The sequence below is a fragment of the Pseudomonas sp. VA159-2 genome, from assembly GCF_024126635.1.
In the GTDB taxonomy this organism is placed as follows: domain Bacteria; phylum Pseudomonadota; class Gammaproteobacteria; order Pseudomonadales; family Pseudomonadaceae; genus Aquipseudomonas; species Aquipseudomonas muyukensis.
In genome coordinates, this window is sequence record NZ_JAMYBV010000006.1 from 1 (window position 1) to 115343 (window position 115343).

The window sequence follows — 115343 nt, forward strand, 5'->3', positions numbered from 1 at the left end:
CAAGAGCAAGAGCAAGAGCAAGAGCAAGAGCAAGAGCAAGAGCAAGAGCAAGAGCAAGAGCAAGAGCAAGAGCAAGAGCAAGAGCAAGAGCAAGAGCAAGAGCAAGAGCAAGAGCAAGAGCAAGAGCAAGAGCAAGAGCAAGAGCAAGAGCAAGAGCAAGAGCAAGAGCAAGAGCAAGAGCAAGAGCAAGAGCAAGAGCAAGAGCAAGAGCAAGAGCAAGAGCAAGAGCAAGAGCAAGAGCAAGAGCAAGAGCAAGAGCAAGAGCAAGAGCAAGAGCAAGAGCATTCTGTCGCCGTCAAAACGGCTGGGCGTCGACATCGCCAATGAATGCGCCTACAACGCTTAAAAGCCCCCCCAACCCCAAGAACCCAGCCCCATCGCCCACAACAAGGCCACAACACCATGCTCTATCGCCTGGCCGCCGACGCCCTGGCCTGACCCACAGATCCAACTCTGGCTCGGCGCCGCGCTGCTGGCCATCAACCTCGGCATCTACGCCTACGTATTGCGGCGCCTAGCGCGTCGCCACCACGAATAACCGCGGGAACGGCAACAGCACCTTGCCATCGCTGGCCGGCGGATAATCGCGCTGCATCGCCTGCAGATACAGTTGCAGGAAATCCCCCTGCTCCTGCTCATCCAGCCGCGCCAGGTACGGCCGCAACGCCGAACCCTTGAACCACTCCACCACCGCCTCGGCGCCGCCGGCCAACGGGTGGTGATAGGTCGTGCGCCACACATCCACCCGCGCGCACAGCGGGCTCAGCAAGTCGTAGTAAAACGCCGCGTTATGCCGCGCTGGCAAGCTGAAGTCGGCGAACTTGGCGGCCCAGGGCCCACGGCTGGCGATCTCGCGCAGTTGCCGGTGGGCCGGCTCGTCGAGGTTGTCCGGCGTCTGTACCGCCAGGCTGCCACCCTCGCTCAGTTGCCGCACCAGGTGCGGGTACAGGCTGCCGTGCTCCGCCAGCCATTGCAGCGAGGCATTGGCGAGGATCAAGTCCTGCGGCTCCTGGGCCGTCCAACTGGCAATATCGGCGATTTCGCAGCGCACCCGGGGAATGCTCAGGCGCGGGCGTTGCCGGGCCTTGTCGATCATGTCGGCATCGCTGTCCAGCGCCGTGACCTGGGCATCGGCATGGCGCTGCAACAGCACTTCGGTGGAGTTGCCCGGGCCGCAGCCCAAGTCGGTGGCATGGCGTACCGGGCGCGGCGGCACGGCGGCAAGCAGGTCGCGAACGGCGCGGGTACGTTCGTCTTCGAACAGCGAATACTGGGTGGCGGACCAAGCCATGGACAACGCTCCTTCAGTGGCGGTGCGCCTAGCATACGCCATCGCCAGGCATCACTGCGCGACAGAGCGGCAACCGACCCCGTATGCTCAGGCTCCATACCGCACGCCGAGCGCCCCGATGAAAACCACCCTGGCCGTCATCCTCCTCGCCCTGGTCGCCGCCTCCGCCCTGCTCGGTTCGCCCTGGATGAGCCAGCGCTTCGACCTGGCCGACCTGCGCACCACGGCCAGCCAGCAGCTGTCGCGCCACCTGGACGATGGCACGCTGCTGGTGCTGCAGGCCAACAGCGCCGTCGACGTGGAGTACGACGGGCAACAACGGCGCGTCACGCTGCTCGAAGGCCGGCTCGCGGTGGACGTCGCCGATGACGACCCACGGCCGTTCCTGCTGGTTACCGAGCACGGCACCCTGGCCACCCACGACGCCCAGCTGTCGATGGCCCGCCAGGGCGGCGCGATCACTGCCTACCTGCAAGCCGGCAGCGCCGAACTCGACAGCGCCGGCCAACGCCTGCCGCTGCAAGCCGGCCATTCGGTGCGGTTCGACCGCAGCGGGCCGCGCACGCCATGAACGCAAACGGCCGGGCCCCCTGCAGGACCCGGCCGCGCGCTACCTCAAGGGTGCTCAATGCGTCTTGGCGCCACGCATCTGGTGCACCACGCCCATGGCTACCACGATCGCCGCGGCGATACCGGTGGAGATCACCAGGATCTGGTAGTCCGGCATGAACGCCATGGTCACCAGCGCGGCGATGATGAAGGCGATCACCAGGTAGGTCAGCCATGGGAACAACCACATCTTCAGGCGCACTTCCTTGCCCTCGGCAATCAGCTTGCGGCGCATGCGCAGCTGCGAGAAGGCGATCACCAGGTACACCAGCAAGGCAATCATGCCGGTGGTGTTCATCAGCGTTTCCAGCACGTCCTTCGGCCGCAGGGTCTCGCTGAAGTTGATCAGCGCACAGAACACCGCCACCAGGCACGAGCCGATGATCGCGTTCACCGGCACCCCGGTACCGGTGCGGGTGAACTTGAACAGGCGCGGCGCATCGCCACGCTGGGCCAGCGAGAACAGCATGCGCGAAGCGGTGTAGTGGCCGGAAATCAGGCAACTGCTCACCGAGGTCAGCACCACGAAGTTCATCAGCAGCTCGGCATAGGGCACGCCCAGCAGCTCGAGGGTCCGCCGGTAGGCGCCATAGCCGGAAACACCCAGTTGCGGGTCGTTCCACGGCACCAGGCAGACGATCAGGAAGATCGAGCCGACGTAGAACAGGCACACCCGCCAGACCACCGAGTTGGTCGCCTTGACGATCTGCGTGGCCGGGTCCTTGGCTTCGGAGGCGGCGATGGTGACGATCTCGGCGCCGAGGAAGGCGAACATCACCCCCAGTAACGCGCCAATCACCGTGGTGATGCCGTTGGGCATGAAGCCTTCGGCGGTCAGGTGGCTGATGCCGCGCACTTCACCGAACTGCCAGACATTCATCACCGCCGCGGTGCACACCACCAGGAAACAGACGATCGCCACCACCTTGATCAGCGCGAACCAGAACTCGAACTCGCCGTAGTGCTTGACGTTGAAGAAGTTGACGGTGATCAGCAGCAAGGTCGTGGCCAGCACGAACACGTTGACGCTGACATCGGGGAAGAAGCCGTGCAGGATCTTGCCCGCCACATAGGCTTCCCAGGCCATCAGGATCACCCAGTACCACCAGTACAGCCAGCCGATGGTGAAGCCGGCCCAGCGGCCGATGGCGCGGTCGGCGTAGGTGGAGAACGAGCCCGTGTCGGGCGATGAGGTGGCCATCTCGCCGAGCATGCGCATGATCAGCACCACCAGGATGCCACCGGCCAGGTAGGCCAGCACGGCCGCCGGGCCGGCGCTGTGGATCACGCTGCCGGAACCGACGAACAAGGCGCCGCCGATCACCCCGGCGATGGACATCATCGTCAGGTGGCGCGACTTCAACGAGGCGCTGAGCTTGCTCTCGTGCCCGTCCTTCGCGGTGGTGGATGTGGATGTAGCTTCCATCAGTCAATTACCCCGTGCTTCTTTTTATCCAAGGAAAAACTGTGAAACCCCGATGGTTATCGGACTCACCTGTACATCAGTGCGGGCAGGGAGGTGTGCGGTGCACACGCAGGCCATCCGTGGCGGCCTGCTTACGCGGCCAGGGCGCGGGCCCTGGTCGAACTGAACCATGCTGGGGACGGGCGCTGGGCGCCCGGCCTCGGGAAAAGAGGGTGCGAGACGCGGCTCGACTGAGGTGCAGCGATATTGTGATTATTCATGGCGCTGTCGCGTGCTGTGTTGGCGATATCTGACACGTAATGTAAAAATGTCGAACACTTTGAGCCATGCACAGCGGCATGATTTACGCACTGCACTGTACAGGTCGCCCATGCAATACACCTGCGATGCCCAGCAGACGCCTGCCGTCTGGCACACCTGAAGGCCCCTGAATGCTCCAGCTACATCCGGACTCCGCCACCCCGCTGGTCAACCAGATCATCGATGGGCTGCGCGCCCTGATCGACGACCAGACCCTCAAACCCGGGACCAAGGTGCCGTCGATCCGCGCTTTCGCCGCCACCTATTCGGTGAGTACCTTCACCGTGGTCGAGGCCTACGACCGCCTGGTGGCCCAGGGCCTGCTGGTGAGCAAGGGCAATGCTGGCTTCTTCGTCAATCGTGCGGCGAACGAGCTGTTGGACGCGCAGCAGCTCGAGGCCGATACCGCCCGCCCGACCTTCAACTCCGAGTGGTACCTGCAGCAGATCTTCGAAATCCGCCAGCTGCCCTACAAGCCCGGTTGCGGCTGGTTGCCCAACGAGTGGATGTACGAGGAAGGCCTGCGCCGCGGCTTGCGCCAGGTGGCCGGCAGCCCGCTGGAGCTGTCGGGCTACGGCGACCCCATGGGCCTGCCCGAATTACGTGCCTTGACCGCGCAGAACCTGCAACAGGAGCTGTCGATCGTCGCCAACCCGGCCCAGCTGATGCTCACCCACGGCGCCAGCCAGGCCCTGGACCTGGCGGTGCGCACCCTGGTGCGCCCTGGCGACGTGGTGCTGGTCGATGACCCCGGCTACCCCAACCTGATGAGCATCCTGCGTACCCAGGGCGCCACCCTGGTGGGCGTGCCGCGCACCCCTGCCGGCTACGATCTCGACCAGCTCGAGCGCCTGCTGGCGCACCATCGCCCTACCGCGTTCTTCACCCAGCCGCACCTGCACAGCCCGACCTGCTCGCGCACCCCGCTGGCGCAGTTGCACCGCCTGCTGCAACTGGCCAGCCAGCACGGTTTGCGCCTGGTGGAGAACAACCTGTACGCCGACATGATCGCCGAGCCCCAGCCCTGCCTGGCCAGCCTCGATCACCTGCAGCAGGTGGTGTACGTCGGCAGTTACTCCAAGAGCATCTCGCCGAATGTGCGAGTCGGCTACCTGCTGGCCAACCCCGAGCTGATGCAGCAGTTGCTGCACCTGAAGATGCGCTCGGGGCTGACCACCTCGCAGGTGATGGAACGGGTGGTGTACGCGGCGATCATCGATGGTCGCTGGCGCAAGCACCTCAAGCGCCTGCGCCAGCGCCTGGCCGAGGCGCACCAGGAGGTGGGCCGGCACCTGCATCGGCTGGGCTTCGAGCTGTTCATCGAGTCGGACGAGGGCATGTACATCTGGACCCGCCACCCGGCGATTCCGGACAGCGCGGCGTTGCTCGACGATGCCCTGGAGCAAGGCATCATGCTCGGGCCCGGGCAGTTGTTCATGGTCGATGCCCAGGCCACCGGGTGGATGCGCTTTAACGTGGCGTTCAGTACCGATGCCTCGATGTGGGAGTTGCTGGAGAAGGTGCTGGTCAAGCATGTGCGGCGGGGGTGATTCGAATTATCCGGAAGCGGCGCTGTGCTGATGGCTCGAGGCGAGCTAGCGCCCATGCTATCAGTCCCACGCATGCAACTAGCGACAGCTGCATCAATGCCTGCCAGGCGCTGCAGGGCTTACGGCAGGCACTTGGTGGCCCTGAGGCGATCAACAATCCTCGTCCCGTGGTGATGCGGTGCTGCAGGCAGACACCCGCCCGTAGGAGCCGGCCTTGCCGGCGAACCAGGCGCTGCGGTGGTTGGAACATGACGGCCTCGATTCAAAAGTGCCGGGGCGAGCCCCTGCCCCGAATGCCAACCCCACCGCCTCAGCCCCTGCCGCGCAACAGCTGCGCCAGGCTCTGCGCCAGCTCATCCTGGCGGAACGGCTTGCGCAGCACCTCGAAACCATGCAGTTCGCGCGGCGTCAGGTTGGCATAGCCGGTGATGATCAGCACCGGCAGGTCCGCCAGGCGCTCGCGCACCTGTTGGGCAAAACGCACGCCGGTCATCTCGGCCATGACATGGTCGGTCAGCAACAGGTCCGGGCACCAACCCTTGTCCAGCAAGGCCAAACCTTCGGCGGCACCTGAAGCCTCGACCACTTCATAACCCAACTCGCGCAGCTGCAGCAGCGTCGCCTGGCGGACCAATACCTCGTCGTCCACCAGCAAGACACGTACGGGGCGACTGCCGACTTGCACGTGCTTGAAATCCGACGCGGCCTGGACCACCTGCTGATCGCTCACCGGTAACCACAACGTAGCTTCGGTCCCTCCCCCAACCCGCGATCGAATACCGAAGCCGCCACCGGACTGCAACGCCAAGCCCTGCACCATGGGCAACCCCAAGCCAGTACCGCGCCCCACGCCTTTGGTGGAGTAAAAGGGCTCGATGCAATGCCCCAGTACCTCTTCGCTCATGCCGATGCCCGTATCACCCACCTGCAACCAGACCTGCACCTCTTCGCCCACCCCGTCTGGCCTGGCCGGACCATCGGGTTCGAGGCCTGCGGTGACCGTCAGTTGTCCCCCGTCGGGCATGGCATCGCGAGCGTTGACCACCAAGTTGAGCAACGCCAGCTCCAGTTGGTGCGGATCGACCAACACGGTGGGCAACCCAGCGTCGATCCGCACTTGCACGCCGATGGTCGGCCCGAGCGAACGCGCCATCAGCTCATGCATGTCTTGCACCAGCTCAGCCAGCGACACCGGCTGCGGTTTGAGCGTCTGGCGTCGGGCAAAGCTGAGCAGCCGCCCGACCAGGTTGCGCGCCCGGTCCGTCGCCTGCAGGCCGCCGTCGATCAAACGCTCGGCCCGCGCCGGCTCAGGATGCCGGCGCAGCAATTCCAACGAGGCCACGATCGGGGTAAGCATGTTGTTGAGATCGTGAGCGATACCGCCAGTGAGCTGGCCAACCAGCTCCATCTTGCGCGCTTCATGCAACTGCAGCAGTGCGGCTTCACGCTGGGCCAGCATACTGGCGACACGCTCCTCGAGACTTTCGTTGAGCCTATGCAGCGCCCGCTCGGCACGCGCATGGGTGATGGCCGACCAAGCCTGCTCGGCGGCTTCCTCCGCCAGGCTGAGGGCATCCTGGGAAAAGCGATGGGGGTGATGAATGTGAACGGCGAGCATGGCTTCGAGGCGTCCGGCGCGCAGTATCGGCACATGCAGCGACACCCGTAGCCCTGCACACGTGGCACTGGCGCCGTGTTCACGGAGGATCACCTGGCCCTGGGCCAGGGACTGGCGTAGCGACGGCCCGAAATCGGCATAGGCTTGCTGGCCCGCCAGCGATGGCAGGCCCTCGCTCCAGTCGCATCCAACCCGAAAATGCGCACCGTCCCCCATGTCTTCGCCCAGGTACACCTGGGCTGCGCCAAGCTCCCTGGCCACGTGCTCGACCACGTGAGCCTCGATGCGCGCCGCATCCCCCAACCCCGGCAAGGCCTGCCCAAGCTCCAGTAGAAACGCCTGGCGCCGCTGGAAACGTACCCGGTCGGTGGTATCGTTGACGATGCACAGTATTCCACCCACGCTGCCGTCGCTCTCGCGCACGGCCGAATAGGACACGTCGAAATAGACTGTCTCGCCAATGCCCTGTCGCTCGATATAGAACGGGCGATCCTTGGCGCTGAAGGTCTGCCCGGTTTCGCGCACCCCACGCAACAGCGGCTCGAGATCGTCCCACAGTTCTCGCCAGTTTTCCCGCGCCGGTCGGCCCAGCGCCCGTGGGTGCTTCAAGCCGATGGTGGGCGAATAGGCATCGTTGTACAGCGCGACGTATTCCGCGCCCCAGAACAGCACGATCTGGGCCTGCGCCGGCAGCAGCGTGGACATGGTCGCCTTGAGGCTGGCCGACCAGCGCTGCGGCGCCCCCAGCGGGGAATCGGTCCAGTCCATCGCCTGCAACAAGGCGCTGACCGCACCGCCATTGAGCAGGCAGGCGGGTATGTCGTGGTGATGCTTACCAGTGTCCTGGACTGATTTCATGTCATGCAGACCATTGCTTGCCCCGGGGCAGATTGCCATCTATCTGATGATATGAAATCAGTTCGCGGCAGACGTTCCCCCGGCGATGCAAGTTCCTCAACGAACTGCCGTAACCTGCTTCAATGCCGCCCTTCGGCCAGCATGCGCAGGGCCAGCCCGGCCAGCACGGTGCCCATCAACCAGCGCTGCAATTGCTGCCACAAGGGACGTCCGGCGAGAAACACGGCAATCGAGCCGGCCATCAAGGCGATCAGCGCGTTGACCGTGACGCTGATAGCGATCTGGGTAGTACCCAGCACCAGCGACTGCGCCAGTACGCTGCCGTGGCCCGGCTCGATGAATTGTGGCATCAGCGACAGGTACATGACGGCGATCTTGGGGTTGAGCAGGTTGGTCAGAAACCCCATGGCGAACAACCGGCGCGGGCTGTCGGCCGGCAGGTCGCGCACCTGGAACGGCGAGCGGCCGCCGGGGCGCAACGCCTGCCAGGCCAGGTACAGCAGGTACAAGGCACCGCCGATGCGCAAGGCGTCATAGGCAAACGGCACCGCCATCACCAGGGCGGTGATGCCCAGCGCGGCGCAGAGCATGTAGAAGATGAAGCCCAGGGCCACCCCGCCCAATGAAATCAGCCCTGCCACGCGGCCCTGACAGATGGAACGGGAAATCAGGTAGATCATGTTCGGCCCGGGGGTCAGGACCATGCCCAGGCTGATCAGGGCGAACGCTAACAGGTTGCTGGTTTCGGGCATCATGCACATCCTTGTTGTTGTGAGTGGGCAAGTGTATCCGCAGATGAACCTGCCTTGAAACGCTTCGCTGAGCCCGGTAACCTTGCGCCGCTGCTGTAAGTCCAGCAGCCGGGTTTGGTAGCCCGCGATCAATCAAGGCGCACTAGCGCCGCTTAGCGATTCGGTTGGCACTTTTTTTGTGCCCGCTGTTTCGATTTATGGCGGCTGTGCGTGGGGCGCCTTCGTGCGCGCCGGTTTCCTTGATTCCCGGTCTACCAACCTGCGTACAGCCGTCACCATTCGTTTGGTAGCGATTTGTGGCGGCTCCATTGAATCAAGGAGCGACACAATGACGAAAGGTCTACCCGATCCCCCTTCCCGCGCCACCACGGCCCCTTGCAGTTTCGGCAATTGCGAGTGCAGCCACCCGTCGCTGTTCGCCGTGCGCGAGGGCGTCGATCTCGAAGATGCGCTGGTGCACCTGTCCACCCTGCTCAAGGGCGCCTTCGCCACCAACCTCAAGGCCATGGAACTGGCAAGCGGCACCTGCCAGGACTTGCTGATGGCCAACGACCACGGGCTGGATGCCGCCAAGGCGGTGGTCGAGGCGTTGCTCGATGGGGTGGAGATGCAACAGGTGGCGCCGGTTCTGTAACGCGGTGGCGGGCACCGGCTACGCCGGCGCCTGCAACGATCGCCCTTGCCCTGACGCTGCGGATCGCGCCTACGCCATCTGCCCCACCACCAACCCCAGGGCAATGGCGATCATCACCCCCCCAGACACCCGCCCGACCAGCCGCGCCGCCGCCGGGCGGGTACGCAGCACCGCCTTGGCGCCGTACCCCACCAACAGGTAGATCACCAGCGAACTGCACAGGTGCACCAGCCCCAGCAGCAGGATCTGCAACGGCAGTGGCCAGCTCGATTGCGGGTCGGTGAACTGCGGCAGCAATGCCAGGAACAACAGGAACACCTTGGGGTTGAGCCCACTGACACAGAACCCCTTGAGCGCCCAGCGCGAGCCGCTGTCGCCCTCGCCGCTCGCACCCGCCTCGGGCACCGCCGGGTTGAGCAGCAGGTTGCCGCCCAGCCACAACAGGTACAGGCAGCCGGCCAGGGTCAGCAGGGTCAGTGCCAGCGGGTGCCCGGCGATCAGGCTGCCGACCCCGGCAGCGACGATCAAGGTGGCGAGAAAATGCCCGGACAGCATGCCCGCCACCGCCGACACCACCCAACGGCCACGCATGCCGGCGGAGATGGCATAGGCCCAGTCGGCGCCCGGGGTGATCACGAACAGGAACGAGACGGCCCAGAACGCCGCCAATACACTCATGGCCACTTCGATGGTTTCCTTTCACAACGGTTTCAGTGAAAGCAAGATTACGGATATCGTTGGAGGACTTTCTTTCGTATATTTCCCAGTTAGGCCACCAAACTGGAAGATTCCCCCCCATGGACCGCACCGATCGAAAAATCCTTGCCGAGCTGCAAAAAGACGGACGCCTGTCGGTGACCGAACTGGCCGATCGCGTGGGCTTGAGCCTGTCGCCCTGCCACCGCCGGCTCAAGGCGCTGGAAGAGTCCGGCGCCATCCTCGGTTACCACGCGCGCCTGGCCCCAGCCGCGCTGGGCCTGAACTTCGCCGCGCTGGTGTTCGTGACCTTGCGCGAGGTCACCCGCCAACCGGTCGCCGACTTCGAGGCGGCACTGGGCGAGATCGCGCAGATCGTCGAGGCGCAGCGGCTGTTCGGCGACCCGGACTACCTGCTGCACGTGGTGGCCAAGGACCTGCCGGCGTTCCAGAAGCTGTACGACGAACAGTTGACCAGCATCCCCAACGTCAGGCGGCTCAGTTCGACGCTGGTGATGAAGGAGGTGATCCGGGACCGGGTGTTGCCGATGTAGGCGCGGCCGTGCCGAGGCGTCGGACCGGTCGGAAAGGGCCGCATAGCGGCCCCGGCCCTCTTGAATTCAAACCGTCAGATTCCAACCACCGCAGCGCCTGGTTCGCCGGCAAGCCGGCTCCCGCAGTCCCCTGTAGGAGCGGCCTTGTGTCGCGAAGGGCCGCATAGCGGCCCCGGCAATATCAGCTTGATACGCAGAACTGGGGGCGCTGCGCACCCCTATCGCGACACAAGGCCGCTCCTACAGGGGTCACGCTAAATCAATGAGGTGCGGTTTGTTCCATGAGCGCAGCCAATGTGGGTGATCCGTGCATGTGCACGCCCAGCCTTAGGTTTTTTAACGTCCATAAGCACAAATTTACTAATTTCCCCCGCCCCACCCGCCCCGCATCATCGCTCCAACAAGAACGCGTCGCCCGTTGCCGGCACGCACCTGGGCAGCCTCGCTTGCCCCACCTTGCCTTGGAGTCCGTCATGACCCGTGCAGCCAATTCGGCACCCCTCATCGAGAAACACACGATCGGCTACGTGCCGCCGCAAGACCGCCATGGAAAGGTAAGGGACCTGTTCACCCTCTGGTTCGGCGGCAACATCGCCCCGCTGCCCATCGTCACCGGCGCCCTGGGCGTGCAGTTGTTCCACCTCAACCTGCTGTGGGGCATCGTCGCCATCCTGGTCGGCCATCTGCTCGGCGGCGTGCTCATGGCCCTGCACTCGGCCCAGGGCCCGCAGATGGGCATCCCGCAGATGATCCAGAGCCGCGCCCAGTTCGGCTCGCTCGGCGCCCTGCTGGTGGTGGTGATCGCCGGGGTGATGTACATCGGCTTCTTCGCCTCCAACATCGTGCTCGCCGACAAATCGCTGCACGGCGTGGTCGACGCCGTGCCGGTACCGGCGGGCATCGTCGTCGGCGCATTGGGCTCGGGCATCATCGGCATCATCGGCTACCGCTTCATCCACGTGCTCAACCGTATCGGCACCTGGGTGCTGGGCATCGGCATCGTGGTCGGCTTTGGCTATATCTTCAGCCATGTGCAAAGCGACGACTTCCTCAGCCGCGGCAGCTTCAACCTGGCCGGCTGGCTGGCCACAGTGTCGCTGGCGGCACTATGGCAAATCGCCTTCGCCCCCTATGTGTCGGACTACTCGCGCTACCTGCCGGCAGACGTGAAGGTTTCATCGACTTTCTGGACCACCTACCTCGGCTCGGCCCTGGGCTCGAGCCTGTCGTTCATCTTCGGCGCCGTGGCCGTGCTGGCGATCCCGGCAGGCATGGACACCATGGACGCGGTCTAGCTCGCCACCGGCAGCCTCGGCCCGCTGATGCTGGTGCTGTTCTTGCTCAGCGTGATCAGCCACAACGCTCTCAACCTGTACGGCGCGGTGCTGTCGATCATTACCCTGGTGCAGACCTTCGCCTACCGCTGGATCCCCACCGCCAAGAGCCGCGCCGTGCTGTCGCTGATCGTCCTCGCCGCCTGCTGCGTGGTGGCGGTGTTCGCCTCGGCGGACTTCATCAGCCACTTCGTCGACATGGTACTGGTGCTGCTGGTGGTGCTGGTGCCATGGACCGCGATCAACCTGATCGACTTCTATGTGATCCACAAGGGCGACTACGACATCCAGTCGATCTTCAAGGTCGATGGCGGTATCTACGGCCGCTACAACCCCCAGGCGCTGATCGCCTATGCGGTGGGTATCGCGGTGCAGATCCCGTTCATGAACACGCCGCTGTATGTCGGGCCGGTGTCCGCGCACATCAATGGCGCCGACCTGTCGTGGCTGGTGGGGCTGGCAATCACCTCGCCGCTGTATTGGTGGCTGGCCAGCCGGGACAGTGCCTATCGTCGTCGGCAGGTGGGTGCAAAGCTGGCGGCGGGGGTTTGAATCCGCTGGGCTGATATCTGCTGCTGGACCTCAAGACGCCTTGAGTAAGCGCCTGACCACCGGGCCCTGCATTGGTACCTGAAACTCTACTAATGCGGGGCTGGCTTGTTGGACCAACATGAGCATCTACGATGGGCAACGTTCACTCGACCCGGCCATGCAGATGGAAACGCGCTTGAACTGCACCAGAAGAGCAACGAAAGCCATCCAGCCAACAGCGATCAGAATGCAGTACATACCTAGCTTCATGCGCCTTTTCAGGTAGATCGGGTTTCCAGCCCCTTGAGTGTATCTCCCTCCTGCCCCAGCCCACGCGACAGCATGTCCTTGTCAATGCCCATGGATTGACTCGCACCATTGAGCACCCCGGCGATCTCGCCAATGTGCTGCATCATGAAGTTGGCTTCCTGCTCGTCGAGCACAGCCAGTGCCTCCCGCGCCTGCTGCGCCGCAGCCATCAGAGGAACCAGACGCACTTGAACCGCACTAGTGTAGCGTTTTGCAAACAGCACCTAAACACTCATTACTCTATGACCTTCACAAATGTCGTTAGGAAAAACAGCCCCCCTAAGCCAGCCAGCAAACAATAGCTGCTCAACTTCATCCTCCACTTCAGGTAACTGGGAAATTCATCGCTATCTTTAATGCTCAACCACCCGCAACGATGCCCAAAGGATGGCCATATCACACCTAGGCTCATGCTGCTAACGATCAACATCCGTGACTTCAAATTCCTCGTACCCCATACAGCGATCTCGTCGTCAAGACCACTACTGCGTCCAAAGGCATGACACATAACATTGAAGTGACGCGACCCTGCAATATAGGCATTGATAGCGACCCCGATAATCAACAATACAAACGGAACAATCAGCAGTACTATCCGCAAACCGACAGGCAATCCACTGAGGTCAATCATAATTAACCTTGTAGATCAGCTCACCCAACCACTCCCCTGCATCCGCGCCACCCTCGGCCCCTGCAAATGAACCAGCACCAACGACCGCGATACCGCATAGAGCTTTACCCCAGACACCAAAGTTACACACTACTTTTATCGCCAAGCCACTGGCGCCACCACCTGCAACTCCTCCTGCCAAACCGCCTGAGAAGCTGCCTGTTTCGGTAAAGCGGATTTTCTTACACGCCTCAGTCTCACCAGCTCTGCACACATCTTGGACTTTCAGGTAGGACGAGGTAGCTCCAAGCCCCACCGCCAGATGCCCGCCGTACTTTAAATACTTCGACATCTTCGCCACTTCATCCAAATGCGTCGCATACCCCGGCACCGCCCCCGGCGCACCAGCCTTGGACCAGTGATGCACGAGGCTTTTGGTGGAGATATTCAAGCTCTTACGCAGGCTTTCATGCCCACCGAGGTTCAAGTATTTGCCTAGAAATGCACTACGCAGCTGTGCATTTAGTTGCTGATAGAGCGCTCGACGTGATTCGAAGAATTGCGGGCTATTGAGATGCCCGTGCAAGGTGAACTCGCGCTGATGCAGGCTTTCCAGCCCCTTGAGTGTGTCTCCCACCTGCCCCAGCCCACGCGACAGCATGTCCTTGCCAATGCCCATGGATTGACTCGCGCCGTTGAGCACCCCGGCGATCTCGCCAATGTGCTGCATCATGAAGTTGGCTTCCTGCTCGGCGAGCACAGCCAGTGCCTCCCGCGCCCGCTGCGCCGCAGCCATCAGGTCGGCCTCCTCGCGGGTGCAGGCGTGGTGGTTGTCGGGGTCACCGAGGACAAAGATTTCACCGGCCTTGAAACCTTGGTCGAAGGTAGGGTTCAGGCGCTGGATGCGTGCAATAGGCAGTGTGCTGTCCTGCGCCAACAACTGCGCCAGTACCTGGGGGCCGGACATGCTGCGGGGAACGATATGAAAACCGGGTTCCAACCCGACTTGCACAGAGGCGATGGCGCCAGGCATCTGTGCGCTGGCTGGCGCATGGAGAGTGCGGGCGCTGGGGGCCGTCGCCGCGGTTGTCTGCCTGCCATGCATGGAATGACTGGACGGCGCCATTCCACCCAAAGGAGCAACCACCCTGTTACTGCCGTTCGGGCAGCCACAGGCAACCAGGGAACCATCCATCGCCAGTGGCTGACCGTCGGAAATCCACCCGAGGTAGCCCTCTACAACGACGCCAGGTTGGCAGCAGAGCGGACATTCGGTAGTCGAGTCCCCGACCCGCAGGACCTTTCGCCCATCACAGATGTAACTCTCACCGCTGGCAATGCAAATTGCACCCGTGGTGGTGACATCACCATCTACTGCCTGGCCTTTCCCATCAAGACTGACGCGATACATGTGCAGGTTCCTTTTGCGCTGAAAGCTCAAGAACCTAACAAATGAAGTTCGCCCTGTTACCCGAGAAAAAGCGAAAGAGACCTTTCCTACTCCGCCTAGAGAAAAGTCTTAAAACCAACCCTGTAACCAGCCTGCTCAGGCGTGCAGCCGAACCTGAGCGGGCTGGTCACGATGCTCGTCAGTGCCCGCTACGCAACATTTCCTTCGGCACGTACTTGCCGATCTCGTACTTGCCGATCGCCGCCCGATGCACTTCATCCGGCCCGTCGGCCAGGCGCAGGGTGCGCTGCATCGCATACATGTAGGCCAGCGGGAAATCACCGCTCACCCCTGCCCCGCCATGGATCTGGATGGCCCGGTCGATCACCTTCAGCGCGACATTGGGCGCCACCACCTTGATCTGCGCAATCTCGCTACGCGCCACCTTGTTGCCGACGGTATCCATCATGTAGGCGGCCTTCAGGGTCAGCAGGCGGGCCATGTCGATTTCCATGCGCGAGTCGGCGATCTTGTCGACGTTGCCGCCCAACCGCGCCAGCGGCCGGCCGAAGGCGGTGCGCTCGACCGAGCGCTTGCACATCAGCTCAAGGGCGCGTTCGGCCATGCCGATAGAACGCATGCAATGATGGATGCGGCCTGGGCCGAGGCGGCCCTGGGCGATTTCGAAACCACGGCCCTCGCCGAGCAGCACGTTCTCGTAAGGCACCCGCACGTTCTCGAACACCACTTCAGCGTGGCCGTGAGGCGCGTCGTCGTAGCCGAACACCGGCAACGGGCGAACGATCTTCACGCCGGGCGCGTCGGTGGGCACCAGGATCATCGAATGTTGCTGGTGGCGCGGGCCTTCGGGGTTGGACAGGCCCATGAAGATCATCACCTTGCAACGCGGGTCGCAGGCACCGGAGGTCCACCACTTGCGACCGTTGATCACCCACTCATCACCGTCGCGCACGGCGCTGGCAGCCATGTTGGTGGCGTCCGAGGAGGCCACGTCCGGCTCGGTCATGGCGAACGCCGAGCGGATCTCGCCGCGCAGCAGTGGCTCGAGCCACTGGCGCTTCTGCGCCTCGCTGGCGTAGCGCACCAGCACTTCCATGTTGCCGGTGTCCGGCGCCGAGCAGTTGAACGGCTCCGGCCCCAGCAGCGAACGGCCCATGATCTCGGCCAGCGGCGCGTACTCCAGGTTGCTAAGCCCGGCGCCATACTCGGACTCGGGCAGGAACAGGTTCCACAGGCCCTCGGCCTGGGCCTTGGCCTTGAGCTCTTCCATTATCGCGGTGGGCTGCCAGCGGTCACCCTCGGCGACCTGGCGTTCGAACACCGGCTCGGCCGGGTACACGTATGCATCCATGAACGCGCTGACACGCTCGCGCAGCGCCTGGACCTTGGGCGAATAGGCGAAATCCATCGGGGCTACCTTCAGTCAATGAAGAACATGGGCTGAGCCTAGAACAGCCACCCTTCATCCACCTAGCCTATTTTCTTCGTGTATAAACATTCATAACCAATATATGATCGGCCGATAACTCCAACAAGAGCGGCGCCCATGAACCTCAGCAAGGTCGACCTCAACCTGTTCATCGTCTTCGACGCGATCTACACCGAAGCCAACCTGACCCGCGCCGGGCAGATCGTCGGCATCACCCAGCCAGCCGTGTCCAACGCCCTGTCGCGGCTGCGCGAAACCTTCAACGACCCGCTGTTCGTGCGCACCGCCCAGGGCATGGTGCCCACGCCCATGGCGCAGAACATCATCGGCCCGGTGCGCAACGCCCTGTCGCTGCTGCGCACGTCGGTGCAGGAGAGCCGCATCTTCAACCCGCTGCAGGCCAGCAAGACCTTCCGCATCAGCATGACCGACCTCACCGAGGCGGTGATCCTGCCGCCGCTGTTCCAGCGCCTGCGGCGCCTGGCCCCGGCGCTGGTGATCGAGAGTTTCCTGTGCAAGCGCCGCGAAACCACCAAGGAACTGGCCGCCGGGCGCCTGGACTTCGCCGTCGACGCGCCGCTGAACACCGACCCGCAGGTGCGCCACGTCAAGCTGATGCAGGACCACTACGTGTGCGCCATGCGCCCTGGCCATCCGCTGGCCGAGAGCAAGCTGACCCTGGACAGCTACCTGGGCATGACCCACATCCATATTTCCAGCCGCCGCAACGGCCTGGGCTACGTCGACCTGGCCCTGGGCAAGATGGGCGTGCAGCGCCGCGTGGCGCTGCGCTCGCAGCACTACCTGATGGCCTCGCAGGTGCTGCAGCAGACCGACATGGTGATGACCGTGCCCGAGCGCTTCGCCCGTCGCCACCAGTTGCGCCACCAGCCGTTGCCGGTGGAGATCCCGGCCCTGGAGACCCACCTGTACTGGCACGAAAGCACCGACCAGGACCCCGCCAACCGCTGGATGCGCGAGCAGATCATCGAGTTGTGCGAGCGGGTGGTGGCCCAGGACCAGCAGGCGCTGGAAAGCGCCTGAGCGCTGTAATGGTGCAGATGCCCGCGAGGCGCCAGGAGAAAAATTTTCTTCCTTGCGTTAAAACACGGTTTTTTTATTTCACAAAGACCGCGAACCACTGGCACATAGGAAAAACATTCACCTACAGCCCCCGGTAGGATGCAGTACATGGACGCCGACAGGCGGCGTCCCTGCACGGACTCGCCGCAATCATGCCCAGCACCCCGCTCTACTTCGACTATGCCGCCACTACCCCGGCCGATGACCGCGTCATCGCCGCCATGCTCAGTTGCCTGGGCCGCGACGCCACCTTCGGCAACCCGGCCTCCAGCGGCCATGCCCATGGCCAGGCCGCCCGCGAAGCGGTCGAGCAGGCCCGGGCCCAGGTTGCCGCGCGGGTTGGCGCCCAGGCCGATGAGCTGGTGTGGACCTCCGGCGCCACCGAATCCAACAACCTGGCGCTCAAAGGCATCGCCCAAGGCTGCGGGCAACCTGGGCACCTGATCACCAGCCAGCTCGAACACAAGGCCGTGCTCGACACCGCTGCCGAACTGGAGCGCCTGGGCTGGGCGGTGACCCGCCTGGCGCCGGACGACCAGGGCCTGATCCAGCCCGACGCCGTGCGCGCGGCGCTGCGCCCGGACACCCGGCTGGTGTCGCTGATGGCGGTGAACAACGAACTGGGCACGGTCACCGACTTCGCCCAGCTCGGCGCCCTGGTACGCGCGCATGGCGCGCTGCTGCATGTGGACGCCGCCCAGGCGGTGGGCAAGGTGCTGATCGACCTGGGCCGGCAGGCGGTCGACCTGATGTCGTTCTCGGCGCACAAGGTCTATGGCCCCAAGGGCATCGGCGCCTTGTATGTCGGCCCCCGCGCCCGCCCGCTGATGCGCGCGCAGATGCATGGCGGCGGCCATGAACGCGGTCTGCGCTCCGGCACCCTGGCCACCCACCAGATCGTCGGCATGGGCAGCGCCTTCGCCCTTGCCGGCCAGCCGGACGAACCGGAGTACCAACACATCGCGCACCTGGCCCAGCGGTTGCGCGACGGGCTGCTGGCCCTGCCCGGGGTGAGCCTCAATGGCTGCCTGTTGCAGCGAGTTCCGCATACCTTGAACCTGTGCATCGACGCCAAGGGTTTCAACAGCCTGGCCCTGGCGGGCGAGCTGGCGCTGTCCAGCACCTCGGCGTGCAACTCGGCGAGCAACGCGGCCTCGCATGTACTGCTGGCGCTGGGCCTGGACGAGCGCCAGGCGCGCAACAGCGTGCGCCTGAGCCTGGGGCGTTATACCCAGGAGGCCGATATCGACGTCGCGCTGGCGGTGTTCGGGCGGGTGGTGAATGGGGCGGCGGTAGCGCGCTGGTAAGCAGAACCAGGCAGTAGCTTGAACGGCGCCGTGGCCATGGGCGTGGGCGCCCTGCTGATGTCGCTGCCCACGGCGTTCCCGCTGTTGAAGCTGGCCGGCGCGGCCTAGCTGATCTACCTCGGCCTGCGCCAACTGCAGGCCCGGGCGGTGTAAGCCCGGCACACCTGTGTCGCCTGTTTCGCCAGCAAGGCTGGCTCCTACAGCGCATGGGGCATCGTCGTGTAGGAGCGAACACCGCCAACGCCGGTGCCAACCTGCGCCATCAGAGGAAGGTGAACACCTCGGCAGCCGGCAGGCGCGACTTGCTCAGCCCGGCGTTGAAGTCTTCCTCGCTGCGATAGCCCAGGCTCAACAGCACCACGCTGGTGAAGCCACGCTCACGCAGGCCCAGCTCGGCATCCAGGGCCTTGGCATCGAAACCTTCGATCGGCGTGGCGTCCAGCCCATGGGCGGCGGCGCCCAGCAACGCGGTACCCAGGGCCAGGTAGACCTGCTTCTCCATCCAGTGCTGCACGTCCTTGAAATCATGGCGATGCAGGTTCACATAACCGCGGCGCGTCTGGTCCTGGGTATCGCGCGACTGCTCCGTGCGAAAACGGCCGTCGTCGGCTTCCTGCTGCAACACCGCCTGCAGGTGGGCTTCGGTCATCTCGGTACGGGCGGCGAACACCAGCACATGGGAGGCATCGCGAATTTTCGGGCTGTTGTAGGCAAAGCGTTCATCGGTGGCCTTGGCCAGGCGCGCCTTGCCTTCGGCGCTGTCGGCGACGATGAAGTGCCAGGGCTGCGAGTTGACCGACGAGGGGCTGTGACGCAGTTGCTCGAGCAAGGCATCGAGGGTGGCCTGGGGGATCTTGCGGCTGGCATCGTAGGCTTTGGTGGTGTAACGGCGCTTGGCGAGAGTAACGGTGTCCATCTACGGCAATTCCTCAAGGGATCGTGAATGAGGCAAATCTTATCTTCCCGCCACGAAAGAAAAACCAGCACAATGCAGCAACACTTTCATCCCTGGAGTGAAAATGCTGCGTATCACCGACCTGGAACTGTTCACCCGGGCCAGCGCCCTGGGCAGTTTCACCGCGGCCGCCCACGAGGCCGACCTGCTGCCGGGCCAGGTGGCGGCGGCGGTCAAGCGCCTGGAGCGCGAGCTCGATGTGCGGCTGTTCGCCCGCACTACCCGCAGCCTGCGCCTGACCGCCGAGGGCGAGCTGTACCTGCCCACCGCTCAGCGGGTGCTCGAAACCCTGCGCCAGGGCCGCGAAGACCTGCATGGCAGCCACAGTTGCCTGCGCGGCGTGCTGCAGGTGGCGGCGCCTTCGGACATGGGCCGCAACCTGCTGCGGCCATGGCTCAGCGCGTTTCGCCGCGAGCATCCGGGGCTGGGCCTGCGGTTCTTTCTCTCCGATCAGTTGGCCGACCTGTACCGCGACCCGGTGGATGTCGCCATCCGCTACGGCCTGAACGAAGACGCCAACTACATCGCCCTGCCCCTGGCGCCGTGGAATCGCCGGGTGCTGGTGGCCTCGCCCGACTACCTGGCCCGCCATGGCCGCCCGCGCAGCCCCGACGACCTGCTGCAGCACGACTGCCTGCTGTACCTGCAACAGAGCCGGGTGTACGACAAGTGGCGCCTGGGCAACCGCACCGTGCAGGTGCGCGGGCCGCTGTTCAGCGACGACGCCGATGTGGTGCGGCGCTGGGCCCTGGAGGGCGAAGGGATCGTCTACAAGTCGTGGCTGGATGTCAGCCGCAACGTCGCCGCCGGCGAACTGGAGGTGCTATTGCCCGAGCACCCGGGCGAGCTGACCCCGGTGACCCTGGTGTGCCCGCACCGCAAGCAGCTCACGCCCGCCGTGGCGCAGTTGCACCAGTGGCTGGGCGAACGCTTCGCCACCCTGCGCCCGGAGCAGATGTTGCAGCGCCTGGCACCGGGCGTATAGTGCGTCCACCGCCGACTGCAAGGAGCTGCCTGCGATGCCGAGCCTGGAATTTTTGCTTACCGCCCTGATCATCGTGCTGATCCCCGGCAGCGGGGTCATTCTCACCGTCTCCAGTGCCCTGGTGGCGGGGCGCCGCGCCTGCCTGTGGACCGCCTCGGGCTGTACCCTGGGCATCGTCCCGCACCTGCTGGCCTCGGTGCTGGGCCTGTCGGCGCTGCTGCACACCAGCGCCCTGGCGTTCCAGGGGCTGAAGTTCGCCGGCGTCGCCTACCTGCTGTACCTGGCCTACGCCACCTGGCGCGATCGCGCGGCCTTCGTCGTGGACACCAAGGCCGCCCCCGCCAGTGCCGGGCAGCGGGTGCTCAAGGCCTGCCTGCTGAACATACTCAACCCCAAGCTGACGCTGTTCTTCCTGGCTTTCCTGCCGCAGTTCATCGACCCGCACGCGGGCTCCGCGAGCGTGCAGATGCTCGGCCTGAGCGCCGTGTTCATGGCCATGACCTTCGTCGTGTTCGTGCTCTATGGCCTACTCGCCCACCTGTTCCGCCGTGCGGTGATCGACTCGCCCAAGGTCCAGGCCTGGCTGCGCCGCGGCTTTGCCGCCTCGTTCGCCGGGCTGGGCATCAACCTGGCGTTCGCCCAGCGTTGATGGCTGCACAATCGTTCTAAACCGCCGGCAGGTTCTGCGCTAAGGTAGGCGCCTCGACGCAGCACGGCCATCGCCATGAGCAACTGGATCGACCTCAGGCAAGACGCCGACACCGGCATCGAGTCGGTGCGCGCGCACTTCGTCGGCCATGCCTACGACCCGCACTGGCACGACAGCTTCCTGGTGGGCTTCACCGAGCAAGGCGTGCAGCAGTTCAACTGCCGCCGCCAGCGCCATCAGAGCACGCCTGGGCACGTGTTCCTGCTGGAGCCCGCCGACCTGCACGACGGCCACGCGCCGACCGCGGACGGCTTCACCTACTCCACGCTGTACCTGGACCCCAACTGGCTCGATACCGAGTTGCGCGCGCTGTTCGAGCAGGCCCCGCGGGACGCCCTGCCCGGCTTCAGCGCCCTGCTGCACCATGACACGCGGTTGGCCGGGGCCACCGCCCGGGCGTTCACGACGCTCCATCAGCAGGAGCTGCGCATCGTCCGCCAGACTGCCCTGGACGACCTGCTGGCCTGCCTCACCGGCCACCTGCACTGGCGCAAGCGCCTGGACCCCGACCCACGCCTGCCGCTGACCGCGCAGCTTGCCCGCGACTACCTGCATGCCCACCTGGACCAGGACATCGGCCTGGCCGAGCTGGCCCAGGTGTGCGGCGTCGACCGCTTCCGCCTGACCCGCGCCTTCAAGGCCGCCTTCGGCCTGGCCCCGCACGCCTACCTGATCCAACTGCGCCTGGCCCGGGCGCGACGCCTGCTGGCCCGTGGCCAGACGCCCGCCACCGTGGCCTCGGCCCTGGGCTTCGCCGACCAGAGCCACCTGGGTCGCTGGTTCCGCCGCGCCTATCGACTGACCCCGGCGGACTACCGCAAGCGCTGCTCAAACCTTCCAGACTGAACACCCCGCCCAAGGCGAGCATGGGGCTTCGAACAACCGGAGCTTTCGCCATGTCGCATACGCTGTTGCCCTTCATCCTCTTCGCCGTCGCCGCCAGCATCAGCCCGGGGCCGACCAACCTGCTGATCCTCGCCCATGGCGCCCGTCACGGCCTGCGCGCCAGCGCAGCGCCAATCATCGCCGCCTGTCTTGCGGCGGCCTTGGTGGTGCTGATGGTCGGGCTTGGCTTGGGGCAAGTACTGCTGCGCTATCCGCTGGCACAGCAGGCGATGAGCTGGGCCGGGGCGCTGTGGCTGAGCTGGCTGGCGTGGAAGATGCTGCGCAGCGCCAGTGCGCCGTTGGTGCAAGGCACCCGCGCTGGGCTGGCGCCACTGAGCGCGGCGACCTTGCAGGTGGTCAACCCCAAGGTCTGGGTGACGGCGGTGGCCATGGTTGGCCTGTTCGCCAGCCCGGCGCTGCCGATGTGGTGGCTGACCCTGGTGTTTTTGCTGGTGGCCTTGCCGAGCATGACCGCCTGGGCGCTGATGGGGGTGGGCAGCGCCCGCTGGTTACGCTCGCCACGGCGGTTGCGCGGGTTCAACCAGGGGTTGGCGGGGTTGTTGCTGGTATCGGCGTGGTCGGCCTTGCTGATCTGAAGGGTGGCAGCGGGCATGCCGCTACTCGCCGAGCAAGCCCGCCCCCCTGTGCCCCGCCGCCGCCCAGTCAGGCCGGCGGATGCCCCTGCGCCTCGCGAAAGCGCCGGGTACTGGCCAGCGCCAGCAGCAACCCGGCCAGGGCCACGCTGCCGCCCACCAGGCCAGTGTGAGCGACGCCCGTCTGGCTGCTGACGATGCTGCCGAGCAAGGCGCCGCCGCCGATGCCGATGTTGTAGATCCCCGAGAACAGCGCCATGGCCACGTCGGTGGCATCCGAAGCCAGCTTGAGGGTCTTGGATTGCAACGCCAGGCTGAAGCTGAGGATCGCCACGCCCCAGACCATGCTCAGCCCGGCGAACACATAGAAGTTGCCCGACAGCGGCAGCAGCAGCAACAGGCAGGCCGCCAGCGCGCCGATGGCCCCGACCAGGAAGCCATGGGGGTAGCGGTCGCTGTAGCGGCTGAACAGCAACGAGCCGAACACCCCGGCGCCGCCGAACAGCAACAGCAGTAGCGTGGTGCGCTCGCCGCCGATCTGCGCCACATGCAGGGCGAACGGCTCGATGTAGCTGTAGGCAGTGAACTGCGCGGTGATCACCAGGGTCACCAGCGCATAGGTGATCACCAATGCCGGACGCTTGAACAGGATCGGCAGGCTGCGTAGCGAACCGGAGTTCTGGCTCGGCAGCAGTGGCAGCGACTTGATCAGGCAGAGCATGGTCGCCAGGGCCACGCCAGCGATGCACAGGAAGGTGATGCGCCAACCCAGGGCCTCGCCCACCACCCGCCCCAGCGGGATACCCATGACCATCGCCAGGGTGGTGCCGGTGGCCAGCAGGCCCAGCGCCTTGGCCTGTTGCCCGGGCGGTGCCACGCGCACCGCCAGCGAAGCGGTGATGGCCCAGAACACGGCATGGGCCAGGGCGATGCCGATGCGGCTGAGCAACAGCATGGCGAAGCTCTGCGACAGCCACGACAGCAGGTGGCTGACGATGAACACCAGGAACACCAGCAGCAACAGGCGCCGCCGCTCGATGTTGCGGGTCATCAGCATCATCGGCAGCGAGGCCAGCGCCACCACCCAGGCGTAGATGGTCAACATCAGGCCGACCTGCGCGGTGCTCATGTCGAAGCTGCGGCCGATATCGCTGAGCAGCGCCACCGGGACGAACTCGGTGGTGTTGAAGATGAACGCCGCCAGCGCCAGGGCGATGACGCTCAGCCAGCTGCCGTTGCCGCTGGTGGGGGGCAACGAGGTGGGTACGGGACCATTCATGGGGGAAAACTGTTCTCCGCGGACAAGGCGATATGACGCGCCCCACCTGCCTGCTCCAGGCCCGGTGGCGCACGTTTTTTATTGAAAGGATGCCCGGCATGGTACGCATCAAGCCCGGGCCTCACAACCACAGGCGCGGACGGAGTACCATGCACCGTTTTGATGCACCCTTCCTGACAACATTGCGGAACAAGGAGTTCGATCCGCCATGAACAAGCAGCACCCCCAGCAGCAGTGGCGCGAGGCGGTGATCGCCTATGCCGAGGCCGTCAACCAGTACGTCGCGCAGGGCCGCGCGCACGGGTGGGACGACCTCGCGCAGCCGCCGGCGCCAGCCACCGGGCACCTGCTCGAGGCCTGGCAGGCCGCCCTGCTGGCGATCAACCGGCCGGGGGTCGACGAGCCGCAACGCCAACTGTTCCGCGAAGCCTGGCCGCCTGCGCACCTGCCGTTGCTACCGTTGCTCGACGAACAGGCCCAGGGAGTCGGCCCCCTGTTGCTGCTGGATGACGGCAGCCTGCTGGCGCGGGTCGGCCTGCCCCAGGACAAGGGCCAGGTGCTGCGCATCGACGCCCACAGCGTCACCCCGGTGATCGGCATCAGCCATTTCGGCCGCTGCCCGCAGCGGCGCTACTATGCCCTGGCCAACGCCGAAGGGGTACGCGTCACCGATGGCTGGGGCGGCCCGCTGGCGGCCCGGCTGGCCTGGCCCCACGGCCTGGAAGGCCTGCCCCCGGGCTATCCGTTCGAACCGCTGGACCTGCCGCCGGCGCCCATCGCACTCACACCCTTCCCTTGCGGCCAGCGGGTGCTGCTGGTGAGCGACGACGGAATCTTCGTGCTCGCCGCCGGCGGCGCCACCCGCCTGCTGCCGCGCCAAGAGGCCATCCTCGAGGAGCTGCAGCGAGGCGTCGACCCGGACGACATCGCCCTGGGCCTGGCCATGGCACACGCGGCCCTGGCCCCGGATGGCCGGCTGATCGCCCTGGGCGAGCAAGGTGGACGCCACCTGGTGCTGGACGACCAGTTGCAGCCGGTGGCAACCATCGGCCCGGCCAGCGAGCACCCGCATTTCGCCCTGTTCAACCGCCGTGGCGACCAGCTGCTGCTCAATGCCTGCCACCGCTGCCAAGGCGCCAGCCTCGGCGTGCGGGTCGCCGACCTGCCTGGCCTTGACACCGAACCCGGCAGCGACCATCCGCGCACGCCGCTGTTGCAGCAGGGGGCGCGCATCCATGCCGGGGTCGCCCGCCACGGCGAATACATCGTCGGCGATGCCCATGGCTACCTGCGCGCCTTTGGCGAGGACGGTGGCGAACACTGGCAGCATTACCTCGGCTCGACCATCAGCGCCCTGGACATCAGCGCCGACGGCCGCACCCTGGTGGCGGCCAGCCACGCCGGGTTCATCTCGTTGATCGCCCTGGACAGCGGCCGGCCGCAATGGCAGATCGGCACCGGCGCCCACGCCGAGGTGCGGCGCTGGGTATGCTGGAAAGGCTTCGACGCGCCCCTGGCCTGGTAATACCCGCGCTCTTTGCCTGGCAGGCAAAAGTCATTGTCCCGGCGCCGGCTTTTTCCCGGGCGCCGGGCTGCCCAGAATCCACTCCTGACAACGCCTTCCCCCCTTCAGGAGATGCCCCATGAAAGCCTTCAAGCCCCTGCTGCTCGCCGCCGCCCTGGCCGCCACCGCCCACTCGGCGATCGCCGCCGACTGGCAGCAGTCCCCTTATGGCGCCAATGATGAAATCGGCGCCGCCAACCTGCTCACCCCCGAGGTGGTCAAGCAAGCCGTCGGCCTGGTCAAGACCGGCAAGACCTACCCACTGGCCGTGCCGGTGAGCAAGGACCTGCCCGCCTTCCGCCACCGCAGCTTCCACCTGTACAACATCCAGCCGGGCGAACAGGCCGGGCAAAGCCTGGGCCGCAACAAGTTCACCTTCAACGATGAACTGGTCAACGGCTGGACCGGCGTCGGCACCCAGCTCAACGGCATCGGCCACATCGGTATCGACAACGTCTACTACAACGGCAACAAGGCCGCCGACTTCGTCACCGTCGAAGGCGTGAAGAAGCTGGGCGTCGAGAAGGTACCACCGATGGTGACCCGCGGCGTGGTGCTGGACATGACCGCCCACTACGGCAAGGCCATCGTGCCCGGCGGCACCGCCTTCACCGTCGCCGACATCAAGGCGGTGCTGAAGAAACAGAACATCACCCTGCGCAAAGGCGACGTGGTGCTGTTCAACACCGGCTGGCTGGAGCTGATCGGCAAGGACAACCAGCAGTTCCTGGCCACCGAGCCGGGTATCGACCTGGCCGCCGCCCAGTGGCTGGCCGACCAGGGCATCGTCGCCTTCGGCGGCGACACCTGGGCCTCCGAGGTGTACCCGAACCCGACCGGCGAAGAGTTCCCGGTCAACCAGTTCATGCTGGCCAAGCGCGGGATCTACAACCTCGAACTGATCGACAGCCGTGAACTGGTCAAGGACAAGGCGTTCGAATTCCTGTTCGTGCTGGGCCAGCCGTTGTACAAAGGCTCGACCCAGGTGAACATCAACCCTGTGGCCATTTACTGAGCACGCTTGCTCCCCTCAGCGACTGCCCTGCAGGGGCGCTTCAGATTACGGTAACCGAGCACCAGCACCGCCCCCGACAGCGCCGCCAGCAGCAGCACCAGCTCGCGGCTGTAGCGCGCCACCCAGGCGGGGAAGCCGACGAACTCGCGCACCACGTGGATCTGCGCGCTGGCGCCGCCCTGGCGGATGCCGATGCCGCCCTGGCGGATCTGCGAATAGTCGGCATCGAAATACACCCAGACCTTGGCCTCGCCCTGGGCGTCGATGACCGGGATGTCGATGAGGTTGGTCGGCGCCGGGATCAAGGTGTCGTTGCCGGCCGCATCGCGCACCTGTACCAGGCCTTTGCCCGGCAAGCGGATCTGCACGTCCTGCAGCGCCTGTTGGCGCGGGTTGTGCAACTCGATGAGCAGGCCGGTGCGGTGATCCACCAGGCCGGCCTCGAAGGGCCGGGCGAACAGTTGCAAATACGGCGCCTGGGCCAGCTCGACCAGCTTGTCGACCTGCTGGTGGTCGAGGTTGCCGGCGGCGATGGCGCCGACGCGCGCGTGCAGGCGTTCGTACTTGAGCAGGTCGTTGGCCTGGGTGACGCGCTCGTTGAACTGCCCCGGGTAGGTCAGGTGGGCGTAGGTCAGGCGCGCCTGCAGCCGGTCGTCGTCACGCAGCACCGTGTAGAAGGCCGCGACGCAGACTGCCACGACCAGCGACGCGGCCAGTGTTTTACCGACTTTTTCCCAGCTCACCTTGAGGGTTCCTTGTGTTGACGAGACGCAATGGCTGGCAAAGGGTGCCAAGAAGCCGAGGCTGGGGCAAGGGTTGGTGAGCTTTGACGCCCATGATGAGCAACGCCTCAAGGCGGCGCCGCGGCTCGCCGCTCAGGTTCCGAGCCGCAGGCGGCGCCCCAGGGCTGGCGCTGAAGACACACTAGGTAACGCCTGAACGGTGCCGCCCTAGCATTTGGTCTTCAACTCGATGGCCCCCCTCTGCGCCAGGCAGCCTACAGCCGCCAGTCCAGGCTGACCAGCAGCGTGCGCGGCTCCCCCATGTAGACCCCGTTGTAGAAGCCGACGTTGTTGAAGTAGTGCTGGTCGAACAGGTTCTTGACGTTGACCGACGCCGACAGGTGCTCGTCGAAGTGGTAGCGCCCCATCAACCCGACCACGGCGAACGCCTGCTGGGTGATGCGATCTGGGGTGGTGACGATATTGCCCTTGGCATCGCGGCCAATCGGACGCCGCCCCATGCCGAAGGTATCGCTTTGCCAGTCGAGGCTACCGCCCAGGGTCAGTTGCGGTGACAGCTTGTAGGTGCTGGAGAAACGCACCAGGTTCAGTGGCTGCTCGGTGTTCTTGCGGCTCTTGTCGCCACTGGCGGCATGGGTGTAGCTATAGCCCAGGCTCATTTGCCAGTCAGGCAGCACCTCGCCGGCCAGTTCGGCCTCGAAGCCCTCCACCACCACGCCCTTGCCACCGGATTTGTAATATTGCTGGCCGTTTGGCCCAAGCGGCACCGAATCGTCGAGTTCGGGGACGTTGTCCTGCTTGCTGCGGTACAGCGCCGTGCTCAGGTGCGCGCGGTCGTCGAACAGGCTGCCCTTCAGGCCCACCTCGTAGACCTTGCCGACAATCGGCTCGAGGAACTTGTCGCTGACATCCTTGCGCGTCTGCGGGTTGAAGATATCGGTGTAGCTGGCATACACCGTGTACTGCTCGGTCAGGTCATAGAGCACCCCGGCATAGGGCGTCCACTGGTCGTTCTGGGTCTGCTGGCTGCGGCTGGCGCGGGTCAGGTCGAGGTTGGCGTCGTAGTTCCAGCTGCGGCTTTCGCTCTGCCAGCTGCCGTAGCGGCTGCCGAGCACGAAGTGCAGGCGGTCGGTGGGGTTGAGCCGGGTGGCCAGGTACCCGGCCTTCTGCCGGGTGAACGAGCGCGAGGCATCCAGCCCGCTGTCGTGGTCGACGAACTTGGGGATCGCCCCCATGTACTTCCAGTCGTCGATCTTCGAGTAGCCGGGCGGGTCGCTGCGCCCGGTATAGAACGGTGAGCTGCTGCTGAGCTTGGAAACCCCATAACCGACCATGAAGTCGTGACTGCGGCCGAATAACCCATAGGGTCCAGCCAGGTTGAAATCCACCGCGCGCATGCGCTCGACCCCAGAGAAGTGCGAGGTCCAGGCATTCATGCCGCTGCGGTCGGCGGCGGGAAAGCCGTTGCCGCCGTAATACACCTTGCCGTCGCTGTCGCTGCGCCGCTGGGTATAGGCGGCCTTGAGCAGCCAGTCGTCGCCCAGGCGCTGGTCCAGGGTGGCGAACAGGGTCTGGTCCTTCAACGGCCAGGACGACCAGGGTGTCGCCAGGTTGGTCGAGCGCGCCATGTGCGCCTTGGCGCCTTCGGCGTTCCAGTACGGCACGGTGCCCCAGGAGGCGCCTTGCACATGCTTGTTCTGGTAGTCGTAGCCGACCGCCAGCACGGTGCTGTCGGTCAGGTCGGCCTCGAGGATGCCGTAGGCCACTTCACGCTGGCTGGCGTACTTGTCCATGAACGATTGGCTGTCGCGGTAGGCCAGTACCGTGCGCCCGCGCAGGCGCCCTTGCCACCCCAGCGGCCCGCCGACATCGAGGTAGCCGCGGTAGTTGTCGTAGCTGCCGGCGCTCAGCCCGGTCTGCACCGCCAGTTGCCCGGTCGGGCGCTTGCGCACCATGGCGATGGTCCCGGACGGATCGCCGGCGCCGGTGGTCAAGCCGGTGGCGCCCCGCACCACCTCGATACGGTCGTAGATGATGGTGTCCGAGTCGGACTTGAGCCCCGAGAAGGTGTTGAGCATCCCGTCGATCTGGAAGTTGTTGATCGCGTAGCCGCGGGCGTAATAGGCCGGCCGCTCCGAGTCGCTGCGCTGTACCGTGACACCGGTGACATGGGCCATGGCTTCGGACAGTGAGTCGAGCCGGAAGTCGTCGAGTTGCTGGCGAGTCAGTACCGAGACGGACTGCGGCGTATCCTTGATCGACAGGTTAAGGCGCGTGGCCGCGCTCATGCTGCCGGTGGTGTAGGAGCCGGTGTGCTCCGTGGTACTGCCCAGGCCCTGGGCGAGAACCTCGGTGGCACCGAGCTCCAGCACACCGTCCTCGGCCTTCGGCTCGGCCTCTTCAGCCAGGGCTAGCGGGCTGATCACGGTGGCACACAGACCCAGGGCCAGGGTCATGGAACGGCTGATGGGCGCGAACATCGCTGCCTTTCTCCTTGTTCGATTCGAGGGGTGTCCTTGGCTGCCGTGAGAGGCAGCCATAGGAGAACGATTCTCGGATGCGAATCGTTATCGAATCTTGTAGAGTCCAGCCGTTTCCGGTTTGTGGATTGTCTTGAAGACCTTGGGGCTGCTGCGCAGCCCTTTCGCGACACAAGGCCGCTCCCACAGGGAATTGCAATCTCCTGTGGGAGCGGCCTTGTGTCGCGAAAGGACCGCAAAGCGGTCCCAGGTTCTCGAACTAAACCAACGCACTTCGGAAGAATTACGGCATCACAGGCGGCACGTACTGCAAGGTGGTACCCAACGCCCACAGCAACACCAGCACCAGCGGGATATGCACCAGCAACTGCACGAACGAGAAACCGATCAGGTCACGCGCCTTGAGCCCCAGCACGCCCAGCAGCGGCAGCATGTAGAACGGGTTGATCAGGTTCGGCAACGCCTCGGCGGCGTTGTAGATCTGCACGGCCCAGCCCAGGTGGTACTGCAGGTCGTTGGCCACCAGCATCACGTACGGTGCCTCGATGATCCACTTGCCGCCCCCGGACGGGATGAAGAAGCCGAGCACCGCCGAGTACACGCCCATCAGCAGCGCATAGGTGTCGTGGGTGGCGATCTGGGTGAAGAACAGCGAGATGTGGTGGGCCAGGGTCTGGGCATCGGCGCCCTTGACCTGGGTGAGGATGGCGGCGATCGAGCCGTACAACGGGAACTGGATCAACACCCCGGTGGTGGTCGGCACGGCGCGCGCCACGGCATCGAGGAAGCTGCGCGGACGCCAGTGCAGCAAGGCGCCGAGCATGATGAACAGCAGGTTGTAGGTATTCAGCCCGGAGATCGCGGTGATCGCGGGCTTGGTGGCGAACTCCTGGTACAGCCAGCCGCCGGCCAGGGCCACCAGCAGCAGGATCAGGATCGGGCTGTACTCCAGCCATTCGCCCGGGCGGCTGCGCTGTGGCGACGGCGGTGCGCTGAAGCTTGGATCGACCCCGCAGTCCTCGGCGCTGCGCGCGCTGTTCGGGCCAGGGGCGGTGGCGTAGGCGATCACCAGCGAGACGATCACCAGCGCCGCCAGCATCACCCCAGACTGCCAGAGGAAGATGGTCTCGGTGAACGGAATCACCCCGGTGATCGACAGGATCGAGGGTGGCAAGCTGGCCGGGTTGGCCTGCAGCTGCGCGGCCGACGACGACAAGCCCAACGCCCATACGGCGCCCAGGCCCAGGTAGGCGGCGGCGCCGGCGGCGCGGTAGTCCATCTTCAAGTCCTTGCGCCGGGCCAGGGCCCGGACCAGCAGGCCGCCGAACACCAGCGACAGGCCCCAGTTGAGCAGGGACGCGAGCATCGAGATCAGCGCCACCCAGCACACCGCCGAGCGCCCGTTGTTCGGCAGGCGCGCCAGGCGGTCGATCAGCCGCGCGGCGGGTGGCGAGCTGGCCACCACATAGCCGCCGATGACCACGAAGGCCATTTGCATGGTGAACGGGATCAGGCTCCAGAAGCCATCGCCAAAGGCCTTGGCGGTGTCGGTGGGCTTAGCGCCCATGGCCAGGGCGCCCAGGGACACCAGCATCACGGCCAAAGCGGCGAACACCCAGGAGTCGGGGAACCAGCGTTCGGCCCAGTTGGAGCAGCGCAGGGCAAAGCGGGCGGAGCGGCTGTCTTGGATTTCAGCGGCCACGGTAATGTCCTTTTCTTGTTGGATTGTCGGATTACCGGGCGAGTCTATAAGGGGTGCGTGGTCGGGGCCTCCATGAACTGAAGGGCTACGACTAAAGTATTAGCCTGGGTGAGAGATGTGTTGCGGCCAAGATCGAGCGCCGCGCGGGCGGCGCTCGATCCATGGACGCTACACGCTGCAAGGGCCGCTATTTAGGCCCGATGTCGGTGTAAAGCGTGGTGACACTGCCCGCCACGATCAGCTTCACCGGCCCCCCCGTCGCATCCAGGCGCACCGCGCGCGTGTGCGGATGCGGGTCGGCAAAGTACGCCGCCGGGTTGTGATACAGCCGGTCTGCGGAGCCTTGCACCAGCTCGCCGCGGATGGTCACCTTGGGCTTCTTGCCCGGCTCGATCCCCGACCAGTCGCTGCCGAACGACAGGGTGAAGGTGAACAGTGTCTGCCAGTTGGCGGGGATGTCCTGGCCGACCCAGGCGTACTTGAAGTCGTTGTCCAGGGTGTTGTTGTCGGAATGGCTGAGGGTCTTGCCATTGAGCGGCGTACCCGAGGAAATGGTGTACTTGGTGCCTTTGGGGATGTTCTCGAACACCACCGCCAGGTCCACCAGCGCGCCTTCGTCGCCCTGGTTGTAGCCGGCTGTGCTGACCACCTGCGGCAGGTCGCCGCGGACCATCTGCACGTTGCGCTGGGCAATGTTGGCGTTCTTCGACAGCACGTCCGCCAGGTCGGTGATGTTGGTCACGCCCTTCAGCGGGTTGGGGTGGTCCGGGGTGCTGGCCACGGCGATCATGCAGTAGTGGTCGGAGGTGTCTGGCGGCACCCAGGTGAAGCAGTCGAGGGACGCGCCGATGGCCCCGGCCTTGATGGCGAACGGCGGGTTCTTGTCGCCTCCCGAGGTCTTCAGCTGGTTGCCTTCCCACAGGTACGGGTACAGCAGGATGTTGGGGGTGGCCCAGAACAGGTTCCAGAACCCCGCCAGCTCACCCGCGGTGTAGTTCTTGCCACGCACGTAGAGGTAGTTGGGCAAGCCGATGTACAGCTTGTTGTCGTAGCCGTTGTTGTAGTTGGCCGGGTCGGTGAGTACCGAGGGGACGGCCAGCGGCTCCTTGCCGGCGAGGATGATGTCGGGCGAGGACGACGAGGCGCTGCGCGGAACCGTGCCATTCTCCGCCAGGGTCGCGCGTACGACGATGCCGCTCCAGGTTTCAGTAGCCATGTTGCGTGCTCCTTGCAGGGGTTATTTCGACAGGTTGATCTGCACCTTCTGCAGCAGGGTCTTCTTCACCGGCCCACCCGAGCTGCCATCGATGCTCGACAGGCTCAGGGTGATCGACGAGGTGGCCTTGAGCTGCTCGGGCTTGGCCACCCACAGGTTGAGGCTCAGGTCCATCTCGAAGGCTTCCTGCTGCTTGCTCTGCTTGCCCAGCAGGCTGGTGCCGGCGATGTCCTGGCGCGAGAGCGCAAGCTTGGGGTTGCTGGCATCCACCGACACCTGGGTATCGGCCGGGATGTCGGTGTAGCGCACCTCCAGGTCCAGTTCGGCGAAGGTGACGATTTGCGCGTACTGGGCACTGACCACCAGGCTGGCCGGGTCGTTCACCGCCTGGGTGTTCGCGGCGGTGAGCAAGGTGTACGGCGTGCCGTCGGAGGTCTGCTGGCGGGCGATGGCGTAGCCGGTCTGCGCCGAGACGCTCGAGGCGACGTTGACCAGGCCGCCGATGCCAGTCGAGACGATCTGCAGGCCGGAGAAGATTCCGGTCACTGCAAAGCTTGTATCTGCCATGTTCGTAGCTCCTTTACGTGGGTTGTGGGTCAGCGGGTGCGGTAGTGCTCTGCTTCGTACTTGCTGGCCATGTAGTTCAGCAAGTCGACCCGCAGATCGGCCAGTTCGAGGAATTCGTCACTCCCGTACACCTTGGCCGCCGTGTAGAAGGCGGCCCACCAGGGGATCAGGTCCTTGAGCAGGCCTGGGCCGGCGCTGGGGCTGCCCAGCACCGTGTCGATCGCCGTCCCGATCTCCAGGCGAGTCGGGTCGGTCTTGTCCAGTTGCTTGTCGATCACGCTCACCAGCCAGTGGTTGGACGCCAAGTTGGCCGGGGGCGTGATGTTGGGTGCGTTGGTGTCGGCCTTGACCGGCTGGAACGCCGCCGGCACGCGGCTGACATAGGTGGTGCGGTACATCACCCGCCACGGCTCGCTGGGGTTGTTCATGGCCTCGCGCATAGCGGCGGCCGAGGCGCTGGTGGAATTGTTCAGCCAGTTCTGGTCCACCACCTGGGCCAATGCGCTGAAGTTGTCGGCGGCCGGTGCCAGCAGGAACGACATGTAGCGGTAGGCATCGACCTTGCCCGGTGCGGCGTTGGGCCCATAGCCGCTGAACTTCAGGTTGCCGCCCTCCTGGGTGAGGATCGGCGCGGGCAGAAAGTTGGTCGGACTGACGCTGCAGCTCAGGGCAAAGCCGTTGGACAGTGCCTCGACCTTGGTCGCGGTCATGGTCCAGGTGTTGCCCAGCAGGGTGTCGGCCTCGATGTAGTAGCCGCCGAACGGCGTGCCGATATCGGCCTTGAACTCCAGCCCCGCGGCGAAGGTCAGGCTGCTGGTGCCGGTGTAAGTCTCGCTATAGCTGTTGGCGAAGCTGTGCTCTTCCTTGTGCAGCCCCCCCGCCGCCGTCCACACGTAGTTGTTGTAGAGGCTGCGCAGGTTGCGCTGGTTGGCGAAGTCGTAGAACTGGTTGGACTTGAGCTTGTCGCGCAGGTTGTCCATGGCCGCCACCGTGCGGTACTTCTTGACATCGAACTGGTCGTAGTAGGCCTTGAGCTGCTGCTCCTGCTTCTCGATCCTGCGCTTGGTGTCGTAGGCTTCGAGCGGCTTGAAGTAGCTGCCGCGCTCATCGTTGGCTTCGGGGTAGTCCGGGTCGTTGACCAGGCCGACCTTGCCGTCCAGGGTGCCGTTCTTCACATAGCGCGGGTTGATCGGGAAATCGATGATGTTGGTGTCCACCGGGATCGTGGTGTTCGGCGCCAGCACATAGCCGACGGGGGTTTGCGTGCCCTTGAGCGCCTGCATGTAGAGGTCGGCGGTGGACGACTTGACCAGGGCAATGCCCACGTTGTTCTGGATGTAGCGCCGCCCCACCGTCAGGTTGAGCACCGCGTTGGCCGCCTCCCAGTTGCCGGTGGGGGTCATCGAAGTGGCCAGGCTCACGCTGCTGGAATGGTTCTGCGACACCTCCAGGCCGTCGCCCAGGTTGCCCGACAGCACCATCTTCGCGCCGCCGGTGATGGTGGTTTCCAGCACCATGGTCTCGGCCTCGGCGCCCAGGCCCACCGACACATCGCTCTTGCTCTTCTGGTACAGGCCGCCCTTGAGGTTGAATTCGCCGTTGAAGGTCGAGGTCTTGTTGCCGGTGAAGGTCCAGCTCTTGCTTTCGCTCTCCTGGTAGGTGACCGAGCAGGCCGAGGCGTAGTCCGACGCCGGGCCACCCATATCGCCGACCCAGTAGGCCAGGGTCTGGTTCTCGCTGGGCAGCGGTGGGCCGCCTTCGATGAAGCCGATGATGGTTGGCTTGCTCTGCACCTGGCCGACGAACAGAGTGTCCAGGTCACCCACCTTGTAGCCTACCTCCAGCGCCGTCACGCCATCGCTGCTCTGGTAGAAATAGCCGCGCTTCATCACGCTGAAGATCTTGCCGTAGGCGTCCTTCTCGGCGCTGGCGTACTCGATCACCGAAGGCTGGCCCTGGATCCGCGCGACGTAGTAGTCCGGCGTGCCGCCGAGGGTGTTGACCACGTACTGCGCCTCGTTCTGGATCGGCGCCGCGGCGCTGCTCCACTGCGGTGGGCTACCCGCCGGGGTCAGCGTGCCGTTGTTGCCAAGGCCTGTGAAGTCGAACAGCGTCGGGCCGGAGCCGGCCTCGATGCGCCAGTAGCCGGCCAGGTGCTCCTCGCCACCGACCAGCGCCTTGTTCATGCTCTCGCGGATCTGCTGCTCGGTCAGGCGCGTGGAGAACAGCCGCACATCGTCGATGCGGCCGCTGTAGGGCAGCGTCAGCGTCGTGCCCTGGCGGGCGCCGCCGAAGGTGAACTGGTTGTCCTGGTAGCCGCCGACATCGGCCACCTTCAGGCGCAGCGGCAGGCTGCCGCGGCCGTTGACCACCAGGCTGGCCTGGGCCACGTCCTGCCAGAGCGTCCACAACTGGTTGCTGCTCAGTACCAGGGTGTTGTTGCCGGTCAGGTCCTTGGCGTTGGTGCCGGCCATCTCGTCGAAGTCCCAGGCAGCCACCAGGCCATCGGTGGAGGCTGGCGTGAGGCGCAAGTCGTAGGTCTGGGCGATCTGGTCGGTGGCCAGGGTGCGGTTCCACACCCGCACGTGGGAGATCAGGCCCTCGTAGTTGAAGGTCAGGTCGTCGTTGACCCCCAGGTAGAAGGACGAGGTCTGCGTGCGCACCGTGGCCGGGCGCGCCAGGTCGTTGCGCATCTGCTCGGCCACCAGGGCGCCGTTGAGGTACAACCCGGCCCGCACGTAGTACTTCTGCGCCACGTACTCCTTGCTGCCGCTGTCGTTGGGCACGGTGCCGGTGCTGAAGTTCAGGGCCACGTAGGTGGTCGCCCCGGCCGAGATGGCGAACTTCACCTCGTGGGTGAAATTGACGGGTGGGTCGTCGTACTTGGGTGGGTCCATCTGCAACTGCACGGTCAGGCACACCTGGCCGAGGGTGTTGATGTACAGCGAATAGCTGCCGTTCTTCTCCAGCAGGATCTGCTTGCGGTTCAACGCCGACGGTGCGATCCAGGCTTCCAGGGCGAAGGTGCTGGAGGGGTTGAAGGCATCGCCGTCGCTGACCTTGCCGTAGTTGCTGGCCAGCAACCTCAGCCCATGCCCCTGGCGCGAGGCCAGCGCCACATGGGTCCAGCCCTTGAGGATGCGGTTGGAGGTCAGCACCAGCTCGTTGCGCCCGGCATAGGGCACCTGGAACGCCCCCTGCGCGCTCCAGGCGGGGCTGGCCGGGTTGATCAGCGTGGCGTCGTACTCGACACCGGTGGCGGCCGAGTTGGTGATCACGATGCCGCTGCCTTCGGCCAGGTTCCAGCGGATGCCCAGCATCGAGTCGGTGTCGGCGAAGCCTTGGCTGAAGCTGTTCTGCATCTGGCTGTCGCTCAGCGCCCGCTGCCAGAACGCCACGCCGTTGACCCGGGCCGGCAGGCTGCCGCCCTGGTTGCTGCCCAGCATCAACGCGCCGAGGTCGCCACTGAAGCTGTTGCTGGCCGTGGCCTTGACCGGGGCCCCGGCGTTGACCGACAGCTTGAGCGTCACCTGCCCTTGCCCGGCGAGCTCCACTACTGCGGTGAGGCAGGTCCAGGCCCCCACCGGTAGCGGCTGGGCCGTTTTCACCTCGCCCTTGTCGTCCAGGAAGGTGAACACCGCCTTGCCATACTCATCCACCGCCAACTGCACGTACTGGCCGCTGCCGCGCACCTGCCAGACCGACAGCAGCGTGCCACTCAGGCCGCTCTGCGGCAGAAACACGTAGACCTGCAAGGACAACGCCGGCGGCTTGAAGTTGAAGGCACGGGTCACGTAGGTGCTGTCGCTCATCTCCAGCCCGGGGCCCTGGCGCGCGCCAATCATGTATTGCACCGGCAGGTCCGGGTGCTTGCGGTTGCCCAGCACGTTATAGGACAGCGCCCGCGACGACGGGTTGATGCGGCTGTCGCTCAGGGCCAGCCAGGCCTCCACGGTGAGGTCGTCGGTGATCGCCAATTGGTCCGAGGGCGAGTACGCCTTGTCGACATTGAACGCCACGTAGTTGCTCTTGTTCGGCGGGTTCAGGTCGAGGCTGAAGCTCGGAGGCAGCGGCATCCAGCCGCCGTTAACCCCGGGCGTCAGTACCGGGGCGATGCCGCCCGGGTGCACCGAGGTGTTGGTCAGGCGCCCTACTCCGCCGTCGGTGGGCGGTGCGTCGACCAGCGCACCGAACAGCATCGAGCCACGAATGGCATCGTCCCGGCCATTGAACGCCAGCCGCGCACTCTGGATGACCGCCGCGCGGGTCAAGGCCTGGGTGGCCATCCCGGGGGCATCGTAGCTTGGCCCCTGGAACAGCACGCGCAGCAGCCCGGCATAGGCGAACGCGCCACCTTCGGGCGCGGGTGCCGGGGTGTCGACCACGTCGGCGCTCAAGCCGTTGCCCATGGCATAGATCAAGGTCGCCAGGCCAGTCTGGTAGCCGCTGGGGTAGGCATAACCGGCCGCGTCGCCATTGAGCACCTTGACGAACCCGGCCTGCTCGCGAGGCACGTCGGGCAGGCTGACGCCGCAGATGACCACGTTGCACAGCAGCGGCTGCGTGGCGGTACTGACCGTCACCGTGAAGTCCTTCTGCTCGTCGCGCACGAACACCAGCACATGGCTGACCTGCTCGTCGGAGCGCGCCAGGCTCAGGGGCAGCCCGTAGGCGCGGCTGCCAGCGGTGGTCACCGCGCTGTAGTCGTAGTGCGGCGCCTTGCCGGCGAACACGTCGAGCAAAGTGCGCGGCGTCGCCGGCACGGCGGGCCAGTGCTGGTTGAGGGTGGCGCTGGCCGGCCAGCGCGGCGGCGCCGCCATCGTGATGTCGACCACCACGAACTCATCGGTGGCCCCGGCAGCGACCACCACCGAAGTCAGCGTGACCGGCAGCTGCGGCACCGAGGTCAGCAGGAAGAAACTGCCGTTGCCGCCCGTGCGGGTGGGCACCAGCACCGCCGGCGCGCTGCCCGCGTAGTCGAAATAGGGCTTGGACTGGTCGAGGACCTGGGGATCGTCCGGGTTGTTGGAGGCGGCGCCGTTCCAGATCTGCGTCAGCTGTGCGATGTCCCGTGGCAGGCCCCGCCAGGTCTCCGTGCCGACGCTTTGCGCGGCCTCGACGTGGATGTCGCAGAGCAGCTCGGACACGCTGGAGGCGGCGACCGTGATCCGCGTGCTGTTCATGTAGGTGCCGACCCGGTGGGCGACGAAGTTCACGAAGCCGCTCTGGGTGGCGTCCGGGGCCACCAGCAGCCGCGCGGCCACCGGTGCCCAGTGCTCGCAGCTGACGCCACGGTACAGCGCCACCGAGGTCGCGGGCAGCTCCAGCGCCGCCGCCCTGGCCCCGCTGCCGCCCCATTGCGTGGTCCAGTCGACGGTGAAGGTGGCACGCGCCGACTGGGTGGAGAACTGCGCCACCGTCAGCAGGTCGCCGTCGCCGGGGTAGTACAGGTGCAGCAGGCCGTCGGAGCCGTCGATCAGGCAGGTGGCCGCGTTCGGGCGGATGAACCCGGCAAGGCCTGCGTAGTAGGTCAGGCCCATGGCGTCGATATAGAACGCCCCGCTCATGTCGCTGTTGACTGGCGAGGCCGAAGGTTCCAGGCGCGCGCCCTGCACCGTCACTTTCACCCCCGAGGCGGCCTGGTTGAGCGTGGTCGGCGGGTTGTCGCCGTAGTTGACGCTGTTGCAGTCCAGCTGCACGGCGGCGGTGCCTGCCACCGTGATAACGAGGCGTTTCAACGCGCCGATGAAGCCGTTGCTGTCCGCCGCCACCAGCGCCATGGCCGTGCCGCTGGGCTCGGCCGTGGTGCTGCAGGGCGTGAGCGGTACCGGCGCGTCGTTCACCGTCAGGGTGAAGGGGTTGTCGCCCTTGCCCGCGTAGCGGATGTGCAGGTCGCTCCACACATCGTTGAACAGCACCGGGTGCAGGGTGCGGCAGCTGACCCGCGCGCTGCCATTGCCAAAGCCCACTTCGAGCTTGTCGCCATCGACGATCGAGACATAGGGCGCGAGGGTCTTTTCCTCGGCCTGGGGCGCACCGCCCAGCACCTTCAGCCCGTCGCCCTTGACCCCCGGCGCCAGCATCAGGCCGATCTCGAACGGCCCCTTGATCGCCAGCGGGTTGGCACCGCTGGCGGGCGGCAGCAGGTTGAGGCTGGACACACCGTCGAAACGCAGGTCGAACTCGGCCGGGACGATGTTGGAGGTGACGATCACCCCTGAGAGGTTGGCCATGGTGCCGTTCACGCCGATGGCCGAGTCCAGCGTGACGGTGCCGTCGGCGACGGTCAGGGTGATCATCACCCGGGTGGCGCGGCGCACACCGATGCTCGAACCGTCGGGCTGCACCACCTTCTCATGCTTGACGTAGGTCACTGCGCGGGGCGCCGAGGTGATCGGCAGCGCGGTGCTTGTACCGGCCTTGGCCACGCCGAACACGCTGTCCGGCTGGATGCGCAGGTCGCTGTCCACGGGTTTGCCGGCCACGTCGAACAGGCCATTGTCAGTGGCGGGGAAATTGAACAGCTTGACCGAGGTGGCGCTGGCATCCAGGGCCAGGAACTGCCAGGCGAAACGCTCGCTGCCGGCGATCGGCAGCAGCAGCGCGTCGAAATGGCCGTCGGTCACGCCGGTAATCATCGACAGTTCGAGGGAAGGTTCCAGGAAAGGCTGGCCGTCGGGGTCGAGGAAGTCCTGTTTGTCGGACTTGTCGGCGGGCACGTCTTCCTTGTGGCTGCGGGCGTAGCGGACTTCCCATGCCGGTGACAGTTCGTAGTCGGTGGTCTTCTGGTCGGTGCCCGACTTGGTCTTGAGCAGGCGAAAACGGTTCACGTACAGGGTGCCGTTCATGGACTGCTGGACGACCGAGATGTACTTCTGGTCGGTGACCACCCGAAATGGCGCCAGCGACGGCACCAGGGTCGAGGTATCGCAGTCCACGGCGATGATGCTCATGCCCACCTGGCGCACCTGCTGGGTGAAGGTCACCGCGGTGAAACCCGACCAGTCGAGGTCATCGTCGTCGCTGTCGACGTCCTGGCCGAGCACGTCGAAGTAGATGGCCTGCTTGCCCGCCACTTCGCGGCCGAACACCACCACCACACCCTGGAAATTGACCGATACGATCTGATTGAACTGCTGCACGCTATCCCCTCCCTGTTGATCGGCTATGGCTGCAGGAACACCGGCTGGCCGCTGCGGCTGGACTCGAGAATGGCTTCGGCCAACTGCACCGCGCGCAGGCCGTCGCGGGCCTGGCACACCGGCGGCGTGCCATGGCGGATGCAGGCGTACAGGTGGCGGTGTTCGTTGGGAAAGGCGTCGTCGTTGGTGCCCCAGTCGTGCTGCCAGGTCCAGGTGCTGACCGGCTGTTCGGGCCGGTCGTAGCGGTAGAGGCTCAGGACCTTCTCGCCCTGGGCGTTGGGAAACTGCAGCACGCCCTGCTCGCCGACCACATCGAAGCTCGGGCGGATCCCGCCGCGCCCCACGCACAAAGGCTCCCAACCCAGGCCGCTGGCGGCCCAGGACTCCGACCACAGCGCCTGGTCGCCGGCGACGAAATCGATCACCGCGATCACCGTGTCGTGGGCACTGGTCGGCCCGCGCTTGAGCTTGCGGGTCGAGGCATAGACCTTGTGTGCCGGGCCGAACATCCAGGTCACGAAATCCAGCCAGTGGGTGTGCTCGAACACCACCCCGCCGCCCAGCTCGGCATCGTGGATGGCCGGGCTTTCGGCCCCCTTGCACACCGCCCAGACATCGCGGAACACCAGCGGGCGCCCCAGCACGCCGCTTTGCACGACCTTGCGAAGGTTGCCCGCGTCGGCGGAAAAGCGCATCGGGTAGCCCAGCAGGAATACCCGCTGGCTGTCCTCGGCCACCCGCACCACCTCCTGGCATTGCGCCGAGGTCTTGGCCAGGGGCTTTTCGCAGAACACGTGCTTGTTGGCCCGCAGCGCCGCGATGGCCAGTTCGGCGTGGTTGAACGGCGGCGTCAGGATCCACACGCACTCGATCAGCGGGTCGTCCAGCACCTGCTGCAAGTGCTCGGTCCAGCCCGCTACCCGCCACTTGCGCGCCAGCGCCTGGGCCTTGCCCGGCACGCTGTCGCACAGGCAGCGCACGTCGAACAGGTCCCTGAGCTTGTCCAGCTCTTCCAGGTGCCAGTCGCACACCGTGCCGCAGCCGATCAAGGCCGTTCGTATCGCGCTCATCCGTTCCTCCGCAAGCTGAAGGCCCGGCTGCTGTCGAGCCATTGTTGAAACATCAGCACCGACCACAGCCGCTCTTCCCTGAAGTGCTCGCCGTGGTGCAGCAATCGCGTCCACTCCCAGCGCACCTGGGCCACGTCGAAGAAACCTTCGTCACCCAGGCGACCCGGCGCCAGCAGGTGCTCGGCCCAGTCGCGCAGGGGGTGGCGCAGCAGCGGGCTCACCCAGATGCTGAAGCCCAGCTTCTTGCGTTCGAGCAACGCCCTGGGGATGTACCGGTAGGCCACCTGGCGCAGCAGCCACTTGGAGGTGTGCTTGCGGTGCTTGAGGTGGTGGGGCAAGCCCCTGGCGAAGTCCAGCAGCGCCCCATCGAGAAATGGCATGGCCACCCGCAGGCCGGCATGCTCACAGGCACCGATGGTTTTCTGCGTCACTGGCGCGAGGAGGATTTCCCCCTGCACCTGCACCAACTGGTCGAGCAGCACCGACAACCGCGGTGGCTCGGCGTCGGCCCCCGGCCAGGGGATATCCCGCCAGCCTTCGCCGAGCACCAGCCGCCCGGGGTCCAGCACCCGTGCGCCGAGCACGCGCTCCACGTGCCCCAGGCCATTGCCGGCCAGCACGCCACGCACGTCCTCGAAAGCGTCACGGCCGGGGTCGTCCAAGGCCAGGCGCCGGCCCAGCCAACGGGCCAGGCTTGTCGCCAGCGGCGTCGAGCAGCGCCCGGCCAGCGCCAGGCCACGGCCCAGTGCAGCCCTGCCCCAAGGCGGCACGCAGCGTGCGCGGAGCACGCTGCGGTACAGGTCCAGGCGCTGGGCATACTCACCCAGCACGCAGTCGGCGCCATCGCCGGCGAACACCGTGTCGACGTAGTCGCTGGCGGCGCGGGCCAACAGCATCGAGGGCAGTTGCGACGAGTCGGCCAGGGGTTCGCCATAGGTAGTGGGGATGTCAGGCACCACGCCTGCCAGCGCCGCGTCATCAAGCCGGATCTCGTGGTGCAGGGTTCCCAGGTGGCGGGCGATGGCCGCAGCGTCCGGGGCCTCGTTGCAATGCATGCCGTGCAAGCCTGCGGTGAAGGTGTGGATGGGCTTGCCCAGGTTTTTCTGCAACAGCGCCGCGCCCAGGGTCGAGTCGAACCCGCTGGACATGAACGCGCCTGCCGTGGAGCCATCCAGCCGCGCCTCGACGGCCGCCAGCAGGTGACGCTCGAAGGTTTGCGTGGCCAGACCTGGGTCGATGGGGGTGCGCTGGGTGGTGGGCAGCGTTGCCCAGGACGAAGGCGCATAGGCTTGTTGCGCCACTTCGCCGCAATCATGTGCCGACAGCGCCACCCAGTGACCGGGCTGCAACTTGCGCACCTGCCGGTAGAAGGTATGCGGCGCCGGGACAAAACCGTAGCGCACGAACAGCGCCAACGTCTGCCGGTCGACTTCCAGCTGCCGGTGCAATGGCCGGAACGCGCCGAAGTCGCTGCTGAACAACCAATGCCCGGCGAGGCGAGCGTAGAACACCGTGCACTGCGTGGTACGGTCGCAGGCCAGCACCAGCCGCTGCCGCTCGGCGTTCCAGTGCGCCAGGGCGAACTTGCCGCTGATCCGGTTCAGGGTCGTCACCTCGCCCCAGGCCAGGAACGCCTGGGTCAGCAGTTCGCCATCGGTGCACGGCTGCGCCGCCAAGCCCAGCCAGCCCTGCAACTGGGCGCGGTTGAGCAATTCGCCGCACCACAGGGTGTGGCTGTGCGCGCTGGACGGCAGGTGGTCGGCCTCGAGCCCCAGGGCCTGGTACATGGGTGACAGCCAGGGCCGCAGATCGCCCACGCCACTGCCCAGCCCACCACACAGGCGCGCAGCCGCAGCCTTGGCGGCGGTGGCCAGCGCCGGGCGGTTCACTCTGGCACCCGCGGCAGGTACTGTGCCTGGGCGCCCGCCAGCACGGCAGGTGCCTCGTACACCTTGAGCAGCTCGGCGATCCCCTGCCCCACGGCCTGGCCATAGAGCGTGCGGCCACGCTGCAAGCCCGGCCAGGCCTCGGCCGCCGGGCGCGCCAGCACATCGCGCAGGTGGCGATGGACGAACGCCGCCGACAGCGGCGGCAGCAGCAGGTTGCTCTGCGCGTCGAGCACGGTCTCCGGGCGATCGGTGCTCAGGCGGCAGGTCAGGCAAGGCACGCCCAGCACCGTGGCCTCCTCCTGCAGGCCGCCGCTGTCGGTGTACAGCGCCAGGCAATGGCCGGAGGTCAGGAAGTGGATGACATCGGTGTAGTGCGGCCACATCGGCTGGACCACCACGCCGTCGAGCCGGACGTCGTCCAGCAGGCCAGCGAGCTGATGCTGGACCAGTGCGCCGTCGAGGGCGTTGCTACGCACCAGCACCACCTGCACCCCCTCGATGGCCAGTCGCCCCAGGGCCTGCAACACCGCCTGCAAGGCCTGGGCGGTCATGTTCTCGCGCCGGTGCAGGTCTACCCGCAACCAGCGCCCCTGGGCCAGCGCCGGGTACAGGCTGAACAGCGCACTGCGTGCCGCCCGAGGCAGGGCCAGACGCACCGCGTCGCTGCTCAGCGAACCGACCTGGCGCAGCTGTGGCAGCGGGTAGCCCTCGCGCAGCAGGTGCTCGACATTGCGCTCCACCGGGGCCAGCAGCAGGTCGCCGACCACGCTGGCCAGGGTGGTGCAGACCCCTTCAGGGAAGGGTTCTTCGTAGAACCGTTGCCAGCGCAACTGGCGTTGTTCGGCCAGCTCCTGCAGGTTCGCCCAGGCCTCCGGGGCCGGCCCGTAGCTGCGCAGCCCAGCCTCGACGTGCACGCTGCGCGCGCCATGGGCCAGGTACCAGAACTGGGCGAACAGCGCTGCCGTGGCGGTGTCCCCGGACACCAGCGGCACCGCGCTCTGGCGCAGGCCGCCGGCCTTGAGCCGGGCATCGAGGCACTCGATGGCCAACGCCAGCTGCGCGGTGCGGCCCAGCAAAGTCCCGCGGATGCCGAAGCTCACCGCCAGCAGGTGCTCGTAGCCCAACTCCTCCCTGGCCTGGGTCAGCACCGGGTCGTAGTGCTGGCCGGTGTCGACCAGCAGCAACGGCAAGCGCAACGCGTCGCAGGCCAACACCAGGCTGGCCAGCTTGATGTAGCACGGCTTGGTGGCGAGCACGATCACGTACAGCGGGCGCTGCTCGCGGTTGGCCTGAGCGATGGCTTCGGCCAGGCGGGCTTCATCCACCCAGGCCAGGTTGAAACTCGGTTCGGGCATCACGACATTCCTTATCGCGAGCGGTGGTCGGCAAGCTTTACTCGGTAACGCGCAGCGCGCTGTAGTAGCCCGCCTGCAACTTGGCGTAGGCCCGGCGGATCTCGCCTTCATCCACCCCCACCAGCGGCTGGCCCTGGCTCATGGCCGGCCGGCCGATACCGCGCAGCAGCACGAAGGGGTAGTGCCCGGCGTTCAGGCGAATGCGCCCGCGCTTGTTGTCCTGGCGGATGCGCGCCATGACCCGCTCGAACGACGGCGGACACTCCAGGCCCAGCGGCGCGCCGCAGCGCAGCAGCAACTGGGCATGCAGGTGCTCTTGCTGTTCGCTGAGCCAGCCACGTTCCCGGGCGATGGCGGCGGCCACCAGCATCCCCAGGCCGACGGCGTGACCGTGGGTCAAGGTGCCGGTCTCCAGTTCCAGGGCATGGCCGACGGTGTGCCCGTACTCCAGCACCACGCCCAGTTCGTGCTCCAGCGGGTCGTCCAGCAGCAGTTGCTGCTTGGCCTGGATCCCCAGCTGGACCAGCTCGATCCAGCCGGCCGGCGAGGTGTCCGCGGCCAAGCGTTCGAGCGCCGGCACGGTCGCGGCATCGAAGGCCAGGCCGTTCTTGCACAGTTCCACCACGCCGGCGGAGAACGCCGGCGCCGGCAGGCTCTGCAGGTACTGCACATCGACGCAGCACAGGCTGGCCGGGTGGTACAGGCCGTACATGTTCTTCGCAGCGGTGCCGTTGACTGCCTGCTTCTGCGACAGCACCGAGTCGGACATTGCCAGCAGCGTGGTCGGAATGTGTACCAGGCCAATGCCGCGGTACAGCAACCCGGCCAGCATGCCGGCCAGGTTGCCGGTCAGGCCGCCGCCGAATGCCACCACCACCGAACGCCGGGTCGCGCCACCGGCCACGGCCTGGTCGAGCAAGCCCTGCAGCACGCCGAGGGTCTTGGCCGCCTCATCCGCTTCCACCAGCAGGCAGGTCACCGGCAAGTGGCGTTGCAGGGCATCGAGCAACGGTGCGCCCCACAGTTCGTAGACCCGTCGATCGGCCACCAGCAGGATATGCGCCGCCTGCTCGCTGACCCGCTGGGCGATCTGTTCGGTGAAGCGGTAACCCAGCAGCATTGGCATGCGCTGCTCGCCGAAGCGGAAGTCCAGGGCGCGCACTGGCAGCTCCTGGGGCGATCGCCGTGCCGGTACATCCTGTAGAAGCGAATTCATTGCCCCTCTCCTTGACGTGCACGCAGTTCGTGCGCGTGCTCCTTGACCTTGGCGAACGCCTGCGCGACATGGGCCATGGCCTGGTCGTCGGCGAGGAACAACCAATGGGCCAGCATTACGTGCTGGCGATGCGCGGCCTGTGCGCACAGCAGCGGTTGCGGCACCCGCGGGGCCGTCAACAGGCGCTGGGAATGGCCGGGGGCGAGCACCGCGAACCTGTCCATCGGCGGATAAGGCGGGTGCACCCAGCAGCCCAGTTCGGCAGACAGTGCCCGGCACGCTTGCGCTATCGCCACGCCCTCGAATTCGGGGCCTTCCAGGCGCACCGGAAAGTGGTACAGGGTGGCCCGCTCGGTGCCTTCGGCAGTCTGCTGGAAGGCGAACCCGCCGATTTCCTCGAGGAGCTGGCGCAAGCGCTGGGCCTGGCGGGCGCGCTGGGCGTTTTCATGGTCAAGGTCTTCCAGGCGGCTGAGCAGGATCGCCGCCTGGAGTTCGCTGAGGCAGGCGTTCTGGGCAAAGCCCTGGCCGCCCTCCTCCAGGGTCATGTAGCCCGATGGCACCGCATCGGTGACCCGCTGCCGACCGTCCGCGCGCAGGCGGAAGATCCGTGCGGCAAGGTCTGGGTCGTTGCAGATGCAGGCACCGCCCTCGCCGCTGGTCAACACCTTGCCATTCTGCATGCTGAAAGTGCCGACCGCGCCGAGCGTCCCCACATGCCGCCCCCGCCACTGGGCGCCATGGGCCTGGGCACAATCCTCGATCAGGTGCAGGCCGTGGCGCCTTGCCATCGGCAGTAACGCATCCAGGTCGGCGATGGCGTTGTACAGGTGCACCACCATGATCGCCCGGGTACGCGGGCTGATCGCCGCCTCCACCGCATGGGGGTCGAGGCACAGCGAGTGGGGGTCGATGTCGACGATGACCGGCACCGCGTTGATCGCCAGCACCGCGCTGGCGCAGGCCACCCAGGTCAGCCCCGGGACGATCACCTCGTCCCCGGCGCCGATGCCCAGGGCCTGCATGGCCGCCATCAGGGCGTTGGTGCCGTTGGCCGTGGGCACGCAATGGCGCACGCCGTTGTAATGGGCAAAGGCCTCGGCGAAGCGCTGGTCCCAGGTCGGGCTGGCGTCGGTCTCCAGACCACTGACCGACCAACGCCCGCTGCGCATCACCGTGAGCAGGGCACGCTCGCTGGTCAGCGTGGACTGCGGCCATTGTGGCCAGGCCTGGCGATGCACCGGGGTGCCACCGAACAATGCCAGGCCGCTCATGGCTGGGCTCCGGCGCAGGCCTGGGTCGGGCCGCTGGTCTGGCGCAGGTTGGACACCCCGCCCAGGTAGTAGCGCACGGTGGCGCGCTCGGAGCAGGCGAACTTCACCCCTTGCTCGCGCACCCGCTGGAACAGCTTGTCGTCTTCACCGACCCGCAGGTCCACCTCGCGCTGGCTGAAGCGCTGGTCGAAGCCCAGGTTGCGCAGGCACTCGGTGCGGAACAGCCATTCGTTCATGTCCACGGTGGCGCAGCTGTCGGGCGCCTCGGGGCCGCGCACACCGTCGCGCATCACCGGGCTGCCAGGGTTGAAGACGCCGTGGGCCAGGCCCCAGCGGTACATTCTGTTGGCCACCAGCGGGTCATCGTGCCAGGGGTAATGGGTGAAGGGGAACGGCGTGCCGTCCGGGTTGAGCACCTGGCGCCAGGCATGGGCCGCCTGCAGCTGTGGATCTTCCAGGCACTGGCAAAGGGTCTGCAGATGCTCAGGCTCCAGTGCGTTGTCATCATCGAGGAACGCCACCAGCGGTTGCTCCACCTGGGCCAGCGCCGCGGCCCGCAGGCGCGCCATGCGCTGCGAGGAAGCCCCCTGGAAAGGCTGCCCTTCGAGCGGCTGCCACACCACCCGCTCGCGCCACCCCGCCAAGGCTGGGTGCGCGCGCAGTGCCATGGCCCGCTCGGACAGGATGCGGTGCTCGACACGCAGGCCGCCCTGCTGCGCGGCGACGCTGGCGATACAGCGTGCCAAGGCCTGTGGACGGTCCACGGCGAAGGTCAGGATACAGATATCAGCCAAGGGTCCAGACACGTTCACCTCCGATCGAATGAGCATGGGTTGCCACCGCGGCCAGGTCTTTTTCCGCCACCTGGGAGGCATAGCCGGCCAGGTGCCTGAGTTTTTCCGGCAGCCAGTCGGCCAACGGCGTGAGCAAGGGCCGCAAGCCTTGGGCGGTGTGCGCCAACTGCTGCGCCAGGGCATGCGCCGACAACTCGCCGGCATAGGGCAAATCTTCATAGAACAGCAGCGGGCAGACCGCGGCGAACACCCGTTGCGCCGCCCAGCGCGTGAGCAGGTGGTCGATGTGCCCGCCTACCCCCAGTGGCGCATAGACCCTGGCCGGCCGGGCCTGCCCCAGGCGCTGGCGCAGCCGCTGCTCCAGGCGTTCGAGCGCCGGATCCTCAGGTGTCGCGCCGTCGGCGATGAACAGCGAATCGACATCGGGATAACCCCGCAGCGGGGCTTCGGCCAGGTCCAGGCACTCGTGGGCCAGGTGCAGCGCATCGCAGAAACGCGCTTCTTCAGCCTGGCGCCAGCGGGAAATCTGCGCCTGGCTCCTGAGCGTCGGAGCGTAGGGGGCGAACCGGCTCTGGGAAAAGATCGTCAACAGGCGCACCTGCTGCTCTCGCTCCGCCCCGCTCAGCAAGCGCCCCGCCAACGAATAGGCAATGTCGTCGCAGTGGGGCGACAGCAGCCAGACTTCGCCGCGGCGGCTCATGCCCGCGGTACCGTCGCCAGCACACTGGCATAGGCCGCGCTCAGGGTGGCCAGCGCCCGCTGCGGCGCGAACTGCTGCTCGAAGCGCTGGCGCAACTGCCCACCCAGTATCCTGCGGCCCTGTCCGCTCAGTGCATCGGCCAGGGCATCGGCCATGGCGCGGGTGTCGCCGACCGCCGTCAGCCACGGGTACCCCTGCCCGCACACCCAGCGCGCACCGCTGGTCGCCGAGGCCACCAGCGGCCGGCCCCTGGCCGCCAGTTCCAGGAGCGCGACCGGCGCGCCTTCGAACAGTGAGCTCAGCACGAACACATCGGCGCTGGCCGCCACCTCATCGATGCCGCCGAAAGGTTCGAAGCCGCCGGCAAAATCCACCGACGCCTCGATGCCCAGCATCCGCGCCAGATTCTCCAGGCGCCCACGGTCCTCGCCTTCGCCCCAAAGGCGCAAGCGGGCGCGTGGGCAGCGCTCAAGCAGCAAGGCGAAGGCCGCCAGCAGGAACTCCAGGCCCTTTTCCGCCGACAAGCGCGAAATGCACCCCACCACCTGCCCCGGCTCGCGCAGTGCCGGAACCTTGGCAGGCGCACTGAGCAAAGTGTTGGCCAGTACGCTGACGCTGCCCCGGTAGGCGTAGTGTTCGTGAGCGTGAATGGCTGCATCGGGGTTGAGCAGCAACAGCCCGTCGAGCTCATGCAGGCGTTGTTGCAACGTATTCGGCAGCCACCAGCAGCGGGGGCTCAGGTCGGTGGGCTCCCAACCGATGACCGGCACCACCGTGCGCTGGTCCAGCCATGCCAGGCAATGGGCTTCGATGGGCATGAACTGGATCAGGTCGGCGGACCGTGCCGCCAGCAGGCACGCCAGGGCGTCGGCCATGGCCGCCGGGCTGCCATGTGCATCCTGAACCAGGCTCAGGCCCTCGACCTGCAACAGTGCTCGCCATGCCGGGTGCACTTCAGGCCCGGTGAGCAAGCGCAGCCCGTGACCAGCGCCAACCACCAGCCGGGCAAAGGTCACGGCCGCATATTCACTGCCGCCCAAGCTGGCCAGCGAAGGCACCACCCAGATCAGCTCCAGCGCAGGCTTCATGAGCGTATCAACTGGAAGAACCCGCCCTGCTCACCCGGCACGCCAGCAAGCTCGCGCCCGCTGCTGCACTCGACCGCGAAGCCGGCCCGTTGCGCGGCGTCGACCAGTTCGGCATTGCTGTGGTTGCGCTGGCGGATGGTCTTCCAGTCGCGCCGCGCTTCGTGCCCATGGATATCGATGAAACTGTACAGCTGGTGGCTGACCAGCCAGCGGCTTTCGGGGTCGTATTCCTCCCACCCCATCATCGCCACATGCAGTTGCCCCTGTTCGCCGGCGATGCCACCCGCCAGGCCATGGCTCTGCAGGGGCTTGGGGAATGGCGCCGAGGCTGCGGCCAGGCGGGCCGCCGAGCGTTCGCGCATATCGGTCAGCAACTGGCCGCCGGGGCGCAGCGCGGCATGGGCGATGGCCATGAAGCGCCGCAACTGGTCGAGGTCGAAATGGGTCACGAAATCATCGGCGGCCACCAGGGCATCGAAGGTCGCCCGCAAAGGTTCGTCGAGCACACTGCCGCGGGCCCAGCTCAAGCGTGCCCGGGGCTCGGGCGCAAGGCCACCGGCCTTGGCAGCCAGGTAGCCCAGCATCGCCTCGCTGATGTCCACCCCGTGCACCCGGTGGCCATCCTCCAGCAGCGGCAGGGCCAGGCGCCCGGTGCCGCAGCCGATGTCCAGCACCTGACGCGCCGGCCCGCGCAGTTGCTCGCGGTACCAGGCGATGGTGTCGGCGGAGTCGGCGTCCCCGGCGCTGGCATCGAACAAGGCCGGGTCGTAGAAGTTCGCCAGCCAGGGCGGGTCGAGGGTCATGTCGCGAAGGTTCATAGGGTCACCCGGTAGTTGGCCCACTCCGGCTCAAGCCAGTCTTCCAGGTCCATGTAGCGGCGCTCGTAGCACCAGTTGCAATCGGCGCACTGCTTGATGGCCGGCCCGCCCAGGCGCTGCTGATGCTCGGCGCGCAACTGGCGCATCTCGGGGCCATTCCAGAAGGCCGCGAAACCACCCTGCTGCCAGTCGCCGAAGGTGAACTCGTCGCGGCCGTTGAGGTGGTCGCAAAAACCCAGGCGCCCCCGGCTGTTGATGTAGAGGTATTGCCAGGGATGGATGCAGACCTTGTTCACGGCATGGGGCTGGATGCTGGCCGCGGACAGCGCCGCCGACAGCTCGAGTTGCAAGTGGTGCCGGCGTTGCAGTTGGGCGAGCCGCGCCATCACCGTGGCGACCTTTTCGCTGTGGTGCTCCAGGCGGTTGGGGTCTTCATCGGGCGCCCACAGCGGTTCGAACTTGAACCGGCGTACGCCCAGTTCCATACCCAAGGTGACGATGGCTTCCAGTTCGTCGAGGTTGCGCCCGCTGACGGTCACGCACAGGTAGAGTTTTTCCGCCGGGTCATGCCCGGCCTCGCGCTGGGCTTCGGTGAGCTGGCACAGGTTGCCCAGCACCTGCCGAAGGTCGGCGCCACCACGCAGTTCGCGAAACAGCGGCGCCGTGGCGGCATCGAACGAAACACCAACGGTGATGCCCTCATGCCCCAGGCGTTGCCACAGCTGCGGTTTGCGCACCACCGCGTTGGTGATCAGCTTGAGCTTGACCGGATAGCCCAGCGCCACGTCCAGGTAGTCGAGAAAGCCAGGCACGATGGTGCTTTCGCCCCAACCACGCAAGTCGACGAACTCGGCGCTGGGAAACAGCGCGGCCGCCATTTCCTTGAACATCGGCAGCGGCAGGATATTGCCCTTGACCGGGCTGCAACGACACATCGGGCAGACCAAGTTACAGCGGTCCGTCAACTCGACGTAAATAGCTCGCGGCAGTTCGGCATGGGTTACCGGATCACTACAGGCACTTTTAAGCTGAATAAACTGAACATTATCAGTCATGACCTGACGCCCCCACTTCCCTGTTTGTCCGCGGGACCAAGAATTTGACTCTTCCCTAGCCTCGAACCCGAATACTTGCTGTCTACCAGGCGCGCGGTGAAGTTCTACGATAGCACTGGATTTCTACGGCGCAATATTTTTCGACCCCATGAAAAGCCAACTAAAACCCTGCCGACCAACGGCACAAGAAGGGGCTTAAGGCCCTGCTAAGCTGGGCACTCAGCGCGCCGCCAATGTGCAAACAAACTTCATGATGACTAGTGCTTTTTAGATAACCCGAAGACAATAAGCTTATCGCCCAGGCCGGGAATCCGCCTAAGTAAAAACAGCCTTGGATGGCGCTTGCATTGTGAGCCACTCGCACAATGAATCACGCCCCACATACACAATTGTATATTGGGAGTCGCTCGCCTTTGATTATTACCCGCACGCCTTATCGCATTTCTTTCTTTGGCGGTGGCACGGATTATCCCGCCTGGTACAAAACCCATGGCGGCGCGGTACTGTCCACCGCCATCGACAAGTATTGCTATATCAGCTGCCGCCACCTGCCACCGTTCTTCGAACATCGGTTCCGCATTGCCTATTCCCGAATCGAGAACGTGATGCACCCCCGCGAGATCGAACATCCCGCGGTGCGCGCGGTTTTGCAGTACCTGGGCTGCGAGGACGGCCTGGAGATCCATGTCGACGGCGACCTGCCGGCCCGCTCGGGCATGGGTTCCAGTTCCTCCTTCACCGTCGGCCTGCTGCACGCGCTGAAGGCCCTGCAGGGCCACGCCATCGCCCGTGAAGCGCTGGCCAGGCTGGCCCAGCATGTAGAGCAGCAGGTCATCGGTGAAAGCGTCGGCTCCCAGGACCAGATCGCTGCCGCGGTCGGCGGCTTCAACCGCATCGACTTCCTGCGCGGCGATGGCGGTTTCACCATCACCCCGGCCGATGTGCCAAGGCCTCGACTCGAGGCGCTGCAAGATCACCTGATGCTGTTCTTCACCGGGTTTTCCAGGATCGCGGCCAAAGTTGCCCAGTCGAAGATCGACAACCTGGGCAACCGTGTCGCTGAGCTCAACCGCCTCCATGCCATGGTCGACGAGGCGCTCGCCATCCTCCAGGGCCCCGGCCCCTTGGAGGCCATTGGCGAGTTGCTGCATTGCAGCTGGCTGCTCAAGAAGAACCTGTCGAACCAGGTCAGCAATCAAGACATCGACCACCTCTACAGCATTGCCCGGTCGGCGGGCGCCATTGGCGGCAAGCTGCTGGGGGCCGGCGGTGGCGGTTTCATGCTGCTGTTCGTCCAACCCGAGCGGCAAGCCCAGGTCCGCGAAAGCCTGCGCGACCTTGTCCATGTGCCCTTCCGGTTCGAGCAGTCCGGCAGCCAACTGCTGCGCTACCAGCCCAGCGCCCCCTGATACAGGAGCCCAAGACATGTCCATACGTACCGCGGTGGTTCTGGCCGGTGGCCTGGGCACACGCTTGCGCAGCCTGGTCAGCGACGTACCCAAGCCGATGGCGCCCATCGCCGGCAGGCCGTTCCTGGAGTACCTGTTCGACTACTGGATCGACCAGGGCGTCGAGCGCTTCGTGCTCTCGGTCGGCTATCGCCACGAAGCGATCGTCGAGCACTTCGCAGGACGCTATCGTGGCGCCACGCTGCACTATGCGCGGGAGCCGCAGCCCTTGGGCACAGGCGGCGGATTGCTGATGGCGCTCGAACACCTGACCCAGGCCGACGAGCACTTCCTGCTGCTCAATGGCGACACCTGGTTCGCCCTGGACCTGGCCAGGTTTGAGCAATTTGCCGAGCAGCATCACGCAGACTGCTGCCTGGCGCTCCATCGCAATGGGGAACCGCGGCGGTACACGGGCATCACCCTGGATGACAAGGGGCACGTCCTGGCCTTTGCCCATGCCAGTGCCGATGCGCGGGCATGGATCAATGGCGGGGTCTACTGGATGCGCCGGGCGTGCCTGGAGGCCCTCGCTCATCGTGCCGGGCAGGCGCTGTCATTGGAGCAACAGTTGCTGCCGCAGTGGCTGGACAGCGGCTTGAATGTACTGGGCTTCGTGGCGTCGGGGCGGTTTATCGATATCGGGGTGCCCCATGATTATCAGCGAGCGAGTGCGTTGATCAATGCGCCGCGTTAGGCGGGTTCGACGAAGGTTTTGCAGTGTTCATGAGGTCGAGCGCCGCGCGGGCGGCGCTCGGTCTTCAGAGCACTACAAAGCTGTCGACTCGCACACGATCAGAACGTCATTTCCTGCACATCGTCCGGCACGATCAGCTTGCCGGCGGTCTTCTCGATGATCTCCTCGACACTCACCCCAGGCGCGGTCTCGCGCAGGATGAACGCGCCATTGTCGATCTCCAGGTAAGCCAGGTCGGTAAGCACCTTGCGGATGCAGCCGGCACCGGTCAGCGGCAGGCTGCAGCGCGGCAGCAACTTGGACTCGCCGTCTTTCGAGGCGTGGGTCATGGTGACGATGATGTTGTCGGCACCGGCCACCAGGTCCATGGCGCCGCCCATGCCCTTGACCAACTTGCCGGGGATCATCCACGAGGCGATGTTGCCCTCCACGTCCACCTCGAAAGCACCCAGCACGGTGAGGTCGACGTGGCCGCCACGGATCATGGCGAAGGACTGCGCCGAGTCGAAGATCGACGCGCCGCGGCGGGCGGTCACGGTCTGCTTGCCGGCGTTGATCATGTCGGCGTCGAGGGTGCTTTCGGTGGGGAATTCGCCCATGCCCAGCAGGCCGTTTTCCGACTGCAGCATCACGTCCATGTCGGCAGGCACGTAGTTGGCCACCAAGGTGGGGATGCCGATACCCAGGTTGACGTAGTAGCCGTCCTTCAGTTCACGGGCGACGCGTTGCGCCATTTGTTCGCGGGTCAATGCCATGGTCAGGATCTCTTTGTTGTTCTTGAGGGCGGCGCTCAGGCCTTGACGGTGCGCTTTTCGATGCGCTTCTCGAAGGTGCCGACAATGACCCGGTCGACATAGATGCCCGGAGTGTGGATCTCGCTGGGCAGCAACACGCCTGGCTCGACGATCTCCTCGACCTCGACCACGGTGATCTTGCCAGCGCTGGCGGCCAGGGGGTTGAAGTTCTGCGCGGTGTGGCGGTACACCACGTTGCCGTAGTGGTCGGCCTTCCAGCCCTTGACGATGGCGAAGTCGCCGGTGATGGATTCTTCGAGGATGTACTTGCGGCCCTTGAACTCGCGCACTTCCTTGCCTTCGGCGACCGGGGTGCCGTAGCCGGTGGCGGTGAAGAAGGCCGGAATACCGGCGCCGCCTGCGCGCATCTTCTCGGCCAGGGTGCCTTGGGGGGTGAGCTCGACTTCCAGTTCGCCGCTGAGCAGCTGGCGTTCGAACTCGGCGTTCTCGCCGACGTAGGAGGCGATCATCTTGCGGATCTGCCGGTCCTCGAGCAGCACGCCCAGGCCGAAGCCATCGACGCCGCAGTTGTTCGATACCACGGTCAGGCCCTTGACGCCGCGGCGCTTGATCTCGGCGATGAGATTCTCGGGGATGCCGCACAGGCCGAAGCCACCGGCCAGCACCGTCATGTCGTCGGTCAGGCCAGCCAGGGCCTGTTCATAAGTTGCTACACGCTTGTCCAGTCCGGCCATGCTCAGTCGCCTTTTGTAGTTGTTGGAACCGTACGGTCATCTTCACTGTAGTCGACTGATTTGTTAATTTTGTTTTCGTCATCGATTGATAATTTTTTCAAAACAAAGGTCGAGCCTGTCATGAACGTCAAGCAGCTGCGTGCCTTCGTCACCGTGGCCAAGTACCAGAGTTTCGCCCAGGCCGGCGAGCACCTGCACGTGTCGCAACCGGCCCTGAGCCTGACCATCAAGGCCCTGGAGGACAACCTCGGCGGCGCCCTGCTCACCCGCACTACCCGCAGCGTCAGCCTGACACCCGAGGGCGAGGTGCTGCTGCCCCTGGCCCGGCGCCTGCTGGCTGACTGGGACGACACCGAGGAGATGCTGCGCCAGCGCTTCACCCTGCAACTGGGCCGGGTGTCGGTGGCGGCCATGCCGGCGTTCGCTGGCAACCTGCTGCCGCAATCGCTGAAGGTGTTCCGCCAGCGTTATCCCAAGGTCAACGTCACCGTGCACGACGTGATCAACGAGCAGGTGCTGGAACTGGTGCGCCATCGCCGCGTCGAACTGGGCATCGGCTTTGAACCCGAAAGCAGCGAGGCGCTGCGGTTCCACCCGTTGTACATGGACCGCTTCGTCGCCGTGGTGCCCGCCGACTCGCCACTGGCGCGCCAGCCGCAGGTGCGCTGGCAGGAACTGCTGGCCGAGGACTTCATCGCCCTGCAGCGGCCCTCGGCGGTGCGCTTGCTGCTCGAGCAGCACCTGGCCGCCGGCCATGGCAAGCTGGCGGTGGCCTTCGAGAGCCACCAGCTGGCAACCATCGGCCGCATGGTCGCCAGCGGCCTGGGCGTCAGCGCCGTGCCGGCCCTGTGCATCGAGCAGATGCAGCAGTTGGGCGCACGCTGCGTGCGGTTGGTCGAGCCCAGCGTCGAGCGGCGCATCGGCGTGATCGCCCTGAGCGATCACAAGCTGTCGAAAGCCGCCGAGGCGCTGCTCGATGTCCTGCTTACCCATACCCATCCACAGGAGGTGATATGCGTTACCTGAATCTGGCGGGCAGCCGCGTTCCGCTCATTGGCCAGGGCACCTGGTACATGGGCGAGGACCCGGGGCGCCGGGCCGCCGAAGTGGCGGCCCTGCAACAAGGCATCGACCTGGGCCTGACGCTGATCGACACAGCAGAAATGTATGCCGAAGGTGGCGCCGAGCAGGTGGTCGGCCAGGCCATCGCCGGGCGCCGCGAGCAGGTGTTGCTGGTCAGCAAGGTCTACCCGCACAACGCCAGCCGGCGCGGTGTGCCGGCCGCCTGCGAGCGCAGCCTGAAGCGGCTGGGCACCGACTGCATCGACCTATACCTGCTGCACTGGCGTGGGCAGTACCCGCTGGAGGAGACGGTGGAAGCCTTCGAGCGGTTGATCGAGCAAGGCAAGATCCGCCGTTGGGGCGTGTCTAACTTCGACCTGGACGACCTGCGCGAGCTGGACAACGCCGCCTGCGCCAGCAACCAGGTGCTGTACAACCCGGCCCAACGCGGCATCGAGTTCGACCTGCTGCCCTGGAGCCGCGCGCAGCAGTTGCCCACCATTGCCTATTGCCCGCTGGCCCAGGCCGGGCGCTTGTTGCGCCATCCGCTGCTGGCCCAGGTTGGCGAGCGCCATGGCGCCACGCCGGCCCAGGTGAGCCTGGCCTGGGTGACCCGCGGCGAGGGTGTGATCGCGATTCCCAAGGCGGTCAGCCCGGACCACGTGCGCCTGAACGCACAAGCCGCCGAGCTGGTGCTGAGCGAGGAAGATCTACGGGCCATCGACCAGGCGTTCGCGCCCCCGACCCGCAAGCAGCGCCTGGCGATGGTCTGAGCCCACCTGTAGGCGCCAGCCTTGCTGGCGAACCAAGCGCTGTGGTGGCCGGGCCTTCGTCTCAGGTTTTTTCGTGCAGGGCCTAATGAAAATCCCGACTACGCACATCCAGCCCCTGCAATAACGGGCTGATGTCCTCCAACCGCCGGGCAATCAGGTGCCGCACGCCCTTCTCCTGCTCCAGCCGCCCGCTGACCTTGAGCAACCGTGCCCCCACCAGCGCCCGCCGTTGCCGCTCGGCCAGGTCGCGCCAGACCACCACGTTGACCATCCCTTGTTCATCTTCGAGGGTGACGAAGGTCACGCCGCTGGCGGTTTGCGGGCGCTGACGGCCGACCACGATACCGGCCACCGCCACGCTGTCGCCATGCGCGACGCCCGCCAGCTCATGGCTACTGCGGCAACCCAACGCCCGCAGACGCGGGCGCAGCAGCGTCAAGGGATGCGGCCCCAGGGTCGTGCCCAGCGTGTGATAGTCGGCCACCAGGTCCTCGCCCAGCGTCGGCACAGGCAATTCAACCGCGGCTTCCGGCGCCCCCTCGAGCTGGGCGAACAACGGCAACTGCGCCTGCACCGCCGCCACTTGCCAACGCGCCTGGTGCCGGTCGCGGGCCAGGGCGCGCAGGGCTCCGGCGTCCGCCAGTCGCGCCCTGGCCCTGGCATCCAGCCCGGCCCGCAGGCACAAGTCCTCGACATCGCGCCAGGGCCGCTGCGTGCGCGCCTGTTCCAGGCGCCTGGCATCCGCCTCGCTGAAGCCACGGATTTGACGCAGGCCCAGGCGAATCGCCAGGACACCCTCGCCCACAGGCTCCAGGGTGCAATCCCAGGCGCTGTGGAACACATCCACCGGGCGCACCTCGACGCCCTGGCGACGAACGTCCTGAAGCAACTGGTCAGGGCTGTAGAAGCCCATCGGCCAGCTGTTGACCAAGGCGCAGGTGAAGATCGCCGGCTCATGGCACTTGAGCCAACTGCTGGCATAGCACAGCAAGGCGAAGCTGGCGGCGTGGGACTCGGGGAAGCCATAGCTGCCAAAGCCCTTGATCTGCTCGAAGATGCGCTCGGCGAAGGCCCGTTCGTAGCCATTGCGCAACATGCCGTCGATCAGCCGCGCCCGGTGTGGCTCCAGCCCGCCATGGCGCTTCCAGGCCGCCATGCTGCGGCGCAGCTGGTCGGCCTCGCCGGGGCTGTAGTCGGCGGCGACCATGGCCAGCTCCATGACCTGTTCCTGGAACAGCGGCACGCCCAGGGTGCGTTCGAATACGGCCTTGAGCTGTTCCGAGGGGTAGGTGACCGGTTCCTGTTTCAGCCGCCGGCGCAGGTACGGGTGGACCATGTCGCCCTGGATCGGCCCGGGGCGCACGATCGCCACCTCGATCACCAGGTCGTAGAACTTTTCCGGTTTCAACCGCGGCAGCATGGCCATCTGCGCCCGTGACTCGATCTGGAACACGCCCATGGTCTCGGCGCGGCCGATCATCGCGTAGGTGGCCGGGTCTTCCTTGGGCAGGGTCGCCAAGCGGTAGTGCTGCCCGCGGTGCAGGGCCATCAGGTCGAAGCAGCGGCGCAGCGCGCTGAGCATGCCCAGGGCCAGGACATCGACCTTGAGCAGGCCGACCATGTCCAGGTCGTCCTTGTCCCACTGGATCACCGTGCGCCCGGCCATGGCCGCGTTTTCCACCGGTACCAGCTGGTCCAGGGGCTGTTCGGAAATGACGAAGCCACCTGGATGTTGCGACAGGTGCCGGGGGAAACCGATCAGTTCGCCAGCCAGCACCAGGATGCGCCGCAACGACGGGTTCTGCGCGTCGAACCCGGCCTCGGCCAGGCGTTCGGCATCCGGGATCCGGTCACTCCAGCGCCCGCAGCACTTGGCCAGGGCATCCACCTGGTCGCTCGGCAGCCCCAGCACCCGCGCCACATCGCGCACCGCCCCCGCGGCGTGGTAGCTGCTGACCACCGCCGTTAACGCCGCACGGTGCCGACCGTAGCGCCGGAAGACGTACTGGATGACTTCCTCGCGCCGGTCATGTTCGAAATCCACGTCGATATCCGGTGGCTCGTTGCGCTCGCGGGACAAGAAGCGCTCGAACAGCAGCCGGTGCTCCATTGGGTCGAGTTCGGTAATGCCCAGCACGAAGCACACCACCGAGTTGGCCGCCGAACCGCGGCCCTGGCACAGGATGCGCTGGCCACGGGCGAAGGCGACGATATCGTGGACGGTAAGGAAGTAGCTCTCGTAGCCCAGTTCCTCGATCAGCGCCAACTCCCTGTCCAGCACCTCGCGCACCTTGGCGCTCGGCCCCTGCGGCCAGCGCTCGGGCAGGCCGCGCTCGCACAGCGCGCGCAACCAGCTGGCCGGGCTCTGGCCCGCGGGCACCAGCTCGCGGGGGTAGTGGTACTGCAGCTCGGCCAGGTCGAAGCGACAGCGCTCGGCGAGCAGCAGGGTCTGCGCCAGCAGGTCCGCCGGGTACAGCTCGCGTAACTGCTCAAGGGTACGCAGGTGGCGCTCGCCATTGGCGAACAGGAAACGACCGGCCTCGGCCACCGGGCAATGCGCACGGATGGCGGCCATGCAGTCCTGCAAGGCGCGCCGGCCGCGCACATGCATGTGCACGTCGCCACAGGCCACCAGCGGTATGCCCGTGCGCAGGCCCAGGGCGCGCAGCGCGGCCAGGCGCCCCTCATCGTCGACACCGCGATGCAGGTGCACCGCCAGCCACAGGCGTTCAGCGAACAGCGTTTGCAGCCAGGCCGCGTCGCCGCCCTCCGCCGCCGCGACCCACAACGCCAGCAACCCCTGGTGATGGGCCTCGAGGTCCTCGGCGAGCAGTTGGTAAGCGCCCTTCTCGGCCCGTCGCCGCGCCCGGGTGATCAACGCGCAGAGGTTCTGGTAACCCGTGAGGTCCTGCACCAGCAGGACCAGCTTCGGCCCGTGATGCACCTGCACCTCGCTACCGATGATCAGGGCGAGCCCATGCTGCTTGGCCGCCTGCCAGGCACGGACAATACCCGCCAAGGAGCATTCATCGGTGATCGCCAGGGCCTGGTAGCCCTGCTCGCGGGCTCGGCGAAACAGCTCGTCGGCGCTGGAAGCGCCGCGCTGGAAGCTGAAGTTCGACAGGCAATGCAGCTCCGCGTAGCCCGGCGCCTTCATGCGAACCAGCCTTGCAACCACAACGGCCCGGGCGCCGCCAGGTCGCGATAGGCCCAGCCACGCAGGCCATCGCGGGTTTCGACACGGTAGTAGTCGCGCCGCACATCGCCGCCGTCCCACCAGCCGGACTCGATGCGCTCGGCCGGCCCCAGCCACTGCAGCCCAGCCTCGCAGAGCAGCTGGGGCGCGGGCAGCAACCAGCCGGGGCGACTGCCGGGGGCCAGCAGCAGGCGCCCCTGGGCACCCTGCTGCGCCGCTTGCCAGGCGCATTCGGGGCGATGATCGGCTTCGGCGCGCAGGCCGCTGACCGCGTCATCGCCCAGCCGCGCACGCAGGCGTTCGCGCAGTTGCTCCCAAGGCTGCGCCTGCTGGGCCCGGGCCTCGAACAAGGCCTGGTGCTGGGGCACGAAGGGAGGCAGGTCGGCGGCCAGCAGGCGCAGGTTGCGCACCGCTGCCGGAATGCGCAACGGCTCCAGGCGCCCCCGGGCCAGTTCGAACAGCATCGCCGCGTCGCGCTCGGCGGCCAGCAGGCCGACCTTGAGCACGGTGTCTGGCCCTTGGGCATGCTCAAGGTGCAGCTCGAAACGCTGCACACCGCAATCGCGCCCGCCAAGGAACGCCGCCAGGTCGTTGATCAGGCGGCGCAAGGGGAACAGCAACGCCTGGTGCGACTCGACGTCGAAGTTCAGCTCCAGGCGCGCCTCGAAGCGGTCGGGGGGCTGGTAGAAATCCAGGCCCAGGGTGCGCAAGCCAAGCAACTGATCCAGGTGCAACTGCACCTGGGCACTGAAGCGCCTGGCCAAGGCCTCGCGCGGCAGGGCCAGGACCTGCCCGAGCCGACGCAGGCCCATGCGGGCGAACGCCTCGGCCGCCTCCGCCGGCAAGCCGACCCGCGCCACCGGCATGTTCAGCAAGGCGTCGCGCGTGCGCTGTGGGCAGGTCAAGGCCAGGCCGTCATGCCCATTGGCGAGCATCCGCGCCGCCACCGGGTTGCTGGCCACGACGATGCGCTGGCGCAGCCCCAGCTCGGCCAGTTCATGGCGCAGGCGTGCCTCGAACAAGGGCCAGGGGCCGAACAGCTGCAGGCTCGACCCCACCTCCAGCAACAAGGCCCGAGGGTAATGCAGGCTGACCTGTGCACTGAAGCGATAGGCCCAGGCGGCGAGCAACTGCTGGAGCTGCTCGAGGCGCGCCGGCTCGACCTCGACACAGCTGAAGCCATCGGCCAGGGCGCGGGCAGCCGTCAGCGTCTGCCCGGCGCGCAGGCCCAGGGCCCGTGCCGGCTCATTGACGGCCTGGAGTACACGGCGTTGGGTCGGTCCGCCGATCAGTGCCAGCGGCGTATCAGGGTCGTCACGCTCACGCAGGACGGTGTCCAGCGCCAGCTGGGGAAGCAGGATGCAGGCCCAGAGCATGATCCATCACCCCCGCCCCGGACAGGCGATCGGCGCCGCCGGTGGCAGGCCGCCCCGGCACTTGAGCACGCGCCATTGTGCCGGCCGGGTGTCGATGGCGATGCGCAGGGCCGCAGGCGACGGGTTGTGCGCGGCCTGCTGCCCGCGGCAGGCAAAGGCCAGGGCCTCGCCGGTCTCCGCCGCGACTTGCAAGCGCCGCAGCGCGCGGTCATCGGCGCGCTCCGGCCAACACAACACCGCCGCGCAGCTGCCCGAACGCAGGCATTGCTCCGCCGCCCACAAACTGTCGCTGCCCTGGGCCGCGACCTGCACCAGCCAACCCAGGTCCACCCCCGCCGCCTGCCAGGCCGGCGCATAGGGGATGAAGGGTGGCGCCACCAGCACCACCCGCTCACCCGCCGTCGTCAGTCGTGCCAGCGTCGGCCACAGCAACTGCAGCTCGCCGCTGCCTGGGCTGGCCAGCAGCAGTTCGCTGAGCGCCGCGGGAGGCCAGCCGCCATCGGGCAGCCGCGCATCGAGGGCGGCATGGCCGCTGGGCTGCAAGGCCTGCGGGTGCGCCTGGGCTTGCCGCCCGCGCCAGACCTGGCGCTGGTCGAGCAGCCGCTCGAGGTCGATTACCGCGCCCATCAATCGCGCCTCAGCAGGCCGCAGAACACGCCCTCGATGAACAACTCGCGCTCCGGACCGACGTCGATCGGCGCATAGGCGGGGTTGCGCGGCAGCAGTCGATAGCCGTCACGGGTGCGTTGCAAGCGCTTGATGGTCACCTCGCCATCGAGCCGGGCGACCACGATCTGCCCATCGCGGGCCTCACCCTGCTGGCGAATGCCGACCAGGTCGCCGTCGAAGATGCCGTCGTCGATCATCGAGTCGCCACGCACCTTGAGCAGGTAGTCCGGGGTGCGGCGGAACAGGCTGGGGTCGAGCAGCAGTTGCTCGTGGATGCCGAGGTCCGGGCCGATGGGGGCACCTGCGGCGACCTGGCCGAGCACGGGCACCTCGAGGATTTCAGGGCGGCGCAAGGGTTCGGCCAGGCGGATGCCCCGCGCCTGGTTGGGGGTGACGTCGATGAAACCAGCCTGGTGCAGGGCGGTGATGTGTTTGCGCGCCACGCTGCGCGAGGCGAAACCGAAGCGCTCGGCGATGTCGGCCAGCGACGGCGGCTGGCCTTGATCGGTGATGCGCTCGCGGATGAACGCGAGGATGGCGCGGCGTTTGGGGGTCAGATTGTCCATGGAGCACATTTGTACTCTTTTCGGGTAACGTTGAACAGCCCCCTTCGTCGCGGCCGTTCAGGCCAAATGTACTTGTATGATATATGGAAATTCGTATATTCGACTTTCCATATGTATTGGTGCAGCCATGATTACCCCGCCCGATGTGTTCAAGAGCTTATCCGACGAGACCCGTGTTCGCGCCACCCTGCTGATCACTAGCCTCGGTGAGCTATGTGTCTGCGAGCTGATGTGCGCGCTGAACGACAGCCAACCCAAGATAAGCCGCCACCTCGCGCAACTGCGCAGCAATGGCATGCTGCTGGATCGCCGCCAGGGTCAATGGGTGTATTACCGCCTGAACCCGGATCTGCCCGCTTGGGTGCATGAAATGTTGCAGGTGACCTTGCAGGCTAACTCACAGTGGTTGGCAGACAACTCTCTTCGGCTGAAGAACATGGACGGCCGCCCCGTTCGTGACGCTGCCTGCTGCTGATCATCACAGAGCGAGATCTACATGCTGGTCGCAATTGCCGTTTTTGTTTTAACCCTCATCCTGGTCATCTGGCAACCGAAGGGGCTTGGCGTTGGCTGGAGTGCCGCGCTTGGCGCCCTCATCGCCCTGGCGGCGGGTGCCGTTTCGCTGCACGACATCCCGACCGTATGGGCCATTGTCTGGAACGCAACCGCCACTTTCATTGCCGTCATCATCATCAGCCTGCTGCTGGACCAGGCCGGTTTCTTCGAGTGGGCCGCGCTCCACGTGGCGCGCTGGGCAAACGGCAGCGGCTACCGCCTGTTCGCCTTCTGCGTGCTGCTCGGAGCTGCCGTGTCGGCGCTGTTCGCCAATGACGGTGCGGCACTGATCCTCACACCTATCGTCATGTCGATGCTGCTCGCGCTGCGTTTCTCGCCTGCCGCGACACTGGCCTTTGTCATGGCCGCCGGCTTTATAGCCGACACGGCGAGCCTGCCGCTGGTAGTCTCCAACCTGGTGAACATCGTCTCGGCCGACTACTTCAAGCTGGGCTTCAGCGAATACGCCTCGGTGATGGTGCCGGTGAATTTCGCCAGCGTGGCCGCAACCCTACTGGTGCTGTTCCAGTTCTTCCGCCGTGATATTCCGAGGCAGTACACGGTCGCGGCCCTGAAGACGCCAAGCGAGGCGGTTCATGACCGCGCAACCTTCAAAGTCGGTGGCGGGGTGCTGCTGGTGTTGCTGATCGGCCTGTTCGCCCTGGAACCACTGGGCATCCCGATCAGTGCGGTAGCCGCAGCCTGTGCGGCGATCCTCTTTGCCGTCGCCGCTCGCGGGCATCGTATCTCGACCCGCCGGGTACTGCGCGAAGCGCCCTGGCAGGTGGTGATCTTCTCTCTCGGCATGTACCTGGTGGTTTACGGGCTGAAGAATGCCGGCCTCACCGACATGCTCACCCACCTGCTTGATCACCTTGCACAACAAGGGCTGTGGAGTGCCGCCATCGGCACCGGGTTGATTGCTGCATTGCTGTCCTCGGTCATGAATAACATGCCCAGTGTGCTGTTGGGCGCCTTGTCGATCCAGGCCAGCGAGGCGCAAGGGCTGGTGCGTGAGGCGATGATCTACGCCAACGTCATCGGCTGCGACCTCGGCCCGAAAATCACCCCCATCGGCAGCCTCGCCACGCTGCTCTGGCTGCACGTGCTGGAGCGCAAAGGCATGCGCATCACCTGGGGTTACTACTTCAGGGTCGGCATCCTGCTGACGCTGCCGGTTCTGCTGATCACCCTTTCGGCCCTGGCATTGCGCCTGAGCCTCTGACATCCGCCACGAAGCGCAGGAGTCTCCATGCGAGTCTTGTTCATGTGCACGGCCAACAGCTGCCGCAGCATCCTATCCGAGGCCATGTTCAATCACTTGGCTCCTCACGGCTTTGAAGCCGTCAGCTCCGGCAGTTTCCCGAAAGGCCTAGTGTTGCCTCGTAGCCTGACCACCTTGCAGCATGCCGGCATCTCGACTGACGGGCTGAGCAGCAAGGGCAATGACGCGTTCGAGGGTTGCCCTCCTGACATCGTCATCACCGTCTGCGACAAGGCAGCCGGCGAGGCCTGCCCGCTGTATTTCGGCCCTGCACTGAAGTCGCACTGGGGGCTGGAGGATCCGTCCGATGTCGTGGGTGACGAAGCGTCGGTCGACGCTGCGTTCCGCGCCACGCTGGGCCGCATCGAGTCTCGCTGCCTGGCATTCTTCACATTGCCTTTCGATAACCTCGACCGTGAGCAGCTCAAGCATGAACTGGATCGCATCGGCACGCTTTGAGCAGGAGGGAACATGTCCGAGCAACTGCCTAATCTCGACCTCGCGTTGTTCGATTTGCCGCCAGCGGTGAGTCGTTCCAGCGAGCACAAGCCGCGCATCCTGCTGCTGTATGGATCGACCCGCGAACGCTCCTTCAGTCGCTTGCTGGTGGAAGAAGCCGCACGCCTGCTGGAGCACTTCGGTGCCCAGACACGGGTGTTCAACCCGTCGGGCCTGCCGTTGCCTGACGATGTGCCTGTCGAGCACCCCAGGGTGCAGGAACTGCGTGATCTGGTGCAGTGGTCGGAAGGCCAGGTCTGGTGCTCGCCAGAGCGCCACGGCGCGATGTCTGCGGTGTTCAAGGCGCAAATCGACTGGATACCCCTGGCACTGGGTGCGGTTCGCCCCACCCAAGGCAAGACCCTGGCGGTCATGCAGGTGTGTGGCGGCTCGCAGTCGTTCAACGTGGTCAACCAGTTGCGCGTACTTGGCCGCTGGATGCGCATGTTCACCATCCCGAACCAGTCTTCGGTGCCCAAGGCCTACCTGGAGTTCGACGACGCGGGGCGCATGAAGCCTTCGCCGTACTACGACCGCGTGGTGGATGTCATGGAGGAGCTGGTGAAGTTCACCGTACTGCTGCGTGACCGCCAGGAACTCCTGGTGGACCGCTATTCGGAGCGCAAGGAGAACGCCGAGCAGCTATCTGCTCGTGTGAACCAGCGATCAATTTGAAGCCATGCCCGGAATGTCCGCTATGGTCGATAGCTGCTGTTCGCGGGTGGCTGCCATCGACCCAAAGCAGCCCGTCACGCGGAGCGTCGCTATCTGCCAAAGGCAGACATCCGCACCTGGAAAAAGTAACCTCTTCAGACTTCAGGGGGGCAAGAGCTGGAATGAGTAACCTGCTATCCATTACAAGCCATAAATCCAAGTACAGCCTCGGCTTCTACCTGACGTTTGCCGTTGACGGAGTACCTCTGGAGGTTTGGCTACCTCAGCACAATCGGGAAGCTGAGTTACACCTCGTATCAGCTCATTCAGGCTTGAACGACGATGACGACACCGATTTGGTATGGGACCGGATCTATTCCACGGCGCCGGGCTGGGAGACCTTGGTCCCTCTGCTTGTTTGTTCTGATGACTTGGACCTGACATGTACCGTCATTGTCGCTGAGCAGCACGCCGATGAGCACCACGTCCAGTGGCGCCGATTTGGTTTGCTGAGGGATTTAATCACTTTGCAGTCCCCTGCCGTTGGTTGGTATGACTCAATACCGAACCTGACTTTCGAACGCTCCCGTTTCGAGAGTGTGCTGGACGCGTTCAGGAAACAACAGAACTTCAAAATGGACTGGGATTAGAGCCGGGAGCGGTGTATCCAAGAGACCACGCTCGACCCAAAGCTGTCCTTTACGAAAGGCCGCTACCGGCCCGAAACAATCCGATATTGAAGGCTAGCGGGGATTGATACATGTCTTCACCGGCGTTAGTCTCAGATGGTCAGAGCTTACACTTTTCGCTTTGCTCACACGACCTGCACAAACTGTATCTTTGCTCGCCAGTAATCTAGATGTTGAACCGTAAGTTGAGGAATCTCATGGATAAATTGCGAGTAGAAAGTAAAAAAATAACTTCGTATGGTTTGTACCTTAAGGAACCACACCGACCTCCAAGCCGAGGGGGTAACACAGGCGCATTGCATTCCCACGTTTTAGAAATCGAAGGTGAAAAGTACAGTTTCTTGGCGCTTGGCTCTCAGCAGTGGGTATTTAAGGCGGATTTCGTTTCTTTTGAGTATGAAATAAAAGGCGGATATAAAAATATAATCAAAGAAACCATTGTCACAATTGATCGTTATGGAAAAGTCGCAATTAGAGGGAATCGAGGCTTTAAAATGCAACTCCGCTCCGCTCCTGCAAGGCTCCCTAGCAGCAGAAGGGAGCAGAGAGATTGATCCTTCATGCGATGCGCGTGTTGGCTCTATTCGCAGGGTCGCCGTTTCGACTCTGTACTTTTCATCTAAGCCTGCCTAGGGAGTTTTTGTGCCAAAAATTCGAATCGCAATAATTGAAAGTCCAAATCCAATTGACCTATTCGATGGGCGATCTGAGGCGAAAGCATTGGAGGCCACTTGCAATCTTATGGGGCATCAAGCGATTTCATTTTTTGCTAAATCTAAAGCCGATTTTAAATCAATAATTAATTATTTGTCTTCATCTGATTCAAATCACGCTGAAAGATATCCGTCGTTACCTTTGTTTCTACATATTTCATCCCATGGAAATTCAGGGTGTGTAGCATTCGGAAATGACGTTGTAGAATGGAATGAATTGATAGAGTATTTACTACCCCTGCTCAGGAACTCCAGCTATGAAGGCAAGCTTGCTCTTTCCATATCCGCTTGTGGGTCAGGTGATAACTCTCTTTCGATCCATGCAAAACACGCATTCGGGCGGTCAGCCAAAGTTAATATGCCTTCCTACATATTTTCAATTCTAGGAGATACTGTGCATTGGGATGATGCTCTTATTGGCTGGAGCCTTCTTTACCACAAGATTTCACAAGTTGGTATAAAGAATCGCGAAGGTATCATTGACGCCTTACAAAAAATTCAGGCCTGCACTAACGTAAAGTTTTCCTACCGACGTTGGTGTGAGGTTGAAAATAAATTTTTCAGTGGCCCTCCAAAAAATGGTGGCTGACCTAGCAGCTCACGACCCACAGCTGCCTTTCGCTAAGGGAATCGAACGGCCAATAGCAGCCGCTCACTGGCAGGAGGGTCAGTTTTGGGCTTCCCCGTCAGCATCAGTATCGTGGTCTGCCCCGATTATTCCCGTTCGACATCGCAGGGACTGCAGCATTTGCAGGGCCGGTGACGCTTGTGTTCGCCCACAATGCAGGATTTGGCCGATGCTATGCTGAGCGATTGAGCCGCATCTCCACCACCAAGCCACGGGAGCGTAAAATGCTCCAGCTCGATTGGGCAGGCTAAAATAGCGAGCTACGGCTAAACAGGGGACGTTATTCGTGCATATTTCAAGGTTACAACTCGTCAACTACCGGAATTTTGAATGCGCGAATGTAGTATTCAACAAGGGCGTTAACACGATCATCGGCGAGAACGGATCAGGCAAGACAAACCTGTTCCGGGCGTTGCGTCTTTTGCTAGACGACACGCTGCTGCGCGCGGCATATAGGCTCGACGAGAAGGACTTCCACCGGGGCCTTGGCGACTGGCGGGGTCACTGGATAGTCATTAGCCTCGAATTCGATGAGGTATCCCAGGACGAGGCGATTCAATCCCTCTTTCTCCATGGGACCGGTAACATCGCCGACGGCGCGATCGGCAAGGCGACCTACAACCTTATTTTTCGCCCTAAGGCGGCAGTTCGACGGACACTGGCCGACCTTTCCGCTGGTGATACCGTAGGACTCGGCGAGGCACGTTCGAAGATCACCGTTTCGGATTATGAAACGATTTTCACCGGCAAGAGCACCGCAAACTTCCTCGATCCCGAAATCTACAGGCAACTGGTTGGTGACTTCGATGCGGTAATATTTCCCCAAGAACTGACGAGCCCTGCTATCGGCGGCATCATCCCTGGCATGCTCTCGATCTCGCGCGAAGTGTGCTTCACATTCGTGCAGGCACTGCGCGATGTGGTCGCCGACTTTCAGAACAACCGCACCAACCCCCTCCTAACTCTGCTCAAGTGCCGGAGCGGTGCGATCGATCCGCAGAGCTTCGAGCCGATCACCGCGCTCGTCAAAGGGCTTAACGATGCAATCGAGGGCCTACCAGATGTCGGAACCATCCGCTCCGATATTCGCGACACCATCACCGATGCAGCAGGCGAGACCTACTCCCCGCGTTCACTTTCAATCCGCTCGGATCTGTCCGACGAGGCCGACCGCCTGTTCCAGTCGCTCAAGCTATTTGTGGGCGAGAGCGAGGAAGAATATGAGGGCGCGATTCACGAGTTGAGCCTGGGGGGGGGCAAACCTGATCTACCTGACGCTGAAGCTGCTCGAGTTCAAATATCAGAAGCAGAAAGAGTCCTTCGCCAATTTCCTCGTGATCGAGGAGCCGGAGGCTCACATCCACACGCATATCCAGAAAACACTGTTCGACAGGCTGAACTTTGATGACACCCAGATCATCTATTCAACCCATTCGACCCACATATCCGAAGTGAACAACGTCGTGAACATCAACATCCTCGGCCGGCAGGACGGACGATGCGAGGTGTTCCAGCCATCTGCGGGACTTGACCCCATCCAGATTGGTAATATTCAGCGCTACCTCGATGCGGTCCGCAGCAATCTCCTCTTCGCCAAAAGCGTGGTGCTGGTCGAGGGCGACGCCGAGGAGATTCTCATCCCGATCCTCATTAAAAAGGTGTTCGGGCTGAGCCTAGACGAACTGGGGATCAGCTTGATCAACATCCGCAGCACTGGCTTCGAGAATGTGGCGGTGCTTTTCCACAACGAGCGCATCCGCAAGCGCTGCGCGATCATCACCGACCTTGACCGCGCGTTTATCGATACGACCAAGGACATACACGACAGTGATGATGAGGCGGCCGCAAAGAAGAAGGCACTGGGGTCACAGATCGCTGGACTACGGCGCGAAGCGGCGCTCAAAGAGTTGTGTGACGGGAATCCCTGGCTGACAGCGCACTTCGCCGACCACACTTTCGAGGTCGACTTCGTGTCCGCCGGCAATATCAGCACTGTCGTTTCGGTGCTGAGCGAAGTCTATAAAGATTGCGGCACTATCGCGACGTCTAAGATGGAGCTGGAATCGGGCGACATTGCACGTTTCGGGACGCGCGTTCTGACGATGGCACGTTACGCCGGAAAGGGGTGGTTCGCCATCATCCTGGGGCGAATGATCACGCCTGATACTGTCATTCCGGATTACATCCTCGACGCGATCTTCCAAGCACATATCCCGGTATCCATCCAGACATGGGCGCGTGTGTTGGACTATCGGGTCTCGGTCCTTGCCGCGTCGCAACTACACGCATCAGGGGACATTGACGCGATGCGCGCGCAAATCAGACGCTACCATCGCGGCGAGATCGACTTTGCAGGGGTCCGCGCCGAAATGCTACAGGCGTTTCCTGCAGACGGCATCAACACGATCCTGGCGAGCTTCTAGAATGTTTGTCTGGGACAGGAAGGATCTGAACGACGCCCAAGTCGCAGCCATCGAGCATCCAGGCAGCGTTTTCCTCGTTGCCTGCCCGGGGAGCGGTAAAACGAGGACCCTCACCTACAAGCTCGCCCGCCTGTTGTCGGAGCTTAAGTCGGACAAAAAACGCGTCGTCGCGATCACCTACACGCATAGGGCTGCGGATGAGATTCACGAGCGTATCGAGCAGCTTGGCGTCGATACGAGCCAACTTTGGATTGGCACGATCCACTCCTTCTGTCTCGAATGGATCTTAAAGCCCTACGGAATCTATCACTCGGCGCTCAAGCACGGTTTCCGGGTGATCAATGCCCATGACACCGAACTAATGCTGGAGGAGTTCTGCAGCGCGGTGCAGGGCACTAAGCTCAGCAGCTTCGACTGCGCATATTATTTCACGCCGAACGGCTATGTCCTGACATGCAACAAGACCGACAAGCATCAAGCAATTGAGGGAGTTTTGCAGGCATATTGGAGGGCGCTTGATGCCGAGCGGCAGGTCGATTTTGAGCTGATCCTTTTCTACGCCTATCAACTCATCGAGAAGAATCCCTCAATCAGCGTGCTGCTCGGCTCGATCTTCGAATGCGTGCTCCTCGATGAGTTTCAGGATACGCGGGAAATTCAATATGCGATCCTCGCATCGATCCTGAAAGCGTCTAAAGGCGGTGCCTCCGCCTTTGTTGTAGGCGACCCTAATCAGGCAATCTATGGCTCGCTTGGCGGCTATGCGATTACGGCGGCGGACTTTGGGGCTCAGTGCGGCATCGCCTTCAAGGAAATGGAGCTATCAGACAATTACCGGTCGTCATCGCGCATTGTGAGCTATTTCGGCAACTACAACGTCTTGCCTTCGAAGGTCGAGGCGGTGGGAAAAGACAGGGACTACGCGAGCGTTGTGTCGTTCGATCACCAGACACACCGCGACGCGCTGGAGGAAGAGCTTGTAAGGCTCATCAAATTCAACGTCGAAACGCTCGGAATCTCTCAGCATGAGGTCTGCATCGTTGCGCCTTGGTGGGTCCATCTCGCAAGCATGACACGCCGGCTGGTCGCAGCGCTTCCGACCTATTCGTTCGATGGTCCGGGCATGGTGCCCTTCGCGCGCGACGTTGACAATTTCTGGTACAAGCTCGCCCGGATCATTCTGACGGAGGCGTCCCCACAGCTGTATGTACGCCGAATGCGATGGGCGGGAGAGATAATCGCCGGTCTCAGCGATGCTGGCGTCGAGGTTCCAGGTTTGGACCGCAAGACACTGCTGCGCGCCTGCAACGCCATCACCATCACCGAGACCGATGGCCTGGTCTACCTCCGGTCGTTTTTCGACCAGCTATGTTCCACTTTCGAGATCGATCGCCGCAGCTGCGCAACACTCCAAGAGCATCACGACGCTTTCTTCGAATGCTCGCAGAAGCGCATCGATAAACTCATCAAGGAAGGCGCTGAGGCGATTGCTGAATTGGCGATGTTCAGGAAGGTCTTTGCGAACCGCACTGGTGTCACCGTATCGACGATCCATGGGGTCAAGGGTGCCGAGTATGACGCAGTGATCGCCTATGGCCTGCTAGAAGGGATGGTTCCCCATTTCAGTGATCCGAACCAAGCCGAGACGGCGAAAAAACTCATGTATGTGGTGTCGTCGCGGGCCAGAAAGAACCTACATCTGATCTCAGAGCGCGGTCGCAGTCGAGGCTGGAGCGGAGATTATCAACCAACTGACGTACTTGCTGGATGTGCATTCCGGTACGACCAGTTTTCTTGACAGGAAAAAATCTGGTCGCAAATGACCGCTCCTGGCCGTGAGCTTCCTCCGACAACGGCAGCTTTTGGGTCGATTTCTGCTCTGGGCGAGAGATGGGTCGAAAGCGGTCAGTCGTAACCGGCCGCTGACGACCCAAAGTGGACATGAGGCGGAAATGGGCTGGGTGCTCGCGTCAATCTGAATTAGGCTGGTGCGCTGGCGGCAAGCATTCATGTAACGAAAAGCAAACCCGCCCCCCCCTGATTGGGTCATACGTAGCACTGCGCATCGCAGTGCTGGCGGCAGCAAAGTTGGCATCGGCCAGGCTTCTAGCTGGCACACACAGGAAACCACGCCATGCAGCACCTTTACCCATGCAAGTGATTGCCGCCCCCTCGAACCTTGGGCTCAGTCCTCCACACCCCGACCATGAACCCGGGACCTGGCGTGCTCCGGCAGCACTGATTGCTGCCGGCCTGCTCCAGGCTGTCCCCGTGCGGGTCTTCCACGAGCTGCCCCGTCCTGTCTATTCGCCCTCGACACAAGCTGGAACACGCTTACGCAATGGCTATGCCATACGTTTGTTCAATCTTGCCCTGGCAGATCGGGTGCGCGAGGCCTCCCTGCAAGGTGACTTCGCCTTGGTGATTGGGGGCGACTGCTCGATCTTGCTGGGGGCACTGGCAGGCGCCCGCGCGCGCGGGCCGCTGTCATTGATTCATATCGATGGGCACAGCGACTTTCGGCACCCCGGCAACTATGACCCGAACAAAACCTTGGGCGCAGTCGCAGGTATGGACCTGGCCCTCGCGACAGGCCGGGGCGAGGCATTGGCGACGATATGGCCAGGCTGCACCGCGCCGCTGGTTACCGATGCCCAGGTGGTGCAACTGGGGGAACGGGAAAACCGCAACGAAGATTTTGCCTGGCCCGATATCAACCACACCTCGATCACTCGGATCGATGTCTTCGAGGCCCTGGCCATAGGCCCACAAGCAGTTGTTGAGCGTATCAGCAAGGTGATTGACCAGGTCCCCGACCAAGGTTTTTGGGTACATCTGGACGTCGACGTGCTGGACCAGACCATCATGCCCGCCGTCGATTGCCCCGGCTCCCCAGGGCTGGCGCCTGATGACCTGGTGAAGATCATGACGCCCTTCGTGGCGGATAGGCGCTGCCGGGGCATGACCGTAACGGTCTTCGATCCTGAGCTCGACCCCGATGGACAATACGCCGCGGTCATCGTCGCAATCCTGGAACAGCTTCCATTTCCCTCCGGGCCGGGGGCCGGCATGCCCACCTGATGTGCTGAAAGTGCGGGCTATTCGCTATGGCCAGGCGTAGCTATCTCTCGTAAGGGACAGCAATGTGTCGTTTGCCGAACTTTACGAAGGGCCGTTACGGGTCGGTTAGCGACCGTCCACCGTATCGAGTTCACCCTTGTCCTCCTCTAACGCGGAGGAGAACCCATGAAAACCGCTGCTATCTACACCCATCGCCCATGGAACAAGGGAAAGCTAGTCGGGCAGAAAGCCCCGCTCCGACTCAGAGATATCTGGGCCATCCGGGTAAGGCTCCAGATCGCGGAGAAATCCAGGGATCTGGCGTTGTTCAACTTGGCAATCGACAGCAAGCTGCGAGCCTGCGACTTAACCAAGCTTCGTGTACGGGACGTAGCCCATGGAGAGCATGTGTCGTCACGAGCGATCGTGATGCAGCAGAAAACTCACCATCCAGTGCAATTCGAGATCACCGAGCAAACCCGTATGGCTTTGGAAGTCTGGATGCACCAGGCTCATCTCCGTAGCGAGGACTGTCTGTTTCCGAGTCGGCTACACGGTTCAGATCATCTCTCCACCAGGCAATACGCTCGAATAGTGAAAGCCTGGGTGACAGCCATTGGCCTTGATCCAGCGCTGTACGGCACCCACACGCTGCGGCGAACAAAGGCCTCGTTGATCTATCGTAGAACCAAGAATCTGAGGGCAGTCCAACTCTTGCTTGGCCATACGAAGCTTGAAAGCACCGTCAGATATCTGGGGATTGAGGTCGACGATGCCTTGGAGATGGCAGAACAGACGGAGGTCTGACCATCCAAAGCGACGGTCGAGGGCAGACCGTCGCTAACCGACCCATAGCGGCCATTCGTGACCGTCCGCTTACGACCCAAAGGTTGTCAGATTCACCTATTAACCTGATGCGGTTCTCAAGTGGGCGCAAGCTCCTGCTTGACGCGAACTCGCAGGTTCGCCTGAGCCCATTGCTCTGCGGTGGTTGCTGGAATCGACCGCTGTTCGTTGAAGGTTCCCGCTTTAGGCCATGCCACACCTCTGCCCTGTGCGAATACAGCACGGTACTTTTTGATGTGGTGGGTAGGGTCTTTCCTCAGCTCATCCATCAGGAACGGAACAGTCCACACGTTAGTTTTGAACGGACGACCTAGCGCATGTTCAAGGATGTTCGCGACTTGTCCATACGACACCGTGTCGCCTGAGAGATAGACAATCTCGTTGCGGAAGCGGGGTTCGAAGAAGACGATTTCCGCCGTGAGAGCGCCGATGTCGTCTGGTGTAGTTAGCGTCACGCTGTTCTCAAGACTGCCGAGCGCGTTAACGGTGTCATTGTCGAAGTCGACGACCTCAAATACGGGCTCGAAAAGGAAGCTGGTGAACATGCCCGTCGAGATAATGACCCATTCAGTTTTGTCTTGCGCACGAAGCGCCTCGCGTACATCGAGTTGAGAATCGAAAAGATCTTGAGGGCTGCCCCGACCGATCACTTCGAAATCCACGCCAAACTGCCACGGGAAGTAGCGCTTCACCCCCGACCTTAGCGCTGCTGTTGCCAGTTTCATGGGGGTTTCTCGACCCGCGACCATGCCGGCACAGCCTATGACGGTATCGAACCGGGCGAACACTTCAGCTAACTTTTCAATTGAATCGTTCACCAGGTCCGCTGCGACCATCTGAATGCCCAGCCCGCGAAGCTCATCGATTTCGGCCTTTTTCTCCGGTATCTGGGTATTGATGGTCGACTCCCGGAGAAGAACGCTGATTTGGGAACCGGGTGCGCGTTTTGCCACTCGCACGAGATTGCGCAAAACCGGGAAACCCAGTTCCCCGGCGCCGAGAACAAGAATGGATTGAGGGGAAAGTGGGGTTGCTTCGGTCATGATTCCTCCTGAGACGTGATGCCTATAACATGAGCAAATGCTGGCATGATCAGGCAGTAGTCGTAAGAAGGCACACGCGTGATACCTAGGAGGAATAAATGACTGATCAGGACGCTCTGAGCCAGGCAGACGCCATCTGCCAAACGCTCCGAGAAGATGATGATGGCGTCAGGCGGGAAGTCCTCGCTCACGCAGGTAGCCGATGGTCATTGGGCATCCTGCATGCCTTGGGCGTGTACGGCACGATGCGCCACGCCGAGATAAAAAGACAGATGACTGGGGTGACCCAGCGAATGCTCACCAAGACGCTACGCGCCATGGAGCGGGATGGATTACTGCTTAGACGGGAGTACGGGGAAATTCCGCCGCGCGTCGAATACGAGCTGACGCCGCTGGGTATGGAGCTGTTGGTTCGGATGTCCCCTGTTTGGATGTGGGTGGTCGAAAACGCTGAGGAATTCCGCGAGGCGCGTCGCGCTTTCGACAGTCAAGATGAAAAGAAGCCCGCCTGGCAAATCCCCACCCCGGCATTCTTTGATCCAGAGTAATCGATAGCGTGCCCCTCATTCAAAGAAGTAGCACTCGATCTGACCTGACAAAAATGGAACGCATGCCTTTGGTCTAAGCCGCCTTTCGCGAAGGGCTGCTATGGGTCGAAAGCAGTCATTCGCAACGGGCTACTTTCGACCCATAGCTGCCGCTCGCCCATCTCAGATAGAGGAAGCTCGATAGCTAACGCTGGCTAGCCTGCAAAAAAGCATGGGCGCGCTGTAGCGCCCAAGTTATCGCAGCAGACATTGATTGTCCGTTGCAGTCCCAGTAACTCTCCTCAAGCAGTATTGTCCCTTTGCTTCCATATATACCGAGAAAAAGCTGGGTCTGCCTCTCTCTCGACGTTCGAGCTTGAATGTTTATAAAACACTCACCGGCATAGTGTTCGTCATAGTTTCGGACATGTAGGTCGGGGTCGGCCCAGTCCCAAAATTTTTGGCCTCTTTTTCGCATATCAGCTCCATTGAAATGCACTCGTCCTTAAGTCATGCCTCGGGGCAGGCTGTTTTTTAAGCTGTGCACCCTAAATCATTTTAGGAAGCACAACGCTAGACCAATAGCACAGCACAGTGTGTATAAGCCAAAAGCGATATAATCCATAGGTATCCATGCACGTAGTTGTGTTATTGCTGGTTGCTGCGGCTAAGTTTTGATCGGATCCAGGTCTTGATCTGTCCCCAATACTCCTTCCCGAGCAGCGCTATAGCGATGACAAATAGCAACTCTCCAACCACTGCAATGATCGGTATTACTACAATTTTGTGTGGGATATCGAGAAAAGGAATGATTGGAAATGCCAGCCAGTAAAGAAGCACCACACCCAGCGTTGCGAAACCAACCTTCTTTTTTAAACTGAATCCAGCCACTCTATGCGGAAGTGAGCGCAGTAAACACTGCAAATCGTCCACAAGTGTATACACCGCCGGAATCACCAACAGGCTTAGAACCGTGGAAGTGATAAGCCCCCCGATTACCGCCACTGCCATAGGGCTGCGAAAGCTAGGATCGGCACTGCCAAAGCCCAATGCTACAGGTAGCATGCCAACCCCCATCGCCAATGAAGTCATGATCACCGGCCGAGCACGCTTATGACAGGCGTCCAATAATGCCTCCAACCGCGCCATCGGTTTCGCTGTTTCCAGGCGGCCTCGACGCGCTTCGATGGCATAGTCGACGAGCAAAATCGAGTTCTTTGTGGCGATGCCCATCAGCATGACCAGACCAATCAAAGAGGAAAGTGAGAACGCCTGGCCTGCAAATAAAAGACCGAGGAAGGCTCCGCCCAGTGACAGTGGCAAAGCCACCAAAATCGTAATCGGCTGGAAGAAATCCTTGAACAGCAGTACCAGCACTACATAGATCGCGACAACGCCGATCAACATGGCTGTACCAAATCCGATGAACAGCTCCTCCATCATTTCTTCGTCACCCTGGACGACTTGATGAACGCCTCTCGGGAGATTCTGGATAGAGGGCAGCCTCGCGACCTGCTTCGTTAGATCGCCCAATGCGATGCCCGAAAGCTCCACGACAAGAGATACGCTGCGCGCTCGATTGAGTCGTGTCAGCTCAGTAGGGCCACCCTTTTGCTCAATCTTCACAACTTGGTTGAGCTGCACGGGACCATCAGCACCACGCACTGTAAGGTGTTCCAGTTTCGTCAGATCCTTTCGAATGTCTTCTGAAAACTTGACGACGATGGGAACCTGCCGCTGTTCCAGGTTCAGTTTCGACAGCAACTCGTCAAAGTCACCCACCGTTGCAACGCGCAAAGTGTCCGCGATTGCTACACCTGAAACGCCCAGCTCAGCGGCTTTTGCATAGTCAGGGGTTAGCGTGATTTCATTTCGAATAAGCCCGCTACTTGACGAGATGTTCCCTAGGCCGGGAATGCGTCTCAGATCCTGCAGCACTGCATCGGTGGCAGTATTTAAAAGCCGCGGATCGTCCCCTGTGAGCACGAGCTGGTATTTCTCACCCGAGCCGCCAAAGCCGACCTTGCTCCGTACACCAGGTAACTTGCTGACCATTTCGCGCATGCGAGCCTCGATGACGTGTTTTTTGGGCCGCTCGCTTCGTGGTGCCAATAACACCGTCAAGGTGGCGGTGCGAACTTCAGCCTTGCCACCTCCAGCCATCACATCACTGCCCACACCGCTAGTCCCGATAGTGGTGTAGATGCGTGTTACGTGGTCCAGAGTTGCCAATCGCGCACTGGCGGCTTCAGCTACGGCCTGGGTTTGTGCAAGCGTGGCGCCGGGTGCCAGTTCCAAGGTCACTTGAGTCTGAGAGCTGTCGTCCGGTGGAAAGAACCCTTGAGGCAGCAGTGGAATAAGTGACAGTGAACCGATAAAAATTACCATCGCGATGCCTAACGTCATCCACCGATGGTTCAAGGTCCAGCGACTTATTTTTAGGTAGGCAGGCATCCAGAAGGGGTCAGCGAGGTGCTGCACCCTTGGTTTCATGAAATAGGCGGCCATCATCGGTGTGAGTAGCCGCGCGACCACCAAGGATGCGAATACTGCAAGCGCTGCGGTCCAGCCGAACTGTTTGAAGAACTTACCCGCGATACCATCCATGAAAGCCGTCGGAAGAAATACAGCAATCAGTGCAAATGTCGTCGCCACTACCGCGAGGCCAATTTCCGACGCGGCATCCATGGCGGCCTGCATCGGTGTCTTACCCATCGCAAGATGACGAGCGATGTTCTCGACTTCCACAATGGCATCGTCGACCAAAAGGCCAATGACCAATGACAGGGCTAGCAAGGTCACAACATTGAGCGAGAAACCCATGACATCCATGCCGATGAAAGCAGGCAAAACTGAAAGCGGCAGGGCAGCGGCCGATATCACGGTCGCCCGGATGTCGCGCAGGAATAGAAAGACGACCAGTATCGCTAGCAGCGCGCCTTCATAGAGCATGCTCATTGAAGCGTCGAATTCATCTTGGGTTTGCTGCACAAAGTCGAAGACTTGGATGATCTGTAAGTCAGGGCGGTCCAGGCGGAGCTCTGCCAAGGCATCCTGAACGCTTTTGCCTACTTCAATCTCACTGGCGCCGCGGGCACGGGTGATCTCGAACCCGACAACGTGTTGATCTCCGAGCACGGCAAGTGCGTTTCGCTCAGCGATCGTATCTTTGATCGTCGCGACCTCCCTCAGCATCACATGGTGGCCGCTTGGCAATGCGAGCTCGACATTGGCCAGTTGATCCGCACTTTTCACACGTGCAGCCAAACGCAGCGGTTGCTTGCCGAGGCCAAGGTCCACTTGCCCGGCAGTGACATCCGTCTGCACATCCCGCAGTTGCTGGGAGACCTCAAGGGCCGTTACGCCGATGGCCTCCAGTTTCACCGGGTCGAGTTCAACATGGACTTCACGGGTAGTGCCTCCCACGCGCGTGACCGACCCAACCCCGTTGATACGCCTCAATGTGCGTGACAGCGTGTTGTCCACAAACCACGACAACTCGCTTTCATCCATCAATGACGAGCTAATGGAAAAGGCCAGTATGGGGCTGCCCGTGACATCGAGCTTGCTAACAATCGGATCACGGACAGCTGTCGGTAGATCCGCGCGTACGCGCTGGACAGCCGTTCGCACATCATCGACGGCCTCCTGAATGGGCTTCTCCAGGCGGAATTCAACGGAAATGATCACTACGCCATCTTGAATGGTCGTGCGCATGTTCTTCAGGCCCTGGACCGAAGAAATTGAGTCCTCGAGCTTGCGGGCAACCTCGGTCTCCAACTGCGGTGGTGCGGCACCAGGGAGCGACGCTGAGACTGATACAGTCGGCAGATCCATGTCCGGAACGTTTTGCACTTTCATCGCATGAAACGCTTTGAAGCCAGCGAAACTCAGAATCAAGAAGAGCAAGATAGTGGGGATAGGGCTTCGAATAGCCCAAGATGAAAGGTTCATGTCGGGCCTCTATCGTGGATCATGTGTCGGGGGCAGTTCAGCACCCTCTGTGATCTGAACAAGATCTCCACTGTTCAGAAAGGCGCCGCCAGCGACAACAACGCGCTCGGAGCCTTCAAGCCCTGACAGGATTTCTTGGCGGTCACCTACAACTCGTCCAACCTCAACCTTGAGCCCGGCCACACGCTGATCATCATTCACTTTGAAAATCAGGTGAAAGCCATCGCGAGCCACAACTGCCGTCTGTGGCACAGTCATACCTGGCTTTGCCCCCAGGAGCATTTCGCCTTTGACGTAGGCCCCTGCTGGTAGGGGCGCAGCGTTTTGCAAGGCGGGGCCAGTAATGTCTACGTACACCACCCCTCGGCGAGAAGTTGAATCCACGGTTGGTGCCACTTGACGGACCCGACCGTTCCAATAACCTCCATCCGGTGAAGCAATTCTCGACTCTTGGCCAGGGCGTACCTGCGCCAACTGTTGGGCGGTCAGTTCCGCCCGCCACTCAAGGCGACCTTGCCGAATCATCCGAAACATTTCGGTGCCTTGTGCTGGAACCGAGCCAACCGTTGCCAAGCGAGCAGAGATGATTCCGTCGTCTGGCGCCCGCAGTATGGTCTGGCTCAAGTGGAGCTTTTGAATCGCAAGCCGAGCTCGCGCTGCGTCCACACGTGCCTGTGTGGCTTGCTCCTGAGTGAGCATCTGTTGAATCTGTTGCCCGCTCAGGCCGCCGATATCCCGTAATTCACGCGCTCGCTCCCCATCCGCTTGTGCCTCATGTGCCAGGGTGATGGCCTCATCCAGCGCTGCTTTAGCCAGGCGATAGTCGTGTTGCACTGTGTCCTTTGCGAAGGTGGCAAGCGCCTGACCTTTACGAACCTGATCCCCAACCTGCACCAGAACGTCATCTACTCGTAAACCGTTCACCTCAGGACCTATGACTGCCTCCTGCCACGCAGCGATGGGGCCGTTGGCCGTCAAGCTATCGATCAGCAGCTGTTTGGTGGGCGTTGCGACAGTTACTGTCAGAACGGTTCTATCAATCGCTGTGGGAGCGGGCGCCTCCTTGGGTCCCTCGCAAGCACACAGCAGCATGCTAATGGCCACTACACAAACGAGCTTCACTAGCGTTTTTGGGAAACTCGTTGGCTGAGCCTGCATGGTATGGATCCTCAAAGGCCTCATAGAAACCCGCCAGTCAATAGCTGTCGCTGGGCCTCGCTAGGACGCGCCTCAGCACTGCTTAAATAAATAGATGGAGTATTCCGTCTCTTTATTGTTGAAAAAAAACACGCTTTCCAAGCGTGTCTCGAAATCAGGGGTGAAGACATTCAGATCAATTTCCTGCTGCTGGTTCCGAGGAGAATAAATAGGCTGTGACGAAATCCCGTATCGCTGCTGCTGCCTGAACCGAATTGACCGGAATCCCCAGGCTTAACTCAAGCCAGAGGCCGTTGACGAGCGCGAACATAAGACCTGTGGCAGAACGTGGGCAAAGATCAGGACGAATCCAACCTTCACGTTGGCCATTACCCAAGAGCTCGGCAAACGCTTTTCGCATCTGTTGGTCCAGCTCGAGCATGCGCGGTTGATCCTGGCCGCGAGCGATCTCCAGCCAGCTGTCCAGACTGAGGTCAAACTCGCCAGGCCAGAACGTGCGCTCGAGCTCGGCATCGGATATGGATGCCAATTGCAGCAAGCCTTCTCTGGTAAAGAGGTGTTGGCATTGAGCGGCGTAGCGTTCGGACTCGAGCTTCACGATCGCATCGATGATTTCGCGCTTATCGCGAAAATAGCGGAAGACCGCTCCCGCGCTCATCCCTGCCTGCGCGCAAATGTCTTCCGTGCGTGCACCGTGGAAGCCTTTCTCCTTAAACACCCTGGCGGCAGCGCTCAAGATCTGAGACCTGCGTAGCTCATGGAGTTCGTCGTTGCGAGTTCGGGCCATGGTGTTCCTGGAGCAATAATAGGACTAGATAGTCGCATTATCGGAAAGGTCCGACTCCGCGTCAAGCAGGAGCCCGCGAACCCACCTGGGAACCGGATCAGTTCAGTAGGTGAATCTGACATGCGATGGGTCGTAAGCAGGCGGTCGCGAAGGGCCGCTATGGGTCGATTGCAGTCACTCGCGACTGGCGGCTTTCGACCCTAAGCTGCCATTCACGAAGGACAGGAGTCGGCTCGAAGCGGCCAGTGGCCATGTAACCTAAGAAGCTTGATACTCTGTCCTCTATATTTGGTCTTTAGGCGCGGTTGGACGCGCCACCTAGTCGGTGGTCCTCCTGTAGATTATGTCCTGTACTGGCAGAACATGTTCAGCATCAGTCGGCGCGAACGCTAGGTCAACGAGAGGATGATCAATTATGGCGGCCTTGTTGTTAAGAAAAATATTAGGATTGTTTTTTTGTGACTTTTCTAAATAGTATCGCACTGAGTTGGCTAGCACATCAGCTAAAATAGTTAGTGGTGAGTCTTCGATCGTGATTGCTAGCTGTATTTCATCAAGTGTCGTTAGTGAATCGCTTTTGATGGTCGTGCTGTAGTGCTCTTTTACAAATTCCCCTGAATTGTTAGGATCTGCATAGCGGAAATAAAAATTCTCCCGCTGTAGGAAGATGTTGGAAATGTAGTTCGCGGTTCGAGTAAATTTCTTAAGGGTTTTTTTATCAACTGGATCTGTCTTTATCTCAAGATTCAGATTTCTTATACCGATTGAGTGTGCCATGCCTAAAGCTTGAATGAGCACTCCCTGGAACAACGTGGCATGCAAAGATTCTTTTGCATTTTTACTTCCCCCACGGTCACCTGCAAATTCGGACTGATAGAAGCCTTCTGAATACTGTGCTTGAAATATCCACTGCATTTTAGTGTTCTTTACAAACAAGAAGAACTCCTCCCGCAGTAGTTGCTGTTGAGATTTATCCAGATCCGTAATATGAATCTTCTTGTTAGTGTCAAAACTGAAGCTTTCTAGGATTTTAGATAGACTGCTTTCAATGGCTTGAATTTCTGGTTCGGTATACAAAAAGCCTGCTATTACTCCGACTTCGCCTTCGTGTTTTTCTCTGGTTTTTGCGTAACCCTTTGCGCCCGACTCATCCAGCACCAAAATCATTTTCGTCATGCGTTGAGATCCTTCCTCTGTCATCTGCTTGAGCTTAGCGGAATGTCTTAATTATTTAATAAAAAGTTTCTAATAAGAATATAGCCTTCCGCACTTGGGCACGATTAAACGCTTTACTCCCACAGCTCTAGCCTAGCATCGACGGATTCTGAGATTCTGAACTGGGGCTTCGATTTGATCAATCGCCATCACCAAGGGTAGCTTCTGGCCGATTACTGCCTTGCGCGAAGGGCAGCTTAGGGTCGTAAGCGGCCACTCGAGTACGGCTGCTTCTCTCATGGCGGCCTTTCGCAACCAGCAGCTTCAGCCCAGTGCTCATTGGCTTGGCTGCGTCTGCTCCTGCTTGAACACACGAAATCCGCGCGCCTGATAATCTAGAAACGGTTCCATATCAACGCCGGGCAGTGTTCGATCCGCGATCTGCGCTCCAGCCGCCCACCTCACCAATTGTGCGTATAGCTGGCAGTCAGCACAGTGCCTGGTGCCGGCAAGTGGCTGGTGTTGTTGTTATTGCGCAGCAATTGGCTGTAGAGCGTGTAGTAGTCGCGGTTGAACAGGTTCTGGATGCCGACGCTTACCTTGTCGTCAGCGGAGATCTGGTACTGGCTGACCAGGTCCACTGTCGTATAGCTACTCACCTGATGCCGACCAAAGCTGTCTACGCCATCGAGCCTGTAGTCCTTGGCGTCGAAGAACGTGGCTTGCAAGCGGTTGCTCCAATCCAGCGTCGGCTTGTACTGGACGTAAGCAGTCAGCTTCAGGGGCGGAACGCGATAGCCGGTCATGTCTTGCCAGCCTTTGCCGTCCGGTTTTTCTCGCCCGCGCATCCAGGTCGCACTCCCCCCTGCGCCCCATACTGCATCGTCCGATAGCCAATCGGCACTGGCCTCCGCTCCGTAGATGCGCTCCTGGGTGCGGGTCAGAATCAGGCCATTGTTGAAACTTTGCACGTCCCCCAGTTTGGAGGTGGTGTAGAACAGCGCCAAGGTACCTAGGGTATTGCTGCCCAGCTCTCCACGCCAGCCAAGCTCATAGTTGTTGGTTTTGACCGGTTCCAGGTTCGAAGCACCGATGTCGAAACCGCGGCGCGCATTGCGCAACTGAATGCCCACGTCGGGCAATTGGAAGCCCTGGCTGAAGGAGGCGTAGATTTCCTGGCCGAGTACCGGTGAGTAGACGATGCCCAGGTTCGACAGCACCGCATCGTAATGAATGTCGCCACCCTTCACCGCCACCGGAGAGGCAGCCCTGGATTCGGACAACGGAACGAAGTCATCGAATTGGGCGGTTGAGTATTCGTAGCGCAGGCCACCATCGACAGACCAATGCTCGTCGAAGCGATGCTGTAGCTGGGCGAACGCACCGGCGCTTCGCGTCTTCAGCGGGGGCATGTAGGTGAGCTTGCCGGTCTTGTCGAAGAGCAGGCCACCACTGGCGTCATATGCCGCAGGGTCGAAGACATCGAGCGGCATGTCGCTGCGCTCCTGGTTATAATCGCCCCCCCACACCAGCTCGGTACTGCCGCTGTCGCCAAGTGGCGTGCGCAGGGTCAGGCGGCTGCCGAAGACTTCGCTGTTCTGCATGATCTGGTCGACGTTGCCGCCGCGGGTGGCAACGGCCCGGGCGTCGAACGGAGTGAAGCGGGTGAAGTAGTCCCGGTAGTACACCTGGGCAGAAAGCCGGCTGCCGAGAATGTCGAGATTCTCGTACTCCAGGTTCAGCAGCGTGTTGCGAATGCGGTTCTGCTCGTCGAGGTCCAGGCCCTTGATCGCATTGGCCGGCACAGAGCCTGCGGGGAATTTCGCGACGCTTGGGTCTGTAGCGTAATCGGTGTCCTGGCGGGCGTCGTAGTGGCTGACTGCAAGCTGGATCCGCTGGTTCTCGTCGATATGCAGCCCCAGCTTGCCGCCAATGTTGTAGATATTCGAATCGAACAGGTCGCCTTGACTGGGCTCCGGGGCGATCCGGTCGCCATGCGCATCGTACGAGGCACCCATGTGGCGTGTACCGAAGTCGAACGAGTAGTCCACCGCGCCCTGAGAGCCTGCGAAATACTGCTGGAACTGGCCACCCAGGCCATCGCTGCCCAGACGGGTAAGCGGCGCAGTGGCGCTCAGGCTGGTTTCGGCACGGTTTGCGCCACCGGCAGGCCTTGTGGTGATGGAGATGATACCGCCCGTGGCGCCGCTGCCGTAGATGGCGCTGCTGCCGCGGATGACTTCGACCCGTTCGATCAGTGCGGGGTCGATGTTGGCCAGGTTGCGCGAAGAGTCCCGGTTGGTGTTGAGCGGCACCCCGTCGACCATGACCAGCATGCTGCGCCCGCGCAGGGTCTGGCCATACTCGGTGACGGTGCGACTGGAGTCGGACATCCCCGGAACCGCCTTGGCCAATACCGTGGCCAGGCTCTCTGAACCCTGGCGCAGCTCCTGCAGTTGTTCGTGCTCGAGAACTGTGGATTGCCGCGTCGCGGAAACCAGGCTGCTGCTGGTGCGCGAGGCGGTGATTTCCATCTGCGCCATTTCCACGGGGCCGCTCCGGGTTTCGAGGCTCGATGCAGGGACACCCTGCGCGACGATGACGAAAGTGCGCTCATTCTTGGCCTGTCCCTGCAAGCCACTGTCCTTGAGCAGCGCTTGAAGTGCTTGCTCAGGTGTGAACCGCCCCTTCAGCGCAGCCGCGTTTCGACCGGCACCGAGATCGCTGGCAAAGATGATCTGTACCGAAGACTGCTGTGCGAGCGCGTTGATGGCCTCGCCCAGCGGAGCGGCGGGGATATCCACGTTCACCTTTTCCCGGCCCTGGGCCGACAGTGCGATGAGCAGGCTACTGGCAAGCAATGACAGGCGTAGTTGGCGACTGCGGAGGGGAAAATGCACTTCTCGAGTTCCTTTTTATGGTGGGCTTTTCAGTAGCCGCCATGGGAATCGAGAAACCCTACCTGCGCCTGAGAATTATTTTATTGTTGGTTTGCGTTTAATCCGGACACTGCCATCCCTTTGTTGCAGCACGGCGACGGGCAGGATGCTCGGTAGCAAATCCAGTAGCAGATCGACATTGTTCGCCTCGAACACCCCTGTCACCTTGAGTGCGGCCAGGCTTGGGTCGCTCAGCTCGATGGGGGCCTTGCGATAGTGACGCAGCAACGATACCGCTTCATCCAGTGGCGTCTGCTCGAACACGATGCGATCATCTTTCCATGCCATCGCCCTGGAGGCGTCAGCCTTCGCAACCGGCATCAGTTGCCCGCCTATCGAGTCGACCTGTTGCCCTGGCCAGAGGGTGACAGGCGCTTGTGCTGCAGCTGCCGCGGTGACGTCCACGCGACCACGGGCCAAGGACACACGCACCGCGTCGTTATCCAGGCGGCGAACATTGAACAGCGTACCAAGCACCTCGACCTTCGCCAGGCCAGCGGTCACCACGAAGGGGCGGTATACGGCCGAGGACACATCGAAAAGGGCCTGCCCTGCGCGCAGGTCGACTTCGCGGCTGAGCAGACGCCAACTGATAGCGACATGCGTGCCACTGTCGAGCAGCAGCTTGCTTCCATCGCTCAGCAGCACAGCGCGCCGCTCACCAATGGCGGTAGCGAAACGCTCGCTCTTGTAGGCAGGGTTCAGCCAGGCCAGGGCTGCAAAGGCGATCGCAACCGCAAGCGTGATACCTGCTGACTTTACCGCTTTCGAGGGCGCGGGCCTGGACGGCGGCATGGGGAACAGTTGCTTGAGCTCTTCGCGATGTCGTCCCAGTGCCTCGTCCAGTGGCGCCTGTTCGGGCTGCTCGGTCATGGGTGCACCTCATCGCGCCCAAGCCGTTGCCTGCACGCCGCCAACCCCAGGCGCAAATGCTTTTCCACTGTCTTGATGGAAATACCGAGGCGAACGGCTACTTCTGCCTGGGGGATCTGGTGAATCTTGTGCATGACGAAAACAGTCTGGCAGCGAGGTGGGAGGTCTGTGATAGCGTTGACGAGCAATCGAAACTCGCGCTCGCTGTCATACCTGGTCATCGGGGTGGCTGCCGGGCAGGCCAGCTCAGGCAGCTCGGAGATTGCCTCTACCCAGGCGCCTCGGCGGCGATCGCTACGATAGCGACTCATGGCGGTGTCGTGGGAGATTTTTCGTAGCAAGGCCAGTGGGGTTCGAACGTCTTCTTTCTCTCCTCGCTCAAGCAACTGCACGCAAACGTCATGCACGACATCGCGCGCCATGCTTCTGTCGCCGAAGCGTCGGCGGATGTGGTCCACCAGATCGTCATAGTGACGTACCAATGTAGCCAACAGCGTCGGTTTGGCGGGATCGAACGACACGATGCATCCTGGATAAGAGGTAGGCTCCGAAACAAGACACAAGTGTAAATGAGAAATAATTGCGAATAAACAAGCTGCAGCGTCGAGGCATGCTAAATGTTAGCGTCCGCTTTGGGTCCAAAGCGATCATCTACGACCGGAAGCTATCGACCCAAAGGATGTCAGATTCGCCTATTGTCCTTTAGCTGTCGCTCGCGCCCCATAGCGGCGTTTGCAACGAGACCGTTGTTGGCCGATTGCCGCCTGAGCTCGGCGGTAGCGTGATCTGGGCGCCCTTCCCTTGTTTCCGCGCAGCGACTAGCCTTGTCCTCCGATTGGCGATGGTCACCCAATAGCTATCCAGGAAATCTGATGCCGCTTCATTTGCAATTAGAACAGGTCGATGTGTTTGCCGAACGTCCCTATGAAGGAAATGCGCTGGCCGTTGTAGTGGGGGCTGACCAGCTGACAACCGAACAGATGCAGGCGTTTGCCCGCTGGACTCAACTCAGTGAGACCACTTTTCTGTTGAGACCTGAGGTACCGGAGGCGCATTACCGCGTACGCATCTTTACCCCTCTGCGGGAACTGCCCTTCGCCGGCCACCCTACTCTGGGGAGCTGCGCGGTGTGGCTGAAACAGCAGGACAGCCACGAACACGTCGAGATCGTGCAGGAGTGTTCCGCTGGTTTGATTCGTGTACGCAAGCAAGGTCGGGGCTTGGCTTTCTCGGCCCCGCCATTGCTGCGCAGCGGCCCATTGGAGGCGAGGACCCTGAAGCAGATCAAGCAGGGGCTCGGTCTCGCTGCGGGGCAAATTTTGGCTAGCCAATGGGTAGACAATGGCCCTGGCTGGGCGGGAGTGTTGCTGGCCGGGCGGGATGAACTCCTGGCGATCAAGCCCGATTACGACCTATTACAAGGGCTGAATGTCGGCGTCATTGCTCCTTGGGCTGGCCCCGAGGCGGAAGCAGACGTGGAGGTCAGAACATTTATGGGTGAGGAATGCAACGAGGACCCGGTCACGGGAAGCCTCAATGCGGGCCTGGCTCAGTGGTTGATCGGCGTAGGCATCTTTGCTGCTCGATATACGGTCAGCCAGGGCACGGCCATAGGGCGCCGCGGTCGGTTACAGATCGAAAGCGTCAACGGGACGATCTGGGTTGGCGGGGAAGTGCAGCACTGCATTTCGGGAAGGGCTGTTTTCTGACAAGCATTTCAGGCCGGCCTGCTCACTGATTCGGTGTTCGTTGGAGACGCGTGGGTCAGTTTCGCTATCCCAGCCAAATACTTCAGTACGATGGCCATTGGTTTTTCCCCTGACTCTGCATATCGATACCTTGTTTCCGGTTGGGAATTGGCAGACCGAACCACTTTCTGATGGTTGCCGCTTGTGGTTAAGATGGCGCCTGCTGAATTGATTCTCCCCTGCCAGGATGCCCAATGCTGACCGCCCTGCTGTTCGACCTCGACGGGACCCTCACCGACACCGACACCCTGCACCTGCAGGCTTTCCGCCAGTTGCTGCATGAGCACGACGGCCGTCAGCTGACCCAGGAGCAGTTCGACACCCAGGTCAGCGGCCGCTCCAACGGCCTGTTGTTCGCCGAACTGTTCCCCGCGCTCGACGCGGCGCAGTGCCTGGCCCTGGCCGAGCGCAAGGAGGCCTTGTTTCGGCAACTGTCGCCCCACCTCGAGCCCATGCCGGGGCTGTTGCGCCTGCTGGACTTTGCCCAGCGCCAAGGCATCGGCATGTGCGTGGTGACCAACGCCCCGCGCCTGAACGCCGAGCACATGCTCGGCGCCATGGGCCTGGGCGAGCGCTTCGAACACGTGCTGGTCGCCGACGAGCTGGCCCGGCCCAAGCCCGACCCCCTGCCCTACCTCACCGGCTTGCAATGCCTGGCGGCCCAGGCCGGGCAGGCGCTGGCGTTCGAGGACTCACTGCCGGGGGTCGAGGCTGCGGTCGCTGCCGGCATCTTCACCGTGGGGCTGGCAACCACGCAGCCCGAGCAGCGCTTGCTCGAGGCCGGGGCGCAGCTGGTGATCGCCGATTATGACGACCCACGCCTGTGGGCGCTGATCGCCAGCCTGCACGCCAACGGCTGAGGCCCGGTTCAGCGGCGCTTGTAGCTTTTATTGCCCGCCGGGGTCAGGCAGTACACGCCGCCGCGCGGCCCGGTGCAGTACTGCCCGGTGCCACAGCCGCAGCCCTCGCCGCTGCCGCTGGCACGCAAGGGCTGCAGGCGGGTCTGGCCGCCGTACAGTGCGCTGCAGCTTTTCTTCGAGGCGCTGATCGAGCCGTCGTTGCACAGAAAGGTGTCGCCGTCGCAGCCGGCAATGCCGCCCTTGCGCCCGGAACAGGGGGTGTTGCCGGCCTGCGCCACGGGAGCCGCCAGGCACAGTGCCAGCAATGGCACCGCGCAGCGCCGCCAGGAGAAGAAGGTCATCGCCACGCTCCTTGTGATAGATGGCGCAATAGTATCAACCATCGGCAGCGAAGTGGGGCGCCGGTGTTCGCCGGCAAGGCCGGCTCCTACGGGGGGGTACTGGCCGTCTGTCGGTAATGGCGTTGGCGTTGTCGAAAGCGCCGAGGATGATTCGACCACTGTGTGAATCCCTCACGTTGGAGTCGCCACCATGAGCCCTTCCGATCCCAAGCACGCCGTGGTCTCTCGCAGCCAGTGGCTGGCCGCGCGGCGCCAGCTGTGGCTGCACGAGAAAGCCTTCACCCATCAACGCGACGAACTGGCCGCCGCTCGCCGCGCCCTGCCCTGGGTGCGGCTCGAGGAGCACTACCGCTTCCACGGCCCGCAAGGCGAACTGGGCCTGGCCGAGCTGTTCGCCGGGCGCAGCCAGTTGCTGGTCTACCACTTCATGTTCGCCGACGGCTGGGACGAGGGCTGCCCGGGCTGCTCCTTCCTCGCCGATCACTTCGACGCTGCCAACCTGCACCTGGCGCACCATGACGTGACCCTGGCGGCGGTATCACGGGCGCCCTATGCCGAGTTCCAGGCGTTTCGCCAACGCATGGGCTGGCGTTTCCCCTGGTTCTCGTCCCACGGCAGCCGCTTCAACCAGGACTTCGGCGTCAGCGTCGCCACCGACGGCAGCGCCGAGTACAACTATGCGCCGTACACGGGCGCGGAGGCCGAGCTGCCGGGGCTGAGCGCGTTCTACAAGGCGGCCGATGGCAGCCTGTACCACACCTACTCCACCTATGCCCGTGGCCTGGACATCCTGGTCAATGCCTACAACTTCCTCGACCTGGCGCCGCTGGGGCGCAACGAGGCGGGCACGATGGACTGGGTGCGCCACCATGACCGCTACGACGGGGCGGCCAGCACGCCGCATTGCTGCAAGGAGTGACTGGCCTTGCTGGCCAGGCGCCTGCGCATCGAACCTCAGATCGCCTGCAGCGCCAGCAACTCGGTGAGCACCTCGGCCAGCGCCTTGACCATCACGTCCGCCGTGGGCCGATGGACGATGACGATCTCGTAGCTGTCCACCTCCGGAAGCCCCTGCGCGACGCCCAGCACGCGGTGCTCGGCGCTCGCCGCCCGCGGTGGCAGCAAGCTGATGCCCATGCCGTCGGCCACCGCCGCCTGGATGCCGCTGAGGCTCGAGCTGGTGAAGCTGATGCGCCAGCGTCGGCCCATGCCCTCGATCGCGCTGATCATGTCGTCGCGGTACAACCCGCGCGGGGGGAAGGTCACCAGCGGCACCGGGTCGAGCTCGAAGGCCGGCATGCGCGCGCTGTCGATCCACTGCAGCCGCTCCGGCCAGCAGGCCACGCCCTCGCGGCTGTTGCGCCGCTGCTTGAGCAGCACCAGGTCAAGCTCGCCGTTGTCGTAGGCCTGGCTGAGATCGCGGCACAGGCCGCTGGTGACTTCCAGCTTGACCTGCGGGTGACGCCGGCTGAACGCCGACAGGGCGTTGGTGGTGCGGCCGCCGACGAAATCCTCGGGCACGCCCAGGCGCACGGTCATGCCGACCATGGCCCCGGCCAGGGCCTCGAGCATCTGGTCGTTGAGCGCCAGCATGTGCCGGGCGTAGCCGAGCAGGGTCTGCCCGGCATCGGTGGGCAGCACGTCGCGGTTGCCGCGCACCAACAGGCGATGGCCCACCATGTCCTCGAGGCGGCGGACCTTCTGGCTGATGGTGGACTGGGTGGAGTGCAGGCGCGCGGCCGCGGTGGTGAAACTGCCGCAATCGGCCACCACGACGATGGCGCGCAACAGGTCGAGGTCGAACAGGGCTCTATTCGATTTCACGCTGGAGGACATCTGGCTATTCAACGGCTGAATGACAAGCCTGACTTCTATCATGCGCGCTCCCGGCGGGCAACTCGCCGCCGGCGCATTCGCCCGGCCACTGCCCCCCATGCACAATCTTCACTTCTGCATCAGCCGCCGCTTGCCTAGCATGGTGCTTCACCTTTTCAGGACCCCGACACCATGCGCCTGCCCTTCGCCGCCTTGCTGCTGGCCCTGTTCAGCAGCCTTGCCGCCCATGCCGAGATCCCCACCATGAATACCCAACTGTTCGAGGCCGCTCGCCGCGGCGACGCGAGCGCCATCCGCCAGGCCCTGGCCCAAGGCGCCGCGCTGGAGGCCCGCGACGACCAGGGCCGGACCGCGTTGCTGGTGGCCACCCACGCCAATCAGGTGCACGCCGCCAAAGCACTGATCGAGGCCGGTGCCGACGTCAATGCCAAGGACGCCATCCAGGACAGCCCCTACCTGTATGCCGGCGCCCGTGGCTTGAACGAGATCCTGCAATTGACCCTGGCCCACGGCGCCGACCTGAACAGCACCAACCGCTATGGCGGCACGGCGCTGATCCCGGCCGCCGAGCGCGGGCATGTCGAGACCGTGCAGCTCTTGATCGATGCAGGCGTCGAGGTCAACCACCTCAACCGCCTGCACTGGACCGCCTTGCTCGAAGCGGTGATCCTCGGCGATGGCGGGCCGCGCCATGTGCAGATCGTGCGCCGCCTGCTGGCTGCCGGGGCCGACCCGACGATCGCCGACAAGGAGGGCGTGACGGCGCTGGAACATGCGCGCCAGCGTGGCTACCAGGCCATGGTGGCGTTGTTGGAATAGATCACCTGGCGCCCTGTAGGAGCCAGCCTTGCTGGCGAACCAGGCAACGCGGAGGAGGGCACCGGCTGCGCCGGTGTTCGCCAGCAAGCCGGCTCCTACAACGGTTACGGCCTGCAATCCCCGTAGGAGCCAGCCTTGCTGGCGAACCAGGCAACGCGGTGCATGGCCTACTCCACTACCTCGAATGGCAGCCCCACATAGTTCTCGGCAATGTTCGCCAACCCCGCCGCCGAGCCCAGGTAATAGTCGCGATCGGCCTCCTGCATCTTGCTGTCCCAAGCATCCTGGTGTTCGCCAAAGTCATGCAGCAGCCGGGTCATGAACCAGCTGAAACGCTCGCCCTTCCACACCCGGCGCAAGGCCATCGGCGAATACTCGGCCAACAGCTCGGTACGCCCCTCGCGATACACCTTGACCAGGATCCGATACAGGTAGTTGACGTCCGAGGCGGCCAGGTTCAGGCCCTTGGCCCCGGTAGGCGGGACGATGTGCGCGGCATCGCCGACCAGGAAAAGGCGCCCGTGCTGCATGGGTTCGACCACCAGGCTGCGCAGCGGCGCGATGCTCTTCTCAAGCGCAGGCCCGGTCACCAGTTGCGCCGCCACGTCTTGCGGCAGGCGCGCTTTTAGCTCGGTCCAGAAACGCGCGTCCGACCAGTCCTCCACCCGTTCCTGCAACGGCACCTGCAGGTAGTAGCGGCTGCGGCTGGGCGAGCGCTGGCTGCACAGCACGAAGCCGCGTGGGTGATGGGCATAGATCAGCTCGTGGTTGACTGGCGGGGTATCGGCCAGCAGCCCCAGCCAGCCGAACGGATAGACCCGCTCGAAGGTCTTGAGCACCCCGGCTGGAATGCTCTGCCGGGCCACCCCATGAAAGCCGTCGCAACCGGCGATGTAGTCGCAGTCGACCCGCTGCTGGCGCCCGTCCTGGTCGAAGGTCAGGTAGGGTTGCTCGCCCTCGATGGCGTGAGGCTGCACGTTGGCGGCGCCGTAGATGATCGGCGCCCCGCTCTGCGCCCGGGCCTGCATCAGGTCGCGGGTGACCTCGGTCTGGCCATACACCATGACGGTCTTGCCGCCGGTCAGTGCCTTGAGGTCCAGGCGCTGGCGGCGGCCACCCAGCAAAAGCTCGACGCCTTCGTGCACCAGCCCCTCGCGGTCCATGCGCGCAGCCACGCCCGCTTCGCGCAGCAAATCGACAGTGCCTTGCTCGAGTACCCCGGCGCGGATACGCCCCAGCACGTACTCGGGGGTCTGGCGCTCGACGATCAGGGTGTCGATCCCCGCCTGGTGCAGCAGTTGGCCGAGCAGCAGGCCGGAAGGACCGGCGCCGATGATTGCAACCTGAGTCTTCATTGTTGTTGTCTCGTGATGACGATGCCGGCCTGGGGCTGGCCCAGGCCTGGCATCTGCTGTTAGGGTTTGCACCTGTATTTTTACCGGCGATCGGCGGGTAGAAAGTGGGTTATCCGCTGCAAAACCTGCACTTTTGCAAAATGCGTTCGATTAACGGACAGGCCCCCGCATGCCCAGCCCCCTCCCCGGCATCCCGCTGTTCCAGCTCTACGGTGAAAACCACGCCTGGCCCGGCACCGACCTGCTGCACTGCGAGTCGATCCCCGCGCGCAGCCGCCTGCACCACTGGGAGATCAAGCCGCACCGGCATGCCGAGCTGTTCCAGTTGCTGTATGTGCAACGCGGCGAGGCGCGCATCGAGATCGAAGGCCAGCACAGCCTGATCCGCGAGGCGGCGATCCAGGTAGTGCCACCGTTGACCGTGCATGGCTTTCGCTTCAGCGCCGATATCCAGGGCCATGTGCTGACCTTCGGCACTGCCCTGGTGGCCGACCTCGAGCAGCGCCTGGGCGCGCCGTTGAGCGTGCTGGCGGCGCCGCGCTGCTACCTGCTGGGCAAGGATCGCCCGCGCCTGGGCGGGCTGATCGACACCTTGCAGCAGGAGTACCAGGGCAGCGCCCCGGCGCGCGCGGCGCTGTTGTCGGCGCTGGTCACGGCACTGATGGTGTGGTTGCTGCGCCAGCAGCCGCTGCAGGCGCCACGCACCCCGCACGAACGCGACCAGCAGCTGTTCGGCCGCTACCTGCGCCTGGTCGAGGCGCACTACCGCGAGCACCTGGCCGTGGACGACTTCGCCAGCCGCCTGGGCATGTCCAGCCTGCAGCTGAACCTCTTGTGCCGCAGCCTGGCCGGGCAGACGGCGCTGCAAGTCATCCACCAGCGGCTGTTGCTCGAGGCGCGGCGCAACCTGGTGTACACGCGCATGAGCATCGGCCAGTTGTCCGACAGCCTGGGGTTCAGCGACCCGACCTATTTCGCGCGGTTCTTCAAGCGCCTGGCCGGGCAGACGCCCAATGCCTACCGCCGTACGAGCCCACGCAGCTAAATCACCTCGCGTGCCAGTCGTCTTCCGGCTATCGGTCATCTGCAACGAGGTACCCCCATGAGCAGCATGAGCACCCTGGCCTCCAGCGTCGCGCGTAACCTGCGCAAGATCATCAAGGCCGACAGCGGCCCGCGCCCCTACCAACTGTTCGATATCCGGCTGCAGCGGCGCGAACGCCTGAGCCCGTCCCTGTGCCGCTTGGTCTTCGCCGGCGACGATGTACGGCAGATGCGCACCCTGGCCGCCGACCAGCGCGTCAAGCTGCTGTTCCCCGATGCCCAGGGCCGCGAGGCGGCCCTGCCCAAGGACGGCGACTGGCAAGCCGCCCGGCGCCAGGCCCAGCACCCCATGCGCACCTACACCATCCGCGCCTTGCGCGCCGATGCCGGTGAGCTGGACATCGACTTCGTCCTGCACGGCGACAGCGGCCCGGCCTCGGCTTGGGCCGAGCAGGCCCAACCCGGTGCCCGCTTGCAGATCGTCGCGCCGTCCCGCCACGCCGAGGGCGACCCAGGCGGCTATGAATGGCAACCGCCCCAGGGCTTGCAGCAACTGCTGCTGATTGGCGACGAAACCGCGCTGCCGGCCATTGCCGGCATCCTCGAGAGCCTGGCCGAGCTGGCAGCCCCGCCCGCGACCCAGGTGTTCATCGAAGTGCCCGAAGCCGGTGACTGCATCGACCTGCGCCATGCGCCTGGCACCGAGCTGCACTGGCTGGCCCGCAGCGAACTCGCCTGCGCCCATGGCGAGGCGATGCGCCATGCGGCCTTCGAACTGGCGCGTCTGCCACCACCGACGCAAACGGCCAACGCACCGCTCAAGGCGCTGGATATCGACAAGGAGATTCTCTGGGAACTGGCCGCGCCGGCCAGCAACGCGTTCTACGCCTGGGTAGCCGGTGAGTCGGCAGCGGTCATGGCGATCCGCAAGCACTGGATCAACGAACGCCACCTCGACCGCCGCAGCCTGACACTGATGGGCTATTGGCGCCATGGGCGCAGCCTGGAATGAGCGAAATGAGCGCTGTGGTTGATTTCATCAATGACCACTATCGAGCGTGTCGATTTCCGTTGTGCGCCGCTGGCACCTAAGGTAGCGCCATGACTCACACACAGAGACCTCCATGGCCAGCGTCCAGATCATGTCCGTCGTCCGCAGCGCCGTCCCCCGCGAATTGCGCCAGCAAGGCTTGCTGGCCTGCTGGTACCTGATGTGCAACGGCGAAGCCATCACCGGCCCGCTCACCACCCGCGCCTCGGCGCAGGACATGGCCCGGCAGCTCGCCACCTGCGCGCTGCTGGCCTGACCCCGAATCTGTTGTTGTGCGTTGCTCCCTTGACGCCTCTTGTTGCCCGCCTTCATGGCGGGCTTTTTTTGCCCAGGCTCCGCTCCACGGAACCTGCGCAGGAACCGGCCTTGCCGGCGAAACAGGCGCCTACGCCGACCGCTCGAGCAGCTTGCGCAGGAAATAGCGAGTATGCCCAGGTGGATAATCGGCCAGCTCGCCAAATACCTCGAACCCCAACCGCCGATAGAAATCCGGCGCCTGGAAACTGAAGGTATCCAACCAGATACCGGAACAGCCCCTGTCCCGCGCCAAGGCCTCGGCCCGGGCCATCAGTTCGCGCCCCACCCCCTGCCCACGACAGGCCTCGGGCACCACCAGCAGCTCGATGAACATCCAACTGGCGCCCAGGCGACCGTACAGGCCACCCGTGACCACCGCGCTGTCGGCATCGCGCAACGACCAGGCGAAGGCCTGCGCCCGTGGGTTGCCGATCACACTGTCGTTGTAGGCGCGCAGCGGCTTGAGGATGGCATCGTAATGTTCGCCGGTGGCGTCATCGGTGAATTCGCAGCTTGGTTGCATGGTTGTCGTCCTGTTGACCTACAGAGCAATTGCCAGCGTATCAGCCCTCGAGCGGCATCCACATGACGCACCCCGCCGCCGCCTGGGCCACCAGCCAGTCATGCTGCTGCTTGCCGAAAGGCCGTGTCATGCCAATGGACTCCCGATCGGCAAACCTCGAGGCGACCCTCACCTCCAGATCGGTGGGCTTTGCTTCAGCCAACTGCTCATTCTTCTGCAGCCCCGCCAGGGCACCCGTCATGGCGAGGGCCTGACCCAGGTCATCGCTGCCCTGCTCCAGAATGGATACCGCGATAAACGCAGCATGCGAGCATCGGTCGACCTTCATCACCTGTTTCTTTGCAGCTTCCATGTCCTGGAAATTCGAACCCTGGGCCCCAACGGATATCGCCAGGGCCACGCACGCTACAACACCACGCATCGATAACTTCCTTTTCCTCTGGGGCGGGGCGTAACAACCCAGCCCTTCCTCAGCCCATGATGACCCACGCTTGCCAAGCTGAAATTGGCACTAAATAGGTACAGGATTAAATTTCGTTCACGTTACGCCCTTTGAATATAAGGCATTCGACAGCCGCTGAGCCATACTCCAAAATGCAACGGTTTTTTTGGGGGAAACCCTTGCACAGCCAACGACATACCAACATTTAGTGAGCCTCAACGTGAAAACTTCCCTGTCCATCCTCAGCCTGCTGCTGTTGCTCACAGGTACCGCCACCCTGCCGTCGACCGCTGCTGCACAACAACCCCCGGCCCAGCAGCAACGCGACCCCGCCAAGCTGCACCTGGCCTCCGGCAGCGCCCTGCTGATCGACCTGAACACCAACAAGGAGCTGTACGCCAGCCACGCCGACCGCGTCCGCCCGATTGCCTCGGTCACCAAGCTGATGACCGCGATGGTCGTGCTCGATGCCAAGCTGCCCATGGACGAAATGCTCGGCATGACCATCGCCAACAACCCGGAAATGAAAGGCGTTTATTCGCGGGTACGCTTGGGCAGCGAGCTGAGCCGCCGCGAAACCCTGCTGATCACTCTGATGTCGTCGGAAAACCGTGCGGCCAACAGCCTGGCCAACCACTACCCAGGCGGCTATGGCGCCTTCATCAAGGCCATGAACGCCAAGGCGCGCAGCCTGGGCATGAGCCACACCCGCTATGTCGAGCCCACCGGCCTGTCGACTCAGAACGTTTCCACCGCCCAGGACTTGGCCAAGCTGCTGATGGCCTCGCGCAAGTACCCGCAGCTCAGCGAGCTGTCGACCACCCGCGAGAAGACCGTGGCGTTTCGCAAGCCCAACTACACCCTGGGCTTTCGCAACACCGATCACCTGGTCAACAAGAGCAACTGGGACATCAAGCTGACCAAGACCGGCTTCACCAACGAAGCGGGCCACTGCCTGGTGCTGCTGACCAGGATGGACAACCGGCCGGTGGCCATGGTCATCCTCGACGCCTTCGGCAAGTACACCCACTTCGCCGACGCCAGCCGCATGCGCCAGTGGCTGGAAACCGGCAGCGCCAAGCCGGCGCCGGCGGTGGCCATGCAGTACAAGAGCGAACGGCAGAACCGCGCGCGCCTGGCCCAGGACTGAGGCCAAGGTACCGGGGCCGCCTGACGGCCCCGGCGCATCGGCGAATCAGGCCGTGGTATCGACCGAACCGCCGGCGCTGCTGCCGCCGATCTTGTTCAGTTGCTCCAGCAACTGGGCAGTCGCGGCCATGATCAGGCCGGTCAGGGTGGTGATGCTGGCCTGTTTGGCCTGAACCGCGACCATCTTGCTCGGGTCTTTCTTGGCCTGTTCCTGCAACTGGGCAAGCTGCTTCTGCTCCTCGGCCAGCTGCTTTTGCAAGCGCTTGATCTGCTCGCGCAGTTCCTTCACGCTCGGCGGCTCGTTGCTGTCGCCTTCAAGCTCCTTGGGCTTGGTATCCTGGACCTTGAACGCATCGCCCTTGAATACCAGGTTGCCCCGCTCGTTGACCTCCGGCTTGCCCGGCGGCGTTGCTGCTGCCGATGGCTGGGCGGCGCCTGCCAGCGTCGGGATGTTGATGTTGGCGGTGGTTATTCCAACCATTGCGAACCTTCCTTGAAATGGACTTTTACACACCCGGATATCGGCCGGCCCGCGCGGTTCTTGAATGCCGCGCGCAGATAAATTTAGCCCCTCGCCACTCGTCCACCTGATACCCGAGCCCTGCCCGCCCCTGCAGGCAGGCCGATTCGATCAGTCCGCAACGAGATGGCAATGACCAAGACCCGTTCCCGCAAAGCCCTGTACATCGGCCTGCCGCTGGCCCTGGCGGTCGCCCTGGGCAGCGCCGCCGCTGGCTACTTCTACTGGCAAGGCCAGGCCGGCTACCCACGCAAGATCGTGCAACAGGCCAACGAGCTGCATGAGCACATGCTCTCCTTCGACAGCCATGTCACCGTGCCCCTGGCCTACGGTGGCGAAGGCTACGAGGCCGACAAGGATGGGCGCGGCCAGTTCGACCTGGCCAAGGCTGCCCGCGGCCGGCTGTCGGGCGCGGCACTGACCATTTTCGGCTGGCCGGAGCTGTGGAACGGCCCCAACGCCCCACACCGTCCCACGCCAGGTTTCGTCGACGAAGCGCGCCACCAGCAAGAGGTACGCTACAAGATCATCACCGGCATCGTGCGCGACTTCCCCAACCAGGTCGGCATCGCCTACACCCCCGAGGACTTCCGGCGCCTGAACGGCGAGGGCAAGTTCGCCATCTTCATCAGCATGCTCAATGCCTACCCGCTGGGCACCGACCTTGCGCAACTGGACCTGTGGGCCAAACGCGGCATGCGCATGTTCGGTTTCAGCTACGTGGCCAACAACCCCTGGGCCGATTCGTCGCGGCCACTGCCCTTCTTCAACGATACCCCCGACGCCCTGGGCGGCCTGTCACCGCTCGGCGAGCAGGCGGTCAAGCGCCTCAACGATCTGGGGGTGATCATCGATGTCTCGCAGATGTCGACCCTGGCCCTGGAAGACGTCGCCCGCCTGAGCCGCGCACCCTTCGTGGCCTCGCACTCGGCGCCGCGAGCGCTGGTGGATATCCCGCGCAACCTTTCCGACAAAGAGATGCAGCTGATCAAGGCCAGCGGCGGCGTGCTGCAGGTGGTGGCCTTCCCCACCTATGTCAAGCCGCTGAGCAAGCCCACCCTGGACAAGCTCGAAGCATTGCGCACGCGCTTCGACCTGCAACCGTTGCAAGGCCTGGCCAATGCCTTGATGCCCGGCGACCCGATCATCGCCATCTGGCCCGAGGCACGCTTTGGCGAATACGCCGGCAGCCTTTACGACATCGTCGACCAGGAGCCCAGGGCCGGCCTGAAGGAGTACGTCGATGCCATCGACTATGCGGTGAAGAAAATGGGTATCGACCATGTCGGCATCAGCTCCGACTTCAACGATGGCGGCGGCGTGGAGGGCTTCATGAATGTCGGCGAAATCCGCAACGTCACCGCCGAACTGCTGACCCGCGGCTATTCCGAAACCGATATCGCCAAGCTCTGGGCCGGCAACTTCCTGCGGGTCTGGGGCGAGGTGCAGAAGGCCGCCTTGCCGCTGGCGCAGCTCAACGCCGGCGCACAGGTGGTGCGCCATGACTGACCGGCGCACCTTCCTCAAGCAGGCCGGCCTGCTGGCGGCCAGCCTGCCGTTGCTACCCGCCGCCGTCGCCGCGCAACCCGGCATGCCCAACCTGCAGGGCCCGGACAAATGGCAACAACTGCGCAGCCTGTTTCCACTGGACCCACAGGTAGCGCACTTCGCCAACTTCCTGGTCACCGCCCACCCGCGGCCGGTGCAGGAGGAGATCGACCGGCACCGCGCCATCCTCGACCGCAACCCGGCGCAATGCATGGACTGGGAAAGCCAGTACGAATGGCAGCGTGAAGACCAGGTACGCGAGTGGGCGGCCCGCTACCTGCAAGTGCGGCCACGCCAGGTGGCCCTGACCGGCAGCACCACCGAAGGCCTGGGCATGATCTATGGCGGCCTGCACGTGGCGGCGCACCAGGAAATCCTCACCACCGAGCACGAGCACTACTCCACCCGTAACTGCCTGGCCTTCCGCCAACGCCAGCAGGGCACCCGAGTGCGCAAGCTGCGCCTGTTCGACACCCCGCGCGAGGTCTCCAGCGACCGTGTGCTGAGTGTGATCGAGCAAAACATCCGCCCCGAAACACGGGTGCTGGGCATGACCTGGGTGCACTCCGGCAGCGGCGTCAAGCTGCCGGTAGGGGCCATCGGTGAACTGGTGCGCCAGCACAACCGCAACCGCAGCGAGGCCGAGCGGATCCTCTACGTGGTCGACGGCGTGCACGGTTTCGGCGTGGAAGATCAGGTGTTCGCCGACTTCAATTGCGACTACTTCATCGCCGGCACCCATAAATGGATGTTCGGCCCCCGGGGCACCGGCATCATCTGCGCGGCCAGCGAACAGATGCAGCACCTGACGCCGACCTTCGCCACGTTCTCGCGCAACGAGGACTTCGGCACCATCATGACGCCCGGCGGCTACCACGCCTTCGAACATCGCTGGGCACTGCACAAGGCCTTCGAACTGCACCTGACGCTGGGCAAGGCGCAGGTCCAGGCGCGCATCCACCAGCTCAACGACTACCTCAAGACGCGCCTGGCCGAACACCGCGCCATCGAGCTGGTGACCCCGAGAAGCCGCGCGTTCTCCGCAGGGTTCACCTTCCTGCGTATCAAGGACCGCGACGCGGACGCCGTGGCCGCCTACCTGGTGGCCAACAAGGTCATGGTCGATGCGGTCGACCGCGACGCAGGCCCGGTGATCCGCTTCGCCCCCAGCCTGCTCAACGACGAAGCGCAGATCGACCGGGCCATGGCCCTGCTCACCCAGCAACTCTGACAAGGCACCTTCATGAACCTATCCCTCTATCGCCTGACCCTGGCCGCCCTGCTGGCCGGCTGCAGCCTGCCGGCCCTGGCCGCCGAGCCCAAGCCCGGCAGCGTCTTTCGCGACTGCAAGCAAGCCTGCCCGGAAATGGTCGTGCTGCCCGCCGGCAGCTTCCAGATGGGCACCCCCGATGACGAACTCGGCCGCCAGGACGACGAAGGCCCGCTGCACACCGTGACCTTCGCCAAGCCGTTCGCCATGAGCCGCTTCCAGGTGACCGCCGCCGAGTGGGATGCCTACCTCAAGGCCAGTGGCACGCGCATCGCCGATGGCGATGATCGCCCTGGCCGGCGCTGCACCGCGAGCAAGCCAAGCTACCCGCAAGGCCCACGCCAGCCTGCGGTATGCATGAACTTCGAGGAAGTCGAGCACTATGTGGCCTGGCTGTCGAAAACCACCGGCAAGCACTACCGCATGGTCAGCGAAGCCGAACGCGAGTATGCCGCCCGCGCCGGCAGCAGCGGCCCGTTCCCGTTCGCGATGGACCCTGGCGAGGACTACCAGATCAGCCGCAACGCCAACACCTACGGCCCCAAGGATGGTTTCAGCTACACCTCGCCGGTCGGCAGCTACCCCGCCAACGCCTTCGGCCTGTATGACATGCACGGCAACGTCTACGAATGGCTGGCCGACTGCTGGAGCCCCAATTACCAAGGCGCCCCCACCGATGGCAGCGCCTGGACCACCGGCCTGGCCGGCGGCGACTGCACGACCCGGCAGATCCGCGGCAACGATTGGAGCGAGGCACCGATCTTCTCCCGTTCCGGCAACCGCAACACCCGCAAGCCCGAGGTCCGCGGCGACTGGCTGGGGCTGCGCGTGGTCCGCGAACTGTAACCCGTCCCGGGCCGGACGGCAGCCTCCGGCCCCGCTAAATTCCCCCTCCCGCCACTCGTTCCAAGGAAAGGCCCCAGGCCGCCCAGCGCGCCTGGCCAGCTTGGCTTCTCACGCACGCGACACGCAGCCCCTCGGCCCCGCCCACGCCCTCTGCGGCCATCTATTCAAGGAATCGACGACATGAGCCAGACGACTTCGCACGACACCCTGCACGACCTCATCAGCGTAGGCTTCGGCCCCTCCAACCTGGCCCTGGCCATCGCCCTGGAGGAAAAGGCCATCAGCAGCGGCCAGTCGCTGGATGCGCTGTTCATCGACAAGCAGCAGGACTACCGCTGGCACGGCAACACCCTGGCCACCCAGAGCGAATTGCAGATTTCCTTTCTCAAGGACCTGGTCTCGCTGCGCAACCCCACCAGCCCCTACAGCTTCGTCAACTACCTGCACAAGCAGGGCCGCCTGATCGACTTCGTCAACCTGGGCACCTTCTACCCTTGCCGCCTGGAGTTCAACGACTACCTGCGCTGGGTCGCCGAGCATTTCACCAGCCAGGCCAAGTACGGCGAGGAAGTGCTGCGGGTCGAGCCGGTCCTGAGCAACGGCCAGGTGGATACCTTGAAGGTGATTTCCCGCGATGCCCAAGGCCGCGAGCATGCCCGCCTGACCCGCTCGGTGGTGGTCGGCAGCGGCGGTTCGCCGCGCATCCCGCAGGTGTTCGCGGCGCTGCGCCACGACAAACGGGTCTTCCATCACTCCCAGTACCTCGCCGCGCTGGAGCAACTGCCTTGCGCCAGCGGCCAGCCCATGCGCATCGCCATCATCGGTTCGGGGCAGAGCGCCGCCGAAGCCTTCATCGACCTCAACGACAGCTTCCCATCGGTCAAGGTCGACATGATCCTGCGCTCCACCGCCCTCAAGCCGGCCGACGATAGCCCGTTCGTCAACGAGATCTTCGCCCCGCAGTACACCGACCTGGTGTTCAACCAACAGCCGCAGGACCGCGAGAAGCTGATCGAGGAATACCACAACACCAACTATTCAGTGGTCGACATCGACCTGATCGAGCGTATCTACGCCATCCTCTACCGCCAGAAAGTCTCGCACCAGTTCCGCCACCAAGTGCTCTGCCGTCGCGCGGTGGAAGCGGTGAGCGCCAGCGCCGAGGGCGTCGAACTGACCCTGCGCGACCATGCCACCGGCAAGGACCAGACCCACCGCTACGACGCGGTGATCCTCGCCACCGGCTACGAGCGCCGCTCGCACCGCGACCTGCTGGCCGCCCTGGAACCTTACCTGCAGAACTACGAAGTGGACCGCGATTATCGCGCCCTGGGCCAGCCCAGCCTGCGTGCCGGTGTCTACCTGCAAGGCTTCTGCGAAACCAGCCATGGCCTGAGCGACACCCTGCTCTCGGTGCTGCCGGCCCGCGCCGACGAGATCAGCCAGTCGCTGTACCAGCACCTGGGCAAGGTCCGCGAGCCACGCCCGGCTGCCCATCTCATCAACGCCTGAAGCGAGAACCCTTCATGACCCGTCAACCTCGCAGCGCCCTGGCCGACCTGCTCGGCCTGCTCCGGCCGTTCTGGCCGCTGGTGGCGCTCTCCGTGCTGCTGGGCATGGTCGGAGGCATCAGCGTCACCACGCTGCTGGCGACCATCAACGGCGCCCTGCACAGCGAGCAAGGCCTGACCCAGGGCGTGGTCCTGGGCTTCGCCGGGCTGTGCCTGCTGGCGTTGCTCAGCACCATCTGCTCGGACATCGGCACCAACCATGTCGGCCAGCACATCGTCGCGCGGCTGCGCAAGAGCCTGGGCGAGAAGGTGCTGGCGGCGCCGATCGAACAGATCGAGCGCTACCGCAGCCATCGCCTGATCCCGGTACTGACCCATGACGTCGACACCATCAGCGATTTCGCCTTCGCCTTCGCCCCCCTGGCCATCTCGCTGACCGTGGTGCTGGGCTGCCTGGGTTACCTGGCCATGCTGTCCTGGCCCATGTTCCTGATGGTGGTGGTGGCCATCGGCATCGGCACGCTGATCCAGTTCATCGCCCGCAACCGCGGCCTGAAAGGCTTCGAGGCGGCGCGCGAAGCGGAAGACGAACTGCAAAAGCACTACAACGCCATCGCCGGCGGCGCCAAGGAACTGCGTATCCATCGCCCCCGGCGCCAGCGCATGTTCCGCCAGGGCATCCAAGGCACCGCCGAGCGCATTTGCCAGATCCAGGTGCGCTCGATCAATACCTTCGTGGTGGCCAAGAGTTTCGGCTCGATGCTGTTCTTCGTGGTGATCGGCGCGGCGCTGGCCATGCAGTCGCTATGGCCGGCGCAGAACCAGGCCGCCATGAGCGGTTTCGTGCTGGTGCTGCTGTACATGAAGGGGCCGCTGGACAACCTGATCGGCGCCCTGCCGGTAGTCGGCCGGGCGCAGATCGCGTTCCGCCGCATTGCCGAGCTGTCGCGCCAGTTCGACTCGCCCGAGCCGCACCTGCTGCTCGATGCCCCCGCGGCCCCGGCCAAGCCGGTCAGCCAGCTGGAGCTACGCCAGGTGTCCTACGCCTTCCCACCCGTGCCGGGTGCGCAGCCGTTCAGCCTGGGGCCGGTGAACCTGACCATCGAGGCCGGCGAGATCGTCTTCATCATTGGTGACAATGGGTGCGGCAAGACCACCCTGATCAAGCTGCTGCTGGGCCTGTATGCGCCCCAGGGCGGCGAGATCGTGCTCAACGGCGAGCCGGTGGTGGCCCAGACCCGCGATGACTACCGGCAACTGTTCACCACCATCTTCGCCGACTACTACCTGTTCGACGACCTGGTGCAAGGCGACACCCGCATCCCGGCAGATGCCGACCGCTACCTGCGCCGCCTGGAGATCGACCACAAGGTCAGCGTGCGCGACGGCGTGTTCACCACCACCGACCTGTCCACCGGCCAGCGCAAGCGCCTGGCGCTGCTCAATGCCTGGCTCGAGGAGCGCCCGGTACTGGTGTTCGACGAATGGGCCGCCGATCAGGACCCAACCTTCCGCCGCGTGTTCTACACCGAGCTGCTGCCCGACCTCAAGCGCCTGGGCAAGACCATCATCGTCATCTCCCACGACGACCGCTACTTCGACATCGCCGACCAACTGGTACGCCTGCAGGCCGGCAAGCTCGTCAGCCAACTGCAAACCGCCTGATCGACCGCCGCCAGCGCCGACCGGAAATTTCTTTTCCGGTTTGTGCGGTGGCGCACGTCTCATTCACAGTAATAAAAATCATTCCCAACAATTTGCCCACGCAAGAGCATTCCGCCGACATGTCCAAGCACGTTATGAGCCCCCTGGCCAAGGCCCTCAAGGCCCGTCGCCTGTTTACCAACCCACAGTTGGCCTCGACCCTGGCACTGGCCATGGCGCTGCCGCTGAGCGCCCAGGTCCAGGCCCTCGAAGCAACCTTCGACATCCCCGCCCAGCCCATGGCCCGCGCCCTGCAACAGTTCGGCCAACAGGCCAACGTGCAGTTGCTGTTCAGCCCGGACGATGTCGCCAACCTGCGCAGCCAGCCTGTCACCGGTCGCCTGGACACCGAAACCGCGATTCGAACCCTGCTCGGTGGCAACAACCTGCGCTACGACCTCAACGGCGACACCCTCACCGTCAGTGGCCGTGGGCCCACGACCTCGGTGGAGCTGGGCACCACCACCATTGCCAGCAATGGCCTGGGCACCACCACCGAAGGCACCGGCTCCTACACCACCGGCCAGACCAACACCGCCACCAAGCTCAACCTGAGCCTGCGCGAGACGCCGCAGTCGGTCAGCGTGATGACCAACCAGCGCATGCAGGACCAGAACCTGCGCAGCATCGGCCAGGTGCTCGAGCAAACCCCTGGCCTGAACGTGCAGAGCCCCGGCAGCGACCGCCTGTATGTGTACTCCCGTGGCCTGCCCATCGACAACTTCCAGTACGACGGCGTACCGACCACCTCCTTCGCCTTCAGCCAGGCGATGCCCCATGCCCTGTCGGACATGGCCATCTACGACCGAATCGAAGTAGTCCGCGGCGCCACCGGCCTGATGACGGGCGCCGGCGATCCCTCCGGTACCGTGAACATGGTGCGCAAGAAGCCCACCAGCAACTTCCAGGGCCATATCAGCGCCGGCCTCGGCTCCTGGGACCTGTACCGCACCGAGGTGGACGTGTCCGGCCCGCTGACCGACAACGGTGCCGTTCGCGGCCGCGCGGTGGCGGCCTACCAGCAAGGCAACAGCTTCACCGACCACCTGCAGCAGGAAAAGACCATCCTCTACGGCGTGACCGAGATGGACTTGTCCCCCGACACCCTGTTCACCTTCGGCGTCGATTACCTCAACAGTGACCCGCGCGGCTTCTCCACCACCGGCCTGCCCGTGGTCGGCAGCATTGGCGGCAAAGGTTTCCAGTACAACATGCCGCGCTCGTACAACGGTGCCAGCCGCGACAGCACCAACCGCCAGGAGTCGGTCAACACCTTCGCCTCGATCGAGCAGAAACTGGCCAATGACTGGACCCTCAAGGTGGCCGCCAACTACTTGTATGGCACCCGTGACTACGACTCGATCATCGTCGGCACCACCACCGGTTTCCTCAACCCGCTGACCGGCCGCGGCCTGAACTACACCGCCACCAAGGGTGACAACACCCAGAAGCAACGCGGCGTGGACATCGCCCTGAGCGGGCCGTTCGAGCTGCTCGGCCGCGAGCATGAACTGGTGATGGGCTTCAATTACCAGACCTACGAAAACCGTCGCAACGGTTTCGGCAATCTGCTGGCCAACGGCAAGAGTGACAACGGCGTCAGCGGCCAGCCGGTGGATGTCTGGGGCTGGGACAATCACGCCCCGAACGCGTCGTACAACTTCACCCGCGAAGACGACAACATCGACCAGCGCCAGACCGGTGCCTATCTTGCCACCCGCCTGAAGCCCACCGACGACCTGTCGGTGATCCTCGGCGCCCGTGTCAGCGACTACAAGTACAGCGCAATGCTGCACTACAACACCTACGACATGGTGAAATGGAATACCGATGATTCGGTCAGGGTCTCCGGTGAAGTGACCCCTTATGCCGGCGTGGTCTACGACCTCGATGACGTGCACTCGGTCTATGCCAGCTACACCAGCATCTTCAAGCCCCAGCCCTACCGCACCCGGCAGGGCAAGCTGCTCGACCCGCGCGAGGGCGACAACTACGAGATCGGCCTGAAAAGCGAATACTTCGGCGGACGCCTGAACACCGCCATTGCCTTGTTCGAGGTCAAGCTGGACAACGACGCAGTCGGCGACGGCACGGTCGAAGGCAGCGGCGGCACCGTGTCGGCCTACAAGGCGGAAAAGACCAAGACCAAGGGCATCGACATGGAGATCAGCGGTGAGCTGAGCCCAGGCTGGAACCTGCTGGCCAGCTACACCTACTCGCAGGTCAAGGACAAGGATGGCGAGCGGACCAAGACCACCGTTCCCACCGACATGTTCAAGCTGTGGACCACCTACCAGCTGCCGGGTGACCTGGACAAGCTGACCGTCGGCGGTGGGGTCAACTGGCAGAGCGGCATGCACTTCACGGTCGACAATTGGCAGCTCAACAGCCCGGTCAAGGTCAAACAGGGTGACTATGCCGTCGCCAGCGTGATGGCCCGCTACCAGTTCACCCCGAAGTTGTCGGCCACCGCCACGGTCGACAACCTGTTCGACAAGAAGTACTACAGCTCGCTGGATGACAACTTCCGCAGCGCCTCGTACGGCAACCCACGCAGCTTCCTGATCACCACCCGCTACGACTTCTGATCACACGCGACAAGAAAAGGCCACCTCAGGGTGGCCTTTTGCGTATCTGCGGGCACCGCCACACCAGCTAGGCTGACGTTCGTAGGAGCCCAGGCGATGCAGGGATGGCACCGGCGACGCCGGTGTTCGCCGGCAAGGCCGGCTCCTACAACGGCTACGGCCTGCAATACCTGTAGGGGCCAACCTTGCTGGCGAACCAGGCGACGCGCAGATGGCTCAGGCCGACACTGGGGTACCTACGCTTGCACTTCCCCCTGCCGGGCCAACCAGTCCAACGCCTGGGCGTAGATGGCCTCGACCTCGGCGACGATACCACCCATGCGCAGAAAGTCATGGCTCAACCCCTCCTCCAGCTGCAACGTCACCGAGGTGCCGCCCGCTCGCAGGTGCTCGGCGTAAGCCAAGCCTTCGTCACGCAAAGGGTCATGCCCGGCCACCGCCACATAGGCTGGCGCCTGGGCCGGGGCAGCCGCGGCCAGCAACGGCGACACCCGCCAGTCCAGACGCTGCGCGCCCTCGCCGGTGTACTGGCGATAGAACCACTCCAGCGTCGCGCTTTCCAGCAGGTAGCCCTCGGCATAGCGCCGGTGCGAGTCACGGGTCACGCTGATGTCGGCAACCGGGTAGAACAGCAACTGCGCGCAGGGCACCACTCCCAACGCCTGTGGCTCGCGGGCAGCGCTGATGGCCAGCACCGTGGCCAAGGTCGCCCCTGCGCTGTCGCCGGCCAGCGCCACCCGCTTCAGGTCCAGCCCCAGCGCATCGGCCAGCGCCGGCAACGCCTTGAGACTGTCCTCGGCATCCAGCACCGCAGTGGGAAACGGGTACTCGGGAGCCAGCCGATAGGCCGGCGCAAGCACGGCAAAGCGCCCGTCCAGGGCCAGCCGCCGGCACACCGAATCGTGGGAGTCGAGGCTGCCCACCACATAGCCCCCACCATGCAGATACAGAATCACCGGCAGTCTCTGCTGCGCCTGCCCAGCGGCGCGGTACAAGCGCGCCGGCAGTTGCGCGCCGTCGCGGGTCGGCAGCTGCAGCGCCTGCACGTCCACCGCGCCCGGGGGATTAGGGTCGAGAATCAGCGAGGACGCTTCGAAGTCGCTACGCGCCTGCGCCAGCGGTTGCTCGTGCAACGCCCGGCTCTTGCCGCTGAGGCGGCCGAACTCGACCAGTTCGAGAAAGGCGGACAAATCGGAATGCAAGGTCATGGGTAACTCCAGGGCCTGTCGGTAGAAACCAAGAAACGAAAAAAGCGGGGCCACCTGGCCCCGCCGCAACATGTGCAGCACCACACTAGGACACCCGCAGCTCCAGGCGCTGTTGCAACTGCTCGAGCAGGCTGGCATCGGCGAGCATGTCGTAATGCCCGGCACTGACCCGGACATGGCCCGGGGCACAGTGCAGGCTGGCCTCGAACCCCTCGACCAGGGTTGCCGGCAGGTTCTCACGCCACCACAGCTCGGCGCTGCAACGAGTGCGTGGCAGCACCTGGGGCTGGCGCGACAAGGCCTTCAGGCGCAACCCCACCTGGTAGGCCCGCGCCAACTCGTCGGCACCGAAGCCCTCGGCACCACGCCCCTGGCACAGGGTGTCGAACAAGCGCACCAGCGCATCGAGGCCAGGCTCAGCGGCCGGCAGGCTCTGCGGGGTCACATGCACCCCGCAGGCCTGGCGCAGGAACGCCGGCAGGTCATCGCGCCAGTCGTCCTGCGCGGGCGCTTGCGCATACGGGATGAAACTGTCCACCAGGCCAAGGAAGGCCACCGCCTGCCCCTGCTTCTCCAGTTCCGCCGCCACCAGCAGCGCCAGGCTGCCACCCAGCGACCAACCCAACAGCTGGTACGGCCCCTGCGGCTGGCGCTGGCGGATGTACTGGGCGTAGTCGATGGCCATGCTGGCCAGGTCGTCGTCCTGCCAGTCGCGGTCGAGCAGCATGCGGCATTGCAGGCCAAAGACCCGGTAGCGTCCTTGCAGTCGGCGGGCCAACGGCTCGTAGTCGAACACCGTGCCAAAGCCTGCATGCATGCAGAACAGCGCCGGCAACCCATTGCCACCGGCGTTGAGCGCCAGCAATGGGTCCAGGCCACCGCCCCCCTCCTCGTAGCCGGACAGCTGGGCGATGGTCGGCCGTGCCAGCATGTCGCGCAACTTCAGCTCGAAGGGCTGCTCGACCTGGCTACGCACCTTGCTCAGCACCTTGAGCGTGCGCAGCGAATCGCCGCCCAGTTCGAAGAAGTTGTCGGTGATGCCCACCTGCTCGATCTCCAGCACATCCTGCCAGATCTGCGTCAACAACCGCTCCAGGGCGTTGCGTGGCGCCACGTAGGTCTTGGCGCGCAAGTCCGCGTCGGGCAGCGCCAGGCGATCGACCTTGCCGGCCGGGTTGAGCGGCCAGCGCGGCAGCCACAGAATCTGCACCGGCACCATGTAGTCCGGCATCTGCTCGCGCAGCGCCGCGCGCAGGTCGTCGCCGGACAGCCCCGGGGCCCCCAGCACGTAGCCGACCAGGCGTTTGCCCGCCTCGCTGTCACGGGCCAGCACCAGGCTATCGTCGACCCCCGGCAAGGCACGCAGGCGGGCCTCGACCTCGCCCAGCTCGATGCGGAAACCGCGGATCTTCACCTGATGATCCAGGCGCCCGAGGTAGTCGATCAGACCATCCGCGCGGCGCCGCACCAGGTCGCCCGTGCGGTACAGGCGGCCCCCGGCCTCGAACGGGCTGGCGACGAAGCGCTCGGCGGTCAGCCCTGGACGCTGGTGATAACCACGGGCCAGGCCTTCACCACCGATGTACAACTCACCCGCCACGCCATCGGGCAGCGGATCGAGCTGGGCATCGAGCACATACAGGCTGCGGTTGCCCACCCGGTGGCCAATCGGCGCGTAGGCCGCTTGGCAATGGTCGTCGGCCCCGGCCTTCCAGAGCATCGGCGTGACCACCGTCTCGGTCGGCCCATAGCCATTGGTGATCCACTGCGCACGCAAGCTGCGGCGCACCTGCTCGAAGGTCTCGTCGGCCACCGCGTCGCCGCCGAAGCAATAGATCCGCACCGGCGGCGGGTCGCCCGCCTGCTCGGCGAACTCGGCCAGTTGCTTGAGGTAGGCCGGTGGGAAGCAGGCGATGTCGATCGCCTGCGCGTGCAGGGCGTTCCAGGTCTGCTCCGGGGTCCACAGGGTGTCGTCGCGCAGCACCAGGCAACCGCCTGCGCACAGCGTCGACAGCCAGCGCTCCTGGGCACCGTCGAAGGCAAACGACATGAACAACAGCTCGCGTGTCGCAGGGCCCATCTCGTACAGCGCCATGATCGCCTGGCAGTGCATGGCCAGCGGGCCGCGGGTAATGGCCACGCCCTTGGGCTTGCCGGTGGAGCCAGAGGTGTAGATCAAGTAGGCCAGCTGCGCCTCATCGATGCGCTGCTGCGGGGCAGCAGCCGGCAGCGTCTGCCAGTCCAGGCGGTCCAGTTCCACGCGCTGGGCTGCCGTGTGTGGCAGACGCTCGGCGAGGCTGGCCTGGGTGACCAGGTGCTGCATGGCCGAGTCATCGATGATCCACTGCAGACGCTCCTGCGGGTAGTCGATGTCCAGCGGCACATAGGCCGCGCCGGTCTTGAGCACCGCATAGAAGGCCACCACCGTGTGCACCGAGCGGTTCAGCGCTACGCCGACCCGGCTCTCGGCAAGCACGCCCCTGGCCAGCAGCACCTGGGCCAGCTGGTTGGCGCGCCGCTCGAGTTCGGCATAGCTCAGGCACTCATCGCCACACACCAGCGCCGGCGCCTGCGGCCGTTGCCGGGCGTGCTCCTGCAGCCGCGCCAGCAGGGGCATCGCCTGGCCTTGTGGGCTCAGCGCATTGCCTGCCTGCGGCGCCTGGGCCGCGAGCATCGCCAGGCGGCCAAGGGGCTGCTCGGGCGCCGCCAGCAGCCCTTCGAGCAGGCGCTCGAAGCCGGCACGAATGCTGGCAACGCTCGCTTCGGTGAAGCGGTTGCGCAGGTACAGGAACTCGATCGACAAGGTCTGGCCGAGATTGACCGCCAGGTCCATCGGGTAGTTGGTGACGTCGCGGCCAGTGGCCGGGCCGAAACGCAACGCGCCGTCCACGGCCTCCTCAAGGCGTTCGTCCACCGGGTAGTTTTCGAACACCACGATGCTGTCGAACAGGCTGCGCCCGGCCTGGCCGGCCCAGCGCTGGATGTCGGCCAGCGAGGCATGCTCGTGCTCGCGTACCTCCAGGTTGGCAGCCTGCAGCTCGGCCAGCCAGGCCTGCACGGTCTGCTCGGGGCGCGGCGCCTGCACGATCGGCAAGGTATTGATGAACAGGCCCAGCATGCTGCCAGCCTGCGGCAGGCTGGCCGGGCGACCGGCCACGGTGGCACCGAAGCACACCCGACGCTGGCCGGTGAAACGTTGCAACAGCAGCAGCCAGGCGCCCTGGATCAGCGTGTTGGGCGTGACCCGCAGTTGCTGCGCAGCCTGGCGTAGCTGGGTGGTACGCGCGGCATCCCATTCCAGGTACAGCGCCGCATGCCCGACCAGCTCGGCGGGCGGCCGCGGCCAGCAACTGGCGGCCAACTCGGTGACCTCGTCCAGCTCGGCCAGTTGCCGGCGCCAGAACGCTTCCAGCCCCTGCGCATCGCCCTGGCGTTGCAGCCAGGCGATGTAGTCGCCAAACCGTCCCTGGGCCTGTACCGGGCGCCCTTGGTAGGCCTGCAACACCTCACCCAGCAGGCGCGAACTGCTCCAGCCGTCCATGAGAATGTGGTGGCGGGTCCAGATCAGCTGGCAGCGCTGGTCGTCCAGGCGCACCACGGTCACCCGCATCAATGGCCCCTGCTGCGGGTCGAAGCCTTCCTGGCAGTCGGCCTCGGCCAGCGCCTGCAAGGCCTGCTCGGACACCGTCCGCTGCCGCCAGTCGAGCACGCGCACCAGCGATGGCGCGGTACGGCAGACGATCTGCAACGGTTCGGCCAGGCCACTGTGCTGCCAGAACCGCGTGCGTAGCACATCGTGGCAGGCCAGCGCCTGGTCCCAGGCGGCGGCGAAGCGCGGCACATCCAGCCCTTCGACCGGCACGCAGGTCTGGTTGATGTACAACGCCGCGGCATCGGCTTCCAGCGAGTGGAACAGCATGCCCTGCTGCATCGGCGACAAGGGGTAGATATCCGCCACCTCGCGGGCCGGCACCGGCAGCAGCGCCAGCTGCGCCTGGCTCAAGCGTGCCAGCGGCACATCGGCGGGGGTCAGCCCAGCGTTGGCCGGATCGCAGCAATGCCGTACCAGCTCGCGCAACTGGTCGCCGAAGGCCTCGGCCAAGCCCTGAACCTGCGCGGCGTCGAACATCTGCGGGCTGAAGATCCAGCCGATGCTCAACTGGCCATCGAACACCTGGCCGTTGAGGGTCAACCAGTTGCCCAGCGGCGTATCGGCCGACCGTTCACTGCCGGAGGCCTCGCGGGCCACACCGAACAGCGGCGCTTGCCCGGGGGCGTCGGCGGCAAAGCTGTTGTCGAACTGGCCCAGGTAGTTGAAGGTGATGCGCGGCAAGGCACGGCCGGCAAACGCGGCGCGAGTGGCAGGCTCGCCCAGGTAGCGCAGCACCCCGTAGCCGATGCCATTGTCGGGGACCGCGCGCACCTGCTCCTTGACCGCCTGGATGGTCGCGCCCAGGCTGGCTTGTGGCGTCAACGCCAGGGGGTACTTGGTGGTGAACCAACCGACGCTGCGGGTCAGGTCGACGTCGTCGAACAGCGCCTCGCGGCCATGGCCCTCGAGCAGTACCTGGGTATCGGCCTGCCCGGTCCACTGGCAGATCACCCGCGCCAACGCCGCCAGCAGCAGCTCCTGGATACGCGTGCGGTAGGCACTGGGGGCTTCCTGTAACAAGCGGCGCGTGGTGTCGGCGTCGAGGCGGCTGTATACCGTGCGGGCCTCGCGCTGCAACGGCACGCACGCCGAGTTGGCCGCCGGCAGGTCCGCAGGCAAGGGTTGCCCCAGCCAGTAGTCGGCCTGTGCGCTCAGTGCCCCGCCCAGCGCCTGTGCCTGCAAGCGCTCGGCCCAGTGCTTGAACGAGGTGGTGCGCGGCGCGAACGCGGGCGCCTGGCCCTCGGCGGCTTGCTGATAGGCCAGTTGCAGGTCTTCCAGGAGGATCCGCCAGGACACGCCATCGACCACCAGGTGATGCGCCACCAGCAACAGGCGCTGCTGACCATCGGCCAACTGCAACAATACCGCGCGCAGCAGCGGGCCGGCCGCCAGGTCCAGGCTGCGCTGGGCGGCTTCACAGGCATCGTGCATGGCCTGGGCGTCGGCCACCTCGCGCTGCCACAGCAGCGGCGCAACCACTTCGGCCACGCGGTGCTCGGCCCGCCAGCCGTCGGCGTGTTCGGTGAAGCCCAGGCGCAGGGCATCGTGATGCTGCACCAGGGCTTGCAAGGCCTGCTCCAGGGCCTGGGCCTGCAAGGGTCGGGCGACGCTGAGCAGCACCGACTGGTTCCAATGGTGGCGGTCGACCACCGCGCTGGCGAAGAACATCGCCTGGATCGGCAGCAACGGCATGGCGCCGCACTCCGGGCCGCGGGCCACCGGCGCCTGTGCCTGCCCCCGCTCGGCCACCTGGGCCAGGCCCTGCACCGTCTGGTGCAGGAACAGCTGCTTGGGATTGAGCAGCAAGCCCGCCTCGCGGGCGCGGCTGACCACCTGGATAGAAATGATCGAGTCGCCGCCAAGCTCGAAGAAGTTGTCCTGCCGGCCGACGCGCTCGACCTTGAGCAAGTCCTGCCAGATCTGCGCGATACGCAGCTCAACCTCACCCTGGGGCGCGCTGTACAGGCGCTGCGCAGCGGCCTGGGGCTGCGGCAAGGCGCGCCGGTCGAGCTTGCCGTTGGCAGTCAACGGCAAGCGCTCAAGGGTCAGGAGGTGGGCAGGCACCAGGTAGTCCGGCAAGCGTGCGCGCAGCTGCGCCAGGCATTGCCCGCCATCGACCGCGCCCACGACGTAGGCCACCAGCTGCTGGCCGCGCTCGCTGGCCATGGCCAGTACCACGGCGTCCTGCACACCGGGCAACGCCCGCAAGCTGGCCGCGACCTCACCGGGCTCGACCCGGTAGCCGCGGATCTTCACCTGGTCGTCCAGGCGCCCCTGATAGCACAGCCTGCCGCGCAGCCGGCGCACTCCGTCGCCGCTGCGGTACAAGCGCTGGCCGGGCGCGCCGTGCGGGTCCGGCACGAAGCGTTCGGCGGTCAGCCCCGGCTGGCCAATGTAACCTCGCGCCAGCCCGGCGCCACCGATGTAGAGCTCGCCCGTGGTACCGTCCGCCACCGGCTGCAGACCGTCATCGAGCAGGCGCACCACGCAGTTGGCCAACGGCTGCCCCAGCCCAGGCAAGTCTGGGTCGAGCAGCCCGGCCAACACGCCGACCGTGGCTTCGGTGGGCCCGTAGTGGTTGAACACCTGGCACTGT

General features: G+C 64.1%; 91 protein-coding genes and 3 pseudogenes (1 of these 94 running past the window's edge). 46 read left to right on the forward strand and 48 right to left on the reverse strand.

Annotated elements, in window-relative coordinates:
- Nucleotides 1-346 (forward strand): hypothetical protein (locus NJG22_RS07495; protein ID WP_253093447.1); only part of this gene is annotated, 346 nt, incomplete at its 5' end.
- Between the two features lie 168 nt (nt 347-514).
- Here the strand turns inward: NJG22_RS07495 and tam are convergent.
- Complete coding sequence (gene tam, locus NJG22_RS07500; RefSeq protein WP_253093448.1) at nt 515-1291, reverse strand: trans-aconitate 2-methyltransferase; 777 nt, start codon at nt 1289-1291, stop codon at nt 515-517.
- Between the two features lie 118 nt (nt 1292-1409).
- Between tam and NJG22_RS07505 the strand changes: the two genes are divergently transcribed.
- Nucleotides 1410-1862 (forward strand): FecR domain-containing protein, encoded by a 453-nt coding sequence (locus tag NJG22_RS07505; protein WP_253093449.1) that lies wholly within the window; start codon nt 1410-1412, stop codon nt 1860-1862.
- Nucleotides 1863-1916: 54 nt separating this feature from the next.
- On the opposite strand, the gene NJG22_RS07510 is transcribed toward NJG22_RS07505, so the two are convergent.
- Nucleotides 1917-3326 (reverse strand): amino acid permease, encoded by a 1410-nt coding sequence (locus NJG22_RS07510; protein WP_134694138.1) that lies wholly within the window; start codon nt 3324-3326, stop codon nt 1917-1919.
- A 431-nt stretch (nt 3327-3757) separates the two neighbouring features.
- On the opposite strand from NJG22_RS07510, the gene NJG22_RS07515 reads away from it, so the two are divergent.
- Nucleotides 3758-5176 (forward strand): PLP-dependent aminotransferase family protein, encoded by a 1419-nt coding sequence (locus tag NJG22_RS07515; RefSeq protein WP_253093450.1) that lies wholly within the window; start codon nt 3758-3760, stop codon nt 5174-5176.
- 310 nt (nt 5177-5486) lie between these two features.
- Here the strand turns inward: NJG22_RS07515 and NJG22_RS07520 are convergent, their stop codons facing one another.
- Nucleotides 5487-7652, reverse strand: a complete 2166-nt coding sequence (locus tag NJG22_RS07520; RefSeq protein ID WP_253093451.1) for an ATP-binding protein — start codon at nt 7650-7652, stop codon at nt 5487-5489.
- Nucleotides 7653-7771: 119 nt separating this feature from the next.
- Complete coding sequence (locus NJG22_RS07525) at nt 7772-8404, reverse strand: LysE family translocator (protein ID WP_134694142.1); 633 nt, start codon at nt 8402-8404, stop codon at nt 7772-7774.
- A 412-nt stretch (nt 8405-8816) separates the two neighbouring features.
- Here NJG22_RS07525 and NJG22_RS07530 point away from each other — a divergent pair, with 412 nt between their 5' ends.
- A complete protein-coding gene (locus tag NJG22_RS07530) occupies nt 8817-9038 on the forward strand; it encodes a hypothetical protein (RefSeq protein ID WP_217854010.1) in 222 nt (73 codons plus the stop codon).
- Between the two features lie 69 nt (nt 9039-9107).
- Here NJG22_RS07530 and NJG22_RS07535 read toward each other — a convergent pair whose 3' ends face one another.
- Nucleotides 9108-9722: a LysE family transporter gene (locus NJG22_RS07535; RefSeq protein WP_253093452.1), complete on the reverse strand. Its 615-nt coding sequence runs from the start codon at nt 9720-9722 to the stop codon at nt 9108-9110.
- A 113-nt stretch (nt 9723-9835) separates the two neighbouring features.
- Between NJG22_RS07535 and NJG22_RS07540 the strand changes: the two genes are divergently transcribed.
- Both NJG22_RS07540 and NJG22_RS07545 read left to right on the forward strand, forming a co-directional pair.
- Nucleotides 9836-10288: an Lrp/AsnC family transcriptional regulator gene (locus NJG22_RS07540; RefSeq protein WP_253093453.1), complete on the forward strand. Its 453-nt coding sequence runs from the start codon at nt 9836-9838 to the stop codon at nt 10286-10288.
- Nucleotides 10289-10761: 473 nt separating this feature from the next.
- A pseudogene (locus NJG22_RS07545) lies at nt 10762-12174 on the forward strand (cytosine permease).
- A 257-nt stretch (nt 12175-12431) separates the two neighbouring features.
- Here the strand turns inward: NJG22_RS07545 and NJG22_RS07550 are convergent.
- From NJG22_RS07550 to NJG22_RS07560, 3 genes are all read right to left on the reverse strand, one after another.
- Nucleotides 12432-12686, reverse strand: a complete 255-nt coding sequence (locus NJG22_RS07550; protein WP_253093454.1) for a hypothetical protein — start codon at nt 12684-12686, stop codon at nt 12432-12434.
- Nucleotides 12687-13085: 399 nt separating this feature from the next.
- Nucleotides 13086-14483 carry a PAAR domain-containing protein gene (locus NJG22_RS07555; protein WP_253093455.1) on the reverse strand — a complete coding sequence of 466 codons (1398 nt, stop codon included), beginning with the start codon at nt 14481-14483 and terminating at the stop codon, nt 13086-13088.
- 178 nt (nt 14484-14661) lie between these two features.
- Entirely contained in the window at nt 14662-15891 is a 1230-nt protein-coding gene (locus tag NJG22_RS07560; RefSeq protein WP_253093456.1) for an acyl-CoA dehydrogenase, read from the reverse strand.
- A 138-nt stretch (nt 15892-16029) separates the two neighbouring features.
- On the opposite strand from NJG22_RS07560, the gene NJG22_RS07565 reads away from it, so the two are divergent.
- Nucleotides 16030-16956, forward strand: a complete 927-nt coding sequence (locus tag NJG22_RS07565; RefSeq protein WP_134692992.1) for a LysR family transcriptional regulator — start codon at nt 16030-16032, stop codon at nt 16954-16956.
- A 191-nt stretch (nt 16957-17147) separates the two neighbouring features.
- On the forward strand, nt 17148-18302 hold the full coding sequence (locus NJG22_RS07570) for an aminotransferase class V-fold PLP-dependent enzyme (RefSeq protein WP_253093457.1): 1155 nt from the start codon (nt 17148-17150) through the stop codon (nt 18300-18302).
- A gap of 262 nt (nt 18303-18564) precedes the next feature.
- On the opposite strand, the gene nfsB is transcribed toward NJG22_RS07570, so the two are convergent.
- Entirely contained in the window at nt 18565-19218 is a 654-nt protein-coding gene (nfsB, locus tag NJG22_RS07575) for an oxygen-insensitive NAD(P)H nitroreductase (RefSeq protein ID WP_253093458.1), read from the reverse strand.
- 103 nt (nt 19219-19321) lie between these two features.
- Here nfsB and NJG22_RS07580 point away from each other — a divergent pair, with 103 nt between their 5' ends.
- From NJG22_RS07580 to NJG22_RS07595, 4 genes are all read left to right on the forward strand, one after another.
- Nucleotides 19322-20242, forward strand: coding sequence for a LysR family transcriptional regulator (locus tag NJG22_RS07580; RefSeq protein ID WP_253093459.1), 921 nt, complete (start codon nt 19322-19324; stop codon nt 20240-20242).
- Nucleotides 20243-20276: 34 nt separating this feature from the next.
- Nucleotides 20277-20891, forward strand: a complete 615-nt coding sequence (locus NJG22_RS07585) for a LysE family translocator (protein WP_253093460.1) — start codon at nt 20277-20279, stop codon at nt 20889-20891.
- Nucleotides 20892-20966: 75 nt separating this feature from the next.
- Complete coding sequence (locus NJG22_RS07590) at nt 20967-21797, forward strand: AraC family transcriptional regulator (protein WP_253093461.1); 831 nt, start codon at nt 20967-20969, stop codon at nt 21795-21797.
- Nucleotides 21798-21847: 50 nt separating this feature from the next.
- Nucleotides 21848-22432 carry a LysE family translocator gene (locus tag NJG22_RS07595; protein WP_253093462.1) on the forward strand — a complete coding sequence of 195 codons (585 nt, stop codon included), beginning with the start codon at nt 21848-21850 and terminating at the stop codon, nt 22430-22432.
- 67 nt (nt 22433-22499) lie between these two features.
- Here the strand turns inward: NJG22_RS07595 and NJG22_RS07600 are convergent, their stop codons facing one another.
- On the reverse strand, nt 22500-23708 hold the full coding sequence (locus NJG22_RS07600) for a sugar transporter (RefSeq protein ID WP_253093463.1): 1209 nt from the start codon (nt 23706-23708) through the stop codon (nt 22500-22502).
- Nucleotides 23709-23916: 208 nt separating this feature from the next.
- Here NJG22_RS07600 and NJG22_RS07605 point away from each other — a divergent pair, with 208 nt between their 5' ends.
- The gene (locus tag NJG22_RS07605; RefSeq protein WP_253093464.1) at nt 23917-25233 is read left to right on the forward strand and encodes a hypothetical protein; all 1317 of its coding nucleotides are present in this window, start codon (nt 23917-23919) and stop codon (nt 25231-25233) included.
- A gap of 118 nt (nt 25234-25351) precedes the next feature.
- A complete protein-coding gene (locus tag NJG22_RS07610; protein ID WP_253093465.1) occupies nt 25352-26287 on the forward strand; it encodes a cyclase family protein in 936 nt (311 codons plus the stop codon).
- Here NJG22_RS07610 and NJG22_RS07615 read toward each other — a convergent pair.
- The 16 genes from NJG22_RS07615 to NJG22_RS07690 all read right to left on the reverse strand — a co-directional run bounded on the left by NJG22_RS07615 (nt 26281) and on the right by NJG22_RS07690 (nt 51273).
- Nucleotides 26281-27030 (reverse strand): hypothetical protein, encoded by a 750-nt coding sequence (locus NJG22_RS07615; protein ID WP_253093466.1) that lies wholly within the window; start codon nt 27028-27030, stop codon nt 26281-26283. The genes NJG22_RS07610 and NJG22_RS07615 overlap by 7 nt on opposite strands.
- Nucleotides 27031-27284: 254 nt before the next feature.
- Nucleotides 27285-29510, reverse strand: a complete 2226-nt coding sequence (locus NJG22_RS07620) for a TonB-dependent siderophore receptor (protein WP_253093467.1) — start codon at nt 29508-29510, stop codon at nt 27285-27287.
- 283 nt (nt 29511-29793) lie between these two features.
- Nucleotides 29794-31212 (reverse strand): TIGR00366 family protein, encoded by a 1419-nt coding sequence (locus NJG22_RS07625; protein WP_253093468.1) that lies wholly within the window; start codon nt 31210-31212, stop codon nt 29794-29796.
- A 187-nt stretch (nt 31213-31399) separates the two neighbouring features.
- Complete coding sequence (locus NJG22_RS07630; protein WP_253093469.1) at nt 31400-32428, reverse strand: hypothetical protein; 1029 nt, start codon at nt 32426-32428, stop codon at nt 31400-31402.
- A 21-nt stretch (nt 32429-32449) separates the two neighbouring features.
- Nucleotides 32450-32995: a hypothetical protein gene (locus NJG22_RS07635; protein WP_253093470.1), complete on the reverse strand. Its 546-nt coding sequence runs from the start codon at nt 32993-32995 to the stop codon at nt 32450-32452.
- Nucleotides 32996-33024: 29 nt separating this feature from the next.
- Nucleotides 33025-40137, reverse strand: a complete 7113-nt coding sequence (locus NJG22_RS24650) for a LamG-like jellyroll fold domain-containing protein (protein ID WP_253093471.1) — start codon at nt 40135-40137, stop codon at nt 33025-33027.
- 23 nt (nt 40138-40160) lie between these two features.
- On the reverse strand, nt 40161-41207 hold the full coding sequence (locus NJG22_RS07645) for a Gfo/Idh/MocA family oxidoreductase (RefSeq protein ID WP_253093472.1): 1047 nt from the start codon (nt 41205-41207) through the stop codon (nt 40161-40163).
- Nucleotides 41204-43096 (reverse strand): asparagine synthase C-terminal domain-containing protein, encoded by a 1893-nt coding sequence (locus tag NJG22_RS07650; RefSeq protein WP_253093473.1) that lies wholly within the window; start codon nt 43094-43096, stop codon nt 41204-41206. The genes NJG22_RS07645 and NJG22_RS07650 overlap by 4 nt, the downstream gene beginning before the upstream one ends.
- Nucleotides 43093-44451, reverse strand: coding sequence for a UDP-N-acetylglucosamine 2-epimerase (locus NJG22_RS07655; protein WP_253093474.1), 1359 nt, complete (start codon nt 44449-44451; stop codon nt 43093-43095). The genes NJG22_RS07650 and NJG22_RS07655 overlap by 4 nt, the downstream gene beginning before the upstream one ends.
- Before the next feature lie 37 nt (nt 44452-44488).
- A complete protein-coding gene (locus NJG22_RS07660; protein WP_253093475.1) occupies nt 44489-45667 on the reverse strand; it encodes a hypothetical protein in 1179 nt (392 codons plus the stop codon).
- Nucleotides 45664-46938 carry a DegT/DnrJ/EryC1/StrS family aminotransferase gene (locus NJG22_RS07665; RefSeq protein ID WP_253093476.1) on the reverse strand — a complete coding sequence of 425 codons (1275 nt, stop codon included), beginning with the start codon at nt 46936-46938 and terminating at the stop codon, nt 45664-45666. The genes NJG22_RS07660 and NJG22_RS07665 overlap by 4 nt, the downstream gene beginning before the upstream one ends.
- Nucleotides 46935-47744: a glycosyltransferase gene (locus NJG22_RS07670; protein WP_253093477.1), complete on the reverse strand. Its 810-nt coding sequence runs from the start codon at nt 47742-47744 to the stop codon at nt 46935-46937. The genes NJG22_RS07665 and NJG22_RS07670 overlap by 4 nt, the downstream gene beginning before the upstream one ends.
- Nucleotides 47725-48432, reverse strand: coding sequence for a PIG-L family deacetylase (locus tag NJG22_RS07675; RefSeq protein ID WP_253093478.1), 708 nt, complete (start codon nt 48430-48432; stop codon nt 47725-47727). The genes NJG22_RS07670 and NJG22_RS07675 overlap by 20 nt, the downstream gene beginning before the upstream one ends.
- On the reverse strand, nt 48429-49520 hold the full coding sequence (locus NJG22_RS07680; RefSeq protein ID WP_253093479.1) for a glycosyltransferase: 1092 nt from the start codon (nt 49518-49520) through the stop codon (nt 48429-48431). The genes NJG22_RS07675 and NJG22_RS07680 overlap by 4 nt, the downstream gene beginning before the upstream one ends.
- Complete coding sequence (locus tag NJG22_RS07685; RefSeq protein WP_253093480.1) at nt 49517-50338, reverse strand: class I SAM-dependent methyltransferase; 822 nt, start codon at nt 50336-50338, stop codon at nt 49517-49519. The genes NJG22_RS07680 and NJG22_RS07685 overlap by 4 nt, the downstream gene beginning before the upstream one ends.
- Complete coding sequence (locus NJG22_RS07690) at nt 50335-51273, reverse strand: SPASM domain-containing protein (protein WP_253093481.1); 939 nt, start codon at nt 51271-51273, stop codon at nt 50335-50337. The genes NJG22_RS07685 and NJG22_RS07690 overlap by 4 nt, the downstream gene beginning before the upstream one ends.
- 533 nt (nt 51274-51806) lie before the next feature.
- Between NJG22_RS07690 and NJG22_RS07695 the strand changes: the two genes are divergently transcribed.
- Nucleotides 51807-52802 carry a kinase gene (locus NJG22_RS07695; RefSeq protein ID WP_253093482.1) on the forward strand — a complete coding sequence of 332 codons (996 nt, stop codon included), beginning with the start codon at nt 51807-51809 and terminating at the stop codon, nt 52800-52802.
- Between the two features lie 16 nt (nt 52803-52818).
- On the forward strand, nt 52819-53538 hold the full coding sequence (locus NJG22_RS07700) for a nucleotidyltransferase family protein (RefSeq protein ID WP_253093483.1): 720 nt from the start codon (nt 52819-52821) through the stop codon (nt 53536-53538).
- Between the two features lie 98 nt (nt 53539-53636).
- Here the strand turns inward: NJG22_RS07700 and NJG22_RS07705 are convergent, their stop codons facing one another.
- Nucleotides 53637-54293 (reverse strand): CoA transferase subunit B, encoded by a 657-nt coding sequence (locus NJG22_RS07705; protein ID WP_253093484.1) that lies wholly within the window; start codon nt 54291-54293, stop codon nt 53637-53639.
- A 35-nt stretch (nt 54294-54328) separates the two neighbouring features.
- On the reverse strand, nt 54329-55027 hold the full coding sequence (locus NJG22_RS07710) for a CoA transferase subunit A (protein WP_217848263.1): 699 nt from the start codon (nt 55025-55027) through the stop codon (nt 54329-54331).
- A 120-nt stretch (nt 55028-55147) separates the two neighbouring features.
- Here NJG22_RS07710 and NJG22_RS07715 point away from each other — a divergent pair, with 120 nt between their 5' ends.
- The gene (locus NJG22_RS07715; RefSeq protein ID WP_253093485.1) at nt 55148-56053 is read left to right on the forward strand and encodes a LysR family transcriptional regulator; all 906 of its coding nucleotides are present in this window, start codon (nt 55148-55150) and stop codon (nt 56051-56053) included.
- Entirely contained in the window at nt 56041-56862 is an 822-nt protein-coding gene (locus NJG22_RS07720; RefSeq protein WP_253093486.1) for an aldo/keto reductase, read from the forward strand. Before NJG22_RS07715 ends, NJG22_RS07720 begins: the two co-directional genes overlap by 13 nt.
- 82 nt (nt 56863-56944) lie before the next feature.
- Here NJG22_RS07720 and NJG22_RS07725 read toward each other — a convergent pair whose 3' ends face one another.
- Genes NJG22_RS07725 through lexA form a run of 4 tightly spaced genes read right to left on the reverse strand, consistent with a single transcriptional unit; the run spans nt 56945 to nt 62678 of the window.
- Nucleotides 56945-60019, reverse strand: a complete 3075-nt coding sequence (locus NJG22_RS07725; protein WP_253093487.1) for an error-prone DNA polymerase — start codon at nt 60017-60019, stop codon at nt 56945-56947.
- Nucleotides 60016-61434: a DNA polymerase Y family protein gene (locus NJG22_RS07730; RefSeq protein ID WP_253093488.1), complete on the reverse strand. Its 1419-nt coding sequence runs from the start codon at nt 61432-61434 to the stop codon at nt 60016-60018. The genes NJG22_RS07725 and NJG22_RS07730 overlap by 4 nt, the downstream gene beginning before the upstream one ends.
- Before the next feature lie 6 nt (nt 61435-61440).
- Complete coding sequence (imuA, locus tag NJG22_RS07735; protein ID WP_253093489.1) at nt 61441-62061, reverse strand: translesion DNA synthesis-associated protein ImuA; 621 nt, start codon at nt 62059-62061, stop codon at nt 61441-61443.
- Nucleotides 62061-62678 (reverse strand): transcriptional repressor LexA, encoded by a 618-nt coding sequence (lexA, locus tag NJG22_RS07740; protein WP_217848269.1) that lies wholly within the window; start codon nt 62676-62678, stop codon nt 62061-62063. Before lexA ends, imuA begins: the two co-directional genes overlap by 1 nt.
- 118 nt (nt 62679-62796) lie before the next feature.
- On the opposite strand from lexA, the gene NJG22_RS07745 reads away from it, so the two are divergent.
- The 13 genes and pseudogenes from NJG22_RS07745 to NJG22_RS07805 all read left to right on the forward strand — a co-directional run bounded on the left by NJG22_RS07745 (nt 62797) and on the right by NJG22_RS07805 (nt 73960).
- Nucleotides 62797-63144: a metalloregulator ArsR/SmtB family transcription factor gene (locus NJG22_RS07745; protein ID WP_253093490.1), complete on the forward strand. Its 348-nt coding sequence runs from the start codon at nt 62797-62799 to the stop codon at nt 63142-63144.
- A 21-nt stretch (nt 63145-63165) separates the two neighbouring features.
- Entirely contained in the window at nt 63166-64449 is a 1284-nt protein-coding gene (locus NJG22_RS07750) for an arsenic transporter (protein ID WP_253093491.1), read from the forward strand.
- A gap of 27 nt (nt 64450-64476) precedes the next feature.
- Nucleotides 64477-64947: an arsenate reductase ArsC gene (locus NJG22_RS07755; RefSeq protein WP_253093492.1), complete on the forward strand. Its 471-nt coding sequence runs from the start codon at nt 64477-64479 to the stop codon at nt 64945-64947.
- Between the two features lie 12 nt (nt 64948-64959).
- Nucleotides 64960-65661, forward strand: a complete 702-nt coding sequence (arsH, locus tag NJG22_RS07760; RefSeq protein WP_253093493.1) for an arsenical resistance protein ArsH — start codon at nt 64960-64962, stop codon at nt 65659-65661.
- 161 nt (nt 65662-65822) lie between these two features.
- The gene (locus NJG22_RS07765; RefSeq protein ID WP_253093494.1) at nt 65823-66290 is read left to right on the forward strand and encodes a hypothetical protein; all 468 of its coding nucleotides are present in this window, start codon (nt 65823-65825) and stop codon (nt 66288-66290) included.
- 236 nt (nt 66291-66526) lie between these two features.
- Entirely contained in the window at nt 66527-66883 is a 357-nt protein-coding gene (locus NJG22_RS07770) for a hypothetical protein (protein WP_253093495.1), read from the forward strand.
- Nucleotides 66884-66971: 88 nt separating this feature from the next.
- Nucleotides 66972-67631, forward strand: a complete 660-nt coding sequence (locus NJG22_RS07775; protein WP_253093496.1) for a hypothetical protein — start codon at nt 66972-66974, stop codon at nt 67629-67631.
- A 325-nt stretch (nt 67632-67956) separates the two neighbouring features.
- Nucleotides 67957-68163: pseudogene (locus NJG22_RS07780) on the forward strand (AAA family ATPase); the annotation flags it as partial.
- A 790-nt stretch (nt 68164-68953) separates the two neighbouring features.
- Nucleotides 68954-69061, forward strand: a pseudogene (locus NJG22_RS24655) (hypothetical protein); the annotation flags it as partial.
- Nucleotides 69062-69133: 72 nt separating this feature from the next.
- Nucleotides 69134-70093, forward strand: a complete 960-nt coding sequence (locus NJG22_RS07790; RefSeq protein ID WP_253093497.1) for an ATP-dependent endonuclease — start codon at nt 69134-69136, stop codon at nt 70091-70093.
- A gap of 1 nt (nt 70094) precedes the next feature.
- Nucleotides 70095-71891 carry an ATP-dependent helicase gene (locus tag NJG22_RS07795; RefSeq protein ID WP_253093498.1) on the forward strand — a complete coding sequence of 599 codons (1797 nt, stop codon included), beginning with the start codon at nt 70095-70097 and terminating at the stop codon, nt 71889-71891.
- Nucleotides 71892-72244: 353 nt separating this feature from the next.
- Nucleotides 72245-73174, forward strand: coding sequence for an arginase family protein (locus NJG22_RS07800; RefSeq protein ID WP_253093499.1), 930 nt, complete (start codon nt 72245-72247; stop codon nt 73172-73174).
- Between the two features lie 165 nt (nt 73175-73339).
- Entirely contained in the window at nt 73340-73960 is a 621-nt protein-coding gene (locus NJG22_RS07805) for a tyrosine-type recombinase/integrase (protein WP_253093500.1), read from the forward strand.
- A gap of 116 nt (nt 73961-74076) precedes the next feature.
- Here NJG22_RS07805 and NJG22_RS07810 read toward each other — a convergent pair whose 3' ends face one another.
- A complete protein-coding gene (locus NJG22_RS07810) occupies nt 74077-75042 on the reverse strand; it encodes an aromatic alcohol reductase (protein ID WP_253093501.1) in 966 nt (321 codons plus the stop codon).
- Nucleotides 75043-75140: 98 nt separating this feature from the next.
- On the opposite strand from NJG22_RS07810, the gene NJG22_RS07815 reads away from it, so the two are divergent.
- Nucleotides 75141-75590, forward strand: coding sequence for a helix-turn-helix domain-containing protein (locus NJG22_RS07815; protein ID WP_253093502.1), 450 nt, complete (start codon nt 75141-75143; stop codon nt 75588-75590).
- A 627-nt stretch (nt 75591-76217) separates the two neighbouring features.
- On the opposite strand, the gene NJG22_RS07820 is transcribed toward NJG22_RS07815, so the two are convergent.
- The 7 genes from NJG22_RS07820 to NJG22_RS07850 all read right to left on the reverse strand — a co-directional run bounded on the left by NJG22_RS07820 (nt 76218) and on the right by NJG22_RS07850 (nt 86956).
- Nucleotides 76218-79523 (reverse strand): efflux RND transporter permease subunit, encoded by a 3306-nt coding sequence (locus tag NJG22_RS07820; protein WP_253093503.1) that lies wholly within the window; start codon nt 79521-79523, stop codon nt 76218-76220.
- Nucleotides 79524-79532: 9 nt separating this feature from the next.
- On the reverse strand, nt 79533-80681 hold the full coding sequence (locus tag NJG22_RS07825) for an efflux RND transporter periplasmic adaptor subunit (protein WP_253093504.1): 1149 nt from the start codon (nt 80679-80681) through the stop codon (nt 79533-79535).
- 175 nt (nt 80682-80856) lie between these two features.
- On the reverse strand, nt 80857-81468 hold the full coding sequence (locus NJG22_RS07830) for a TetR/AcrR family transcriptional regulator (protein WP_253093505.1): 612 nt from the start codon (nt 81466-81468) through the stop codon (nt 80857-80859).
- Nucleotides 81469-81786: 318 nt separating this feature from the next.
- The gene (locus NJG22_RS07835) at nt 81787-82644 is read right to left on the reverse strand and encodes a hypothetical protein (RefSeq protein WP_253093506.1); all 858 of its coding nucleotides are present in this window, start codon (nt 82642-82644) and stop codon (nt 81787-81789) included.
- A 440-nt stretch (nt 82645-83084) separates the two neighbouring features.
- Nucleotides 83085-85523 carry a TonB-dependent receptor gene (locus NJG22_RS07840; protein ID WP_253093507.1) on the reverse strand — a complete coding sequence of 813 codons (2439 nt, stop codon included), beginning with the start codon at nt 85521-85523 and terminating at the stop codon, nt 83085-83087.
- Nucleotides 85524-85598: 75 nt separating this feature from the next.
- Complete coding sequence (locus NJG22_RS07845; protein ID WP_253093508.1) at nt 85599-86435, reverse strand: FecR domain-containing protein; 837 nt, start codon at nt 86433-86435, stop codon at nt 85599-85601.
- Nucleotides 86432-86956 carry an RNA polymerase sigma factor gene (locus tag NJG22_RS07850; protein ID WP_253093509.1) on the reverse strand — a complete coding sequence of 175 codons (525 nt, stop codon included), beginning with the start codon at nt 86954-86956 and terminating at the stop codon, nt 86432-86434. Before NJG22_RS07850 ends, NJG22_RS07845 begins: the two co-directional genes overlap by 4 nt.
- A gap of 351 nt (nt 86957-87307) precedes the next feature.
- Here NJG22_RS07850 and NJG22_RS07855 point away from each other — a divergent pair, with 351 nt between their 5' ends.
- Nucleotides 87308-88144, forward strand: coding sequence for a PhzF family phenazine biosynthesis protein (locus NJG22_RS07855; protein WP_253093510.1), 837 nt, complete (start codon nt 87308-87310; stop codon nt 88142-88144).
- Nucleotides 88145-88377: 233 nt separating this feature from the next.
- Nucleotides 88378-89043, forward strand: a complete 666-nt coding sequence (locus NJG22_RS07860; protein ID WP_253093511.1) for an HAD-IA family hydrolase — start codon at nt 88378-88380, stop codon at nt 89041-89043.
- A gap of 8 nt (nt 89044-89051) precedes the next feature.
- On the opposite strand, the gene NJG22_RS07865 is transcribed toward NJG22_RS07860, so the two are convergent.
- A complete protein-coding gene (locus tag NJG22_RS07865; RefSeq protein WP_253093512.1) occupies nt 89052-89384 on the reverse strand; it encodes a hypothetical protein in 333 nt (110 codons plus the stop codon).
- Between the two features lie 190 nt (nt 89385-89574).
- On the opposite strand from NJG22_RS07865, the gene NJG22_RS07870 reads away from it, so the two are divergent.
- Nucleotides 89575-90303, forward strand: coding sequence for a thioredoxin family protein (locus NJG22_RS07870; RefSeq protein ID WP_253093513.1), 729 nt, complete (start codon nt 89575-89577; stop codon nt 90301-90303).
- Nucleotides 90304-90338: 35 nt separating this feature from the next.
- On the opposite strand, the gene NJG22_RS07875 is transcribed toward NJG22_RS07870, so the two are convergent.
- The gene (locus NJG22_RS07875) at nt 90339-91220 is read right to left on the reverse strand and encodes a LysR substrate-binding domain-containing protein (RefSeq protein WP_253093514.1); all 882 of its coding nucleotides are present in this window, start codon (nt 91218-91220) and stop codon (nt 90339-90341) included.
- Between the two features lie 171 nt (nt 91221-91391).
- Here NJG22_RS07875 and NJG22_RS07880 point away from each other — a divergent pair, with 171 nt between their 5' ends.
- The gene (locus NJG22_RS07880) at nt 91392-92039 is read left to right on the forward strand and encodes an ankyrin repeat domain-containing protein (protein WP_253093515.1); all 648 of its coding nucleotides are present in this window, start codon (nt 91392-91394) and stop codon (nt 92037-92039) included.
- Nucleotides 92040-92206: 167 nt separating this feature from the next.
- On the opposite strand, the gene pobA is transcribed toward NJG22_RS07880, so the two are convergent.
- Nucleotides 92207-93394: a 4-hydroxybenzoate 3-monooxygenase gene (gene pobA / locus NJG22_RS07885; RefSeq protein ID WP_253093516.1), complete on the reverse strand. Its 1188-nt coding sequence runs from the start codon at nt 93392-93394 to the stop codon at nt 92207-92209.
- Nucleotides 93395-93563: 169 nt separating this feature from the next.
- Here pobA and NJG22_RS07890 point away from each other — a divergent pair, with 169 nt between their 5' ends.
- The 3 genes from NJG22_RS07890 (at nt 93564) to NJG22_RS07900 (ending at nt 95745) form a co-directional block, all read left to right on the forward strand.
- Nucleotides 93564-94439, forward strand: coding sequence for a helix-turn-helix domain-containing protein (locus NJG22_RS07890; RefSeq protein WP_253093517.1), 876 nt, complete (start codon nt 93564-93566; stop codon nt 94437-94439).
- Nucleotides 94440-94496: 57 nt separating this feature from the next.
- On the forward strand, nt 94497-95450 hold the full coding sequence (locus NJG22_RS07895) for a siderophore-interacting protein (RefSeq protein WP_253093518.1): 954 nt from the start codon (nt 94497-94499) through the stop codon (nt 95448-95450).
- Nucleotides 95451-95562: 112 nt separating this feature from the next.
- Nucleotides 95563-95745 carry a hypothetical protein gene (locus NJG22_RS07900; protein ID WP_253093519.1) on the forward strand — a complete coding sequence of 61 codons (183 nt, stop codon included), beginning with the start codon at nt 95563-95565 and terminating at the stop codon, nt 95743-95745.
- Nucleotides 95746-95874: 129 nt separating this feature from the next.
- Here the strand turns inward: NJG22_RS07900 and NJG22_RS07905 are convergent, their stop codons facing one another.
- Nucleotides 95875-96309, reverse strand: a complete 435-nt coding sequence (locus tag NJG22_RS07905) for a GNAT family N-acetyltransferase (protein WP_253093520.1) — start codon at nt 96307-96309, stop codon at nt 95875-95877.
- A gap of 40 nt (nt 96310-96349) precedes the next feature.
- Entirely contained in the window at nt 96350-96730 is a 381-nt protein-coding gene (locus tag NJG22_RS07910; RefSeq protein WP_253093521.1) for a hypothetical protein, read from the reverse strand.
- Nucleotides 96731-96971: 241 nt separating this feature from the next.
- On the opposite strand from NJG22_RS07910, the gene pbpG reads away from it, so the two are divergent.
- The gene (gene pbpG / locus NJG22_RS07915; protein WP_217848294.1) at nt 96972-97901 is read left to right on the forward strand and encodes a D-alanyl-D-alanine endopeptidase; all 930 of its coding nucleotides are present in this window, start codon (nt 96972-96974) and stop codon (nt 97899-97901) included.
- Nucleotides 97902-97946: 45 nt separating this feature from the next.
- On the opposite strand, the gene NJG22_RS07920 is transcribed toward pbpG, so the two are convergent.
- Nucleotides 97947-98381 carry a hypothetical protein gene (locus tag NJG22_RS07920; RefSeq protein WP_253093522.1) on the reverse strand — a complete coding sequence of 145 codons (435 nt, stop codon included), beginning with the start codon at nt 98379-98381 and terminating at the stop codon, nt 97947-97949.
- A gap of 171 nt (nt 98382-98552) precedes the next feature.
- Between NJG22_RS07920 and pvdM the strand changes: the two genes are divergently transcribed.
- The 6 genes from pvdM to NJG22_RS07950 all read left to right on the forward strand — a co-directional run bounded on the left by pvdM (nt 98553) and on the right by NJG22_RS07950 (nt 107887).
- Nucleotides 98553-99929, forward strand: a complete 1377-nt coding sequence (pvdM, locus tag NJG22_RS07925; protein WP_253093523.1) for a pyoverdine-tailoring dipeptidase-like protein PvdM — start codon at nt 98553-98555, stop codon at nt 99927-99929.
- A complete protein-coding gene (locus NJG22_RS07930; protein ID WP_253093524.1) occupies nt 99922-101199 on the forward strand; it encodes an aminotransferase class V-fold PLP-dependent enzyme in 1278 nt (425 codons plus the stop codon). Before pvdM ends, NJG22_RS07930 begins: the two co-directional genes overlap by 8 nt.
- Before the next feature lie 12 nt (nt 101200-101211).
- Complete coding sequence (locus NJG22_RS07935) at nt 101212-102084, forward strand: formylglycine-generating enzyme family protein (protein ID WP_253093525.1); 873 nt, start codon at nt 101212-101214, stop codon at nt 102082-102084.
- A gap of 180 nt (nt 102085-102264) precedes the next feature.
- On the forward strand, nt 102265-103596 hold the full coding sequence (locus tag NJG22_RS07940; protein ID WP_253093526.1) for a SidA/IucD/PvdA family monooxygenase: 1332 nt from the start codon (nt 102265-102267) through the stop codon (nt 103594-103596).
- A gap of 14 nt (nt 103597-103610) precedes the next feature.
- A complete protein-coding gene (locus NJG22_RS07945; RefSeq protein ID WP_253093527.1) occupies nt 103611-105260 on the forward strand; it encodes a cyclic peptide export ABC transporter in 1650 nt (549 codons plus the stop codon).
- A gap of 119 nt (nt 105261-105379) precedes the next feature.
- The gene (locus NJG22_RS07950) at nt 105380-107887 is read left to right on the forward strand and encodes a TonB-dependent receptor (protein ID WP_253093528.1); all 2508 of its coding nucleotides are present in this window, start codon (nt 105380-105382) and stop codon (nt 107885-107887) included.
- Between the two features lie 236 nt (nt 107888-108123).
- Here NJG22_RS07950 and NJG22_RS07955 read toward each other — a convergent pair whose 3' ends face one another.
- Entirely contained in the window at nt 108124-109095 is a 972-nt protein-coding gene (locus NJG22_RS07955) for an alpha/beta hydrolase (RefSeq protein WP_253093529.1), read from the reverse strand.
- A gap of 85 nt (nt 109096-109180) precedes the next feature.
- Nucleotides 109181-115343, reverse strand: partial view of a non-ribosomal peptide synthetase gene (locus NJG22_RS07960; RefSeq protein ID WP_253093530.1) — the 3' portion only. It continues 2342 nt past the right edge of the window; the window shows 6163 of its 8505 coding nt (coding positions 2343-8505); its start codon lies off the right edge, out of view; it ends in the stop codon at nt 109181-109183.

Bases quoted from the DNA above. Each gene is read 5' to 3' on its own strand.
- NJG22_RS07795 (WP_253093498.1), top strand. From the start codon at position 70,095: ATGTTTGTCTGGGACAGGAAGGATCTGAACGACGCCCAAGTCGCAGCC.
- NJG22_RS07910 (WP_253093521.1), bottom strand. From the start codon at position 96,730: ATGCGTGGTGTTGTAGCGTGCGTGGCCCTGGCGATATCCGTTGGGGCC.
- NJG22_RS07875 (WP_253093514.1), bottom strand. From the start codon at position 91,220: ATGTCCTCCAGCGTGAAATCGAATAGAGCCCTGTTCGACCTCGACCTG.
- NJG22_RS07515 (WP_253093450.1), top strand. From the start codon at position 3,758: ATGCTCCAGCTACATCCGGACTCCGCCACCCCGCTGGTCAACCAGATC.
- NJG22_RS07655 (WP_253093474.1), bottom strand. From the start codon at position 44,451: ATGCCCGAACCGAGTTTCAACCTGGCCTGGGTGGATGAAGCCCGCCTG.
- NJG22_RS07770 (WP_253093495.1), top strand. From the start codon at position 66,527: ATGGATAAATTGCGAGTAGAAAGTAAAAAAATAACTTCGTATGGTTTG.
- NJG22_RS07765 (WP_253093494.1), top strand. From the start codon at position 65,823: ATGAGTAACCTGCTATCCATTACAAGCCATAAATCCAAGTACAGCCTC.
- NJG22_RS07810 (WP_253093501.1), bottom strand. From the start codon at position 75,042: ATGACCGAAGCAACCCCACTTTCCCCTCAATCCATTCTTGTTCTCGGC.
- NJG22_RS07935 (WP_253093525.1), top strand. From the start codon at position 101,212: ATGAACCTATCCCTCTATCGCCTGACCCTGGCCGCCCTGCTGGCCGGC.
- NJG22_RS07610 (WP_253093465.1), top strand. From the start codon at position 25,352: ATGAAAGCCTTCAAGCCCCTGCTGCTCGCCGCCGCCCTGGCCGCCACC.
- NJG22_RS07895 (WP_253093518.1), top strand. From the start codon at position 94,497: ATGAGCAGCATGAGCACCCTGGCCTCCAGCGTCGCGCGTAACCTGCGC.
- NJG22_RS07835 (WP_253093506.1), bottom strand. From the start codon at position 82,644: ATGACGAAAATGATTTTGGTGCTGGATGAGTCGGGCGCAAAGGGTTAC.
- NJG22_RS07755 (WP_253093492.1), top strand. From the start codon at position 64,477: ATGCGAGTCTTGTTCATGTGCACGGCCAACAGCTGCCGCAGCATCCTA.
- NJG22_RS07750 (WP_253093491.1), top strand. From the start codon at position 63,166: ATGCTGGTCGCAATTGCCGTTTTTGTTTTAACCCTCATCCTGGTCATC.
- NJG22_RS07905 (WP_253093520.1), bottom strand. From the start codon at position 96,309: ATGCAACCAAGCTGCGAATTCACCGATGACGCCACCGGCGAACATTAC.
- NJG22_RS07620 (WP_253093467.1), bottom strand. From the start codon at position 29,510: ATGTTCGCGCCCATCAGCCGTTCCATGACCCTGGCCCTGGGTCTGTGT.
- NJG22_RS07595 (WP_253093462.1), top strand. From the start codon at position 21,848: ATGTCGCATACGCTGTTGCCCTTCATCCTCTTCGCCGTCGCCGCCAGC.
- NJG22_RS07800 (WP_253093499.1), top strand. From the start codon at position 72,245: ATGCAAGTGATTGCCGCCCCCTCGAACCTTGGGCTCAGTCCTCCACAC.
- NJG22_RS07930 (WP_253093524.1), top strand. From the start codon at position 99,922: ATGACTGACCGGCGCACCTTCCTCAAGCAGGCCGGCCTGCTGGCGGCC.
- arsH (WP_253093493.1), top strand. From the start codon at position 64,960: ATGTCCGAGCAACTGCCTAATCTCGACCTCGCGTTGTTCGATTTGCCG.
- NJG22_RS07880 (WP_253093515.1), top strand. From the start codon at position 91,392: ATGCGCCTGCCCTTCGCCGCCTTGCTGCTGGCCCTGTTCAGCAGCCTT.
- NJG22_RS07675 (WP_253093478.1), bottom strand. From the start codon at position 48,432: ATGAGCCGCCGCGGCGAAGTCTGGCTGCTGTCGCCCCACTGCGACGAC.
- NJG22_RS07900 (WP_253093519.1), top strand. From the start codon at position 95,563: ATGGCCAGCGTCCAGATCATGTCCGTCGTCCGCAGCGCCGTCCCCCGC.
- NJG22_RS07635 (WP_253093470.1), bottom strand. From the start codon at position 32,995: ATGGCAGATACAAGCTTTGCAGTGACCGGAATCTTCTCCGGCCTGCAG.
- imuA (WP_253093489.1), bottom strand. From the start codon at position 62,061: ATGGGCGCGGTAATCGACCTCGAGCGGCTGCTCGACCAGCGCCAGGTC.
- NJG22_RS07600 (WP_253093463.1), bottom strand. From the start codon at position 23,708: ATGAATGGTCCCGTACCCACCTCGTTGCCCCCCACCAGCGGCAACGGC.
- NJG22_RS07660 (WP_253093475.1), bottom strand. From the start codon at position 45,667: ATGAATTCGCTTCTACAGGATGTACCGGCACGGCGATCGCCCCAGGAG.
- NJG22_RS07565 (WP_134692992.1), top strand. From the start codon at position 16,030: ATGAACCTCAGCAAGGTCGACCTCAACCTGTTCATCGTCTTCGACGCG.
- NJG22_RS07950 (WP_253093528.1), top strand. From the start codon at position 105,380: ATGTCCAAGCACGTTATGAGCCCCCTGGCCAAGGCCCTCAAGGCCCGT.
- NJG22_RS07525 (WP_134694142.1), bottom strand. From the start codon at position 8,404: ATGCCCGAAACCAGCAACCTGTTAGCGTTCGCCCTGATCAGCCTGGGC.
- NJG22_RS07745 (WP_253093490.1), top strand. From the start codon at position 62,797: ATGATTACCCCGCCCGATGTGTTCAAGAGCTTATCCGACGAGACCCGT.
- NJG22_RS07860 (WP_253093511.1), top strand. From the start codon at position 88,378: ATGCTGACCGCCCTGCTGTTCGACCTCGACGGGACCCTCACCGACACC.
- NJG22_RS07665 (WP_253093476.1), bottom strand. From the start codon at position 46,938: ATGAGCGGCCTGGCATTGTTCGGTGGCACCCCGGTGCATCGCCAGGCC.
- NJG22_RS07590 (WP_253093461.1), top strand. From the start codon at position 20,967: ATGAGCAACTGGATCGACCTCAGGCAAGACGCCGACACCGGCATCGAG.
- NJG22_RS07855 (WP_253093510.1), top strand. From the start codon at position 87,308: ATGCCGCTTCATTTGCAATTAGAACAGGTCGATGTGTTTGCCGAACGT.
- NJG22_RS07715 (WP_253093485.1), top strand. From the start codon at position 55,148: ATGAACGTCAAGCAGCTGCGTGCCTTCGTCACCGTGGCCAAGTACCAG.
- NJG22_RS07710 (WP_217848263.1), bottom strand. From the start codon at position 55,027: ATGGCCGGACTGGACAAGCGTGTAGCAACTTATGAACAGGCCCTGGCT.
- NJG22_RS07940 (WP_253093526.1), top strand. From the start codon at position 102,265: ATGAGCCAGACGACTTCGCACGACACCCTGCACGACCTCATCAGCGTA.
- NJG22_RS07945 (WP_253093527.1), top strand. From the start codon at position 103,611: ATGACCCGTCAACCTCGCAGCGCCCTGGCCGACCTGCTCGGCCTGCTC.
- NJG22_RS07560 (WP_253093456.1), bottom strand. From the start codon at position 15,891: ATGGATTTCGCCTATTCGCCCAAGGTCCAGGCGCTGCGCGAGCGTGTC.
- NJG22_RS07720 (WP_253093486.1), top strand. From the start codon at position 56,041: ATGCGTTACCTGAATCTGGCGGGCAGCCGCGTTCCGCTCATTGGCCAG.
- NJG22_RS07555 (WP_253093455.1), bottom strand. From the start codon at position 14,483: ATGTATCGCGTCAGTCTTGATGGGAAAGGCCAGGCAGTAGATGGTGAT.
- nfsB (WP_253093458.1), bottom strand. From the start codon at position 19,218: ATGGACACCGTTACTCTCGCCAAGCGCCGTTACACCACCAAAGCCTAC.
- NJG22_RS07805 (WP_253093500.1), top strand. From the start codon at position 73,340: ATGAAAACCGCTGCTATCTACACCCATCGCCCATGGAACAAGGGAAAG.
- NJG22_RS07815 (WP_253093502.1), top strand. From the start codon at position 75,141: ATGACTGATCAGGACGCTCTGAGCCAGGCAGACGCCATCTGCCAAACG.
- pvdM (WP_253093523.1), top strand. From the start codon at position 98,553: ATGACCAAGACCCGTTCCCGCAAAGCCCTGTACATCGGCCTGCCGCTG.
- NJG22_RS07585 (WP_253093460.1), top strand. From the start codon at position 20,277: ATGCCGAGCCTGGAATTTTTGCTTACCGCCCTGATCATCGTGCTGATC.
- NJG22_RS07820 (WP_253093503.1), bottom strand. From the start codon at position 79,523: ATGAACCTTTCATCTTGGGCTATTCGAAGCCCTATCCCCACTATCTTG.
- NJG22_RS07730 (WP_253093488.1), bottom strand. From the start codon at position 61,434: ATGCTCTGGGCCTGCATCCTGCTTCCCCAGCTGGCGCTGGACACCGTC.
- NJG22_RS07570 (WP_253093457.1), top strand. From the start codon at position 17,148: ATGCCCAGCACCCCGCTCTACTTCGACTATGCCGCCACTACCCCGGCC.
- NJG22_RS07700 (WP_253093483.1), top strand. From the start codon at position 52,819: ATGTCCATACGTACCGCGGTGGTTCTGGCCGGTGGCCTGGGCACACGC.
- NJG22_RS07870 (WP_253093513.1), top strand. From the start codon at position 89,575: ATGAGCCCTTCCGATCCCAAGCACGCCGTGGTCTCTCGCAGCCAGTGG.
- NJG22_RS07845 (WP_253093508.1), bottom strand. From the start codon at position 86,435: ATGACCGAGCAGCCCGAACAGGCGCCACTGGACGAGGCACTGGGACGA.
- NJG22_RS07645 (WP_253093472.1), bottom strand. From the start codon at position 41,207: ATGAGCGCGATACGAACGGCCTTGATCGGCTGCGGCACGGTGTGCGAC.
- NJG22_RS07705 (WP_253093484.1), bottom strand. From the start codon at position 54,293: ATGGCATTGACCCGCGAACAAATGGCGCAACGCGTCGCCCGTGAACTG.
- NJG22_RS07690 (WP_253093481.1), bottom strand. From the start codon at position 51,273: ATGTGTCGTTGCAGCCCGGTCAAGGGCAATATCCTGCCGCTGCCGATG.
- NJG22_RS07920 (WP_253093522.1), bottom strand. From the start codon at position 98,381: ATGGTTGGAATAACCACCGCCAACATCAACATCCCGACGCTGGCAGGC.
- tam (WP_253093448.1), bottom strand. From the start codon at position 1,291: ATGGCTTGGTCCGCCACCCAGTATTCGCTGTTCGAAGACGAACGTACC.
- NJG22_RS07505 (WP_253093449.1), top strand. From the start codon at position 1,410: ATGAAAACCACCCTGGCCGTCATCCTCCTCGCCCTGGTCGCCGCCTCC.
- pobA (WP_253093516.1), bottom strand. From the start codon at position 93,394: ATGAAGACTCAGGTTGCAATCATCGGCGCCGGTCCTTCCGGCCTGCTG.
- NJG22_RS07540 (WP_253093453.1), top strand. From the start codon at position 9,836: ATGGACCGCACCGATCGAAAAATCCTTGCCGAGCTGCAAAAAGACGGA.
- NJG22_RS07520 (WP_253093451.1), bottom strand. From the start codon at position 7,652: ATGAAATCAGTCCAGGACACTGGTAAGCATCACCACGACATACCCGCC.
- lexA (WP_217848269.1), bottom strand. From the start codon at position 62,678: ATGTGCTCCATGGACAATCTGACCCCCAAACGCCGCGCCATCCTCGCG.
- NJG22_RS07890 (WP_253093517.1), top strand. From the start codon at position 93,564: ATGCCCAGCCCCCTCCCCGGCATCCCGCTGTTCCAGCTCTACGGTGAA.
- NJG22_RS07510 (WP_134694138.1), bottom strand. From the start codon at position 3,326: ATGGAAGCTACATCCACATCCACCACCGCGAAGGACGGGCACGAGAGC.
- NJG22_RS07865 (WP_253093512.1), bottom strand. From the start codon at position 89,384: ATGACCTTCTTCTCCTGGCGGCGCTGCGCGGTGCCATTGCTGGCACTG.
- NJG22_RS07680 (WP_253093479.1), bottom strand. From the start codon at position 49,520: ATGAAGCCTGCGCTGGAGCTGATCTGGGTGGTGCCTTCGCTGGCCAGC.
- NJG22_RS07830 (WP_253093505.1), bottom strand. From the start codon at position 81,468: ATGGCCCGAACTCGCAACGACGAACTCCATGAGCTACGCAGGTCTCAG.
- NJG22_RS07685 (WP_253093480.1), bottom strand. From the start codon at position 50,338: ATGAACCTTCGCGACATGACCCTCGACCCGCCCTGGCTGGCGAACTTC.
- NJG22_RS07955 (WP_253093529.1), bottom strand. From the start codon at position 109,095: ATGACCTTGCATTCCGATTTGTCCGCCTTTCTCGAACTGGTCGAGTTC.
- NJG22_RS07825 (WP_253093504.1), bottom strand. From the start codon at position 80,681: ATGCAGGCTCAGCCAACGAGTTTCCCAAAAACGCTAGTGAAGCTCGTT.
- NJG22_RS07630 (WP_253093469.1), bottom strand. From the start codon at position 32,428: ATGGCTACTGAAACCTGGAGCGGCATCGTCGTACGCGCGACCCTGGCG.
- NJG22_RS07725 (WP_253093487.1), bottom strand. From the start codon at position 60,019: ATGAAGGCGCCGGGCTACGCGGAGCTGCATTGCCTGTCGAACTTCAGC.
- NJG22_RS07605 (WP_253093464.1), top strand. From the start codon at position 23,917: ATGAACAAGCAGCACCCCCAGCAGCAGTGGCGCGAGGCGGTGATCGCC.
- NJG22_RS07580 (WP_253093459.1), top strand. From the start codon at position 19,322: ATGCTGCGTATCACCGACCTGGAACTGTTCACCCGGGCCAGCGCCCTG.